This is a genomic window from Streptacidiphilus sp. MAP5-3 (assembly GCF_041262505.1).
Lineage (GTDB): Bacteria > Actinomycetota > Actinomycetes > Streptomycetales > Streptomycetaceae > Streptacidiphilus.
The window spans coordinates 1-114309 of the sequence record NZ_JBGCCL010000020.1 but is presented as its reverse complement, the minus strand read 5'-3'; the positions used below and the strand labels follow the sequence as shown (position 1 = coordinate 114309).

Here is a 114309-nt window from a genome sequence, read left to right as displayed (position 1 = left end):
ATCCAGGCGCTCCGCCTGGCCCGCGCGGCGGCGGACGTCCCGCTCGGCGGCTATGTGCTGGCGTCGATGAGCCTGCAGGCGACCTACCGGGGTGCTGCCGACGAGGGCGTCGACCTCGCCCAGGCCGCCGTGGAGCGCAACCGGGGGCTGGCGACGGCGCGGACGATGAGCTTCTTCCGGCTGGTCGAGTCGCGGGCCCACGCCCGCGCCGGGGATGCGGCTGCCTGCGCCTCCGCCCTTGCCGCGGCCGAGAGTTGGCTGGAGCGGTCACGTCCGGGCGACGGCGATCCGGCCTGGATCGACTTCTACACCTGGGACCGGCTGGCAGCGGACGCGGCGGAGGGTTTCCGGGACCTCGGCATGCCGGGCAAGGTCCGCGAGTTCACCGAACGCGCGCTGGCCACGCCCACCGAGGAGTACGTCCGCTCGCACGGCCTGCGCCTGATCGTCTCGGCCATGGCCGAGCTGGACCAGGGCGAGCTGGAGCGCGCGGTGGCGGCGGGCAACCGCGCCCTCGACGTGGCCGGGCGGATCTCCTCGCAGCGCACCCGCGAGTACCTGGCGGAGATGCTGAAGCGGCTGGACCGCTTCAAGGGCGAACGGATAGCCCAGGAGTTGGTGGAACGCGCCCGCCTCACGCTCGCCGCGCCGGCCTGAACCCACGTCCGATCACCCGCCTGGACGCCCGCCCGAACCACGTCTCCGTGCCGCCGCCCGGACGCCGTGGCGTGGCGTGGCCCCATCACGTGTGTGACCACGTCCCTGACCTCGGACGCGCCCTGCTGCGGACGGTCATGGCCGCGTAAGGTGACCGGCAGAACCTCGTCGAACCGTCGGAAGGGCTTGCGTGCGGGGCTTTGACTGCGACGTCGTGATCATCGGTGCGGGCATCGTCGGGCTGAGCGCCGCGTACGCGCTCTCCCAGCAGGCGCCCGAGCTGGACGTGGTCGTGCTGGAGAAGGAGCCGCGGCTGGCGGCCCACCAGACCGGCCGCAACAGCGGGGTGATCCACAGCGGCCTCTACTACCGACCGGGCTCCCTCAAGGCGAAGTTCGCCCTGGCCGGAGCCGCGGAGATGGTCGAATTCTGCAAGGAACAGGGCCTCCCCCACCAGGTCACCGGCAAGCTGGTGGTCGCCGTCGACCGCACCGAGCTGCCGCGGCTGCACGCGCTGGCCCAGCGCGGACGCGAACACGGCCTGCCCACGCGCGAGTTGGGCGCGGCGCAGATCGCCGAACAGGAACCGCACATCAGCGGCGTGGCCGCGCTGCACGTCGGCACCACCGGCCTCGCCTACTACCCGGCCGTGGCCGCCCGCTACGCGGAGCTGTCCGGGGCACGGATCCGGACCGGCAACGCGGTCACCGCCATCGACCGACGCGGCGACGGCGTCACCGTGACCACGACGCTGGGCGAGGTCCGGGCGCGGGTGCTGGTCAACTGCGCGGGTCTGCAGAGCGACCGGGTGGCGCGGATGGCGGGCGACGAACCCGGGCTGCGGATCGTCCCGTTCCGCGGCGAGTACTTCGAGCTGGCCCCGGAGGCGGCGTCGCTGGTGCGCGGGCTGGTCTACCCGGTGCCGGACCCGGCGTTCCCCTTCCTCGGCGTGCACCTGACCCGTGACCTGCACGGCGGCGTGCACGTCGGCCCCAATGCCGTCCCGGCGCTGGCCCGGGAGGGCTACGACTGGCGCACGGTCAGCCCGCGCGACCTGCTCGCCACCGCCGGCTGGCCGGGCACCTGGTCGCTCGCCTCGCGTCACTGGCGCGCGGAGGCGGTCGAGCTGCGCCGCTCGCTCAGCACCCGGGCGTTCACCCGCGCACTCCAGCGCCTGCTGCCCGCCGTCGCCGAGCGGGACCTGCTGCCCGCCCCGGCAGGCGTCCGGGCCCAGGCGGTCGACCGGCACGGCGCGCTGGTCGACGACTTCGCCTTCGCCGAGGGCCCGCGAACCGTCCACGTGCTCAATGCCCCCTCCCCGGCGGCAACCGCGTCCCTCGCGATCGGCCGCGAGATCGCCGGACGGGCAAGGGCCGCGCTCGACCGCAGCTGAGCGGGCGCGCCGCGGTGGCCGTCGGAACCGAGCGGACGGACGGACCTCGGCCAGACGGACCTGGGCCGACCGAGGGATGGGCCAACGCTCGGAGCTGGGCCGACAGTCGGAGCCGAGCCGCCGGTCCGTGGCGACGGTTCCGTAGACTGGGGCGCATTGTGACCAGCCAGCCCACCGCCCTCGTTCCCCCGGCCGCCGCACGCCCCGAGGCCTCCGGCACCGGCACCGGCACCGGCACTGACGCGCCGCGTCCCGGCGACCCCGTCTCGCCGGAGCTCCACACCGAGCGCCGGATCCGCAGCTTCCACCCGCGCAAGGGCCGGATGAGCACCGCGCAGTACGACGCGCTGGAGCGCTCCTGGGACGCGTGGGGCATCCGGATCGACGGCGAGCGGCAGCTGGACCTGGACGCCTGGTTCGGGCGGACGGACGCCGAGGTGGTGCTGGAGATCGGCTTCGGCATGGGCGACGCCACCGCGATCATGGCCGCCGCCGAGCCCGAGCGCTGCATACTCGCGGCCGACGTGCACACCCCCGGCCACGGCAACCTGCTGCGCCGGATCGAGTCCGACGGCCTCGACAACGTCCGCCTGGCCGAGGGGGATGCCGTGGTGCTGCTCCGGGACCAGCTGGCGCCCGCGTCCCTGGACGGGCTGCGGATCTACTTCCCGGACCCGTGGCCCAAGGCCCGCCACCACAAGCGGCGGCTGATCCAGCCCGAGTTCACGGCGCTGGCCGCGTCCCGGCTCCGCCCCGGCGCGACGGTGCACTGCGCGACCGACTGGGAGCCCTACGCGGAGCAGATGCTGGAGGTGCTGACCGCCTCCCTCGACCTGGTCAACCTGCACGACGACTTCGCGCCGCGTCCGGACTGGCGGCCGGTGACCAAGTTCGAGCGCCAGGGGCTGGCCAAGGGCCACGTCGTCCGCGACCTGCTCTTCCGTCGACGCTGAGCTGCGGTCCGGGCGCCTGCGCGCGTGCATCGCACCCCTGTGGTGATCGTGCGGTGACCGTACGGGCACAAGTCCTTACCCGCTGATCCGCCGCCCCGCTAAGGTCATGGGGTGAGCAGCGCGCAGCACGAACCCCCGGCGAACAGCACCGCCGGGGACTCGACCGGGCCGATATCCGGCACCGGCACCGAAACCCCCCTCCCGCCCACCGGCTCCGCCGAACCGGTCGCACCCGTGGCCGTCGACGTGCCGCTGCCCGAGGGTCTGCCGACGGCTCCCCAGCCGGGGACGGCCGGGCTGCCTTTCGAGCCGCCGCGCGCCCTTCGCTACAAGGTCCGCCGCAACCTGCTGGAGAACCGCTGGCTGCGTATCGCGCTGGTGGTGATCGCCTTCGCCGCGTGCGGGGCGGCGATCCTCAACATGGTCCACACCCAGACGGGGACCGCCGGGTTCGTCGTCGGCGTCGCGCTCGCCGTGCTGCCGGTGCCGCTGGTGCTGGGCGCCTACCACTGGCTGGACCGGGTCGAGCCGAAGCCCGCGCGGCTGCTGCTCTTCTGCTTCGGCTGGGGCGCGTGCGCGGCCACGCTGGTGGCGATCCTGGCCAACGACTGGGCCACCTCGCTGCTCATCAGCCACCAGGTGGGCGGCGGCGAGACGCTGGGCGCGAGCCTGGTCGCGCCGCTGGTCGAGGAGTCGTCCAAGGCCGCGCCGCTGCTGCTGATCTTCCTCTTCCGCCGCCGTGACTTCACCGGCATCGTCGACGGCGCGGTCTATGCCGGGTTCACCGCGACCGGCTTCGCCTTCACCGAGAACATCCTCTACATCGGCCGCTCGGTGATGGACGGAAGCAACGACGGCGGCACGGGCATAGCAGCGACCGTGATGACCTTCGTGATGCGCGAGGTGATGTCGCCGTTCGCGCACCCGCTCTTCACCTCGATGACGGCGGTGGGCTTCGGGCTCGCGGCCATCAGCCGCAAGCGCTGGCAGCGGATCTGCGCCCCGATCGCGGGCTGGATCTTCGCGATGCTGATGCACGGCACCTGGAACAGCGCGCCGGTGCTCGGCCCGCTGGGCTTCTTCGGCGTCTACTTCCTCTTCATGATGCCGGTCTTCGCGCTGATGGTCTGGCTGGTGATCTGGTCGCGCGGCAACGAGCTGCGGGTGGTCGGCAAGCAGCTGGCCGTCTACGTCGCGGCGGGCTGGATCGCGCGTCCGGTGCCGCTGGTGCTGGCGTCGATGCGGACCCGCAAGCAGGCCCGGGCGCTGGCCCGCTTCCAGCGGGGGCCGACCGGCGACAAGGCGATGCGCGAGTACCAGGGCTTCGCGACCTCGCTGGCGCTGCTGCGCGAGCGGGTGGCCCGCGGCCTCGCGGTGCAGGACTTCGCGGAGCGCGAGCAGGAGCTGCTGCACCACCTGTGGGAGCGCAAGGAGACGGTCGAGGGCGTCTTCGACCGGGTCGGCGAGCAGGAGTGGTACCGCACCCACCCGCCGCTGGCCACGGCCTGGGCCGGCGCTCCGACGCCGGGCTTCGGGTATCCGTACCCGCAGCGTCCGGGCTACACGCCCTACCCGCAGCGTCCCGGTCCCGGTTACGCGCCCTACCCGCACACCCAGCCGCCGGGATACGGGCAGCAGCCGTTCGTGCCGCAGCAGCAGACGCCGCCGCAGTACGGCCGACCGCCGTACGCGGCGCAGCAGTACGGCGGCCAGCAGTACGCTCCGCGGGCATACGCTCCGCAGCAGCCGTGGCCGTACGCACCGCAGCCACAACAGCCGTCGCCGTACGCAGCGCAGCAGCCGCCGCAGCAGCCGGCGGTGCCGTCCCAGGCACAGCCGAGCCCCGCGGCCGAGCAGCCTCCGGCCGAGAGCTGAGTCGGGGCTGACGTCGGGGCTGACGCCCGACGCACACGCCCGGCTCATCCTCCGTACATCCCGGCATCGCCTGTGCGTCGGGCGTACCGGAACCATCTGCCACCCCTGTCGCGTTGTCCCAATATCCGCACACGGAGGTGCGGCGACGCCGACACAGCGTCAGGAGGCAGCGCCAGTGACCGATGGCATCTATCGGATGGCCGTGACCAGTGGACACGGCCACCAGGAGACTGTTGCCCTCGCCGAGCAGCAGCTCCGGCAGTGGCTGAAGGCGTTGCACTACGACGAGCCCGGCTCGGGCAACGGTCGTCGGCGCGTCGGACCGCAGGCCGTCCTGGACCAAGTGGCCCGGGGCAAGGCGGTCCAGGGGCGGCTCGCCCGATGGCGGCTGCGCGAGTTCACCGTGCAGGGCATCTGGCAGACCTCGCTCACCGTGGCGTCCGCCCGCGACGGCCGCACCTGGGTGCAGCTCGACGCGGAGCAACTGCCGGTCCGCGGCGAGGAGCCCGCCAAGGCCCCCGTTCCCGGACTGGCCCGCGGCCTGCTGGACGTCCTGGACGCCGTCGAGGGCGAGCAGACCGGCGCGGCCCGCGTCCACGCGCTGCCCGGCATCATCGAGAAGCAGGACGTCGACGAGATCCTCGACGAACTGTGCGACCCGGACCGGCGGTTGCCGATCGTGGTCGCCAGCACTCCCCTGCACACCGACTTCGAGGACTGGCTCAACGACACCGTCGACCCGCTGCTCCGCAGTTGCAGCGGTCTGGCCGTCCTCTACGCGCTGGCTCCCGGCGCCGAGCGCACCTTCAACGCCGCGCTGGAACACCACCGCGTGTACGGCGGCGCGGTCCGCACGTACCTCCCCGGCCTCGACCCGGCCTGGGCGCCCGAGGCGGCGCGGCACCGGGTGATGTCCCGGTCCACGATCGAGGAGAACCTGCGCCGGGCCTCCGGACTGCTGGCCTGGCTGCCGCGTCGGTTGGCCGTCCAGACCCCCCTGCCGGACCAGCTGGTCGGCCTGCCGCCGCTGCGCCCCGAGGGCCTGCCGGAGGCCGACGCGATCGTGCCCGGCGGGCTGCTGGTCGACCACGAGGAGGAGGAGCTCCACGAGCAACGCGCCCGCGCCGAGGAGCTCCAGGAGGTGCGCCGCTGGCTCCGCGCGGCGGAGGAGCGCGAGTCGCAGCTGGCCGCGGAGTACGACGAGCAGTACAGCGAACTGCGCGCGGCGCGGACGGAGCTGCGCTCCCTCTCCGGCCGCCCGGCCCGTCCGCAGGACTCCGAGCCCGGCACCTTCGCCGAACTGCTGGAGCGCTGGGACGAGTTCCAGCTGCTGGAGTACACCGGCGACCCCCGCCTGACCAAGGAGCTGGACGAGCAGACCGACCACCCCACCTGGGTCCGGATGACCTGGGACGCGCTGCTGGCCCTCCAGGACTACGCGGAGGCGGCCAAGGAGGGCGCGTCCGGCGGCGACTTCCGCAGCTGGTGCGAGAACACCCCGCCGGACTGCCACCCCTTCCCGCCCCGCAAGGTGATCCGCGGCGAGTCACGCACCGTCAGCACCAACGCGAAGTGGAAGCGCGAACGCCTGCTGCCGGTCCCGACGACGGTCGACCCGTCGGGCCGCGTCTTCATGGGCGCCCACCTGCGGATAGGCGGCGGTGGAACGGCGCCGCGCCTGCACTATCACGATGACTGCTCGAACACGGGCCGGGTCTATGTCGGATACATCGGCCTGCATCTGCACAACACACGCACGAACTGACGGAGGTTCACGGTCATGGCTCAGGTCCCTTCCTCGCTGATTGCCGCGAGCGGACTCATCGGCGGCTTTGCCGTCGCCCGCGCGACGAAGCGGAGGGAACTCGGCGGGGTCGCTCTCGCCGCGGCGGGCGGCGCAGCGGCTCTGCAGTGGCGCAAGTCCGCGGGCCCGCGCACGGCCGCCGCGCTCGGCGGCCTCTACGCGGCGGCGTTCGCCGGCTCCCACCCGCTGGCGAAGAAGATCGGCGCCTGGCCGTCCGTTCTGACGGTGGCCACGGGCATGGCGGCAGCGTCCTGGGCCCTGGCGGACCGGAAGTAGTCGACCAGAAGTCAGAAGCAGGGGGCGTGGCAACACCCCTGGGGCGCGGGGCTCTGCTGATCTGCGGCTCCGCCGCGTGGGCGCGACCAGCTGAGCCCGCGCTCCCGCAGGAAGTTTCACGATTCAGGGCGCGGGGAACTGCGCGACAAGCCACTCGGGGCAGATGGTCCTCAACGAACTGAGTCATCCGCATGGGGTGGTCTCTCGCGCAGTTCCCCGCGCCCCTGAATAGTGCAACTTCCCCGCCTGCGCAGCCTGAGACGGTGCAACTACCTCAGCTGCAGAAAGCTTCTAGAGGTTCACGCCTCGCGAAGCGAGCCACGCCGTGGGGTCGACTGGCTCGGCGCCGTCCGGGCGGATCTCGAGGTGGAGGTGGGGGCCGGTGGAGCTGGCCGTCGCGCCCACGCGACCCAGCGGCTGGCCCGCTGCAACCGAACCGCCGCCCGCGACCGTGATCGCGGAGAGGTGGCAGTACCAGATCTCCGTGCCGTCCGGCAGGGTCTGGACGACGCGGTAGCCGTAGCTGCCCGCCCAGCCTGCCTCGGTGATCGTGCCGGTGCCCATCGCGCGGACCGCCGTGCCCGCCGGGGCCGCGAGGTCGAGGCCGGCGTGCAGGTGGGCCCAGTAGGAGCCCACCGCGCCACGGCCTGTGTCGCTGTGGACCGCGGTGAGGGGGGCCACCAACGACTCCGCCAGGCGGGCGCGTTCGACCGCCTGCGCCTTCGCGGTGGCCGCGCTCGCGGCCTCCCTGCGGGCGGTGTTCTCGGCGGCGCGCTGCGGGACGGCCTGGGCGAGGATGCGGTCCGCAAGGGCCACACCGGCGTCCGAGCCGTGGCTGGCCGGAACCTGCTCGTCGTCCTGGAGCCGCATCGTGCCGGTGGGGCCACCGTGCTCGGAGTGGTCCGCCGCGAGGGCGGGACCGGCCAGCCCGATGACGCTGCTGGCACCGACCGCCATGGCCGCGAGGCCCAGTGCGGCACCGCGCTGGCGCGGCACCGTGGCCGTAGGCTCGGCGACGGTCTCGACCGGGTATGACGCCATGACTGGCGTGCTCCTTTCCGTCCCTTCGCCGACCGGGTTAGCTGACGGGTTCGGAGAGGGCGGTCTCCTACGGCTGTGAGGCCGATTCACCCCGGGGTACGTGGGTCCCCGGCTCCGTGAGGATTAGGCGATCCGCGCGACGGCCGCGCGTACTGTTATTGAAAGTTAATACTAAAGCCGTCTGAAACCAAGTACTTCCCGGGGTGCAGTTGGGACGGCAGCGCCTCCAGCTGAACCTTCGTCATCAAGTCGGTCATTTCGGACAAGTGCGCCGACGGAGCCCGCCAGCACCTTCTGGAGCAGGCTGTATGCCAGGATCGGCAACAGCACCGCCGGGTTGCCGGGCATCCTGGTGGCCGCGACGACCGCGCTCGCACTGCTGTTGTTCATGCCCGACGCGTACGTCAACGCGATGGCGTCCGCCCGCGGAACCCCGAGCCGGACCGCCAGCACCCACCCGATCAGGAACGAGCCCGCGCACATCGCCGCCGCCGCGACGACCACCAGCACCAGGAAGTCCGGATCAGGACGCTCGATCACCTGACGCAGCGCGCCGCAGGCGTTGGTGTAGCTGAGGGTCACCACGACCAGCAGGTTGACCGCCTTCACCGCCGGCAGCCAGCGCTCCCGCGCCGCGCCGGACGGCAGCAGGCGACCCGTCAGCAACCCTGCCGCGCACGGCAGCACGACCGCCAGGACGGCGAACGCGCTGCACGCGTGCTCGGCCACACGATGCAGGTCGGCCGCGTACGGACCGGAGGCCAGGAATCCGCCGAGGTGCAGACCGAGCGGGATGGTGAGCGGGCTCAGCATCGTGCTGCCCACGACCAGGCCGAGCGTGAGCGTCGCGTTGCCCTCGCTGCCCTGGGCGAAGACAGTGGCCCCGGCGGCGACCGGCATTGCCCCGACCAGGGCCAGCCCGACCAGCAGGCTCTGCGCCTCGCGCGGGTTGTGCCAGCCGTCGGCCGCGAGCGCGCCGACGCCGAGCAGCAGCGTCGGCAGCAGGGCGTTGGAGGCGATCCCGACCAGCAGCGCGCGGGGACGCCGCAGCAGCGAGGGCAGCGTCTCGGCACGGGCGGTGAGGCCGGCGTTGAAGACCATCAGCGCCAGCAGCCCGGCCTGGAGCGGGAAATCGGCCCCGCCGACATGCGCCAGGCCCACCCCGCGCAGCGCGATCCCCGGCCCCGGCCACACTGCCGCGAGGACGTAGGCGAGCAGCATGATCCAGAGCAGGCGTCGCTGTACGGCGGCGAGGAGGGTGGAGAGCGGACGCATGAGGGGCACCGCCTTTCGTGCTTGTGGCGGCATCAGATCAGGTTCGCATCCGCACTGTCCCGCTGAGCTGGGGCGATTCATGACATCGAGTGGATTCCGTCATGATCGGGAAGCGGGATAGAGCCAGTCGACAAGTCGATTCGCGACGTCGTCGGAGGAGAGGGTGCGTGCGTTGGCGAACGATCCGTCCTGGGTCGTGGCGCGGACGCTGCCGTTCGGGTTGAGCACCACCAGGGCCGGGATACCGCTCTTCCTGAGGTCGATCCAGCGGGCCACGAGGGCGGTGTTGTGGTCGAAGTGCCCGACGTCGACGGTGACGAGGTGGTAGTCGCGCGACAGGACCAGCCACGCCCCGGCACTGAGCGAACGCTGCGCCAGCACCTGACAGTCGGCGCACCAGCCGGCGCCGAACTCGACGATGACGGGCCGCCCGTCCCTCCGGGAGGCCGCCTGCGCGGCGGCGAGCTCGGCCGTGGCGTCGGCGGCGGGGTTGTACCCCGTCGGCACGGGCGCGGGCGAGACGCTCGGCAGGGCGACGAACGGCGTCGCGTAGTGCGGGCCTGGCGCCCGACCGGAGACCTGCACACAGGCGGCGAGCAGCGCGAGCGGCAGGAGGCCGAGGAGCAACGCACGGAGTGAACGCACGTCACCCAGTGCAACACCGCGACGCGGAACGGCCCGGCTTCGACGCGCCGTTCGCCTAGTTCATGGACAGGTAGGCGAGACTTCCCGCGCCCGCGACGAAGCAGTAGATCGCGAACGGGGTCAGCGTCTTCGTCTCGAAGTACTTGGTCAGGAACCGCACCGCGACGTAGCTCGCGACGAACGCGCAGACCCCGCCGACAAGGAGCTGGCCGTGGATGCCGTTGCCCGCGGAGCCCAGCAGTGACGGCACCTTCAGCAGCGCCGCACCGCCGATCACCGGCGTGGCGAGGAGGAAGGCGAACCGGGCCGAGTCCTCGTGGCGGAGGCCCTTGAAGATGCCTGCGCTCATGGTGACGCCGGAGCGGGAGATGCCGGGGAGCAGGGCGAGGATCTGCGCCGCGCCCACGATGATCGCGCTGGACCAGCCGAGCTTGACGATGCGTCGGTCGGAGAGGATGTCCGGGTGCAGGTGCTCGTCGCCGGGCATCAGCGCCGCGTCGTTGGCGCGGCGTCGGCCCGTGCCGCCGCGCTTGAGGCGCTCGGCGCCGAAGAGGACCAACCCGTTCAGCATGAGGAAGAGGGCGGCCACGGTCGGTTTGCCGAGGATCTCGCGGAAGACCTTGTCCAGGGCGATGCCCGCGACGCCGACCGGGATGGTCGCCACGATCAGCAGCCAGGCCAGTTTCTGGTTGACCGTCTCGATCCGGCGCTCCTTGACGGAGCTGAACAGCCCCTGCAGGATCCGTGCCCAGTCCCGCCAGAAGAAGACGACCAGCGCCAGCGCGGTCGCGACGTGCAGCGCCACCAGAACGTTGAGGTAGGTGGACCCGGGCGCCGAGACGTTGAGGTCGTTCGAGTAGGGCGGTCCCAGCAGCGCGGGCACCAGAAGGCTGTGTCCGAGGCTGGAGACCGGGAACAGCTCGGAGACGCCCTGGAGCAGGCCGACGCCGATCGCTTCGGGATAGGTGAACACGGACGACATGACGACCCTGGGCTGCTGGGAGGGATAGGGGCAGCCCGAAAGTACTACAGAGATGTAGACGGAAAGGGCGGATATGACGGCTGTTCATCGACGCGATGGTCGAAGTTCACCGTCAATCCGCCCCAAGGTTCTCCTGAGCTTCAGGCGGCGTCACGCCGCGGTGCTGAGCTCCTCGACGCGCGGCACCGAGCCGGTGACCACCGTCGACGCGACCGGGGCCGCGTTGTCCGCGGCCTTCGGCAGGACCCGGCGCAGACGCACCGCCGCGACCGTGACGCCGAGGCAGCAGAGCGCCAGCGTGGCCAGGTAGACCGTCGACAGTCCGGCGCCGACCAGCAGCACGCCGACGGCCGGGCCGATCGCGATGGCGACCTGCTTCACCAGCGAGAACGCGGCGTTGTAGGTGCCGAGCAGTCGCGCCGGAGCAAGGTCGGCCACGATCGGGCCGAGCGTCGGGGCCAGCAGGGCCTCACCCGCGCCGAAGAGGACGTAGGTCATCATCATCGAGCCGACCGCCAGGCCGGACCCGCCGTGGAAGAGGCCCGCGATGCCCGCGAAGACCCACGCCGCGAGCCAGACCAGGCCGGTCGCCGCGATCGCGGTCGTCCGACGGCGACGCGAGGTCATCCGGACCACGAACATCTGCAGCACCACGATGGCGAAGGTGTTCGCCCCGAGGCCGAAGCCCAGCGCGGACGGGGAGATCCCCACCGTGCCCGTCGCGTAGGCGGCGACGCCGCTCTCGAACTGGCCGTAGCAGGCGAAGAAGATCAGCCCGGCGAGGACGCAGAGCTTCACCATCGCCCGGTCGCCCAGCAGCGTGCGGAAGTCGGACTTCCCCTTCACGCCCTTCGCGGCGTCCGCGACCGCCGAAGCGGCCTCCACAACCGGAGCGGGCAGCTTGACCGTGCCGGTCACCGCGGCCAGCACCAGGAACATCAGCGCCTCGATGCCGAACAGCAGCGTCAGGCTGGCAGGACGCGACACGTCGACGATCTGGCCGCCGATCATCGCCCCGATGCCCATGCCCAGGTTCACCAGGGTGAACTGCAGCGCGAAAGCGTGCGCGCGGGTCGCCCGGGTCGAGCAGCGGACCACCATGGTCGCCAGCGCGGGCTGGCAGGTGGTGACGCCGGCCCCGAAGAGGAACGCGGCGACCAGGATCGTCCACTGCGTCGTCGCCAGCCCGAAGGACAGCGCGCCGAGGGCGGTCAGCACCGCGCCTGCGACCAGCACGGGACGCGGCCCGTACCGGTCGATGCCGCGCCCGCCCACCGGCAGCACGGCCAGCGCGGCCGCGGCGAACAGCGTGAAGACCAGCCACGCGGTCATCGAACCGAGACCGCGCACCTGCTCCACGTACACGAACATGTACGGCAGCGTGAACCCGCTGCCGAACGCGCTGAGCGCGTTCCCCACCTGGACGCGGCGCAGTGCCCCCTGCATCGTCGTCGTCTCCCCAGCCATCGCCTTCGCCATCACGCGCACCGCCTTCCCGCTTCCCGCGGTCACCACGGTCGTCTGCCGCCGTGGTCCGTCGTCCCTCTTACGTTTCGATCGAAAGAGTACACTACTAAAGTCTTCCGAGCGAAACTTTTAATCCCGGTAGGCTTGAGCATGAGATACTGACGGGTATGACCGAGTCGTCCCAGGAGCCACCCGAAGAGCTCGCGATCAGTGAGCAGGTGGCCGTCTACCAGCGCGAGTTCCCGAACGTGGACCCGCAGGTCGAGACCATCGTCTCGACGCTCAACCGGCTGACCAGGCGGATGTCCGTCGCCTACGGCCGACACCTCAACGACCTGGGGATCTCCTCCGCCGATTGGGAGGTGCTGAAGGCCCTCATCGTCGCGGGCGCGCCGTACCGGCTGGGGCCGGGCGAGCTGGCCAAGCGGATCGGGCTGACCCCGGCGGCGATGACCCACCGGGTCGACCGGATGGCGGCGGCCGGACTGGTCACCCGCAGCCGGGACGAGAGCAATCGCGTGCGCGTGAACATCGAGCTGACCGAGCTCGGCCGCGAGAAGTGGCTGGACTCGATGCGGATGGCAGCGGTCTTCGAGGAGAGCCTGCTGCAGGATGCCGCACCGGAGGAACGCGCGGAGCTGGCCGGCGCGCTGGGGCGGATGCTCCGCCGCGTGGAGGAGGACCAGCCCGACGGCGTCGGGCGGGTCGAGGATCTGGAAGAGAGCTGAACTCTGCGCTGCCGCAGGTAGTTGCACCATCAGGGGCGCGCGGAACTGCGCGAGCAACCACCCGATGCGGATGGCCCTGCCCGTTCAGCGACTCACCACGCAGGGTGGCTTGTCGCGCAGTTCCCCGCGCCCCGCGCCCCTGTCGGCTCAGCCGAGGCCGTTGGACTTCAGCCACGCCTGCGCAGCGGCGAGCGGGTCCTGGCCGCCGCCGTTGACCGCCGCGTCGAGGGTCATCAGGGACGCGGTCGTCAGCTTGGCCTGGACCGCGTCGACCGCGGCGGCCGCGCCCGCCGGGAGGGACTTCGCGGCGAGCGGGATCACGTTCTGGAAGCCGAACAGGTGCTGGTCGTCGACCAGGGTGGTCCAGCCGTTCTTCTGGATCGACGAGTCCGTGGTGAAGATGTCCGCGACCTGGACGTCGTTGTTCTTCAACGCCGCCTCGGTGAGCGAGCTGCCCGCGTCCAGGGCCTTGAAGCTCTTGAACTTCAGGCCGTAGACCGACTGCAGGCCGACCAGGCCCTGCTGCCGGGTCTGGAACTCCGGCGAACCGCCGATCGCGAGGCCGCCGGCGATCGACTTCAGCGAGCTGATGGTCGAGGTCGCCGTGAGGTTGTACTGCTTGGCCGTCGCCCCGTTGACCGTGAGCGAGTCCTTGTCCTCGGCCGGCGACGCGGTCAGCAGCTGCAGGTTGGAGGCGAGCTTCGCGGACGCCTGAGTGTCCGTGTCGGCCTCGGTCTTCGGCGCGGCGGTGCTGTCCAGGTACGAGAGGAGAGCGCCGTTGTACTCCGGCATCAGCGTGATCTGGCCGCTCTTGACCAGGCCGTAGGAGATCTCCCGGCTGCCGATGTTCGGGTGGTACGAGACCTTGAAGCCCTTGGCCGCGAGCGCCGCGCCGTACAGGTCTGCGAGGATCGTGCTCTCCGCGAAGTTGTTGCTGCCGATCACGATCGTGCCGCCCGACGCGGCGGACGACGGAGCCAGCGGGTTGCTGCTGCCGGAGCTGCTGCTCGACGAGCCGCACGCGGAGAGGGCGACGGCGGCGGCCACGGCGACCAGCGCGGCGGCCGTCCGGGCGCGGCCCCGACCCGCCTGGCTGACGTGGGCGGAGGAGTCGGTGGAGAAGGCGGTTGAGTTCACGGTTCCAATCCAGCATCTGAGACGCGTTCGCTGACGCGCGTGACGTATTCGCTGTCGGTCGGGCTGTTCTCTCGTCTTCCTCTTCCTCGGGATCCCGGGATCCTCTGGATCCCGACATTCTCACGATTGATCAAATCCACCGCTGACGAGTCGAGTCAACGTCCCGCGGGTCACAATGTGCGCCGACGACCGACCGATCCTGATCCATCCCAGGACAAAATCGGAAGGTCACGACGGGATTTGTCGTGAGATGTTCACAACGGCCTCTGACAAACCTCGGGGGAACCCGGTAGTCTCGCCGCGCGGTCGCGGGTTCGGGGGGCGGACTCAGGTTCGATCCCGGTCGTCGCACCATCAACTAAGTTGTCTCGCAGGGAACTAGGAGTTCCTGTTGTCTTCCCTGGACACCTTGGCCGACCGGCTCGGACGGCGCCTGACCCGGCTGCCGCTCCGACGGAAGCTGAACGTGCTGATCGCGGTTCCGCTCGCGCTGATCTGCCTGCTGATCTCCGTCTACGCATACGGCGAGGTGGCCCAGGCCACGGGCGCGTGGCGGCAGGCGCACCAACTGCGGGCCGGACTTCAGGTCGCGGAACTGGTCAACGACCTGCAGCGGGAGCAGGGACAGGCGCTGCTCTACTTCGAGAGCTACTTCGACCAGCCCTACGCCAAGAGCCGCGTCCGGCCCGACGAATCCGCCTATCTGGCCGCCCAGCGCGCCACCGACGCCCAGGTCGGGAAGGTCCGTCAGTCCTTCGGCCACTTCATCCCCGACGCCGAGTCGGACGCGCTGGACAACATGTCTGTCCTGTCGACGCCGCGCACCGCCATCGCCGACGGAAAGCTGCCGCCGAGCGACATCGACTCCGCCTACGGGCCGCTGAGCGAGGCACTGATCGACGGCCTCGGGCTGAGCGCGCCGCAGCAGACGGCGGAGGCATCCGGGCTGGAGCAGCAGCTGGACGCGCTGCTGCGTACCGAGGTCGCGCACGCGTCCTTCGAGACGGCGGTGCTCTCCGCGGAGACCGGCGACGCCAACGCCATGCTGGAATTCGACAACGCCGTGGGCTCGCTCCAGCTCTACCAGTTCGAGCTGCAGCGCTACACCGCGATCGCGCCCGCCGCCGATGCCGGACGGCTCGCCGAGATCGGCTTCAACCAGTACCAGGTGCAGCTGACCGACGCGCTGCAGGGGCTGGCGCTCAGCACCACCGAGCTGATCATCCCGACCGACGACGTGAAGCGGCGTCAGATTGCGCACCAGTCGGCGCTCGACCTGCAGCCCGCGGTCGACAGCGAGTCCACGGTCCGGCTGGCCATCGCGCAGGAGCTGATCACCGGGATCGCCGACCAGTCCAACGCCGCGTCGGTCCAGTCCTGGTGGCGGGCCGGGATCCTGCTCGGGGCGGCCGCGGTGCTGCTCCTGCTCTGGGTGGCCGTGCTGGCGTTGATCCGGCGGTCGATCCTGCGGCCGCTGCGGCGGGTGACCCAGGCCGCGCGCCGCGTCTCCGAGCTGTCCGCGGCCGAGCTCGCGCGCGTCGCCGACGAGGACACTCCCGTCGGCGTCGACGGTCCGCCGCGCCTGGAGGACCTGCCGATCCTGGCGGAGGACGAGATCGGCGAGCTGGCCAAGGCGTTCAACCAGGTCCAGCGCACCGCAGGCGACCTGCTGGAACGTCAGGCGATGAGCCGCCACAACATCGCCGAGATGTTCGGCAACATCGGCCGCCGCGTGGCCAACCTGACTGGGCGTCAGCTGGCCCTGATCGACTCGGTCGAGCGCGGCGAGACCGATCCCGAACTGCTGGACCAGCTCTACCGGATCGACCACATCGCCGTCCGGCTCCAGCGCAACGCGGACTCGCTGATGCTGCTGGCCGGGATCCGCGACACCGAGCTGGACGGCCGTCCGGCCGAGCTGACCCATGTGGTGCGTGCCTCGCTCGGCCAGATCGAGGGCTTCGAGCGGGTCCGGCTGTCCGCTGACGTGGACGCCACCGTCGCCCCCGACGTGGTCAACGACCTGGTGCTGATGCTGGCCGAACTCCTGGAGAACGCGGTCTCGTTCTCGCCCGCGCACAGCGAGGTCCAGGTGACGGTCCGGGAGCAGGCCGGGCAGGCGGTGCTGGAGATCGTCGACCACGGTCTGGGCATGAGCTCGGAGCGGCTGGCGGAGGAGAACGCGCGGCTGGTCCGCCGCGAACGGCTGGACCTGGCGCCCACCCGGGTGCTCGGCCTCTTCGTGGTCGGCGCACTGGCACGGCGCTGGGGCATCCAGGTCACCCTCACCCGCACCCCCGGGGGCGGCGTCACCAGCCGGGTCGCCATCCCGGCAGACTGGGTCTCACCGTCGCTGCCGCGCTCGGGCCGCAGCTGGTCGCCGTCGGCTCCGGCGGCGGTTCCGGCGGCTGCTTCGGCGGCTGCTTCGGCCACGCCTGCTGCTCGTGCGGTGTCCGCCACGCCCGTGCGCGCGGCGCTGCCGACGCGGTCGCCGGGGGCGACGAGCGGACCGCGTGAGCCGGAGTTCGAGACCGGCGCCGACTTCTTCACCCCACGCGGTGCCGGTTCAGGGTCGCGGTCCGGGTCCGGGTCCGACGAGCCGGTGCACCGGGGCCGTGGCGAGCGGGAGGCGGGGGCCGAGGTGGCCACCGACTCCGGTCTGCCGCGGCGTCGCCCCGCCGCTCCGGCCGGGGACGCGGTGTCGCGCCCCGTCGTCGACACCCGGCCGACGGCGACAGCGACGCCTCCGGACGCGGCGTCCGCCGACTCCCGGCCCGGCGGGCTGAAGCGCCGGGTGCGCGGCGCGACGCTGCGGGAGAACCTCGTCGGCGCCGAGCGGATCGCCACCCGTCCGCCCGATCCGGACGAAGTCCGCTCCTCGCTCGAGGAGTTCGAAGACGCCGTCAGTCGGGCCGAGCGCGACAGCGCGACGCCCACCACGCTGGCGTCCGCCGTGGCGTCCCTGCGCCAGCGCTCCACCAGCAATCCCAAGGAAACGGAAGGAGTGGGACAGTGACCACCGAGCCCACCGTGCAGGACCTGCAGAGTGCCGCGGCGGACTTCACCTGGCTGCTGCGCCGCTTCGCCACCGACACCGCCGGGGTCGTGGACGCGATCGCGGTCTCCTCGGACGGCCTGCTCATCGCCGTCTCCCGACTGCGTGACCACGCCGACTCGGAGCGGCTGGCCGCGATCGTCTCCGGCATCACCAGCCTGGCGGCCGGAGCCTCCGGCAACTACGGCCTGGGCGGCCTCAACAAGGTCATCATCGACCTGGAGGGCGGCCACCTGCTGGTCTGCGCCATCGGCAGCGGCTGTGTGCTGGGCGTGGTGGCCTCCAAGGAGGCCAAACTCGGCAACATCGCCTACGAGATGACGCTCTTCGCCAACCGGTCCGGAGCCGCGCTCAGCCCGCAGCTGATCATGGAACTCAAGAACGGCGTGGGCGCGTGAACGCGAGCGACACGGGCAGCGACGCGCTGACGCGTCCACTGCGCCCGTACGTGATGCCGGAGTCGGACGACGACCCTCCGAGACCCGGCTCCGCCGCGACCACGGCGGAGCCTCCGCGACGCAGCCTGTCCGTGCGCCCGTTCCTGGTCACTGCCGGGCGGGTCAGCGACGACACCTACCTCCCGCTGGAGACGCAGGTCGTCGCGACGCCGGAAGGCCTGGCCGACCTGCCCACCCTGACGTTCGAACAGCACGACATCATCGCCGCCTGCCAGGATCCGCTGTCGCTCGCGGAGCTCGCGGCCCGACTCCACCTGCACCTCAACGTGGTCCGGGTGGTCGCAGGGGACCTGCGCTCCGCGAACCACCTGACCGTCCACGCACCCCAGGTCGGCACCGCCAACGATCTCTCCGTCCTCCGCCGGGTGATCGATGGTCTGCGCGCCGTCCCCGACTCACGAGGCTTCAAGCGTGACAACAACAGTCCTGCCTAACCCCTCCGCGTCCGGCGCGCACCGCCCTCCGCTGCCGGTCAAAATGGTGATCGCGGGCGGCTTCGGCGTGGGCAAGACCACGACCGTGGCCTCCATCTCGGAGATCGAGCCGCTGACGACCGAGGCGTCCATCACCGAGGTCGCCGCCGGCGTCGACGACCTGACGCACACTCCGCACAAGACCACCACCACGGTGGCGATGGACTTCGGCTGCATCACCCTCGACCCGACGCTGAAGCTCTACCTCTTCGGCACGCCCGGCCAGGACCGCTTCGGTTTCATGTGGGACGACCTGGTCGCGGGCGCGCTGGGCGGGCTGGTCATCGTGGACACGCGCCGACTGGACGACTGCTTCGCCGCCGTGGACTACTTCGAGAACAAGGGCCTGCCGTTCGCGGTCGGGATCAACGTCTTCGACGGCAACCTCGACCACGACCTCGACGAGGTCCGCTGGGCGCTGGACATTCCGGACTCGGTCCCGCTGGTCCTCTTCGACGCGCGGGAACGCGGCAGCGTGCGGGACGCGTTGCTGGTGGTTCTGGAACTGGCGCTGGAGCGGGCAGAGAGCTGAGTTCCAAGGGACGTTGCAACTTCTTCAGGGGCGCGGGGAACTGCGCGACAAGCCACCCACGCAGCCGGCAGGCCGAACGAACAGGGCCATCCGCACAGGGTCGTTGATCGCACAGTTCCCCGCGCCCCTCGGGTGATCGTCAGCGGGAACGGCGGACGCCCGGGGAGACCAGCACCCTGCCCAGCGCCCAGAACAGGCCCAGCGTGACCAGCGCCAGCCCCGCGACCAGGATCGCGCCGCCGACCACCTTCTCGTAGCGCAACTGGGAGAGCCCGTCGACGATGTAGCGGCCCAGGCCGCCGAAGGAGACGTACGCCGCGATCGTCGCCGTCGAGACGATCTGGATCGCCGCCGAGCGGATCCCGCTCAGGATCAGGGGCAGCGCCACGGGAAGTTCCACCTGCCACAGCACGCGGGACCGGGACATCCCCATGCCCTTCGCCGCGTCGACGAGTGACGGGTCGACACCCCGCATCGCCTCGTACGTGGTGACCAGGATCGGCGGGACCGCCAGGGCCACCAGCGGGACCATGACCGGGATGAGGCCGAGGCCCATCAGGAGGGTGAGCAGCACCAGCAGGCCGAAGCTGGGCAGCGCCCGCGCCGCGGTCGCCAGCGCGGCGAGCGCGTTGCCGCCACGGCCGGTGTGGCCGGTGACCAGGCCGACCGGGAGGGCGATCAGCATCGCGATCGCCAGGGCCAGCAGCGAGTACTCGACGTGCTCGGCGAGTCGCGTCGGGATGCCGTCCGGGCCGGTCCAGCGGGACGGGTCGTCGAAGAACTGCTGGGCGAAGCCGAAGATGTTCACGCGGAGGCTGCCTTCCTCGCCCAGGGCGTGAGGATCCGTCGGGCCAGCACCAACAGGCCGTCCAGCACGACGCCGAGGACCGCGATGGTCAGCACCGCGTCCCAGGCGAGCAGCGGGCGGTGGTAGTTCAGGGCGTCGGAGAGCAGGTTGCCGAGCGCGCCCTCGTTGCCGATCAGCATGCCGACGCTGACCAGGCTGACGCTGGAGACCGTGGCGACCCGGAGGCCGGCGATGATGGCCGGGACCGCGATCGGCAGTTCCACCTGCAGGTAGCGGCGCAGCGTGCCGAAGCCCATGGCCGTGGCGGCGGCGCGGGTGTCCTCGGAGACCGAGCGCATGCCGTCGACGATGGCCGGGACCAGCACCACCAACGTGTAGACGGTGAGCGGGATCTCGACGGTGAGGCTGGTCTCACCGGTGTAGTCGATGAGGAAGACGAAGAAGGCCAGCGAGGGGATCGCGTAGAAGATCGTGGTGACGCCCAGCACCGGAGGGTAGAACCAGCGGAACCGGGCGCAGAGCATGCCCAGCGGCAGCGCCAGCGCGAGGCCGATCAGGACCGGGACCAGGGTGAGCTGCAGTTGCCAGAGGATCAGCCCCCACCAGGTGTTCTGCAGGTCACTGGGGACCTCGAAGAACCGTTGGAGGAAGTTCACCGCCGCCCACCCTTGTCCGCCGTGACCATGGACACGGCCCGCTCGGCGTGCGCCGCGCGGATCGCCTCGGCGATGGTCTCCTGCGCGGCCACGCCGGCCGCCCGGCCCTCGTCGTCGACGGCCACGGCCCACCCCGTCGGCGACAGCACGGCGGAGTCGAGCGCGGCGCGGAGCGAGTCGTGGCCGAGGCGGAACGCGTGGCCGTACGGCAGCAGTCGGGCGTGGGCACCGGCGTCGGCGTCGGCACCGGCACCGGCACCGGCACCGGCACCGGCGTCCGTGCCCGCGGCCAGGTCGGCAGCACGGGCCCAGCCGAGCGGGCGGCCCTCCCTGTCGGTGACCAGCAGGTACGGGGTCTGCGGCACGGTCCGGGCGCGGACCTGCTCCGGCGTGGCGTCCTCGGCGACGATCGGTTCGGAGGTGAGCTCCAGGCCGGACGTGTCGAAGAAGGAGAGATGACGGATGCCGCGGTCGGCGCCGAGGAAGTCCTCGACGAACTCGTCCGCGGGCGCGGAGAGCAGCTCGTTCGGCGGCGCGTACTGGGCCAGGTGCCCGCCCTCGCGCAGCACCGCGACCATGTCGCCCAACTTGATGGCCTCGTCGATGTCGTGGGTGACGAAGACGATGGTCTTGCCCAGGTCCGCCTGGATCCGCAGCAGTTCGTCCTGGAGGCCCTTGCGGACGATCGGGTCGACGGCCGAGAACGGCTCGTCCATCAGCAGCACCGGCGGGTCCGCCGCCAACGCGCGGGCCACGCCGACGCGTTGCTGCTGGCCGCCGGAGAGCTGGTACGGGTAGCGCTTGGCCAGCGACTGGTCCAGCCCGACCCGTTCCATCAGCTCCAACGCACGGCTGCGGCTGCGCTGCCGGTCCCAGCCGAGCAGGCGCGGAACGGTCCCGATGTTCTCGACGATGGTGCGGTGCGGAAAGAGGCCAGCGTGCTGGATCACGTAACCCATGGACCGGCGCAGCGCGTTGACGGGCCGCTCGCGGATGTCCTGACCGTCCAGCAGGATCCTGCCGTCGGTCGGCTCGATCATGCGGTTGATCATGCGGAGCGTGGTCGTCTTGCCACAGCCGGAGGGCCCCACCAGCACCGTGATCGATCCGTCGGGGATCTCCAGGGTCAACCGGTCGACCGCGGTGGTCCCGTCCGGGTAGCGCTTGCTGACGGCGTCGATCTCTATCACGAGTGCGTGCGCCCTTCGGGCTTTGTACCTCTCGACTCCCCCGCCCCGCAGGTCTCTCCCGGGTGTTGACGGGACAACGACCACTCATCTTTCAGTGGCCCTCGGAAGGCGTCAACGATCGGCTGCCGGGCGTGCCGCGACAAAACGCCCTTATCCAACCGTTTCTGCACCCCCGATGTGACCCTCGCCGCATCGGAGCGGTCCGTAGCTGTGGCAGAGTCGCCGTCTACCCGAAAACGACAAGAAAACGACAGGAACTGAGCGTGACCGAGATGCGGACCGAGGGCCAGGACGAGTCCGACACCCTGAACGGGGCCGTCGCGGTCGGTGGCCGTTCGGGAAGGCGACACGGTCGTGGGAGGGGCGGGGGCAAGGACGGCGGCAAGGGCCGTGACAAGGGCCCCGGCACGCTGGGCCGCCTGGTCCGTCGCGGGCCGCGCAGCAGGAACCTGCGGATCGCCGGGGCCGTCGGGCTGTCGCTGGCCCTGATCGGCGGCGTGGGCGCGGTGTGGGCCTACCAGACGCTCAACGGCAACATCAGCTCCTCGGACCTGTTCTCCGGCACCGGCAGCGGCGGCGCGGAGAAGGTCGACGCGTTCGGGCGCAGCCCGATCAACATCCTGCTGATCGGCTCGGACGAGCGCAGCAGCTCCGCCGACTGCAGTCTGGGCGGCGACTGCAACTCCCCCGGCGCCCGCGCCGACGTGGAGATGGTGCTGCACGTCTCCGCGGACCGCAGCAACGCGACCGTGATGAGCGTCCCGCGCGACCTGGAGACGACCGTCCCGCAGTGCAAGGCGGCCCCGAACCAGCCGAGTGAGCCCGCCCACACCGACATGATCAACAGCGCCCTGAACTGGGGCCCCGGCTGCAGCGTGGCCGCCGTGCAGCAACTGACCGGCATCCATGTGGACCACTTCATGAAGGTCGACTTCGGCGGCGTGGTGAACATGTCCGACGCCATCGGCGGCGTCCAGGTCTGCGTCGACAAGAACGTCTACGACCCCTACTCCCACCTCAAGCTCTCCGCCGGAACGCACACGCTCAAGGGCGTGGCCGCGCTGGAGTTCGTCCGCACCCGCCACGGCTTCGGCGACGGCAGCGACCTGGGCCGCACCTACGCGCAGCACCTGTTCCTGTCGCAGATGGTCAACAAGCTCAAGGACGCCGGGACGCTGACCAACGTCGGCGCCATGTGGAACCTGGCCAACGCCGCGACCAAGGCGCTGACCGTCGACAACGGGCTCGGCAGCATCACCAGCCTGCTCGGGCTGGGCGACGAGCTGAACAAGGTCCCGACCGGCAACATCACCTTCGCCACCATGCAGACGATGGCCGACCCGACGGACAACTCACGGGTCGTCATCGCGCCCGGCGCGCAGGACATGTTCAACGCCATCGCCAACGACGAGTCGCTCAGCGCGGTCGGTACGAAGGGCGGCGGACAGGGCGGCGGGCAGGGCGGCGGGAAGCCGAGCGCGTCTCCGACGCCGACCCCTGCGGCCGCCGTGGACAAGAGCGCGGTCGCGGTCAAGGTCGAGAACGGCACCAGCGTCACCGGACGGGCCGGTGCGGTTGCCCAGACCCTGCTCGACGACGGCTACAGCCAGCAGACGACGGCCCTGACCGGCCCGCCCGCCACGACCACGACGCTGCGCTACCCGGCCGGTCGCAGCGCCCAGGCGCAGGCGGTCGCGAAGTCGCTCGGCCTGCCGGCGGGCGCGGTCAAGCAGGACAGCGCGGTCGGTTCGATCGTGCTGCTGATCGGCGCGGACTGGCCCTCCGGCACGACCTTCCCGGCGGGCAGCGGCGGAGCGCCCGCGCCCGCCGACACCAAGTCGGCGCTCGACAACGCCCATGCGCAGACCGCCGCCCAGCGCGACGGCTGCGCCCAGGTCAGCACCTTCGCCACGGTCAGCCTCCCCGGCTACGGCGCGATGACCCCGACCCGCGCGTACGCGCTCAGCCCGACCGTGCCGAACTCGGCACCCTGACGGCAGACGGTTAACATGCAGGCGTGACAGCGCGGAAGGGACCCAGGGAACTCGACGTGCTGGGCACGATCGCGCTCGGCGGCGGGATCGGCAGCATCGCCCGGTACGGCCTGAGCCGTGCGATGCCGACCCCTGCGGGGGGCTTTCCGTGGGCGACGTTCCTGACCAACGTGATCGGCTGCGCGGTGCTGGGCGCGCTGATGTACCTGGTCCTGGAGGTCTGGCCGCCGTCCCGCTACCGCCGGCCGTTTCTCGGCGTCGGCATCTGCGGCGGCTTCACCACCTTCTCGACGGCCATGGTCGAGAGCCGTGGCCTGCTGGCGGGCGGCCACGTGCCGACCGCCTTCGCGTACCTGGCCGCAAGCCTCTTCGCCGGACTCGCTGCGGTCGCGGCGGGCATGGCGCTGGCCCAGTTGTCCAGCCGTGCGCTGCCCCGTCGCGGACCTGCGGATCCCGCGTCGGAGCCAGTGCCGGTGCCGACACCGACGGACGGACGGCAGCCATGACAGAACCAGTGAGCGCCACCGGACACACCACGGGGCATCTGCGCCTGACGGTCCATCTGCGCGAGGACGCGCAGTGGCGCCACCGCCCGGCCGCCACCGAGATCGTGCACCGCGCCCACGTCGCGGGCCTCGCCGGCGCCAGCGTCTTCCGCGGCGTCGAGGGCTTCGGCCACGGCGGGCGCGTCCACACGGCTCGCCTGCTGGACCTGGCGGGCGACCTGCCGCTCGTGATCCTGATCGTCGACGAGGAGCGGAAGGTGCGGGCCTTCGTCCCCTCTGTCCAGGAGGTCCTGGGCGCGGGGAACGGGCTGATCACGCTGGAGCGCGTCGAGGTCGTTGACGACGCGGCCGTCCCGGCTACCCCGACCGACGCGGCCGGCCCGGTCGGCCCGGACGACGGGACGGGGAGCGAAGGCTGATGGCGGTCCTGCTCGTCTTCGTCGGCGGCATGCTGGGCGCGCCCCTGCGCTACCTGACCGACCGCGCGGTCCAATCCCGCCACGACAGCGTCTTCCCGTGGGGGACGTTCGCGGTGAACGTCGTGGGCTCCCTCGTCCTCGGCGGGATCGCCTCCGGCGTGGCCCACCACGGCTGGTCCCCGGACATCTCCCTCTTCGCCGGCACGGGCATCTGCGGCGGCCTGACGACGTTCTCCACCTTCGGCTACGAGACCTGGCGGCTGCTTACGGCAGGCTCGCGGGCGGAGGCCGCGCTGAACGCCTGCGGCTCGCTGGCGGCGGGACTCGCCTCAGCGGCGGCGGGCTTCGCCCTCATCTCGGTGCTCTAGTCGGCGCGCAAGGGCCGACCTAACGGGTCCGCTTGCGGCGCTGGAGCAGCACCGGGAGGAACGAGACGACGACCACCAGGGCGACCAGCGGGAGCAGGTAGTTGTCCACGCCCGGGATCGCCGCGCCGAGCCAGTACCCCAACAGCACCAGGCTCTGCGACCACAAGATCCCCGCGACCAGCTGCCACAGCGTGTACGTCTTCACCGGGACCTCGAGGACCCCGGCCACCGGGCCGAGGACCGTGCGGACCATCGGGATGAACCTGCCGATGAGGATCGCCTTGCGCTGCCCGTAGCGGGCGAGAAGCTCCTCGCCCCGCGTCACGACCTCCTTGAGGCGGACGGAGTGCGACCGCGCCAGCATCGCGCGTCCGCCGCGGCGGCCGATGTAGTAGCCGACCTGCGCGCCCACGCAGGTGCCGACCGCCGCGCAGACCATCACCTGCCACAACGAGAGACCGCTCCCGCCGTGCGCGGCCCCCGTCGCGCACAGGACTCCCGCAGGAAACAGCAAGGTGTCGCCCGGCAGGAAGAAGCCCACGATGAGCAGGCCGGATTCAGCGAAGGTCACGACCAGCACGGCGAGCGCACCGAACGCGGACAGCAGTGAGGACCCGTTCATCGGGTTCACCGCTGCGAGCAGGTTCGTCAACACTTCTGAACCGTAGCCCGAACGGCGGCAGGGTTCATCAGCCCATGGTGCTGATCTGGTCCGTCCGGGTCTCCTCCCGAGGGTGGAGACACCCCGGTCGGGTATAGCTGCGGCCCGGGAAAGCAGCCGTTCGAGTTATCCACAGGGCTGGAAATCGTTTTGTGGATATCTCCACTCGACCCGTTCAGCCGAGCCGGGAAGTGGTTGTCGACCCAAGCCGTCCCCGCGCCATCCACCGGCCCAACCGTCCACTGCCCGCGCATGGCTCCAGAATCACCCAACTCTGGTTTCTTTCAGGCGAACTGACGATCCATCATGCAATCTTGGCTGCGAACGAGGACAAGCTTGCCCGGCAGTGCTCCCTCCTCCGGACGCGCCCGTAATCCCGTTTTCCCCAGGAACCGGCGCCACCGCGACAGCCTGTGGATCACCGGCCGTCGCGGCGGCTCCGCCGCAGCCGCTACAGCCGTTCCGGTGCCTCGGTGCCCAGCAGACCCATGCCCTGTGCCAGGGTCCGATGGCAGGACCGATCGGGCGCGCCCACACTGATCACATGCACGAACTTCCGCTCGTTGCCGCGACGCAGCTGCAGCAGGCGCGGTCGTCCAGTCACGGCCGCTCCTCACGCCTGCTGCTGCACATGAACATGCTGCGGACCTCGCTGATCGCGCTGACCAAGGGTTCGGTGCTGGACGAGCACGAGGCCCCGCACGCCGGGGCGCTCCAGGTGCTGCAGGGGAAGGTCCGGGTCAGCCTGGAGTCGGGGGGCACGCTGGAGCTGGCCGCGGGCGAGCTCGCGGAGATGCCGCAGGAGCGGCACGAGCTGTTGGCGATCAGCGATGCCGTGGTGCTGCTGACCACCGTCACCGGCGTGTCCGGGCCGGACTTCTAGGGCCTGTCCGGATCTCCGTCCGTCACGCCTCCGCGCCGCGCGGGGTGAGGCCCAGGGCGCGGTGCAGGAAGTCGAGCTGGTGCATGAGCATGCCCTCCGCCAGGGCCTCGTCCGTGACGCGGTGGCCCGAGCCGGTCAGCGGCAGGAACTCGTGCGGGCGACCGGCCGCCAGCAGCGCGGTCGAGAGGCGCAGGGTGTTGGCCGGGTACACGTTGTCGTCCACGAGGCCGTGCATCAGCAGCAGCGGACGGCGCAGCGCTGGCGCGTCCCGGAGCAGGTCGCAGGCCTCGTACGCGGCGGGCTCGGCGTCCGGGTGGCCGAGGAAGCGCTCGCGCCAGTGAGTGTCGTAGAGGTGCTGATCGGTCACGCCGGCCCCGGCCGCCGCGGCGTGGAAGACGTCGGGTCGCCGCAGCACCGCAGCCTCGGCCAGCGAGCCGCCGAAGGACCAGCCGCGGATGGCGACGCGGTCCAGGTCCAGCCCGAACTCCGGGTGCTCGGCGGCGACCCCGTGGAGGGCGTCAATCTGGTCCTGGAGCGCCGGGCCGAAGACGTCGAGGTGGACCTCGCGCTCCCAGCGCGGGCCCCGACCCGGCACGCCGCGCCCGTCGATCGCCAGCACGACGAAGCCCTGCTCGGCGAACCACTGCGAGACGTCGTCGACCCAGAACCGGCCCTCGGTCACCCGCTGGATCGCCGGGCCCGCGTACGGGTCCAGCAGCACCGGCAGCCGCTCGCCGCTGCCCGGCTCGTACCAGGACGGCAGGAAGACCGCCGTGCAGAGCGACCGCTCGCCGACCCGCAGCAGGCTGCGGCGCAGCTCCCCCACCGGCTTCTCCGCGCACGACGGCACGTCGGCCGGCTGCAGGAGCGTCCCGGCGCGCAGCACGCCGTCCTCGTGGACACCACACTCGTGGGTCAGCTGCTCCGTGGCGCCGGTGGGGACGTCGAGGCGGAACAGGTGGGTCGAGAAGGGGTCCTCGACGGGGACGGCGGCGAAGAGGACGGACTCGCCGTCCACGGCCAGGACCGCACCGAGGTTGATCCCGGCCGGGGTCGCGGGGACGCCGTCGACGGCCAGGTGACGGGTGTCGCCCCGGTCGAGGTGGGTGAGCAGGGCACCGGACGTCGTCCGCGCGGGCAGGCCGGGGACGAGCTGGACCCAGGCGTCGTCGCGCTCCTCGGCGAGGCGGGTCGTGGTGCCGTCCGCCGGGTCGACCGCCAGGACGTGCACGGTGCGCTGGTCCCGGCTCTGGAGGGAGACGAACGGACCGTGCTCGTCCCACCCGGCCTCGGTGAGGTACTCGAACGCGGCGCGGTCCCAAGCTACTTGACGCCTCTTCGCTGCATCGGCGTCGATCAGGAAGAGGCTTACGTCCGCGTTGGGTGTGCCCGCCGCCGGGTAGCGGACGGCGCGGGGCCGGACGGTCGGGTCGGTCGGGTCGGCGATCCACCGGCCCTGCACACCGGAGACGTCGACCCGGGCGACCAGCAGCCGCTCCCCGTCCGGGGACCACCAGTAGCCACGGTTGCGGTGCATGGACGCGGTGGCGACGTACTCGGGCGCACCGAAGCTGACGTCGTCGCCGAACTCACCGCCCAGTTCTGCCGGTTCGGGCGCGGCGACGGCGCGGTCGCCGGTGCCGTCCCACTCCACGACGCGCAGGGTCGGCCCGCTGCGGTAGGCGATCCGGCGCCCGGTCGGGTCCGGACGCGGCTCGACGGGCGGCGTGGCGGGGGGCGTTGCGGGCGGCGTTGCGGGCGGCGTGGCGAGCAGCGTTGCGGGCGGCGTTGCGGGCGGCGTGGCGGCGGGATCGAGGGTCAGCGGGTGGGCGGTGGCGTCGCTGTTCTTCTCGTTGAGCTCCACCGTCCACAGCCGCCCGGCGAGAGCGAACGCGATTCGGCGTCCGCTCGTGTCGGTCGCGTAGGCGCCGATGCCGCTCCTGCCGCCCTGCTCCGGTGCGAGCGCGGCCGGGTCGGCGAGCAGGCGCTCGGCGCCGGTGGTCACCTCGCGTGCCCAGAGGCAGTCCACGGGGTCGGTACCGCCCCGGCTGCGCAGGAACAGCACCGTCGAACCGTCGGAGGTGAGCGTGAACTGACCCGGTACGCCGAGCGAGAAGCGACGTGTGCGGGCGAGCTGACGCGGCGGGGAGGGTGTGTCGGTGGCCATGTGAGGCACACTGACACACCCCTTGCGGACCCTCCACGGCTTTTGGCGCGGGGAGTTGCGTTGCGGCGTGCGTTGCGCGAGAGGGTTGCGGCTGCGCGCTCCGACCGTGCTCCGGCCGTGCTGTGCGGCTACTGCTGGGTGGGGTCGTTCGCCGCGTCCGAGTCCGCCGCGTCGGCGGCCGACTGGGCGGCGTTGACCTTCGCCTGCTCCTGCTGGAGCGTCGCGGTCTGGTCCGCGTTCGGCGTCGCGCCGACCGACGCGGCCGTGCCCGACGCGGGCGCGGATCCGGCCGATCCGGCGGAGCCACCACCACAGGCGGTCGCGCCCAGCAGGACCGCCGCCGCCAGCACCGAGCCGACTGCGGCACGCGTCAGCGTCGTGCGCACGGACGCGCGTGTCGGGGCGTCAGCACGCCCGGATCGCAGGGGTCGCATGCTCAGCTGGCTCCCTTGCCGTTGTTGTTCGCCGAGCACCAGCTCTGCACGCCCTGCAGGTCGCTCTCACGCTGCTGCAGCGTGGCGACGAGCGACTTGCGGAAGTTCAGCCGGTCCTGGAGGTAGGTGGCGATGGCGGTGTGCCCGGCCTTCTTCGCGTTGTCGACGCGCTGCTCCAGGCGCGCGACCGAGCCCGTGACGTTGACGCCCGCGTTCAGGCGGTGCAGCTCGCGCTCGATGCGCTTCTCCAGCTTGGGCACGCGGACGCAGAGCGCGTGGGCGCCGTCGCCCTTCGGGCCGTGCGCGGCGGGAGCGGTGGCCGCGGTGGTCGAGCTGCCGGTGGAGCTGGCGGTCGCGCTCCCGCTCGCGGCGAAGGCGGGCCCACCCGCGAGCAGGGCTCCGGTGAGGGCCACTCCGGCCACGGCAACGCGTGCGCTCTTCTTGAAACGGATCATGAGACGACTCCTTCGAACTCCGTGGGCTGCTGGACGACCGGAACTGTCGCCCAACCGCTCGCGGAGCATAGGAAGGCACTTTGTGGAATCTCTGTGGTCCGCACTGAAGTACGCCAGTGGCCGCCCAGGGCAGGTACATCGGGAGAGTCAGGTAGATCAGAGAGGCAGCTCCACCGGAGAGGGAGCTACACCGGATACGACGCGGCCTCGCCGGTCGGCTCGCCCAACTCGTCTGTCACGTGGGCTGCTTCGGGGAAACGCCAGCGGGTCATCGACTCGGCGAACGAGCCCTCGAACCACGAGTACCCGAGGCGCGGCGTGACCGCGAAGACCGGCGAGTCGCCGATCACGATCGTGCCCGGGCCCCGGTCCTGGGCATTGCGTACTTCGCGGAGTAGGCCGCGTCCACCTTCGGCGGCCGGTCGGCAACCGGCACGGGCTCGGCGACGCCCTGGAGCGAGACCAGTTCGGCAGCGCTCTCCAGATGGACGCTGAGGCGGGAATCTGCCGCAAGATTGCGCGCCTTGCGCGTCCGTGCGCCGGTGCTGAACCAGAGGCGTCCGCCGACCCAGACGCCCCAGACGGGCATCGCGTGCGGGCCGGAGTCCGGCGAGGCGGTGCAGATCCAGTAGCTGCGGGCCGTCGCCAGCCGGGTCCGCACCTCCGGCCAGGTCATCGGGATGCGCACACGCTGCGGCGCGGCACTGTTCTCCGCGTTCTCCGCCATGGCTCCAGTCTGCGCAGCCCCCGCCGGTACCGCTCGGGGGCCGTCCACGGCGGCTCTGACCTGCCCATTCGCCACTAATAATGGCCAGCATTACTGTGGATGCATGGCACGTACCCCATCCGACGGCCCCAGCACCCGCGAACGCCTGATCCTCGCGGCCGAGCAGCTCTTCGCCACGCGCGGCGTGGACGGAGCGCAGCTCCGCGACATCGTCGCGCTCGCCGGTCAGGCCAACCCCTCGGCCGTGCAGTACCACTTCGGTTCGCGCGAGTACCTGCTGCTCGCGCTGATGGCCGAGCGGCAGGAACGCGTCGAGGCCGTGCTCGCTCAGCACCAGCCGGACCCGACCGGCCTCCCCCTCGTCGAGCTGCTCGACGCGCTGGTCACCGCCGAGGGCACGGAGCTGCGCACCGAGCGCGGACGTCACTGCCTGCGGATCTCCACCCAGATCAGCCACCGCAGCGGCATCCGCACCCGGGAGCCCCATCCCGGTCTCGCGGGAACCGGCTACTGGCGGCTGATCTGCGAGCTGGAGCGCCCGCTCGACGCGCTGCCGGAGCCCGTCCGGCTGGAGCGCATCGACCTGGCGCTCACCCTGGTCGGCGCCGCCCTCGCCGAACGCGCCCGCCAACTGGCCGACGGCGAGAGCCCCTTGACCGACGAGCCGGTCTTCCTGGCCGACCTCGTCTCCATGACCGCGGCGCTGCTGACCGCACCGCATCCGCCGTCCCGTACGTCGGGTTCGTAACACCCGTGCCACGCCACCCCCGTGCCACGCCACCGGCGTGCCACCCCACGGACGTGCCACCCACCGACGTGCCACCCCCACCGAAGGAGCGCACCATGTTCGACCTCGACGGCAAGACCGTCATCATCACCGGCGGCGCCCGCGGCCTCGGCGCCGAGACCGCGCGTCAGGCGGTCGCGGCGGGCGCCAACGTGGTGATCACGGACGTCCTCGACGAGGACGGCGCGGCCACCGCCGCCGAGCTCGGCGACCGCGCCCGCTACCACCACCACGACGTGACCTCCGAGCAGGACTGGGCCGACGTCCTGACCTTCACGCTGGACACCTTCGGCGGCGTCCACGGCCTGGTCAACAACGCGGGCATCTCCACCGGCAGCTTCCTCGCCGACGAGTCGGTCGAGCACTTCCGCCGCGTCCTGGACATCAACCTGACCGGCGTCTTCATCGGCATGAAGACGGTGATACCCGCCCTGCGCGAGGCGGGCGGCGGCTCGATCGTCAACATCTCCTCGGCGGCCGGGCTGATGGGCCTGGCGCTGACCGCCGGGTACGGCGCGTCCAAGTGGGGCGTCCGCGGCCTCACCAAGATCGGCGCGGTCGAGCTCGGCACGGACCGCATCCGCGTCAACTCGGTCCACCCGGGCATGACCTACACCCCGATGACGGCCGGCGTCGGCATCCAGCGCGGCGAGGGCAACTACCCGAACACCCCGATGGGCCGCGTCGGCGAGGCCGACGAGATCGCCGCGGCCAGTTGCTTCCTTCTCTCCGACGCCGCGTCCTACGTCACCGGCGCGGAGCTGGCCGTCGACGGCGGCTGGACCACGGGGCCGACGGTCAAGTACGTGATGGGTCAGTAGTCCCGGCGTCTCAGAGGTAGGCGAGCACGCCGATCGCGGTGGGCGCGTCGAAGGTGACAACCCACGCGGCGCGCGGTACCGCAAGACGGCCGGGATGCGCGCGACCGGGCCACGAGTGATCGTGGAGACATGGGCGTCATCGTGATGATCGAGCCGCAGGCCGAACACACCCCCGACGTCGAGGGCAAGAGCTGGGTGGTCGGCGGCCTTCGAGCGGTCCACGCCGCCCACACGGCCGTCGACGCACCCGACGATCCGGCCGAGACCACACTCTGCGGCCTGGCCACGACGGGGATGGAGAAGCACAGTTACCACCCGTCGGGTCCGGGGGCGAGCTGGTACCCACCGAACCTCACCCCGTGGGAGTGCAAGGCCTGCTCCCGTGCCCTCCGGGAGAGCTGACGCCTTCACCGGGTGCGCTGCATATACGTGCAGTGCATATGCACAGAACGGGTATGAACTGGGCTTTCTGTGCTGTACCGCAATTGTGATCCGATACCGGGACGGCATGCCGAGTACCTGTGTCCGACGCGTTTCGGCGGGGTGGTTGCCGGGGTAGAGCCGATCTCGTAGTTCGCTGTCCGCGGTACTGCTTCACCTGCTGTTCGAGGACGCGACTGACCCCAGGGGGGCTCATCAGCGAGCGCCCCGCGTCCCGACAGGGAGAACGCCATGGCTCAGGGCACCGTGAAGTGGTTCAACGCCGAGAAGGGCTTCGGCTTCATCGCTCAGGAGGGCGGCGGCCCGGACGTGTTCGTCCACTACTCCGCGATCAGCTCGACCGGCTACCGCGAGCTCAACGAGGGCGAGTCGGTCACCTTCGACGTCGAGCAGGGCCCGAAGGGCCCGCAGGCCGCGAACGTCGTCCGCGGCTGACGCAACCGAGCGTATCGGCGACGCCCGGACCGGAGGATCTCCTCTGGGCCGGGCGTCGGCGCGTTCGCCACCTGTGGCCCAGGAGGCCGGGATGAGGACTTACCTGATCCGGTGCGGGCCGTGGGGCCACATCCTCGACATCCCGGCCGTCTCCGAGCAGTGCCTGTTCCGCATCGACTCGCTGGACGCACTCTCGGTCCTTGTGGCGAATCTCAACGCGGCGGGTGGTTCCTGAATCGGAGTGCGTGAGCTTGGGCCCAGGGCCGCCGTCTTCATTCGCCGTCGCTCAGGTGATCTTCTTGAAGTTCGTCCGAATCGTCACAGGCACGCCCCCGATCGAGAACTCGATCGGCTCTCCGAAGCGGTATGGAACCGCCGAGGTGTACTCGTCACCCTTCGGGGCCTGGTAGAGCACGCACTCACCGGTCAGCACATCCACGATCAGGTACGTCGGGATGCCGCGCGCCGCGTACTGGTTGAGCTTGCGGCCGTAGTCGTTGCCCACGGTGGACCGCGAAACGCTCTCGGCGACGAAGTGCACGTGTTTCTGGCCGACGAATGCATCGCCGGGCCTGAGGACCTCCGCGTCGACCACAAGAACGTCGGGCTCAGGGGTGTACCCGTCAAGGTCGGGAAGGATCCCCTTGTCCCGAGTCACGTGCAGGCCGCTGGAGGACGTGCTCAGTTGCTCCGCCAGCTGACTGCGAATGGAGTCGTCGGCCTCGCTGTGCGCCTCAGTCACCGGGGCCATATACAGGCGTCCCTGATCGAACACGACTTTGACCGCCTTGGGCAGACGCATCGACCGGCGGACGTTACGCAGCCACTGCTCGTACTCCGGATACATGACGCCCATGACGCCTCCTCGCCGACGCTGACCTCATGCCATCGTACTGAGCTGGCCGACAGAACTCGGCCGGTGCGTGGACGCTTTTGTGTCCCGTACCCTTGGCATTTCAAGTCATGGTTCCGCGGTAACGCTTCACCGCACGTCGAGGACCCAGGGCATCACCCAGGGGCACCCGACAACTCATCTGTGCCCCATATCCCGTATGGGAGCAGCATGGCCAGCGGCACCGTCAAGTGGTTCAACGCCGAGAAGGGCTTCGGCTTCATCGCCCAGGACAGCGGCCCCGACGTGTTCGTGCACTTCTCCGCGATCATCGGCACCGGCTTCAAGGAGCTCAACGAAGGCGACATCGTGTCGTACGACGTCGAGCAGGGCCAGCGTGGCCTGCAGGCCACGAACGTCGTTCGCGCCTGACCCGAACCACCACGCCCGGCCCCGACGCCCACTGCGGGTGGCGGGGTCGCTGCGTCTTGCGGGCTTTCATGAGGTCGCACGCGCGACGAGCGCTGCCGTGGCGTCCTTCCGGGGAGGAGCTGTGGCGGCGAAGCACCCCGCCAGCACAATCAGGATTCCGGACGCCAGGAAGATCGTGTCGATCGGCCCGAGGCTGAGGCCCGCATAGTCGGCGTGGAAGTGCGACAGCGCGCTGTTAGCCAGCCAACCGGCGACCACGGCGGAGAGCATGGACGCCAGCTCGTTGATCGGCTTGAAGACGGCGACAACCCGACCGAGGTGGCCAGGCGACGAGGCGAACCAGGCAATCTATACGTTATGCGCTTATGTACATACGAGGAAGTGCGGCATGACGCGAATGCTCATCGACATCGACGATGAAGCCTTGGACGCAGCTCAGAAGGCCTTGGGGGCCAAGACCAAGAAGGAAACGGTCAACCGGGCGCTGACTGAAGCGGTCACCCGCATCAACCGCGCGGAAGCGCACGCCGAACTCGCCCGCCTCGCCGCAGAAGGTGCACTCGACCTCGGCCTGCTCCAGGACAAGTCCGCCTACCGGCCCACACCCCCCACTGGCGGCAGCCGTCAGGAACCTTCCGCCCAGGACGAGTTGGCGTGAGGTATCTTGCCGACACCTCAGCACTCGCCCGGCTGATCCCGGACGTCACCGATACCTATGGCTGGCTGGAAGCCCGCAACGCCGGCCTGGTCGCCATCTACGACATCACGGAACTCGAGGTTCTCTACTCGGCCCGCTCCGCCACCGACCGGGCCGCCGTCCTCCGGCTCCTGAACGCCGCATACGCCTGGACGCCCACCCCCGACGGCGTCTACCGGCGAGCCCGGGAAGTCCAACACCTGCTCACCGACGTCGGCGAACACCGCAGCGCCAGCCCCGGCGACCTGCTCGTTGCCGCCACCGCGGAACTCGCGGGCCTGACGCTCCTGCACTGCGACCGCGATTTCGAGACCATCGCCAAGCACACGGGCCAGCCCACCCACATGCTCGCCGCACCGCCGCTGCGCTGACCGCACCGAACCAAACGCCCGTACGGATGTTACTTCGCCGCGCCTGCAGCATCCGAGACCCGCAATCCACATGCCGAGAGCTGACGAAAGGACGGCGCGTGAATTCCGGCCCTGCCGCAATGAGTTGGAGCGAGGGGCCAGGCGGTGTTCGCGACGAAGCAGGCGCTCCAGCGAACCCAGGCATGGCCAACCTTGCGAGGACGACAGCACGGATGACTGGTGAGTCCCGGGTCGGCGCGCCGCACTCCCACGCTTACCCTCGCTGCGGCTGCGGTCGTGCTGACGCTCACCGCCTGCTCCAGCAACACCCCGGCGAAGCCGCTCATCCGGATGTACAACGCTGGCCACGGGCACCAGTCGACTGCCGAGTTCACCACGAGCGGCCCGTAGACTGTCACTTGGCGTTACGACAGCAGCAGCCGCTGGCGCGGCCGGTTCACCGTCGCCGACAGCAGCGGGCCTGCGTTCGTCGACCAGACGGACATCGGCGGCTTCCGCACGGAGCAGCGGACCACTGCCGACGTGCATCGACTGGAGATCTGCACCCGGTGCGCGTGGACCGTGTACGTCACCCGCGGCTGATGGCGCCGCGATCTCACACGGATCTGATGGTGTCCCAGCCCAGTCGGCGAGACACCCCGTAGTCAGGCAGTCACCGGGACTGTACGGTGCTGTTCGAACGCGCTGTGCCGAAGTTGCTTCACCGCAGATCCGAGGACCCAGGGCGATCACACCCAGGGGTCCGCAGATAGTGCTGACCCCGCGATCCCGAATGGGAGATCAGCATGGCTCAGGGCACCGTGAAGTGGTTCAACTCGGAGAAGGGCTTCGGCTTCATCGAGCAGGCGGGCGGCGGCCCGGACGTCTTCGCCCACTACTCCGCGATCACCGGCAATGGCTACCGCGAGCTCGTCGAGGGCGAGACCGTGACGTTCGACGTCGAGCAGGGCCAGAAGGGCCCGCAGGCGGCGAACATCGTCCGCGGCTGACCTAAGCAACGCAGAAAGCCCCGGCCGCCCATCACGGGCACCGGGGCCTTCGTGCTCAGAGCCGGTCCTTAATGAACGTGGCGAACGCCATGTGATCCTCGCTCGTCCAGTCGCGGACGAGGTCGAACGCTCGCGCCTCGTAGGCGCGAGTCCAGCGGTTAACCGGCTTGAGGTACAGCGCCAGGAGCTTCACCGCGGTGGGCGACAGCTGGGGGGCACATGGGCTTCAGCAACCGCAAGTCGTTCAAGACCGGGCCGTTCCGCGTGACCGCGTCCAAGTCCGGGATGAGCTACAGCGCCGGCGTGAAGGGGATGCGGGTCACCAAACGCGCCAACGGCCGCGTCCAGACCACGCTCTCAACCCCGGGCACCGGGCTGCGCTACACGTCGACCAACGGCAAGCGCACGACCCGCCGCACCGCCAAGCGCGTGGTGGCCGTCGCCCCGAACACCCTGATCGGCATCACCAGTACCACCCCCACCCCGCCGCCCGCCGGTACACGCCCGCTGGTCTTCAAGGGCTACCTGGCCACGGTGACTCTGCACCCGGACCGGATCGAGATCGCCCGCACCTTCGCAGGAAGGATGAACGGCAACCGGTCCGGCACGATCCCGTGGCACCAGGTCGTCGCCGCCGACTTCCGGGACCCGACCATCACGAAGAACGGCTACATCCACTTCGTCGTCTCCGGTGACCCACGGGGCCTGACCAGTGGCGGTAACGGGAACCGGCTCGCGGCCACGGCACGTCAGCCGCACGCGCTGGTGTTCACCTGGCAGCAGCGGGAGACCTACCGGCAGCTCAAGGGCATGTTGGAGGCGAGTGCCGCTTTGCGTCTGCAGGTGATGGTGGACCGTGCCTCTGTCGCCTCGGAGGTGGCCAACCTCGACGACCTGCTGCGGCGCGGGATCCTGACGCCGCAGGAGTACACGGCGGCCCGGGAGCGGTTGCTCGGACGCTAGCGTTAGAACGCCCGGCAGTCGTAGCGGCAGTGAGCAACCTGGCGATCGTCGCCTCGTTCACCTGGCATGACCAGTTGCACCTGCCCGCCGCCCGACCGTGACCTGTGCCCTGACTGCCGTGGCTGGGGGGTCGAGCCCGGCACCACCGGGGAGGACCGGCCAGCGTGTACGACGTGCAGTGGGCGCGGCGGACAGAACCCACCCGACCTCGACTGACCCGCCTGGGAGCTACACCCGGCACGTTGAAGATCGGCTGGTCGTCGGCCTACGCCGCACTCAAGGCCTGAGCGCGTCATCGAATGCTCAACGCTTTATCGGATAAGTCGAGTTGGTCACCCTTGGGCAACGGATAGGCACTACGCGCCAGTCACTTGCCGACCCCCTGCAACGCTGACGGCTTCACACGACCGCCACAAGTAAAGGGGGGCATTCCATGACCACACCACCGCCGCCACCCGGCTGGACCCCGCCCGCGCCCCAGAAGAAGAAGGGCAGCGGCTGCGCCAAGTTCGGATGCCTCGGTCTCTTCGCCATCGTCGTGATCATCGGCATCGTCAGCGTTGCCGCCAGCAAGGACAGCAACAACTCCACGACTGCCAGCAGCGGCACCACCACCACGGTCACCCAGACCACCCAGGCCGCAGCCCCCGCCAGCCCGCAGACGATCACGTACGTCGTGACCGGCGCCTCAGACGCCGATATTCAGTACGGGCCTGCCGGGTCCAACACCCAGGGTCACGCGCCCCTGCACGTCACCCAGCCGATCGGTTCCAGCCCCGCGGCGTACTACTCGATCAACGCGCAGCTGCAGGGCTCCGGGGACGTGTCCTGCGAGATCGAGATCAACGGGAAGGTCATCTCGCACGGCACTGCGTCCGGCGGCTACAACATCGCCTCGTGCGAGGTCATGCAGGACCCACTCGGCGGCGGCTGGCAGGACGCCAACGCCGGCTGAGCAGCAAGAGGCCCCGGCGGGCTTCCGTGAGCTCGCCGAGGGCGAGAGCGTCTTCTTCGACGTCGCGCAGGGGCCGAAGGGTCCGCAGGCCGCGAACGTGGTCCGCGGCTGATCTAGAACAGCACGATGCCCCGCACCAAACCGGGCGGGGCATCACCGCATCTTGAGCGACTCACAGGCCGGGCCTGGTCGCTCGTCCGACGAGCGTGCCGATGTGACCGGGCGTGGGCGCATCGACCACCTCGACCGAGATGTCCCCGAACCCCGCATGGAGCAGGAACGCCCACCAGTCGTCAGGGGTGTAGGAGTAGCGATAGGTGTACATCGCCGGGCCGGCGAAACCGCCCTTGTACATGCCCTGGGGCCCGTAGGCACCCGGGATGGCCGGCGGCTGGGAGAACACGAACACGCCGCCCGGGTTGAGATGGCGGGCGACAAGCGGGAACAGCAGCTCGGGGGCCGTGAACCAGGCCGCGCCGAAAATCGAGTACACCGCGTCGACCATGAGCTCCGACTCGGTGAGATGGTCGAGGACTTCCGCGCAGACGAACTCCACGCCGAGGTGCGCCCACTGCCTGCTGGTCTTGTCGACCATCACCGGGGACATGTCGACGCCTGTCCCCTTCACGCCGCGCTCGGCGAGGTAGGCCAGCGCCCGGCCGGTCCCGCACCCGATCTCCAGCACACTCGCGGGGTCACCGAGTAGTTCCGGACCGGGCGCGGAGGGATGGTCGGCGTACTGAGTCCAGTGGAACGACGGCGTCATGTCGTCACGGAAAGCGCTGTCGGCGAAGGCATCCCACAGCTGGCGTTCATGGTCATAGTTGTGCGGTGCGGACACTGGGCTCGTCCAATCGGTGAGTGGGCGGGGCGGCCCTCCCCCAGGCGGGCCGCCCCGTTTCGATCAGTGCTGGTGACGCATCGTCAGTGGCTGTCCGGGACCTTACTGTCGCACGGCGAGCAGTTGGTGCTGTCGCGGCTCCACAGCTCCTCGTCGGGCTGGAACCCGATTGACTGCAGGAACTCGAAGGTGCGGTTGACGGTGCCGTCGCCGCGGCGCTGGATGAACGGCGCGTGGTGCTTGTAGGCGCCGCCGTTGTAGAGCTCGCACAGGGCGAAGTACACCGGGGTGTCCAGGATGACCTGGTGGACGCCGATGTCGACGAGCTTGCCGACGCCGATGTGCACCTCGGGGTGCTCCATGGACGCGAGCATGTACATCACGGCGTTGCCGAGGATGCGCTCGGCCAGGTCGCGGACGGGCACTTCGTCGCGCATGAGCAGCGCGACCTCGCGGTCCCAGATGGTCATGCCGGAGTCCAGGACGTTGATGGAGAGCTGCTTGATGTGGGGCTGCACGGCGTTGAGCAGCTCCTTGGGGTCCCGCGTGCGGGTGGCGACGGGGCTGTCCAGTGTGGCGGTCACGGTGGTGCTCCTTCCGTTGTCGCGGATAAGGCGGTGGTGCTGCCTCCCCGCCGAGGGCTGTCCGGTGAAGGGCTCGGCGGGGAGGGGTCATAGGGGGTGGCGCAGCTCGGCCCACACCGTTTTGCCGCGCGGTTGTGGGACTACGCCCCAGCGGTGGGCGATACGGGCGACCAGGGCCATGCCTCGGCCGTGGATGTCGTCTTGTCCGGCCTGGATGACGAACGGCAGTTCCGTGGAGGTGTCGCGCACGGCGATGGTGACGGTGCGACCGTCGAGCTGGATGGCGACGCCGACGCGGCGGCATCCCGTGTGCCTGACGGAGTTGGAGACGAGCTCGGACACCACCAGTTCCGCGGCGTCGACCAGATCCTGACGTCCCCATCCGATCAACCTGTCGGCGACGAGGCGGCGGGCGTGGCTGGCGGACTCCACGGTGCCGGGCAGGGTGCGCACCACGGCGCGCAGCGGCTGCGTCTCGGGCTCCGCGGTGGTCGTCATCGTGTGAGCTCCAGTCGTCGGGGTTGGCCGCCCGGAGCGCCCAGGAGAGACGGGGGCTCTCCGCCCCGAGCGGCCTGTGACCAGTCAACCGACGCGGGAACGGGCGCGGCAGATCACTCGACCGGACTTTCCACCGGACTTTTGGGGTCGCGGGGTTCGACCTGGTGCCACGCTGGGAGGCGACGCCTTTCGGACACGGGGAGCAGCAGTGCGGCGGTTATCGGACCTGCGGCGCGACGCGAAGCTGACGCAAGAGCAGTTCGTGGTGAGCTTCGGCTTGATGGCGGAGGAGCTGGACGTCGCCGCGTCGGTGACGGTGCGGCAGCTGCGGCGTTGGGAGGGGCCGAATCCTCCCTTGCCGCAACCAACGCAGCAGGTAGTGCTGGAGGCGATGCTGGGTGTGCCTCTGGAGGAGATGGGGTTCGACGTCCCGCCCCAGCGCAGGACCACCGGAGAAGAAGTGCAGCGCAGGCAGTTCGTCATAGATGTCGCCGCCGTCGCGGGCGCGGCCGTGCTCCCGCGTCCCGGTGGTCGGCGGGTTGGAGCCTCCGACGTCGAGCGGCTGCGCGAGACCGCAGTGGGCCTGTACCGGATCGACCACACCCAGGGTGGCGCGGCTGCGCGGGCGCACGCCGTTCGGCTGCTCGGCCGGATCGACCGGAACCTCACTCAGGGCAGCTACCTGGAGCGCGTCGGCCGGGACCTCCATGCCCTCGTCGGGACGGTGCACAGTCACCTCGCGTGGCTCGACCACGACGGCGGCCAGCCTGCTGCCGCGAGGGCTGCGTGCACGGAGGCACTGGCGTCGGCTCGCCTCGTCGGCGACCGGCTGTTGGAGATCAGGGCCTTGGACGCCCTCTCGCTGTTGGCTGTCGAGCAGGGGCGCCCGTGGGAGGCGGTGGCGGCATCGCGCGCCTCTGGTGACCTTGCCCGGACCGCAGGCGCACGGGTGCGGACGATCGTGTCTCTGCGCCAGGCGCGGGCACTGGGCACCGCGGGCGACCATGCAGCCGCGCGGCGCGCGCTGACGCAGGCCCTGAGATGGCAGGAGCGCTCCGACACCGATACGGACGCGCCGGCGTGGACCGCCTACTCGGGTCAGCGTGAGGTCGATTACGCCACGGCGGCGTGGTACGTCGACGCAGGGCATCCCGGTCACGCCGTGCCGTTCCTGCGCTCCGTCCTGGCGCAGCTCAGCGATGGCTACTCCCGCAACCGCGCCTTGTACCGGGCGAGGTTGGCGGAGGTGCTGCTGGCAGCCGGTGAGGTCGAGGAAGCGTGCGCCGAGGCGATCAGCAGCGCCGAGGCCGCGCAGGGCATGACGTCGGCCCGGCTCGCGGAACGGCTGCGAACGGTGGCAACCGTCGCGGAACAGGTGGACACTGCGGCGGCAAGGGACTGCGTGGAGCGGCTGCGCGGTCTGGGTGTGACGGCTGGGAGGCGAGCGTGATCGACGTGCGGGTGCTGGACGGCACGGAGACGGCGGAGCTGGAGTCGCAGCTGCGCGAGGTGTTCGCAGAGGCGTTCGCCGAACCGCCGTACGGCGAAGGGCCTGCCGACGTCGACCGGGCATTTCGCCGCTTCCGTTCCCAGACGCGCCGGAAGGGCTTCCGTGCCGCAGTCGCGTTCGACGGTGACCGGGCGGTGGGGATGGCGTACGGATACCCGTTGTCGGCGTCGACCGGCTGGTGGGACACGCTACTGGAGCAGGTCCCCGACGCGGTTCGCTGTGAGGACGGGACGCGGACGTTCGGGCTGTTCGAGTTGGCGGTGCGTCCGTCTGTCCGCCGGCAGGGGGTTGCGACGGCGATGCACCGGGCGCTCATCGAGGGGTTGCCGAACGAGCGGGTCATGCTGAATACGCGGCCGGAGGCAACGGCCGCTCAGGCGGCCTACTGTGCGTGGGGGTACCGGCGTGTGGGGGCTGCAGTCCCTTGGGAGGGCGCGGCTGTCCACGACGTGATGCTGCTAGCCCTCGGCTGAAGGGGTGCCATCGGTAGCGACCCCCTTATCCCCAGGTCGTATGCCCCGACCGGGAATCGAGATTGTGGGGCGCGTGGGGCTCGAACCCACAACCTACGGATTAAAAGTCCGCAGCTCTGCCAATTGAGCTAGCGCCCCGTGCGCAGTCCGGAGAAGGCTGGACCGGCCAGAGCGTAGCCTACCCGGTCGGGGTTGGGCTCCTGGGTTGTGGCGGGGCGCGGCGGGTCAGGCCGGGTGGGGGCGGAGGGCGCGGCGGACGGCGAGGAGGGCGCGGGGGTCGAAGGAGGTGGAGAGGTCCACCTCGTTGGCTCCGGCGAAGCCGCGGTCGTGGAGGGCGAGGGCGCCGACGTGGGACGGGCCGACGGACAGGGTGCGGAAGGACCAGGAGCGGCCCGGGAGCGGGTAGCCGGCGGCGGTCAGCAGGCGGGGCGGCTCCGCGTCGAGGTCGAAGCCGAAGCCGTTGAACGGGTAGGCCAGGCCGAGGCCCAGCGCCTTGGTGTAGGCCTCCTTGAGGGTCCAACGCCGCACCAGGCGGTCGTTGCGGGCCGGTTCGGGCAGGTCGGCGACCTCCGCCAGCTCCGGGGCCGTGGACATCTGCCGCTCGACGCCGCTGCCGCTGAGCGGGCGGTCGGCCGGTTCGACGTCGACGCCGATCCGGCCGAGGGAGGTGATCCCCGCCAGCATCACGTCGCCGGTGTGGCTGAGGCTGAGGTCGATCTGGTCGCAACCCCGCACGTAGAGGCGCCCGGTGAGGGCCTGGCCGAGCTCGACCGTGCCGGGGGGAGTGCCGAGCAGCCGCGCCACCAGGTGCTTGACCATCAGGCGGGTGGCCACGAACTGGGCGCCGCCCGGGCCGCTCCGCCGCTCGCGGTCGAAGTCGCGGCCGAGGAGACCACGGAGACTCTCACCGTCCTGCTGCTGCCACTGCGCCGTCGAGCCGTGGACCAGGGCGACGCCGGTGCGGGCGAAGTCGCGCCTGACCGGGTCCCAGGGGCCGTCCGGACCGCTGACCAGGTGGACGATGACGGGGACCGGCCGGGTCATCCGGCGAGCTCCAGGTCGTAGAGGTCGAGGCTGCGGGCCTCGCGGTCACGACGCAGCACCTCCGCGCAGAGCCGCTCGGTCACCTCCTTCGGGACCGGCGGGGTGGACCGTCCGGCTCGGCGCAGCAGCCGGTCCAGGGCTGTGACGAGCCAGTCGAGGTCGGCGAGGAACGGCTCCTCCCGGTCCTCGAACGGGCCGCCGAGGCTGGCCTGTCGGTGGACGCCGAGGCAGCAGACGGCGGCGAGGGCCAGCGCGTAACGGTCCACCAGCGGGAGGGCGAGGGCATCCGCGTCGGCGTCGGCACCCGCACCGGGGTGGGGATCAGGGCCTGCGCCGGGGCCGCCGTCGGCGTCGGCGTCGGCGTCGGCGTCGGCGTCCGGGAGCGCTGCCGCCGCTGCGAAGATCTCGTCGAACTCGCTGCGGAGACCGGCAAGTTGACTGGACAGCAGGAGGTCGAGCGGGTCGTCGGCGCAGGTGGTGTCGGGCAGGGCCAGGAACCAGGCGGCCAGGCCGTCGTGGCCGCCGCCGGCGGAGAGGCGCTGCGGGTCCAGTGGCGGGAGCGCGCCGTAGGGGTGGAACAACGCCTCCGGCGCGAGGCCGGACCGGGCCGGGTCGGCGGCGATGCCGGGCAGGCAGGGAGCGATCGCGACCTGGCAGACGGCGCGACTGACATGGCAGAAGCTGACCGCGTCCATGTCGCGCAGGTGCTTGGCGAAGATGCCGTAGGAGTCGCCACCGTCGTGGAGGGCTCCGCCCATCACCACCTGGAGGTGGCGCAGCGCCTCCTCCAGCATCGGCGGGACCAGGTACGTCGCCACGGCGGCAAGCGCGTTGCACCGCTCCGGCAGCAGGTGCAGCGCACGACCCGCCACCAGGCTGACGCAGTCGCCGACCAGCAGGTCGACGAAGGTCGCCGCCAGCGCGTGGCGGGCGTTGCGGACCCGCGCCAGCGGGCGTCCGGCGACGCCGACCTGGACCGCGAACCGGGCGGCCGTGCGCAACGCCGTGTCGGCGACGCCGATCAGCATGCCGGGCGCGGCGGCGTGGACCACGGGGTAGGCGCGCAGGCCCTCCTCGACGCCGCGGCCCCAGGTGCCGAGCAGCGCGGTGGCGGGCAGCGGGCAGTCGTCGAAGGCGAGGACGCGCAGTTCCAGGCCCGGGACGGCCTCGGTGGAGACGCGTTCGAGCGGTCGTGCGCCACCGGCCCGCAGGTCACGCAGCGGTACCAGGAGGGCTGTTAGGGCATTCGCCGCGTCGGCGCGGGCGAAGGCGACGAACAGGTCGGCGTCGGCGGCGTTGCAGACCACCTGCCTGCCGCCGCCGAAGACCAGACCGCCGTCGGCGGAGTGGGTGACGGCGACTTCGTCACCTGCGAAGTCCGCTGCGTGGGCGAAGTACTGGAAGGCGACGGCCATCGATCCGCCCGCACGCAGCGTGTCGGCGGTCAGCCGCTGTTGCTCCTCGTCCCCGTTGATCCACACCTGTGTGGCCGCCAGGAAGGAGGTCAGCACGGAGCGGACGGCCAGGGCCACGTCGCGGCGGAAGACCGGGCGCAGCAGCAGGCCCAGCACGTCGACGCCGTCGAGGTTGCCGCCGAGCTCGGTGGGCACGAACTCCGCGGCCAGCCCGAGGTCCCGGGTGAGGGAGAGGGCGGCCTGCGGGACCGTGCCCGCCCGGTCGGCGGCCAGCAGCGCGCGGAACCCGAGCGGGGCGGCCGCGTCCCAGGGATCGCCGAACGCCGTCTCGATCTCGGCGAACCGGGCCTGCGCCGCTCGGCGTCGTGCGTGCGGCGCGGCACCGCTCATGGTGCCGCTCATGGTGCCGCTCGCGGTCCAGGTGGGCTGAAGTGTCACGGCATGTCCCTCACTCCCTGGTGCAGGCCCTGCCCTCCGGCACGGACGATGATCCGTTCGGGGGCCGGCAGGCGCGAGTCTGTGGGCGGGACATCGCGCTCCGCTGGGGCGGGGCTGGAGTTCGGCTCGTACACGACTCGCCCGGCTCCGCGACAGCGGAGCGGCCGGTCGGTCACCTACGCGGTAGCAATGAACTCCGGTGCATCACACTGCAGTTGGGTGGTGCACTCGGCATAGAGCGCGCGCAGCTCACCGCGCAGGAAGTCCTCCCGGAGCACCGAGCGTCGGACCTTGCCGCTGGTGGTGCGGCGGACCGTGCCCGGCCGGACCAGCACCACGCCCTCCGCGACCGCGCCGAACTCCTCGGCCAGGCAGCGCCGGACCCGGGCCACCAGCTCCGGGTGGCCGCCGTGGGACCGCACGGTGCCGCGGACCTCCTGCACCACGACCAGGTGCTCGCTGCCGCCGCCGACGGCGAAGACCACGGCGGACGCCAGCGTGCCGCCGCACTCCAGCAGTTGGCGTTCGATCTCCTGGGGGTGCAGCGAACGGCCGTCGACCTTCAGCAACTCGCGGTGACGGCCCAGCACATGGAGCTGCCCGCCGAGCAGCGCGCCGAGGTCGCCGGTGGCCAGGAGGCCGCTGCCTCCGGAGTCGGCGCGCCGACCGAAGGTCTCGGCGGTCTCCAGCGGGCGTCCCCAGTAGCCGGGGGCCACGGACGGGCCGCCGACCAGGATCTCCCCCACTGCGCCGTCCGGGAGTCCGGCACCCGTGAGCGGGTCGACGACCACGATCTCCACGCCCGGCGCGGGCGCTCCGCTCGCCACCACGGCCCGGCCGTCGGCCGCGACCGACGTGGGCCGGAGCAGCCCGCGTCCCAGCTGGCGGCGGTCGGCGAGGAAGACCCTGTCCCCCGACTCCCGACCACCCGACTCCCGACCGGCGGCGACCAGCAGCGTGGCCTCGGCCAGGCCGTAGGCGGGGCGTTGGGCACCCTCCGGCAGTCCGGCTGCGGCGAAGCGGCGGCGGAACGCGGCGAGAGTGGTCGCCTGGACGGTCTCGGCCGCGTTGACGGCGGTGTGCCAGCGGGACAGGTCCAACGACGCCAGCTGATCGTCCGTCACCTCCGCCGCGCAGCGGGCGTACGCGGAGTCGGGCGCGGCGGCGGTGGTCACCCCGTACCGGCCGATGGCGCGCAGCCAGGCGGCAGGGTCGTCCAGGTAGAGCTCGGGTGGCATCAGCACCGCGGTCGCGCCCAGCCAGAGCGGGTGCAGCAACTGCCCGATCAGGCCCAGGTCGTGGTAGTACGGCAGCCAGCCGCCGATGCGCGACTGCGGGCCGGTGTCGAAGACCGCACGGACCGCGTCCATGGCGGCGGCCAGGTTGGCCTGGGTGATCCGGACGCCGCGCGGCACGGCGGTGGTGCCGGAGGTGTACTGGATCAGCGCGAGATCACCGCCGGAGAGCCGGGGCGGCGTCCACTCCCCCGGGTCCCGCCGGGCCGCGACGGCGTCGACGACCAGGCACGGCACGTCGTGGCGTCCGGCGGCGGCGAGCAGGCGGGAGATCTCGGCGGCCGACTCGGCGCGCGTGAGGACCAGGCAGGCGGCGCAGTCCTTGGCGATCGCGGTTGTCCGCTCGCCCGCCGCGCGGGAGACGCCGGGCAGCGGCGCGGGGACGGCGACGGATCCGGCGTAGAGGCAGGCGAGCAGGGCGACGACAAGGTCCCGTCCGGGGCTCATGGCGACCAGCACCTGGCGTCCGGCCGCCCGGCGGGCCTGCAGTTCCGCGGCCACCGCCCGTGCGTCGCGGTCGAGTTCGCCTGCCGTGACGCGCTGGTCCCGGCCGTCCGGCCGGACCACGACGAGGGCCTCCCGGTCCGAACGCGTCCGCAGCGCCGCGATGACCTCGGCGACGAGAGTTCGCTCCGCGTGCATGCCATACCCCCATTGCAGGCCGTGCGAGTGATTCTGCGAAGTCTGCGCGCACGGGCTCGGAAGGACCTCGAACGCGACCGGGATTGCGGCTGGACGCGCACTCGTCGGGCCGTGGACCGCGCAATCGGCTGCAACTTCCGGGTGCCACAAGCAAATCCGCACCCCGCTTCGACACGCACGGAAATCCGTTCGCACGCCGCCGAGCAGGGCTCAAGGAGCGTTCGAGCGACGGGCGGCACGGTGGACATCAACCATGCCCGACAAGTCAGGAGACGCCCGATGAGAACCAGACCCGTCCTGCTCGCGGCGGCTGCCACCCTGCTCACCGCAGCCACCACCACCGCGGCCGTGACCACGGCCTCTGCCGCAACCACCCGGGCGTCCGGTGCGGGCTGCCACACGCTGGACGGGCACACCTTCCAGGCGACCACCGACGTGGGCTTCAACGAGAAGATGGCCTACAACGCCGCCGGTACCCAGCTCACCGCGACGGTGACCTCGCCCGGCCCGTTCGGGCTGGCGGTCGGCACCGTGCTGACCGAGAGCGTGTCGACGGCCCAGGTCGCCGACGGCGTCTACACCGTCAGCTGGATCGAGCCCGGAAACTTCACCGTCAGCGAGGCGCAGAACCTCAACTCCGGAACCATGCACCTGTTCTGGACCTACCCCGACAGCTCCGGCAACCAGGTCGGCGAGCAGCACACGGGAACCGTCACCTGCCTGGCCGGCTGACGTCCCGCGCACGCGATCACGCACCACGGTCCGGCCGGGCGACGCCATCAGGGTCCTCCTCGAAACAGAGGTCCGGACCCCCGCCGGGCCGGCGGCCCTGCGACGACGGTGACTGCCCGGTCGATCCGACTCCACCGCAGGGGCGTGCCCGATGAGGGCACTGGCGGACCGATCCCCCTTGCGGACCCATCCTCAAGGAGGCTCCTCCCATGTCCAACAGGTCCAGGCTCACGGTCGCCGTAGGCGACTGGAGCGCCCGGCACCGCAAGACCGCCGTCTTCGGGTGGCTGCTCTTCGTGGTCCTGGCGACGACGCTCGGCAGCATGGCCGGAACGAAGAACACCACCGACGCCGACAACGGCGTCGGCGAGTCGGGGCGTGCCGTGCACGCCCTGGCCGCGGCCGGGCTCGCCCAGCCCGCCGCCGAGTCGGTGTTCATCCAGGCCCAGGGCTTCACCGCCACCGACCCGCGCTTCCACGCCATCGTCGACGCCTCCGTCGCCGCCGTGGAGGCCACCGGCCGCGTCGCGCAGGTGCAGAGCCCGTACACCAGCGGCGCGCTCTCCGCCGACGGCCACTCCGCGCTGGTCGAGTTCGTGATGACCGGCGACCCCGACACCGTCGCCGACCGGGTGCAGCCCGTGCTCGACGCGGTCGCCAAGGTGCAGTCGCAGCACCCGGAGGCGACCGTCGTCGAGTACGGGACCGCCGGTGCGACGAAGGAGTTCAACGACACCTTCAACAGCGACTTCGCGGGCGCGGAGTGGACGGCCGTGCCGCTGGCGCTGGGCATCCTGCTGATCGTCTTCGGCGCGCTGGTCGCCGCACTGCTGCCGGTGGTACTCGCGGTCACCGCGTTCACAGGCGCCTTCGGGCTGGTCGCGCTGACCACCCGGCTGGTGCCCACCAGCTCCGACGCCTCCTCGGTGATGCTGCTGGTGGGTCTGGCCGTCGGCGTGGACTACTGCCTCTTCTACCTCAGCCGGGAGCGCGAGGAGCGGGCCGCGGGCAAGGACCCGCACACCGCACTGCGGATCGCGGCGGAGACCTCCGGCCACTCGGTGCTGGTCTCGGGCCTGACCGTGATGGTGGCGATGGCCGGCATGTTCCTCACCGGGATCGCCGACTTCCGGGCCATGGGCGTGGCCACCATCGTGGTCGTGCTGGTCGCGGTGCTGGGCTCGCTGACGGTGCTTCCGGCGCTGCTGTCGATGCTCGGTGACAAGGTGGACCGGCTGCGCATTCCGTTCCTGGGCCGCCGTCGTCCCTCCCCCGAGGGCGGACGGCTGCTGGCGCCGGTGCTGCGCACGGTGCTGGCCCGGCCGCTGATCTCCGCCCTGGTCGCCACCCTGGCGCTGCTGGGCCTCGCCGTGCCCGTCCTGGGCATGCACACTGCACAGTTGACGGCTGCTCAGGAACTGCCGAGCACCAACGCCGTGGTGCGCACCGGCGAGCAGATCGCCAAGGCCTTCCCCGGCAGCCCGCTGCCGGCCACCGTGGTGGTGCGCTCCTCCGCGGTCGGCGACCCCGCCCAGACGCAGGCCTTCGCCGCCTTCAAGCGGGCCGCGCTGGCGACCGGCAAGCTGCACGAGCCGATCACCGAGGCCGTCCACGCCGACAAGGGCATCGCGGTCATCTCGGTGACCCTGGACGGCACCGGAACCGACGCGCCCAGCGTCGCCGCGCTGAACGTGCTGCGCGGCCAGGTCATCCCGGCGACGCTCGGCAAGCTGCCGGGCGCCGAGGTCGACGTCGCGGGCGACGCCGCCGCGTCGGTGGACTTCAGCAACCAGCTCTCGCACAGCGCGCTGCCGGTCTTCGCCTTCGTGATCGCGCTGGCCTTCGCGCTGATGCTGATCTCGTTCCGTTCCGTGGTCATCGCGATCACGGCGGCGCTGCTCAACCTGCTCTCCGTCGGGGCGGCGTACGGCGCGCTGACGCTGGTCTTCCAGCACGGCGTCGGGGCCTCGCTGATCGGGGCGCGGACGGTCGGCGCGATCACGTCCTGGCTGCCGCTCTTCCTCTTCGTCATCCTCTTCGGCCTGAGCATGGACTACCACGTCTTCGTGGTGTCCCGGATCAAGGAGGGCCACGACCAGGGCCTGGACACCAAGACCGCGGTCGCCCGCGGCATCGGCAGCACGGCGGGCGTGGTCAGCAGCGCCGCGCTGATCATGGTGGGCGTGTTCGCCATCTTCGGCACCCTCTCGGTCACCTCGATGAAGGAGGTCGGCGTCGGCCTGGCCGTCGCGGTGCTGGTCGACGCGACCGTCATCCGCGGGGTGCTGCTGCCCTCGGTGATGACGCTGCTGGGCGAGCGCAACTGGCGCCGCTCGGAGCGGCACACGGGCACGGTGGCGCCCCAGCGTCCGGCGGCGGGCGAGCGTCCGGGGGCGGGCGAGGACAGCGCGGAGGACGCGGGAGAGCCCGTGGCCGCGGGCTGAGCCCTGTTCCACGCACCACTTCCACTCACCGCTTCCCCACACCGCTTCCGCACGCCGCGCCGCCCCCGTCGTCCTGCCTGCGACGGGGGCGGTTGCGCGCAACCGAACGATCGGTCGTGAATCTTTCACGATCCGGACGTTGGGAACTCACGGTCGACTGCGGTACCTGACACTGTCGCCGCACATCCCCGGAATGTGACAGTCGTGACGTCGGGAATCTCGACACGACGTCAAGCCCGCATCAACAGCGGGTCGGCTCACCACGGAGGAACCATGGAGATCGGGATTCTGGGACCCCTGTCCGCAGAGGCCGGCGGCAGATCCATCGTCCCTAGTGCGGGAAAGCCGCGCCAGGTGCTTGCCCTGCTGGCCGTCTACGCCAACCAGGTCGTCCCCGTCCCCACGCTCATCGAGGAGATCTGGGGCAGCAACATGCCCCGCAGCTCCCTCACCACGCTGCAGACCTACATCCTGCAACTGCGGCGGCTGTTGGCGGCCTCCCTGGGTGAACTGAACCCGGGCGCCGCCAAGGGCATCCTCTCCACCCGCCACCGCGGCTACCTGCTGGAGGTCCAGCCGGGCGCGGTGGACGTGCACGAGTACGACCGTATGGCCGCCGAGGGCCACGCCGAGTTCCAGGCCGGCGACGACGCGGAGGCCGTCCGCCTCTACACCCGCGCGCTGGAGCTGTGGCGCGGGCCGGGCCTGGTCGACGTCCCTGTCGGCCCGGTGCTGGAGATCGAGCTGGCCCGCCTGGAGGAGAGCCGGCTGGGCGTCCTGGAGTGCCGGGTGGAGGCCGAGCTGCGGCTCGGGCACCACTCCGAAATGCTCACCGAGCTCATCGAGCTGACGGCCCGTCACCCACTGAACGAGCGGCTGCACGCACAGTGCATGACGGCGTTCTACCGCTCGGGCAAGCAGTGGCGGGCGCTGGAGGTCTACCAGCTGCTTCGCCGCCGCATCGTCGAGGAGCTGGGCATCGAGCCGTGCAGTGGGCTTCAGCGCCTGCACCAGGCGATGCTGTCCGCGGATCCCGCGCTCGACAACACCCTGCACACCCGGGAACGCCCGCTGCTGGAGCTCTTCGCCGCGTAGCGGCGTTGACGCGGACCGGGGGCGCGGAGCGGGGGCGCCGAGCGCCAACAGGGGCGCGGGGAACTGCGCGAGAAACCACTGATCAGCGGATGGCCCTGCGCGTTCCGGGCTCTACGTCACAGGGTGGCTTATCGCGCAGTTCCCCGCGCCCCTGGTGCTGCAACCACCTGCGGCAGCGAAGCACCGGCTTGTCGCGCCCACGCGGCGGAGCCGCACATCAGCAGAGCCCCGCGCCCCTAGCGTGCTGCAACTTCCTGCGGGAGCGAACAGCAGAGCCTCGCGCCCCTGGTGGTGCAACGTCCCGTCTGCCAGATCTCAAGCACGGTTCAAGGGTGCGCAAGCACCATGGCGGAGCTGCCTCGAACGTACGCGATCGGTATGGCGGCGGAGCAAAGGAGAGGACGGAACGCCGAGGCACTCCCGGGAGGTCGGTCGACATGAGGAGCAACACCGCGCACGTCGGCCACCGCCGGCCGGAGGCCGGCCTTCGCACACCCTTCGGCGACAGGTCCGCGCGCGGCCCTCGCGCGCGCCACGCGCTCTGAGACCACGCTCTCCCCTCCCCACCCCACCCACAGCACCGTCACCGGCCGGCGCCCATGGGGAGAAGCGAACGCCGGCCTCCGAAGGGACTCCTCCTACCATGCCGGACACAAGGCGACTCACCACCGCGAACGGGGTCGACCTCCTCATGGACGCCACCAGCGTCTTCGGTCTGCTCGCCGATCTCGCCACCTGGCCGCAGCTGTTCGACGAGGTGGTGCACACCGAGGTGCTCGAGGACGAGAGCACTCGCCAGCTCGGCCGGATCTGGTCGGTCACCGAGGGCAGGCCGCACGCCTGGACCTCCACCAGGCGGCTGGACTGGGCGCGCCGCAGTATCACGTTCCAGCGGGTGGAACCCGTCGAGCCGATCGCGTTCACCTACGGTGAGTGGCACGTCGTGGACCGCGGCAGTGGACGCTGCCGGGTGCTGCTGCGGCAGGACTTCACCGCGGAGGTGCGCGACGACGAGCAGTACGAGCGGTTGCAGGAGCAACTCGGCGCGGCTGCCGTCGGCCAGTTGCACGCGCTGCGGTCCTCGGTGCACACCGGATCCGGCCATGCGGACCTGCAGTTCGAGGTCCGCGCCACCACCGTGCTGCCGTTCGGCCCCGGCCGTCCGGACGCGATCGCGCAGTTGGCGCGGCCGGAGCTGTGGACGCGGCTGCCGCACGTCCGCTCGGCCGAGGCGCACGGCGCGCACGGGCTGTGGAACGCGGGCGGCCACCGGGTGACCGTGCTCAAGCTCGACCGGGTCGACCCGGACGGCGGGTCGGCGCAGCGACAGCAGATGCAGATCGTGCTGCCCCCGACCACGTTCCGGCTGGACAAGCCGGAGACCCCCGACCCCGAAAAACTGGACCCGGAACAACTGGAGCCGGACCACCCGGAGCCGGACCACCTGGAGCGGGTCACCCACGAGCTGGTCTTCAAGGAGTTGGACCCGCCGCCCTCGGTCGCCGCGCACACCGGACGCTGGTCGGTCCGCGCGATCGCCGCCGACAAGGCGCTGGTCACCGTGCGGCACACGGTCACGCTCGACGCGGTCGGCGTCTTCGCCCAGTTCGGCGCCGATGTGACGCTCACTCAGGCCAGGCGGCAGGTACGCGACGCGGTCCTGACCGAGGACGAGCTGCTGCTGGACGGTCTGCGCGACCTGGTCGTCCCCGACGCGGAGGAGCCGACGTGAGGCGGGCGGTGCTGCGGCTGGGACGCCGGGCGCTGCTGCACGTCCTGCGGGCGCTGACGGTCTTCGGTTCGGTCGGCCTCTGCACGCTGGTCCCGCCCTACGAGGGCTGGGACGGACGCTGGGCCGCGCCCGTCACCCCGGAGCGGCGTCGCCGTCTGTGCGGACCGTCCGCCGGGCATCCGGAGCGGCTCTGCGGGAACGTGCCGCTCACCGCGGCCGAGTCGGACCTCGCCGAGCAGTTGGCCGAACTGGCCGACCTCTGGCCCGAATCCGCGCACTGAGCCCTATCCGAGCCACCCCGGACCACCCCGGACCACCCCGGGCCACCCCGTACCTGCACGGCGCGAGCCCGGCTCCAGCGGTCTGCCGCAGTCTGTGGCGGTCCGGGTCTGCGCCGTTTCTGCACGCCCGTTCCGGCACGCCCGCTTCTGCACGCCCGCTTCTGCACGCCCGTCCGTTTCTGCACTTCCGTTCCTACTCGCTCCCGTCCTCCGGAGAGGTCCGCATGATCACCGAGACCACCTTCATCCGTATCGTCCGCGACGACCTCAAGTTGCCGCTGAACGGCATCGACCTGACCGACGGCCTGCCCGCCGACGGCGGCGCGGTCGCCTGGGACTCGCTGCACGTGCTGCGGCTGGTCGCCGCCGTCGAGAAGGAGACCGGGCACCGGATGCCGGTCGGCCCGCTGCTGGCGGACAAGCGCCTCGGCGCCATCTTCACCACCATCCAGGGCGCCGTCCCCGCCGCCTGACGCGCCTGACGCGTCACCGCCTCGCGCCCCCTACGAAGGATGCTGACATGACCGACCTGTTGACGGCCCCGGCGGAGTCCGGCGGGGCCGAGGCGAACCCGGGCGCCGGGTTCCCGACCATCCACGCGGCCGTGGCCGCCCAGGCCGCCGAACATCCCGAGGCGACCGCCGTCGTCTTCCGCGGCAACGCCGTCGACTACCGGACCCTGGACGCCGCGGCCGGCGCGTACGCCGCCCGGCTCGCCGAGTTCGGGGTCGGTCCCGGGGACGTCGTCCCGGTCCGGATGCCGCGTTCGCCGCAGCAGTTCGCGGTGCTGCTGGGGGTGTTGGCCACCGGCGCCGCCTACGCCGCCTTCGACCACCGCTGGCCCGCCGACCGCGTGGCCGGGCTGCTGGGACAGCTCCAGCCCAAGGTGTTCGTCTCCGACGCCGCCGAGGTGGCCGACGCCGCCGTCGCGAGCCTGGAGCACGGCGTCCGGGAGGCCATGGCGCGCTGGGAGCCGCCAGTCGAGCCGCTGACCCAGGCGGCCGAGCGCGGCGGTCGTCCCAGCCCGGTGGAGGTCGACGCGACCGACGCCGCCTGTGTCTTCTTCACCTCCGGCACCACCGGCACGCCCAAGGGCGTGGTCTCCACGCACCAGGCCACCACCCGCCTCTTCGGCGGCCCCGACGGCCTCCCCGGCTACGGCCCCGGCGGCGGCACGCTGCAGGCCGCGCCGTGTGCCTGGGACGCGTTCAGCCTCGAGGTCTGGGGCATGCTGACCACCGGAGGCACCGTCGTGATCAGCGAGGACGACTACCTGCTCCCCGGCGTGCTGCGGGACGCGGTCGCCGACCACGGCGTGGACACCGTCTTCCTCACCTCCTCGCTGTTCAACCTCTTCGTGGACATGGACCTGGAGTGCTTCCAGGGCGTCGACGCCGTCTACACCGGCGGCGAGCGGCTCTCGGTGGCCCACATCGAGCGGTTCCTGACGGAGCTTCCGCAGGCCCGCCTCTTCAACGCCTACGGCCCGGTGGAGAGTTGCATCTACGCCACCACGCACGAGCTGGGCCTCGCCGACCTGGGCACCCCCGGCGGCCTGCCGATCGGTGTCCCGGTCGCCGCCACGGACGTGCTGGTCGTGGTCGACGGCCGCCTGGCCGCGCCGCGCGAGGAGGGCGAGATCTGCATCGGCGGCGCCGGACTCGCCCAGGGCTACCTGGGCCTGCCCGAGCTGACGGTGGAGAAGTTCCCGACGCTGCTGCTGGACGGCCGTCCGATCCGCGTCTACAAGACCGGCGACCTGGGCTTCCACGACGAGGACGGCGTGCTGCACTTCCGCGGCCGGTCCGACCGCCAGGTCAAGGTGCGCGGCTACCGGATCGAGCCCGGCGAGATAGAGAGCGCGGCGACGCGCGTGCCGGGCGTCCGTCGTGCCGTGGTGGTCCCGGTCCCGGGCAAGACCGCGGCCTGGGAGCAGATCGCGCTCTTCTACGTGCCGGGTGGGCTGGACGACGCGCTGGAGGGCGACGTCCCGGCGGGCGCGACCGAGAACGACCCGGCCGGCCTCGCCTCGGCCCTGGCGACCGGCCTGCCGCCGTACCTGGTGCCGGACGTGATCCGGGTCGTGGCCGAGTTCCCGATGACGCCCAACGGCAAGGTCGACGAGAAGGCGCTGCTGGCTCTGCTGGGATGAGACGAGCCACATACGGAAGGCGCCGCCCGGAGCAACTCCGGGCGGCGCCTTCGTGGTTCGGCCGGGTGGTGAGCGGCGGTCCTCAGTGCTCCTGGCCCCACACGCGGGCGAGGACGCCGCTGAGCACGACCAGGAAGGCGAAGACCGCCGCGGGCGCGGTCTTCCACCAGGCGGCGAGCGCCGCGACACCGAGGCCGTACCAGACGATCTCGAACCCGATGCGCGGCACGCCGTGCAGCGGGTACGGCGCGCCGTTGGGCGCGCCGAACAGCGCCCACAGCACGATCATCAGGATCGGCCCGCCGATGCCGAGGATAAGACGGGGCAGCAGTTTGGGGCTGGCGGTGAACCCCCAGCCGCAGACGGACACGTACACCACAAGCTCCAGCAGGAACGCCAGACCGGCGTTGGCGTTCTTGGCCAGCTCAAGCACGGAAGGTCACCCTCCAGGCAGGCCGACCGGCCGGTCCCGACATGGTTCTGCGGGGCCGGCCGGTCGGCGGGTCATTGGGACAAGGCTACTGAGGGACGACCGTCACCAGGAGGGGGTTTCCAGCACCTCGAGCACGGCGACGGTCCACATGAAGCCGATGCCTGCGCCCGCGGTGACGATCAGGTCGCCGGGCTTGGGCCGACCGGTCTCGACGAGCCGGTTCAGGCCGATGATCTGGTCGCCGCCGCCCATGTGGGCGTAGTCGAGGCCCCAGTCGTAGACGGTGCTGTCGGGGTCGAGGCCGAGGGCGCCGTGGAAGCCCCACTCGACGATCGTCTTGGACATGTTGGCGTGGATGAACCACTGGGTGTCGCCGAGCTCGGTGTCGGCGTCGGTGAGGGCCTGGGTGAGGACCGCGCCGAAGTTCTTGTTGATGCGGGCGATCGCCTCGTCGTAGCCGCCCTCGTTACGCGTCAGCCAGTGCTTCTTGCGGCCGGCCAGGTCGACGGCCTCGCCGTTGTGGAACGGCGCCGGGGTCCACGCGTCGCTGCCGCGGTAGAGCGGCTCCAGGGACGGGTCGCCGTGGCTGGCGGTGGAGCGGACCTTCAGGAAGCCGCCCTGGGTGGAGAGGACGACCGCGCCCGCGCCGTCGCCGTAGACGACCTGGTCGTCGGCCTTCCAGCGGTCCCAGTAGGGCAGCTTGAACGCGTCGCCGGTGGTGACCAGGGCGGCGGTGTGCTCCGGACGGGCGGCGATCCAGGAGGCCGCGACCTCGGTGGCCGCCAGGCCGCTGTTGGAGCCCTGGCGCACCTCGAAGGCCGCGCCGTGGCCGCCGACGGTCTCGTTCTGCACGTAGTGGGCGGGCGTCCAGACGTCCTGGCCCTGGTGGCCGACGCTGGCGTGGACGGTCACCGCGAACTCCTCGGCCGCGATGCCCGAGCGCTCGACGGCCTGGCGCCCGGCGGCGGCGGCCATGACCGGCCCGGTCTCCTCCTCGGAGGCGACGCGGACGCCGCGGTAGCCGTTGGCCTCGCGCTCGCCCTCGCCGTAGAGGCCGTCCGCGACCGCCTGCTCGGCGGTGAAGACCTGCTCCGGCAGGTAGGCGCCGAGACCGGCGATGTACAGGTTCTGCCAGCGCATGGCGTGCTCCTCGTGTGGTTGGAAAACCGGACTGTCCGGGGATCTGTCAGCGGGGTCTGTCTGCGGTCGGCCTGCGCCAGCCGACGGTCCCAGCATCGGCGTCCGTCCTCGAACGCCCCTCGAACCGGGGTACACGTCCGGACACGCGTGACGGCGCCGACCCAGGCCGGGTCGGCGCCGTCACCGTTCCTACCTCAGGCCGGGACCAGTTCCAGCTCCCGTGCGTCCGAGACCAGTTGGCGGGTGAAGCCGGCGAACGGCTCGCCCAGGAAGTAGAAGTGACCGCCGGGGAAGAAGCGGGTGTGGAAGTCCCCGCTGGTCTCCTCCTCCCAGGCCAGGACCATGTCCAGCGGCGCCCAGGCGTCACCCATCCCGCCGAAGGCGAGGATCGGGCAGCCCAGCGGCTCCCGGCCGGCCGAGGGCCGGTAGGAGTCGACGGCCTTGAGGTCGGCCCGGCTGATCCGCAGGAAGCGCTCGACGAAGCCCGGCACCTCGCGGATCCGGTCCGGCGTGCCGCCCAGCGCCAGCAGCTCGGCGAGCAGCTCGTCGTCCTCCAACTCGTGCAGGCCGCGCGAGACCTGCGCCTGGTAGGCCGGGGCGGCCCGGCCGGAGACGACGACGAAGGACGGCGCGCTGCCGCTCGCCTGGAGCCGACGCGAGACCTCGACCGCCAGAATGGCGCCGAGACTGTGCCCGAACACCGCGAACGGGGCGTCCAGCCACGGTTGGACGTCCGCGACGGCCAGGTCGATCAGCTCCTCCATGTCGTGGAGCGGCTGCTGGCCGTGGCGCTTGCCGCGGCCGGGCAGGTCCAGCAGGACCAGGTCCCAGTCCTCCGGCAGCGCCCGGCTCATGGGGTAGTAGACGGACGCGGAGCCGCCCGCATGGTGGAAACCGATCAGGCGCAGTCTCGGCTTCTCCACCGGACGCGGTCGCACGAAGGGGGTCATGCGCTCTGCTCCAGATCCTTGTTGAGGGAGGCCTCGCTGACGGAGACGCTGCTGACGACGAAGGTGCTGAGCCGCAGGAACAGCTCGTCCAGCGGGATCTCCTCCAGGAAGTGGTCGAGCGGGACGTCCTCGACGCCGTACTCGTCCTCGATGGCGATGGTGAGCTGCATGGCGCAGAACGAATCGCCGCCGACCTCCGCGAACGGGCGGGTGCCGTCGAGCTCGTCGGCCCGCAGGACCTCGGCGAGCTTGGCGCGCAGGAACTCCTCGACCTCCCGGGTGCTCTCCGCCGCCGGGGTGGCCTCCTCGTCCGGCGTGCCGTGCTCCTGGGCCTCGACACCGTGGCCACCGCCCGTTCCCGCGGGCGGCATCTCGTCGACCCAGCAGCGGCGACGGCGGAAGGCGTAGGTCGGCAGGTCGCCGAGCAGCTCGGCCCCGGCCGGACGCAGTGCCTCCCAGCGGAGTTCGGCTCCGGCGGTGTGCAGCGCGCCGAGCGCGGTCAGCAGCAGCTCCGGCGTCCGCGCCGGGTCCGCGCCGAGCAGCGGGAGGAGCGTGCCGCCGTCCACCTCCAGCGCGGCGTGGACGCCGCCGGGCAGCGCCACCTCGCCGGACTGGACGCGGACGCCCAGCCCGACCAGCAGCTCGCGCAGGCCACTCCCCCCCTGGAGAAGGCCCGGGTACGTCGCCCCCAAGGCCTCCAGCGCGGCGGCGAGTTGCGGGCCCTCGGCGACGCCGAGCCGGACCGCGGGCGCCTCGCCGACCGGTGCGGCAGGGTGCTGCTCGACGGCCGTGCGCAGCGCCTGCGCCAGCTCGGTCCCGGTGGCGCCGGTGACGGCGATCCGGTACTCGAAGGCGGTGCGGCCGACGCGCAGCGTGTGGCAGGCCGAGTGGAGCCGGGCGCGGTCCGCCTGCTCCAGTACCTCGGCGGTGCCGACGGCCAACTGGTAGAGGCTGTCCGGGTGCCGCGCGGAGAGCACGACCAGCTGGGGCCCGGCCTCCGCGCCGGCAGCGCCAGTTGCAGGCACGGGCTCGTACGCCTCCAGTACCGCATGGGCGTTGGTGCCGCTCATGCCGAAGGCGCTGATCCCGGCCACCCGGCGGGCGAACGCCTCCGGCCACGGCGCGGACCGGCGCGGAACGGTGAGCCGGGTGCGCTGCCACGGGATGAAGCTGTTCAGCTCGCCGTCGTCCTCCGACAGCGCGGCCGGGATGACGCCGTGACCGAGCATCAGCACCACCTTGATCAGCCCGGCCAGTCCGGCGGCGGCCTCCAGGTGGCCGATCCGGGACTTGACGCTGCCGATCGCCAGCGGCGCAGTCCGGCCCTTGGCGCCGGAGCCGACCACCGCGTCCAGCGCACCGGCCTCGATCGGGTCGCCGAGCGAGGTGCCGGTGCCGTGCGCCTCGACCCAGCCGACCTCGGCCGGGTCGACCCGGGCGTCCTGGTAGGCAGCCCGGATGACCTGCTGCTGAGCAGGTCCGTTGGGCACCGTCAGGCCGGAGGAGGCCCCGTCGTGGTTGACGGCGGTGCCGCGCAGCACGGCCAGCACCGGACGGCCCTCCGCCTCGGCGTCGGCCAGCCGCATCAGCACCATCGTGCCGATGCCCTCGCCCCGGCCGTAGCCGTCGGCGGCGGCCGTGAAGGACTTGGACCGGCCGTCCGGGGCCAGGGCCCGGCTCTGGCACAGGGAGACCATCAGGTCCGCCGAGATCAGCAGGTTGGAACCGGCCACGAGCGCGTAGCGGCACTCCTCACGGCGCAGGCTCTGCGTCGCCTGGTGCAGCGCGACCAGCGAGGACGAGCAGGCCGTGTCGACGCTGAGCGCCGGGCCGGAGAAGCCCATCACGTAGCTGATCCGCCCGGCGGCCATCGAGTGGCCCGCGCCGATCCCGTAGTAGGGGTCGATCGCGGACTTGTCCTCGCGGCCCGCGAACCGCTCCGCGTACTCCGAGGTCATGATGCCGAGGAAGACCCCGGCGTCGAGCCGCTCCTGCCGGCGCACCGCGATGCCGGCCCGCTCGAAGGCCTCCCAGGAGGTCTCCAGCAGCAGGCGCTGCTGCGGGTCGATCGCCTCGGCCTCGCGCTGCGAGATGCCGAAGAACGCGGGGTCGAACTCGCCGATCCCGTCAAGGAATCCGGCGCGGTCGACGTAGGAGCGGCCGGGCCGCCCGGGCTGCGGGTCGTGGACGGCGCGCAGCCCGGGACGGTCGGCGGGGATCGGGCCGAGGCCGTCCGCGTCGGAGGTCAGGAAGTTCCAGTACTGCTCGGGGGTGGTCACGCCGCCCGGCAGCCGGAGCGCGACGGACACGACGGCCAGCGGGGAGTGCCGGGCGTCCTCCAGCTCGCGCACCCGGTTCCTGAGGGTGCGGGAGAGCCGGAGTTGGTCCTCCATCAGGGCACGGATCTCTTCGAGTTGCATGGTCGTCCTCAATTCGACAGGTCGTGTCGTACGGCTTCGAGCAGCTCGTCCAGGCTGAGCCCGCCGAGGTCGGCGTCGGGGTCGACCGGCTCGGTGTTCGGTACAGGGAGGGGCGTGACGGACGTGACGGGCGCGGTGGGCGCGGCGAACGCGGGCCCGTCCGACTGCGCCGCCGACTGGTCCTCTTCGGAGAGCAGTTCGGCGAGGCAGCGGGTCAGCGCGGAGACGGTCGGGTGGTCGATGGCCACCGTCGCGGGAAGGTCCAGGTCGAGGGCGTGCTCCAACTCGGACCGCAGGTCGATCACCATGATCGAGTCCAGTCCGAGGTCGGCGAAGCCCACCGAGTCGCGGACCGCGCCGGGGTCGCCCAGCAGGCGGCCGACCAGCTCGCGGACCGACTCCAGCAGCAGCTCCTCGCGGACCGGGCCGGGCACCTCCGAAAGGCGGCGGCGCAGCCCGCCCCGGTCACCCGCCGCCGGAGCGGCGGCCGATGCGGCGGACAGGCCCGATCGGGCCGGGGCGTCCGTCGGGATCAGCCGCTCGACCAGCGCGGACGCCGGGGATCCGGCGAGCCGCTCCCGGTAGCGGGCGGGATCCAGCGCCACGGCCGCCAGCCGCGGCAGGTCACCGGCTACGGCCAGTGCCAACAGCGGACGCGCCTCCTCGTCACTGAGGGGCTTGACGCCCATCCGCTCCGCCGCGCGGCTCACCACCGCGTTGCCCGCCAGGCCGGGACGGTCCTGCGGCACCCACGGACCCCAGTTAACCGCAGTCGCCGGCACGCCGGACGCCCGCAGACGCCGGGCCAGACCGTCCAAGTAGCCGTTGGCGGCGGCGTAGTTGACCTGCCCGGCGGAGCCCAGCAGGGCGGAGACGGAGGAGAAGAGGACGAAGGCGTCCAGCTCCTGTCCGGCCTCGGCCACGGCGTGCGCCAGGTTCTCCGCGCCGAAGGCCTTGGCCGCGAAGACGCGGTCGAAGGATTCCGGCGTCAGCTGGTCGAAGGGCCGGTCGTCGGTGCCGCCCGCGAGGTGGAAGATCCCGCGCAGCGGCGTCGCGGCACGTGCGCTGCGGACCGCCTCGACGCAGTCCTCGGCCCGGGTGACGTCCCCGGCGACCACGGTGACCGCGACTCCGGCCTGCTCCAGCTCGGCGATGACCGCGCGGGCCACCTCGTCGGGCTGCGAGCGGCCCATCAGGGTCAGCGCCGGAGCGCCCTGGGCAGCAACGGTGCGGGCCACGCTGAGCCCGAGGGCGCCCAGGCCGCCGGTGATCAGCACGCCGCCCTGCCACTGCGGGTCCTCCGGCGCGTCCTCGGCCGCCTCCAACCGGGCCACCCGGACCCCGTCCGCGCCGAGCGCGAACCGGGACTCGGAGAGATCGGCGGAGACCGCGCGCGTCAGCAGCGCGGACAGCTCGGCGGCGTCCCACTCCGGCTCCAACGCGACGCGCAGCAGCCGACGTTGGGCGTCCTCGACCTCCAGGGCGGCGAGCATGCCCCAGACGCTCTCGCGGGCCGGAGCGGTCGCCGCGTCGGCGCCCGCCAGCACCACGTACGGGGTCTGCCTGCCGGTCTCGTCGGCCAGTTGGGCGGCGAGACCGGTCGCGGCGGCGAGCGCCTCGGCGGCACCGGCCGGGGCGTCGTCGCCGAAGGCCAGCAGCCGGGCGTCGAGCACCAGGTCGGCACTGCCCTTGGCACTGCCCTTGGCGCTGGTCGTCACCGTGTGGCCCAAGCCGCGCAGGGACTTGGTGAGCGCCTTGGCACGGGAGTGGGTCCCGCCGACCAGCCGGATCCGCAGCGGGGCTGCTTCAGCCGACTCGGCCTTCGGAAGCGGGTACCAGCCGAGCGTGTAGGCGTGCGCGACGCCGCCGCGCAGGCTCTGCTCCAGCACCGCACGCGGCGCGTGCCGGACCCGGAAGCTGTCGGCGACCATCACGCTGCCGCCGTCGGCGCGGAACATGTGCAGGTCGGCCGTCTCCACCCGGCTGCGGCCGTTCGGCAGCGGCTCGGCGCGGGTCACGCTGACGTGGCCCCACAGCTCCTCGCCCGCTTCGGGACGGCCCGGGAAGGAGATCCTGGTCGCGGCGAACGGGATCGCCAGCGAGGGCGCCTCCTCCGCCACGTCGTCGACCATGAAGCCGGCGATGGACTGGAAGCAGGAGTCGATCAGGCCCGGGTAGATCTCGTAGTTGCCCACCGGGTCCGGCAGTTCGGGCTGGGCGTAGCGGACCAGCGCCTCGGTGCCGCGGATCCACACGTCGGCGATCCAGCGGAAGGACGGGCCGAGCGTGTAGCCCAGCTCGCGGAAGTACTGGTAGAACTCCGCGCCCGTGATGTGCCGGTCCGCCGAGGCCTGGAAGGCCGCGCGGTCGGGCGTCGGGTGCACGGCCGGGCGGGGTTCGCCGACCCGACCGCTGATGTGGCGCTGCCAGACGCCGCGCTCCGGGTCGAGCAGCGAGTGGACGCTCAGCTCACGCGCGTCCTTGCCACCGTGGGAACCGGTGCCGACCAGGATCTGCGTCTCGTACCGCTCGCCGTCCTTGATGACCAGCGCGCGCGGGCAGACCAGGTCCTCGACGGCGAACGGCCGTCCCTCGCCCGCGAGTGCGGAGAGCACGGTGGCCAGGTGCGAAGCGGCCGGGGTGACCACGGTGCCGTAGAGGCGGTGGTCGGTCAGGTAGGCGGGGAAGTCCGAGCGGCGCTCGAACGAGAACGCACGACCGGACAGGGCGGGCGAGTGGAGCTCGCTCCCCCAGTGCCGGGTACTGCGCGGGCCCGCTTCAACCGGGACACGTGAGCCCTCAGCACCAGAGGTCGTCCAGTAGCGGGTCGCCGCGAACGGGTAGCGCGGGGCCTCGGCGCGGTCCGCGCCGGTCGCCGCCTGGACGGCGGTCCAGTTCAACTCCGCGCCCTGCTCGTACAGGGCCTGGGCGGCGGCCAGCATGACCGCCCGCTCGTCACCGCCGCGTCGCAGCGACGGCGCCACCCCACCCGCCGGAGCGAGACCGGCGGCGGAGACCAGGTTGCCCAAGGTGCGGTCCGGGCCGATCTCCAGGCAGAAGTCGATGTCCAACTCGGCCAGCTGCGCCGCGCCCTGGTGGAACAGGACGGGACGCCGGACGTGACGGCCCCAGTAGGCCGGGTCGTACTCGTCCGGGCGGGCCAGCTTGCCCGTGACGTTGCTGACGATCGGGATGCGCGGCGCGGCGAAGGAGAACGGCGCCATCACCGCCTCCAGCTGCGGCAGGATCGGCTCCATCAGCCGCGAGTGGAAGGCGTGCGAGACGACCAGGTTGCGTGCCTGGACCTTCCGCTCCTTCATCCGCGCGGCGAACTCGGCCAGCAGCTCCGGCGCACCGGCCACCACCACGGACGACGGACCGTTGACGGCGGCGATGTCGATACCCCGCCCGCTTTCGGCACCCAGGCCGCTCTCGGCGAGCCACTCGGTGACCTGTTCCAGCGTCGCCGCGACGGCCAGCATGCCGCCATGCTCGGTGCCCTGCATCAGCCGGGCCCGCTCGGTGATCAGGGCCAGGCCCGCCTCCAGGGAGAGCACCCCGGCGTGGATCGCCGCGGCGACCTCGCCGACGCTGTGCCCGATCACGGCGGACGCGGTCACGCCCCACGAGCGCCACAGCTCGGCCAGCGCCAGCTCCAGCGAGACCAGCGCGGGCTGCGTGTACTGCGTCTGGTTGACCAGGTCCTTCTCCACGCCGTGGAAGAGGAGTTGGTGCAGCGAGATGCCCAGCGCCGGGGCCGCGATCCGGTCGCAGGCGTCGAAGGTCTCGCGGAAGACCGGCTCGCTCTCGTAGAGCCTGCGGCCCATGCCGAAGTACTGGCTGCCCTGGCCGGAGAAGAGGAACGCCACCTTGGGCGCGCGCTCCGCCGGGCCGTGCGCCTCTTCCTTCTCCAGCGCGGCAGCCAGCTCCTCGCGGGTGCGGCCGACGACCGCGCGCCGCATGCCCAGGTGCGCCCGGCCGCGACCGGCGGTCACGGCCAGCCCGGCCACCTGCGCGTCCGTCGCCTGCGCGAGGCGCTCGCGCCAGCCGTCGGCGACCCGGGTCAGTCCCTCCGCGTCGGGTGCGGAGAGCGGCAGCAGGAACGGCCCCTCGGCCACCTCCTGGCCCGCACCGGACGCCGGACGCGGTGCGGCCTCGCCCACGATCACATGGGCGTTGGTGCCCGAGAAGCCGAAGCCGGAGACCCCGGCCAGGCGCGGCCTGGCACCGTTCCCACCCGCCCGCCACGGGATCGCCTCGTCGACGACGCGCAGGTTCATCTCCCGCCACGGCACCCGCGGGTTGCGGGTGTCCGCGTGCAGGTTGGCCGGCAGCACGCCGTGACGCAGCGCCAGCACCGTCTTGATGACGGCGGCGACACCGGAGGCGGACTCGCAGTGGCCGATGTTGCTCTTGACCGAGCCGATCATCAGCGGCCGACCCGGCTCCCGGCCGCCACCGAAGGCGGACCAGGCGGCGCTCAGCTCGATCGGGTCGCCGAGGGCGGTCCCGGTGCCGTGCGCCTCCAGGTAGTCGATGTCCGCGCCGGTGACGTTCGCGTCGGCCAACGCGGCGGCGATGACGGCCTGTTGGGCCTTGCCGCTCGGGGCGGTGAGCCCGGAGGACGCGCCGTCCTGGTTGACCGCGCTGCCGTGCAGCACGGCCAGCACGCGGTCACCGTCGCGCTCGGCGTCACTGAGCCGCTTCAGCACCAGCACGCCGCAGCCCTCCGCCCGGACGAAGCCGTCGGCCTCGGCGGAGAAGGTCTTGCAGCGGCCCTCGGGCGACAGCATGTGCGCCCGGCTGACGGCGACCGAGCACTCGGGCGAGGCGATCACGTTCACCCCGGCCGTCAGCGCGGCGTCCGTCTCCCCGGCGCGCAGCGAGCGCATCGCCAGGTGCAGCGCGACCAGGGAGGAGGAGCAGGCGGTGTCGATCGCCAGCGCGGGGCCGTTGAGGCCCAGCAGGAAGGCGAGGCGACCGGCGGCGGCGTTGAGCGCGGTGCCGGTGGAGTAGTACGCGTCGAGCTGGTCCAGTCCGTCGCGCTCCAGCAGGCGGGCGTAGTCGGAGTTGGAGATACCGAGCCAGACGCCGGTCCGGCTGCCCTTGAGGCCGTGCGGGTCGGTGCCGCTGTCCTCCAGGGCGTGCCAGGCGACCTCCAGCAGCAGCCGGTGCTGCGGGTCGAGGCTGCGCGCCTCGCGGGCGGGGATGCCGAAGAACCCGGCGTCGAACCGGGCCCGGTCGGTGAGGAACCCGCCCTGGTCGGTGGTGATCCGCCCGGCCTTGACCGGGTCGGGGTCGGTGAGCCGCTCGCGGTCCCACAGGTCCGTGGTGACCGCGCCGACGCCGTCCCGGCCCTCGCGCAGCAGCGTCCAGAGCTCCTCGGTGGAGTCCGCGCCGGGGAAGCGACCGGCCATGCCGACGATGGCGATGGGTTCGTGGGCGGTGGGCCTCACCGGTTCGGGCTGAACCACGCGCTCAGCAGGCGCGGGCGCGACGGGAGTCACGACCGGCGCCGCTCCGACGACCGGCAACGGCGCGGGCGCGGGCGCGACAGCAACTGGAACCACGGGCTCGACCGTCACCGGAGCGATCAACTCCAGGAGTCGTTCCGTCAGTTCGGCGACCGTCGGGTGGTCGAAGACATCTGTCACCGAGAGCGGCACGGCGTACTCGTCGGCGAGGGCGGTGGCCAGGTCGGAGGCCATGATCGAGTCGAGGCCGAGATCCAGGAAGCCCCGGTCCTCCTCGATCGTCCGGCCCTCGGCGTGGCCGAGGATCGCGGCGACCGTGCGGCCGACGCGCGAGCGCAGGCCCGCCGCGCGGACCGCCTCCGGCAGCGCCAGCACCTCTGCGGCACCCATACCGTTCGGAGTTGACACGACAGTGGCGGCAGCGGACTTCGGTGCCACCTCGTCGAAGAGCGGGCGGGCCCGGCGCGAGGACATCACCGGGATGAAGCGCGGCCAGTCCACCTCGCAGGCCAGCAGCAGCGGGTCGTTGCCCGAGGCGGGCACCGCCAGGGCTGCCGCGCCGGTCTCCGGGGTGAGCGAGACGACGCCCATCCGGGCCAGGTCGGCGCGACTGTCGGCGTCGGCCATGCCGTCCAACGCCCAGGGCCCGAAGGCGACGACGCTGGAGGGCAGGCCCGCAGCGGCGCGGACCGCGCCGATCGCGTCCAGACCGCCGTTGGCCGCCGCGTAGGCGCCGTAACCGTCGGTGCCCCACAGGGCGGAGACGGAGGAGGTCTGAACGAAGAAGTCGAGCGGCCACTGACTGCTCATGCTCTGCAGGTGCAGCCACCACGCGCCGTCGAACTTGCCGCGCAGGGCGGCCAGGTAGGAGTCCGTATCGGCGTCGGCCAGCGCGCCGTGCGGGAGCGTACCGGCGGCGTGGACGACGCCACGGATCTCCGGTAGTCCCGGCAATTCGGCTGCGGCCGAGGTGAGGGCCTGCGCCAGCGCGCGCGGGTCGGCGACGTCGGCGGCGGCGTAGCGCGCCTGGACGCCGTCGGCGCGCAGCGAGGCGAGCAGTTCCCGTGCGGGCTCGGCGAGTTCGCCCTCCGGTCGGCGGCCGAGCAGCAGCAGGTGACGCGCGCCGCGTCGGACGAAGTCGGCGATCAGGGCGCGTCCGACGCCGCCGAGGCCACCGGTCAGCAGGTAGGTGGCGTCCGGACGGATCGTCAGCGGCTGGACGGTGGTCACTTCGGAGGACGACGTCACGCGGGCGACCAGGACCTCGCCGTCGCGGACGGCCGCCAGGTCCTCGCCGTCCGGGGCGGCCAGCAGGCGCAGCAGCGCGTCGGCGTCGGCCGCGGTCGGCTCGGCCGGGAGGTCGACGACACCGCCCCAGCTGCGCGGCGACTCCAGGCCCAGCACGGGCGCGAGGCCGTGCAGCAGACCGTGGTCGGTGGCGCTGATCACGTCCCCGTCGCGGACCGGACGGCTGCCCCGGGTGAGCGCGAAGGCGCGGCCGTCGGTGGTGGCGAGGGCGAGCACGGCGTCGGTCGTGGCCGCGCAGAGTGCGGCTCCGGCGGCGGCCGGGTCGAAATCACCTGCGGCCTCGGGCAGCGCGGTGGCGCGGAACGCGAGCGCCAGCGTCACGGGCCCGGCCGGGCGGGCGGCCCAGAGCTGCTCCCATTCCGCGCGAGACTGCGGGAGTGCGGCGCGGTCCCAGCCGTCGGGCAGCGCGAGGTCCGCGATGCCGGCCGGGGCGAGCACCGTCCCGGTCCGCCCGGCGCGGGCGGCAATGGATGCGATAACCGACGCTTCGTCACCCGCCAGTACCAGCAGGCCCGTTGTGACGTCGACCGCAGGAGTGTCGGATGCGGGGGCCACCCACGGCCGCCACGCCAGGGCCTGCCGGGTCAACGCCGGAGCGGCGGCAACCGCAGCCGTCTCGACCGCCGTCTCCTCCGGGGCGTGGCGCTGACGCTGCCACGGGTAGGCGGGCAGCGTGAGCACCCGGCGCGGCAGCGCGGCGAGCGCCTCCGGCGTGGCGTCGTCGACCAGGGTGACGGCGGTGTCCGGCGTCCCCGCCGCCAGCGCGGCGAGCGCCTTCAGCGCGGCGGCCCGGTCACCGGCAGCAACTCGCGCGCGAACGGCCTGCCGGGAGCGGCCGAGCGTCACGGTGTACGCGTAGGCGGCGTAGTCGGCGTCCGTCGCCGCCCGCAGCGCCTCCTCGTGGCGACGGGCGAGTTGACGCAGCGCGCCCGGCGTCGCGGCGGAGAGCTCGAAGCCGGTCGGCTCACCGTTGTCCACAGCCTGTGCATCAGCAGCACCGGCCTCCGGAGCAGCGCCCAGCACGATGTGCGCGTTGGTGCCGCTCATGCCGAACGAGCTGACGCCCGCGTAGCGACCGCCCGGACCGGTCGGGTGCCACGGCGTCAGCTCGGTGGCGAAGGTGATGCCCGTGCCGTCCAGCTCGATCCGCGGGTTGCGGGTGCGGAAGTGGACCAGCGGCGGGACCGCCTTCTCCTTCAGGCAGAGCACGGCCTTGATCAGGCCCGCGATGCCCGCCGCCGCCTCCAGGTGGCCGACGTTGGCCTTGACCGAGCCGACGTGCAGCGGCGCACCGCTGTTGCGGCGGCCGAGCGCGCCCGCCAGGCCCTCCATCTCGATCGGGTCGCCGAGCGAGGTGCCGGTGCCGTGGGCCTCGATCAGGCCGATGTCGGCGGGCGTAAGGCCGGCGTCCTTGAGCGCGTCGCCGATGAGGGCCGTCTGGGCGAGGACGTTGGGCGCGGTGAAACCGCTGGAACGACCGTCCTGGTTGACGGCGGAGCCCTGGATCACGGCGTGGATCCGGTCCCCGTCCCGGACGGCGTCGTCCAGGCGCTTGAGCACGAGCACTCCCGCGCCCTCACCGCGCGTGAAGCCGTTGGCGCGCGCGTCGAACGGCTTGCACAGCCCGTCCGGCGCCAGCGAGCGGGTCTGCTCCACCAGCCGCGTCGAGCGCGGCGACAGCACCAGGTTGACGCCACCGACCAGCGCGGTGTCGCACTCGCCGCGCCGCAGCGCCTGTCGGGCCAGGTGGACGGCGACCAGCGAGGACGAGCAGGCGGTGTCGACGGCCATGGCTGGACCGGTCAGACCCAGGGTGTAGGAGAGGCGGCCGGCCGCGAAGCAGTGGCCGTTGCCGGTGGCCCAGTAGGCGTCCGGCTCGCCCTGCATCCAGTCGCGGTAGTCCTGGCCGGTGATGCCGACGTAGAGGCCGGTGCGCGCGTCGGCCAGGGTCTCGGGGACGATCGCGGCGTCGTCCAGCGCCTCGGCGGCGACCTCCAGCAGCAGCCGGTGCTGCGGGTCCAGGCCGCGGGCCTCACGGGGGCTGATGCCGAAGTAGTCGGCGTCGAACTCCAGGACCTCGTCGAGGAATCCGCCGCGGTGCGGCAGCTTCTCCCACTCCGGGGCGAAGCGGCCCATCCGGGCGCGCGGCATCGGGCGGACCAGGTCGGCCCCGCCGGAGAGGGCCTGCCAGAAGCCGTCGAGATCTTCGATGCCGCCGGGCAACCTCAGCCCGATGCCGACCACGGCGAGTGGCTGCGGGCCACTCGCCGCGTCGAGTTGGGCCCGGAGGCGGCGGATCGTGTCCATCGCCCGGGTCAGCGGCGTCGTCGCCGGTGCGCCGGAAGGTGCGCCGGAAGGCGTGGCAGCGGCGGCTGTTGTGGTGTCGGAGCTCGGTTGCATGGGTCTGCACGTCCTCACAGGAAGGGATCGGGTCTCCCGGGCGCGGGCGCGGGGGTGCCCGGCACCCCCGCCCAGCCGAAGCCGGGCAAGGGGTACCGGGCTTACGGCAGCGCTCAGTTGTCGGCGGTGGCCGACTCGGCGAGCCGTTCGCAGAGCACTCCGGACAGGGCCTTGGTGTTGCCGTACGTCCACAGCAGCGTCGGCGAGAGCTTGAGGCCGAACGCTGCCTCCAGGCGGTTGCGCAGTTCCAGACTCATCAGCGAGTCGAGGCCGAGGGCCTTGAACGGGGTCTCCCGGTCGATGGCGGTGGTCTCCAGCCGCAGCACGCGCCCGGCGAGCTCCCGCACCTTCGACTCGACCGACTCCGGCCAGCTGCCCACCGGCGCAGCCAGCAGCCCGGCGAGGAACTCGCTGCCGGCGCTCTGCCCGCCACCCTGCTCGGCGGCCTGGCGGAGCACCTGCCAGCTGCGCAGGGCAGCCGTGTCCGGGTAGGCGTCGAACCACTGACGCAGGTTCAGCGGGACGAAGCCGAGCACCCGCTCGTCCTCCTCCAGGAACTGGCCGAGCGCCCGCCAGGCGTCCTCCGCCCCGAAGCCGCCCATGCCGCGCTCCTCAAGGCGCGCACCACGGTTGGCGTCGGAGGCGGCCAGACCGATGTCCTCGAACGGGCCCCACTGGACGCTGAGTCCGGCGACGCCGCGACGACGCCGGGCATCGGCCAGCGAGTCCAGGTAGGCGTTGCCCGCCGCGTAGGCGGCCTGACCGGCGTTGCCGAAGAGCGCCGCCGCCGAGGAGAAGAGCACGAACAGGTCGAGGTCGTCGTCCTCGGTCAGCTTGTTGAGGTTCCGGGCACCGTCGATCTTCGGGGAGATGACCCGCTCGATCTGCTCGGCCCTGACGTTGAGCACGGTGGCGTCGTCGAGCAGCCCGGCCGCGTGGAACACCCCGCGCAGCGGCGGGAGTTCGGCCCGCGCCCGGTCCAGCACCGCGGCCAGGGCCGCCGTGTCGGCCACGTCGACCGAGTAGCTCTCCACCCGGACGCCGTCCGCCCGCAGTGCCTCGATCCGCTTGGCGGCCTCGGCGTCCGGGGTGCGGCGGCCGAGCAGGGCGAGCCCGCCCGCGCCGTTGGCGGCCAGGTGCTCGGCCAGGGAGAGGCCGAGGGCGCCGAGACCACCGGTGATCAGGTAGCTGCCGTCGGCGCGGAACCGCCCGCCCGGCAGCGGCTCGGGCCGGATCCCGGTCACCTGGCCGGGGCCGACCAGCACGAACTTGCCGATGTGGCTGCCGTGCGACATCTCCCGCAGCGCCTCGGCGGACTCCGCGAAGGTGTGCACCAGGACCGGCAGCGGCTTGATCTCGCCGGTCAGCACCCGCGCCCAGACGTCCGCGAAGAGGCGGGCGAAGCGCTCGGGGCGACGGTCCATCAGCCCGGCCAGGTCGACTGAGGCGAAGGTCAGGCTCTTGCGGAAGTCACCGAGGCCGATGCCGCGGTCCGCGTAGATGTCCTTCTTGCCGACCTCGATGAACCGGCCGTCCTCGGCCAGCACCATCAGGCCCAGCGGGATCGCCGCACCCGTGAGCGAGTTGAGCACGACGTCGACGCCCCGGCCACCGGTCACCGCGCGCACCTCGTCGGCCCAGGTGAGCTCGCGGGAGTCGAAGACGTCCTCGACGCCGAGCGAGCGCAGGTAGTCGCGCTTGCGCTCGCTGCCCGCCGTCGCGATGACGCGGGCGCCGACGGACTTGGCGACCGCGATCGCGGCAAGGCCGAGGCCACCGGCGGCGGAGTGGACCAGGACGGTCTCGCCCTCGGTCAGCCGGCCCAGGTCGACCAGGCCGTGCCAGGCGGTGGCGAGCACCAGCGGCAGCCCGGCGGCGTCCTGGTCGGCCATGCCGTCCGGGATCGGCCGGGTGTGGTCGGCGCGGACCGTGACGTGCGAGGCGAGCGAGCCGAAGACACACGCCACCACCCGGTCGTCGACCTGCACGCCGGTGACGCCCTCGCCGACGGCGACGACGCGTCCGGCGCACTCGCCGCCCAGCAGGTCGGCCCCGGCGGTGCCGTCGGGGTAGGTTCCCATCGCCTTCATCACGTCGATGAAGTTGAGCGCGGACGCGGTGACCTGGACCTCCACCTCGCCCGGACCGGGGGTGCGGCGGCTCTGCGGGCGGAACTCCAGGCTGTCCCAGAAGCCGGGCTTGGCGGCGACGAGCCGGAACGGCTGGAGGCGGCTGTGCCAGGGGTAGGCGTGCTCCTCGCCGGGCGCGGCGCCCCGGGTGAGGCGGCCCGCCAGCCGGCCGGTGGGACGCAGCGCGAGCTGGTCCTCCTCGTCGCCGCAGAGCAGTTCGGCGGCGGTCTCGGCGGCCCACTCGGTCCAGTCGGCGGCGACGTCGAGCAACTGCGGGCGCAGCTCCGGGTGTTCGCGGCGCAGCACGCGGGTGAAGCCCCAGAACAGGGCCGCGCCGGGGTCCGGCCGGTCCTCGTCGGCGGCGGCCTGGGCGTCGACGGTGAGCACCGTCAGCCGGGGCGACTCGGGCAGCGTCAGCGTGGCGCGGACCAGGCAGGCCAGGGTGTGCAGCGCGGCGCGCTGGGCCGGCTCGCCCGCGTCGGCGGCGGGGACGAGGTGCACCAGGCCGGTCAGGCCCTCGTGCTCGCGCAGCGAGGCGGCGAGCGCGGTCTCGTCCGGCGCGGCCTCAACGGCCAGGGCGGCGGCGGTGGTTCCGGCCTCGGCCAGCGCGGCGACCAGGGCCTTCGCCCGCTCCCCGTCGGCGGCGGCGTGGACCACGGCCCAGGAGCCGGTGACCGGCTCGGCCGAAGGCTCGGAACCCTCCGAAGCCTCCGAAGCCTCGGGGCGCGACACGGCGCGGAAGCGGAGCCGGTGCAGCAGCTCGGTGTCGGACTCGTCGATCTCCTCGGCGGCCAGCACCTGGAGCGTCAGGCCCTCCAGCGTCACCAGCGGCTCCCGCTCGGCGCCGAAAAGCACCACGTCGAAGGTGGTGGCCCCGCGGCGGACCGCGTGCGACCAGCCCGCGACGACCGGCTCGGCCAGCTCGCTGTGGAGCAGCACCCGCTCCACCGCGACCGGAACCACCGTCTCGTCGCCGCCGACCAACGCCAGCGACACCTGCAGCGCCGCGTCCAGCAGCGCCGGGTGCAGGGCGGACGGGCGGGCGCCGGCGCGGCAGCGGGCCGGGAGCTCCAGCGCGCCGAGCGCCTGGACGCCCTCGGCGTGCAGGGCGGTGACGCCCTGGAAGGCCGGGCCGTAGTTGAGGCCGCGTGCGGTGCAGGCGGCGTAGAAGTCGGCGGGCTGCTCGGCCTCGATCTCCAGCAGCGCCTCGGGGAACGCCGGGAGTTCGCGCTGCTGGGCACGGCGGGTGAGCCGGCCGGTGGCGTGGCGGGTCCAGCCGGTGGTGCCGACGGCCAGCGAGAGCAGCGTGAAGCTGCCGCCCTCGGTGACGTCGTCGCGCCACAGTGCGGAGAGCCGGACCACGTCGTGACCCGACGCGGCCTGACCCGACGCAGCCTGGCCGAGGGTCAGGTTGTCGCGGAAGACGAAACCCTCGACCGTGCGCGGCAGTTCGCCAGTGCGGGCGCGGGCGGCCGTCAGCGACAGCGACAGCATCGCCGCGCCGGGCAGCACCACGGCCTCGTGGACCTGGTGGTCCCGCAGCCACGGGTACTCCGCCAGGTCGAGCTCCAGCTCGCCCTGCCAGGCATCCTCCTCGCCCGGACGCGGGGCCAGCTCGAACTCCAGCGCCCCGCCCGCGGACTGGCGACGGCGGCCCTGGGCGGTCCAGTGACTGGTGCGGTTCCACGGGTAGCCGGGGACGGCGGCGTGGGCGGCACGCGGCAGCAGGCCGAAGGGCTCAAGACCGGCGACGTAGCCGCGGGCCAGGGCGAGCGTCAGGTCGGCGGGGGCGCCGTGGCCGCGCCGCAGCGTGGAGAGCACCTTGGCGGGCTCGTCCCGCAGCTCGGCGAGCTGCTCGATCGCCGGGGCCAGCACCGGGTGCGGGCTGATCTCGACGACGTGGGTGATCCCGTCGTCCAGCAGCTTGCCCAGGGTGTCGGCGAAGAGGACCGGGCTGCGCAGGTTCTCCACCCAGTACGCGCAGTCCATCTCGGGGCCGTCGAGCAGGGCGGTGCGCACGGTCGACATCAGCGCGATCTCGCCATGCTTGGGGGCCACGTCGGCGAGGGCGACCATCAGGTCGTCGCGCAGCTCGTCCATCTGCGGGCTGTGCGAGGCGTAGTCGACCTTGACCAGGCGGCAGTAGACGCCGTCGGCCTCCAGGATCTCGCGCAGCATCAGCACCGCGTCGCTGTAGCCGGAGAGCACGCAGGAGGAGGGGCCGTTGTTGACGGCCAGCGCGACCTGGTCCTCGAAGCCCTCCAGCGCGGCGCGGGCCTGCTCGACGCTGAGGTCGACGGCGAGCATCAGGCCGCGGCCCGAGGTGCGGCGGGCGATGGCGCTGCGGCGGGCCATCACCATCGCGCCGTCCTCGTAGGAAAGGATCCCGGCGAGGGTGGCGGCGGTGATCTCGCCCTGGCTGTGGCCGATCACGACGTCGGGCTCGACGCCCGCGGCGCGCCAGACCTCGGCCAGGCCGAGCGACATCGCCCAGAGCGCCGGCTGGAGCATGTCGATCCGCTCCAGCCACTCCTCGCCCGCCGCGCCGGAGACCACGTCGGCGACGTTCCAGTCCACGTACGGGGCCAGGGCCTTGGCGCAGCGGTCGATGACGGCGGCGAAGACGGGGCTGCCCGTGTAGAGCTCCTTGCCCATCTCGCTCCACTGCGAGCCCTGGCCGGGGAAGACGAAGGCGGTACGGCCCTGGGTGTGGGCGCGGCCGGTGACCACACCGGGCGCCTCACCCTCCGGCTCGGCGGCGAAGGCCCGCAGTCCGGCGGCGAGTTCGGCGGCGTCGGCGCCGACCACGGCGAGCCGGGCCGGGAACTGGTCGCGCTGGTGGCCGAGCGTCCCGGCGATCGCGCGGAGGGTCGCGGTGTCGGCGTCCTCGGGCAGTGAGTCCGCGAGCTCGGTGGCGCGGGCGCGGAGCGCCTCGTCGCCCTGGGCGGAGAGCGGCAGCAGCACCGGCAGGCCGGAGTCGGGGGCCCGAACCACAGCGGTGGTCTCCGGCGCGCGGCCGATCACCACGTGGGCGTTGGTGCCGCCCCAGCCGAAGGAGTTGACGCCGACGTAGAGCGGGCCGTCCTGCGGCAGCTCCAGCGGCTCGCGGACCACCTTCAGGTTGAGCTCGTCGAAGGGGATCTCCGGGTTGAGCTCGGCGCTGTGCAGGCTCGGCGGGACCACGCCGTGCTCCAGCGACAGGATCGCCTTGGCCATGCCGCCCATACCGGCGGCGGCCTCCAGGTGACCGATGTTGGTCTTGACCGAGCCGATGCCGAGGGGGCCGAGCGCCCGGTCGCGGCGCTGGCCGATCACCCGGCCGATGCCGCGCGCCTCGATCGGGTCGCCGCGGTAGGTGCCGGTGCCGTGCGCCTCGATGTAGCCGACGCGGTCCAGCGGGATCGAGCCGTCGCCGTAGACCTGACGCAGCAGGTCCTCCTGGCCGTCCGGATTGGGGGTGACCAGGCTCTCGCCGCCGCCGTCGTTGTTGACGGCGGTGCGGACGATGACGCCGCGGATCTTGTCGCCGTCCTCGACGGCCTTGGACAGCGTCTTCAGATAGACCGTCACCACACCCTCGCCGCGCACGAAGCCGTCCGCCTGGGCGGAGAAGGCCTGGCAGCGGCCGGTCGGCGAGAGCCCGCCGAAGTGGGTCAGGCCGATCGACACGTCCGGCGCCGTGATCAGGTTGACGCCGCCGACCAGCGCTCCGTCGATGTCGCCGCCGCGCAGCGCCTGGACCGCCAGGTGCAGCGCGACCAGCGAGGAGGAGCAGCCGGTCTCCACGGCCAGGCTCGGCCCGGTCAGGCCGAGGTAGTAGGAGACGCGGGCGGCGACGACGTCCAGCGCGTTGCCGACGGCGCTGTGCTGGGTCGCGCCGACGCCGTGCTCCTTGCGGCGGATCTCGTAGTCGTGCCAGGAGACGCCCACGTAGACGCCGGTGCGGCTGCCCTTCAGCTCGGCGGCGGAGCGCCCGGCGTCCTCCAGGGTGCGCCAGGCGGACTCCATCATCAGCCGCTGCTGCGGGTCCATGCTCTCGGCCTCGCGCGGCGAGATGCCGAAGAAGGTGGCGTCGAAGAGGTCCACGCCGTCGAGGAAGCCGCCGACGGACTGGATCTGACGCTCGGGGTCGAGCTGCGCGGACGTGTCCCAGCGGTCGCCGGGGATCGGACGGACCGCGTCGCCGCGCTCGGTGAGCAGCTGCCAGAAGGCGTCGGTGTCCGGCGCGCCGGGAAGCCGGGCGGCCATGCCGACAATGGCGATCAACTGGTCCGGGTCGTCGGCCGCACCCGGACGGTCAAGGGACTTGGGGTTCTTGGACATGGTGGATGACCTCACGTCACGAAGGGCGGGAGTACGGGTAGCGGGGAGCGGGCTCGGCCTGGCTCGGCCTGGCCTGGCTTCAGGCGGTGGCGGTGGGCGGCTGGGCCGGGGCGGTCGACGTGTCGATCCGCGCCAGACGCAGGTCCTCCGCGTCGATCGGGTGCGGGGCGTTGATGACCTTGCCGAAGATCCGGTACTTCAGCGGCAGGGCGTTGAGCAGCCGGAACCGGGTCCGGCGCAGCAGCACCGCCAGCGGCTTGGACTGGGCGAGCGCGCCCTCCTGCATCCGCTGGTAGCGCGTGACGAACGACTTGTGCTTCTTGCGGGACGCGGCGAACTCCGCGAACGCCGACGCGGGCAGCGGCTGGCGGACTTCCTGACCCTTCGTCAGCGCCTCGGCCACCGCCGGGACCAGACAGACCGCGTCCTGGATGGCCAGGTTGACGCCCTGGCCCAGGATCGGGGTGCAGGTGTGGGAGGCGTCGCCGATCAGCACCAGACCGTCCTTGGCCCACTGCTCCACCTCGGCGGTGAAGATCTCCAGGAAGCCGGTGTTCTCCCAGTCGGTCAGGTGCTCGTCCAGCAGCGGGCGCAGCCGCGGGTCGATCTCCGCGATGCTGTCGCGGAACGTGGCGATGCCCTCGCTGCGCAGCTCACCGAGACCGCGCTTGGGCAGGTTGTGGCCGATGCGCAGCAGGTCGGGGAAGGTCGGCAGGATCACCAACTGCCGGTCGCCGCGCACGACCAGGTCCGCGTCGTCGCCCCAGCCGGCCGGGCGCGGCAGCCGGATCCAGAGGAAGTCGCGCTCCATCGGCGTGACGTCGGCGTTGATCCCGGCCGCCTTGCGCACCTTGGAGAACCGGCCGTCCGCGCCGACGACCAGGCGCGCGTGGACGCGGGTGCGCGAACCGTCGCGGTGCCGCAGCACCGCGCCGCGCACGGCACCGCCCACGCCGTCCTCCTCGATCAGCGAGGTGAACGAGGTGCCGGGCAGGTAGCTGTGGTTGGGCAGCGCCGCCGCGGCCTCGTGGAAGATCCCGATCAGCGAGGGCTGCGGGATGTCGATGGGCAGCACGCCGACATCGAAGCGGTTGTAGTCGACCTGGAAGACGTCGTGGCCCTCCATCCGCATCTTGACGCCGTTGGTGGACAGGTAGCCGTGCTCGCGCAGCGCCGGTCCGAAGCCGAGCCGCTGCAGGGTGACCACGGACGGCGCGGCGATGGTCTCGCCGCGGAACTCGCGGTCCAGCGTCTCCTGCTTCTCGGCGACGACGACGTCGATGCCGCGCCGGGCCAGCAGGCAGCCCAGCAGGGCTCCGGCCGGGCCGCCGCCGACGATCAGGACGTCCGTGGTGAGCTCGCGCTCGGCCCGATCAGTGCGGTCACTCATGGCATCTCCAGGGTCTCGAGACGGTTCTTGGTCCGGGCCAGGACGTCCGAGGCCACGGCTCCGTCGACCACGCGGTGGTCGAAGGCGAGGGAGACGGTGCAGACCGGTCCGATCCGGACCTGGCCGTCCACCGCCACCGGGACGTCCCGGATCCGGCCGATGCCGAAGCCGAACGTGCCCGAGATCATCGGGTAGATCACGCGGACCTGCTCCTGGCCGACCGAGGTCACCGAGAAGACGCCCTGAAGTGCCGCCCGGCGACCGGGATCGCGCATCGCCGCCTTGTAGATCAGCCGGGCCACCGGCAGCGGCAGGCCGCGCATCTTCCTCTGCGCCGCGAACGGGCCCTGGGGGTCCTCGGGATCGGCGTCCTTGAAGGCGTCGACGGCCTCCTGCACCTGGAGCACGGAGAGTTCCGGCACCGACTCGACCACGCCGGACAGCACGCAGCGTGCTCCGGCGACGGTCCGGTCGAAGAGCACCTTGGCGTGGATCTGCTGCGCCTCGGCGATACTGGGCCGCAGCCATCCGGGCCGCAGCACCGAGCGGGCCTCGGGCACCTCGGCAACGACCTCGGCGGCGGCTTTCACCAGCAGGCTGACATAGCCGACCTTGCCGTCGGCGGCCTTGCGCACCTCGCGCATCCGGGTCGCGTCGACCTCGGTGTCGAGGTACACGTGGCAGGTGCTGCGGGCGTCGTGGAGGAAGGTCCAGGTGCCGCGTCGTCCGACCGGCAGCGGCTGGAGCGCGGCGCTCATCCTCTGCTCACCTCCGAGACGCCCGAGACCTCGGCGACCGCTTCCACCATGTCGGCCACGGTGTGCGCGGTGGCGAAGGAGTCGTAGTCCACCGGCGCGCCCAACTCGCGTTCCAGCAGCACCAGTACGCGCATGGCGTTGACGGAGTCCCAGCCGGGCAGGTCGGCGAAGTTCGCGTCCACGGAGATCTCGTCCTCGTCCAGGTCCAGCACCTGGGCCACGACCTCAATCACCAGAGTTGCGGCGTCAGAAGACATCGAGGGGCTCCTTCGTGGAGTCGACCGAGACCGAGCTCGGCAGGTCGGAGAGCGACTTCAGGTCATGGACGTAGACCTGCCGCTCGGGAGTGGACGCGGCGTCGTCGACCGCGAAGCCGAGGCCGGTCCAGAACTCGGCGAAGGCACCGTTCTTGGCGGTGCGGGCGTAGGAGGCACGCACCTCGTGCGCGCCGACGGCGAGCGCGGCGCGCAGCACCAGCCCGATCACCGTCTGCTCGACGTACCGGGAGAAGACCCGGCAGCTGAGCACGAAGTTCTCGACCTCCCAGACGCCCTGCGCGTCCCGGCCGACGGCGAGCGCGGCGATCAGGCCGTTGTCGCCGAAGCGGTCGCGCAGCCGTCCGCTGAGGAAGACCGCCTCGCCCGCGTCCGAGCGCGAGACCACCTCGTCCTCGGCGTAGCGGCGGCCGGTCAGGTTGAACTGGTTGGTCTTGCCGAAGAGTTGGACGATCCGGGCGCGGCTGAGCTCGTTCATCGGCTCGACCGTCAGCTCGGAGCCGAGCCCGGCCAGGTACTCGTCCAGGCTGCCGGTGCTGCGCTGGAGTTCGGCGCGGTCGGCCTCGGCCCGGTAGAGCTGGGTGCGGACCCGGTCCTCGTCGGTCAGCGTCAGCAGGTTGAACTCGCCGCGCGCGGCGACGGTGGACGCGTAGCGGGCCGGGTCGGTCGGCAGCTCCACCGTGGCGACCTCGGGCCGCAGTTCGCGCATCAGGCCGCGCTCGACGGGGTTGTCGTCGACGAAGACCATCGCGTCGGAGCCGATGTTGAGCGTCCGGGCCAACCCGCCCACGGCCTCGGGCTTGGGGTCCCAGGAGGCGGCGATGGCCACGAAGCTGTCCGGGCGCAGCAGCATCTCCGGGTGGGTGGCCATGGCCTCGCGAGCCACCGCGTCCTCGTTCTTGGAGCAGACCGCGAGCATCACGCCCTGCGCCTTGAGGTCGGCGGCCAGCGCCTGGAGCTCCAGGTGCGCCGAGCCGGGGAAGGCCCCGCCGATCCGCAGCGCGGCCACGCCGTCGTCGCCGACGACGCCGCCCCAGAGCGTGTGGTCCAGGTCCAGCACCAGGCACTTGCGGGCCTTGCCCTGGTCCGCGCGGACGACGCGGGCCAGCTCGGCGGCGTAGGCGTGCAGGTACTCGGGCGCGTAGGCGTGTCCGGCGGCGTGCCGCATCCGGTCGGCCGCGGCGAAACCGCCGGCCGCGAAACCGCCGGCCGCGAAGCCGCCGCCCGCGTGCTGCGCCACGGTCTCCCAGGCGAGCACCACGGTGCGCTCCAACCGGGTGGCCAGGCCCAGGATCTCGGCGTTCATCCGCTGCCAGGCGGCTGCCAGCCGCGCCTTTCCCCGGTAGTCCACCAGCCGGTCCGAACGCAGCGCGGTCAGCGGGACGGTGGCCAGCACCAGCAGTCCACCGAGGGTGGCGCGGCACTGCTCCGCCCAGTCGGCCAGCTCCTGAGGGAAGGCCGCGCAACGACGCTCGACCTCGTCGAGGTCGAGCGGGTCGGCGACGGACTCGAAGACTGCCGCGTCGTCGAGCAGCAGCGCGACCAGCTGCGGCTGCAGCGAGGCCAGCGCGGGCGCGCCGGAGAGGATCTCCAGCCGCCACTGGTTGAACCCGGCGGAGCGGATCTCCGGCAGCGTGCGGCGGCGTACCAACTCGGCGGCGAGCAGGTGCGGAAGGGAGTCGAGGGTGGAGGAACCGAGCAGCGCGATCCGGTAGTCGGAGAAACGGTTCTCCTGCTGCAGCGCCTCACGCTGGCCCGCGTCGAGCAGTGCCCCGGCGGACTCCAGCACGAGCGGGTCGCCCTGCGCGTCCATCTCGTCCAGCAGCGCGACGACCGCGTCGCCCGCGCCGTGCAGTCCGGTCTTCTTCAGCGCGCGCAGCTCGCGCAGCGCGCTCCGCCGGACCTGGGTCGAGGGGGCCTCGGGTGTCGTGGTCACCGGTTCCCCTCCGAAGCAGCCGCATCGGAGGGAGCCTGGTAGCGCATGGCCAGACCGGAGACGATCCACTTGGACGACTCGATCGCCGTCGCCAGCATCCGCGCGCCGTCCACGCCCTGTTCCTCCGCGCGGCGGAAGGCCCGGTACAGCTGGATCAGCGGCAGCGCGTTGCCGCTGTTGCCGGTCACGTCCACGCAGTGCACCGCCTGCTCCGGACGGACCCCGAGGCGCTCCCGGATCTTCTCCGCCATCACGCCGTTGAGCTGCGGCGTCAGCACGTGCTCGACCTCCTCGACCGGCCAGCCGACCGAGGCGGAGAGCTCCCGCAGCAGGCTGTCGGCCAGCTCGGGGACGTGGCGCTCGATCGCCTTGTAGTCCTCCTGGCCCATCGCCTCGCGGCGCTCCTTGCCGTCCGGACCGGTGACGAACGGCGCGCCGTCCGCCCCGTACCAGCGCACGGTCTGCGCCGGGGCCCGGCCCTTGCCGACCGCACGCAGCACGATCCGCTCGACGAGCAGCCCGGGCCCGTCCTCCTCGGCCTCGACCACGGCCGCGCCCGCGCCGTCGCCGAACAGCGCGAAGTTGGCCAGCTCGGCCGGGCTGATCTTCCCCAACTGCCGGTTGGCGGGCCACAGCTTGACGACGCTGTCGGCGCCGATGACCAGCCCGCGCCGGGCACCCGCGGTCAGCAGCGCCTGGGCGGTGTAGAGCCCCTGCACCGCGCCCGCGCACCCGGCCGAGAGCTGGAGCGTCGGCAGGTCGTTGAGTCCGAGCCGGTCGGCGACGGTATTCACCGTGGCCGGCATCAGGAAGTCCGGCGAACCGGTGGACAGGATCAGGAAGTCGACCGACCCCGGCTCTACGCCTGCGGCCCGCAGCGCCTGCTCGCCCGCCGCGGTGGCGAGGTCGCCGGTGTTCTTGGGCACACCGTCGGGGCTGTCGGGCTCACAGAAATACCGGGCGCGGTTTCCGGTCATCCGGTCGAGCCAGCGCTCGTGCAGGCCGAAACGCTCGGCCATGTCGGCGTTGCTGACCGGCTCGCCCGGAAGTACCTCACTGAGACCGGAGATTCTCAAAGGAGTCACCTCATTCGACTCAAGGTGGATACGGACTGTTCGGTCGGCGCCACCGGCCGTCCCGGGGCCTGTCCCTGCGCGCGCGACCCGTGTCGGGCCTGGTCGAACACCAGGCCGCTGGCGGCGTGCTCGACGCTAAGGCGGGCCTCTCGACGGCAACTTGAGGCACTTTCGAGCCGCTGACCTGCGGGTTCACCACTCCTGCACGGACCGCCCCACCCCGCCGGGCCCGAAAGTGTGACGCTCGCCACGCGCGTAGAGCAACGCCTCACGGCGCGCCCCACCCACCCGGCTGACGCGATCCTGACGACTTCCATCGGGCCCGGCCGCGTCCCGGACGCCTGCCGTCCGCACCGGCGTCGGACTGTGTTTCCTCAGGCTGTGTCTGACGTAGCGTCAGCAGCGCGGCCAGCACGGCCACCTCCTCTGCCGAGGGCTGCCCCCGCTCGATCCGCAGACTGTCGTCCCCGACGTACGCGTGGTCGCTCACGGACGCGTGGCCCCCGACGTACGCGTGGTCGCTCACGGACGCGTGGCCCCCGACGTACGCGTGGTCGCTCACGGACGCGTGGCCCCCGACGTACGCGTCGCCGCTCACTGCGGCTGGTTCCCGTGCTTGCGGGCCGGCAGGACGGTGTCCTTGGTCCGCAGCATGGCCAGGGCGCTGATCAGGCGGCTGCGGGTCTCGGCCGGGTCGATCACGTCGTCCACCAGCCCGCGCTCGGCCGCGTAGTAGGGATGCATCAGATCCTCGCGGTACTGCGCGATCAGCTCCGCGCGGGTCGCGTCCGGGTCGTCCGAGGCGGCGATCTCGCGGCGGAAGACCACGTTGGCCGCGCCCTCCGCGCCCATCACCGCGATCTCGTTGGTCGGCCAGGCCAGCGCCAGGTCGGCCCCGATCGAGCGGGAGTCCATGACGATGTACGCGCCGCCGTAGGCCTTGCGCAGGATCAGCGAGATCCGCGGCACCGTCGCGTTGCAGTACGCGTACAGCAGCTTGGCCCCGTGCCGGATCACCCCGCCGTGCTCCTGCACCACGCCGGGCAGGAAGCCGGGGACGTCGACCAGGGTCACCAGCGGGATGTTGAAGGAGTCGCAGAACTGCACGAACCGCGCCGCCTTCTCGCTGGCGCTGATGTCCAGCACTCCTGCCAGCACCTGCGGTTGGTTGGCGACGATGCCCACCACCTGGCCGCCGAGCCGGGTCAGCACGCAGAGCACGTTGCCCGCCCACTGCTGGTGGACCTCGTAGAACTCGCCGTCGTCAGCGATCTCCCGGATCACCGCGCGCATGTCGTAGGAGCGCACCGGATCGGCGGGCACCAGGTCCAGCAGCGCCGGGCAGGACCGGTCGGCCGGGTCCACGACCGGTTCGGCGGGCGGCAGTTCGCGGTTGTTGGCAGGCAGCAGCGAGAGCAGGTAGCGGACTTCGAGCAGGCACGTCTCCTCGTCGTCGAAGACGGCGTGGGCGACGCCGGTGGTGGCGGCGTGCACGTCCGCGCCGCCCAGCCCGTTCTGACTGATCTCCTCACCGGTCACGGCCCGGACGACGTCCGGTCCGGTGATGAACATCTGCGCGATGTCGCGGACCATGAAGACGAAGTCGGTCAGTGCCGGCGAGTACGCCGCACCACCCGCGCACGGGCCCAGCATCACGCTGATCTGTGGGATCACCCCGGAGTTGCGGACATTGCGCCGGAAGATCTCGCCGTAGCCGGTGAGCGCGGTGACGCCCTCCTGGATCCGCGCGCCCGCCCCGTCACAGAGGCCGACCAGCGGGGAGCCGGTCGTGGCGGCCATGTCCATCACCTTCTGGATCTTCTGCGCGTGGGCCTCGCCCAGCGCCCCGCCGAAGATCCGGAAGTCGTGCGCGAAGACGAACACCTGGCGTCCGTCGACCAGGCCCCAGCCCGCCACCACACCGTCGGTCCAGGGGCGCTTGTGCTCCAGCCCGAAGCCGGTGGCGCGGTGCCGGCGCAGGCCCTCCACCTCCACGAAGGTGTCCGGGTCCAGCAGCAGGTCGATCCGCTCACGGGCGGTCAGCTTGCCCTTGGCGTGCTGGGCCGCGGTGGCCTGCTCGCTCGGTCCCGCCTCCAGCTGCACCTTCCGCGCGGCCAACTCGGCGGCCAGCGCCGCGGAGTTCGGCCGCGCCGCCGGCTGCTCCTCTCCCTCGGGAGCCTCTGATGCCGCCGGAGCCTCCGGTGCCTCCTGCACGTCGTGCTGCGGCGCGACGTGCAGTCGGACCGGACGCTCGGCCGCCAGTACCGTCCGGCCTTCGTCGATCACAGTCATGCCAGGCCCTTCCCGTAAGCAGACGGGCGCCTCCTCGCGTACCGCCCGTGGGGCTGGGGAGCATCGCGGCCACTGCTCGTGCCGTCCTCGAATCCCGCCCCGGCACTGTCCCAACCAGGGCGGACGACCGGTCTTGTGACGGACCGTACGCGCACCGTCACCGCAATTGTCGGATCCGTGATTTCTGCACGCCGGACCGGTGACCCGGGCACTGGCCCCGCGTCCTTCCTGAGCGGCACAGTGGTCTCGCCACACAGCAGTACGAACTTTGAGCAGCAGTACGAGAAGCGCTCTCGGGTTACTCCGGTGCAGCCAGGCGCCAGGCCGCACCCCGCACCCCGTTGCCCGTGCACACCCGGAATCGCACGCGCTCCAGAGAAGTCCTTCCCCCAGAAACCAAGGAGTTCGCCATGCTGAACGAGACGCTGCTGTGCACCGAGACCACCGACCTCGTCATCGAGAACCTGCAGTACATCCCCGCTGAGACCACTCCCCTGGGCATGTGCTTCTGCTTCAACACCGGCTCCGAGAACGAGTGACCCACCGGTGAGGAGACTGGAGCACCGGACGCTCGCCCTCCCGTCGGCCGCCGCAGGGGTCGGCTTCAAGCCGCACCTCCGCGTCGAGACCGTCCCCGGCGAGGGGGTCTACCTGATCTCCGCCCACGGCGTGACCGTGCTGCGCGGAACGCTGATCGCGACCCTCGCCCCGCTGCTCGACGGCACCCGGAACCGGGAACGGCTGCTGGCCGACGCCGCCGCGCTGCGTCCGGCGCTGGATCCGGAACGGACCGGCGAGGTCCTCACCCGGCTCTCCCGCGCTGGTCTCCTCACCGACACCGCCCCTCCCCGCCACCGGCCCGCCGGTCGGCATCCGGGCGACCGGCAGCCAGCCGACCGGCCGTACGACGCTTCGGAGTTGGCCTACTGGGAGCTGGCCGGACTCAACGGCCAGCAGGCCGCCCGCACGGTGGCCGACGCCTCGGTCCGCCTGCTCTGCCTCGGCTCGACCGACCGGGACGACGTCCTCGCCGCCTTCCGCACGGCCGGACTGACCGTGGTCGCGGACGACGCGACCGGACAGCAGTCCGGCACGGCGACGGCCGCTGCGGCGGCCGACCTCACCGTCGTCGCCTGTGACGACTACCTCGACGCAGCCCTCGACCGGATCGACGCCGAACAGCGCGCCACCGGTCGCCCCTGGCTGCTCTTCAAGCCCAGCGGCCCGTCCTGCTGGATCGGGCCCGTCCTGGTCCCGCAGCAGAACGCCTGCTGGCACTGCATGGCCCACCGGCTGCGGCTCAACCGCCAGCCGGAGACCCGCCTGCAGCAACTCCTCGGCCGCAGCGGCCCGGTGCCGCACCCGCCGAGCGCCCACCCCGCCGGAGCGGCGGCGGCCGTCCACCTCGCCGCCCTGGAGGCGGCCAAGTGGCTCGGCGGCCTCCGCACTCCGCACCAGGCGGACCTGGTCACCCTGGACACGACGACCCTGGAGAGCCGCCGCCACACCGTCGTCCGCCGCCCGCAGTGCCCCTGCTGCGGCAACCCGACCCTGGTCGCCGAGCGGATCACCGCACCGGTGGTCCCGGTCTCCCGGCCCAAGGTCCGGCTCGACGGGGGCGACCACCGCTCCGCCTCGCCGCAGCAGGTCCTGGACGCGTACGGACACCTGGTCAGCCCGGTCACCGGCGCGGTCCGCGAACTGCGCCGCGACAGCCGCGGGCCCGCCTTCCTCAACTGCTACCGCGCGGGCGACAATCCGGCCACTGTCGCCCGCGACCACGCCGCCGTCCGCGCGGGGCTGCGCACGTGGAGCTCCGGCAAGGGCGCCACGCCCCTGCACGCCAAGGTCAGCGCGCTGTGCGAGGCGCTGGAACGGCACAGCGGCCACTACCAGGGCGACGAGACCGTCGTCCGCGCCTCCCTCCGCGAACTCGGCCCCGACGCCCTCCACCCGGACCTGGTCCAGCTCTTCCACCCGCGCCAGGTCGTCGAGTGGTACGCCGAGCGGAGCGCACCCGGCGCAGCGCCGCGCGGCGCCTTCAACCAACTCTGCGACCCCGTGGACGAGGACGAGCAGCTCGACTGGACGCCGGTCTGGTCGCTGACCGGAAATCGTCAGCGCTGGCTGCCCACCGCCCTCCTCTACTACCGCGCGCCGCAACCGCCCGGACGCGTCGTCTGCCAGGCCACGTCCAACGGCACCGCCGCCGGCAGCAGCCTGGAGGACGCGATCGTCCAGGGCTTCCTGGAGCTGGTCGAGCGGGACAGCGTCGCCCTGTGGTGGTACAACCGGCTGCGCCGCCCGGCCGTGGACCTCGCCGCCTACGCCGACCCGTGGATCGCCGAGCATCTGACGGTCCATCAAGACATGGGCCGCACCGTCTGGGCGCTGGACCTCACCGCCGACCTCGGCATCCCCGTCTTCGCCGCCTTCTCGGCCCTCACGGCCCTCACGGAGAGCCGGACAGCGTCTCCCCAGGACATCGTCATGGGCTTCGGCGCCCACTTCGACTCCCGGGTCGCGCTGCGCCGCGCGCTGTCCGAGAGCAACCAGATGCTGCCCGCCGTCCTGGACGCGAAGGACGGCACCGGCTACGGCTGCGACGACCCGGTCACCCTCGACTGGTTCCGGCGCGCCACCACGGAGAACCAGCCCTACCTGCTGCCCGACCCGGCCGCGCCCACCCGCTCACCCGCCGACTTCCCCTACCGGCCCCGCGCCGACCTGCGCGACGACGTGCTGGACGTGGTGGAACTGCTGCGCGGCCACGGTCTGGAACTGCTGGTCCTCGACCAGACCCGGCCCGACCTCGGCATCCCGGTGGCCAAGGTGATCGTCCCTGGTCTGCGCCCGTTCTGGGCCCGGTTCGCCGCCGGGCGGCTCTACGACGTACCGGTCCGACTGGGCTGGCAGCAGACCCCGACCCGCTACGAGGACCTCAACCCCATCCCGTTCTTCCTCTGACCATGTGCCGCTCTACCGCAGTCAACTCCCGGTACGCCATTGGTTCCAGCAACAGTGTTCCCGTAACGGAAAGGGCCGAAAGCACATACTTCGGCAACACACTTCCGACGTTGTTTCTCCTAGGATGACCTCGTCGCGCACACCGCTGGCCTGAGTTGGTGGGGGGTAGTCGTGGGGGAGTTCCACAAGACCGGTTCCGTTACGTCCGGATCGGGTTCGGGTTCTGGAACCGGTTCGGGATCCGGATCCGGTAAACCGGCCATGGGCTTGGCGAACTTCGCCCCACGAACGGCGCAGGTGATCACCGGCGTCGTGATCGTCGGATTCTTCCTGATCGCGCTCAGCTACGCGGTGAGCAACCGCCTTTCGGCCATCGGGCTGCTGGGATTCGTCATCATCCTCAGCGTGCTGCTGGCCCTGCAGACGCTCCACTCCTTCCCGGCGATCGCCCCGCGCCTGGCGCCGTACCGACGCGAGAGCCTGGCGCTGCAGGCGGTGCTCACCTACGTGCCGTTCTTCTTCTACGGGGACGCCTGGCTCGGCATGCCCGGGTTCCTCGCCTCCTCGGCGCTGCTGGTGCTGCCCGCGGCGGCCGGCTGGACGGTCTTCGGACTGGTCGTCGCCGCCGCCGCTCCGGTGCAGTTGCTGGTCGGCTACCCGGTCGGCGACATGCTCTACAACATCGTCGCCGTCGCGCTGACCGCGGCCATCGTCACCGGTCTGAGCCGGATGTCCGACCTCGTCTCGGAACTGCACCTGGCCCGCATCGAGTTGGCCCGCGTCGCGGTGATGCAGGAGCGGCTGCGCTTCGCCCGCGACCTGCACGACCTGCTCGGCTACAGCATCTCCACGGTCACCCTGAAGTGCGAGTTCGCGCACCGGATCGTCACCAGCCAGCCCGACCGGGCCCAGCACGAGCTGGAGGAGATCCTGCAGATCTCCCGTCAGGCCCTCTCCGACGTGCGCACGCTGGCCAGCAACTACCGCTCCAAGACCGTCCTTCCGGAGGCCCTGGCGGTGCAGTCGATGCTGAGCTCGGTCGGCATCGACGCCGAGGTCGACATCCCGGACGGCCTGCAGCTGCCGACCGAGGTCGACGCCACGCTGGTCGCGGTGCTGCGCGAGGGCGTCACCAACATGCTGCGCCACAGCAAGGCGGGCCATTGCCGGATCGCCCTCCGCCTGGCCCCGCCGATGGTCACGCTGACCCTGTGGAACGACGGCGCGGCAGCCCTGCCCGGCATCCCGCCGTCCGTCGAACGCGGCGGCCGGGGACATCACGGCCACGGGCACAAGCACGAGGACGGCCACGTCTCGGACAGCGGCTCGGGTGGGCCCGGCGGCAGCGGGATCGTCAACCTGACACAGCGCCTGAGCGAGCTCGGCGGCTCCCTCAGCGCGGGCACGGCCGACGACGGTTACCTGCTCCGGGCCGTCGTCGAACTCCCCTCGGAGCCCGCCGCGCCTGCCGCGGAGTCGGAGGCCGAGTCGACGCCCGCCTCGGCCGACCTGGCAGTGTGCTGAACCCGGCAGTGGGCTGAACCCGGCGGGCGGCCGACAGGCCACTCTGCAGCTCCGACCGCCGCGCCGACCTGCTCAGAACCGACCTGCTCAGAACCGACCTGCTCAGAACCGGCTGGCCCAGAACCGGCCGCCCAGCGCCGATCGGCTCAGAGCCAGCCGGACTCCTTCGCGATCCGCACCGCGTCCAGGCGGTTGCGCGCGTTGAGCTTGGTCACGATGTTGGTCAGGTAGTTCCGGACCGTACCGGAGGCCAGGAAGAGCCGGGCCGCGATCTGCCCGACGTCCTCCCCCTCGGCGGTCAGCCGCAGCACCTCGATGTCGCGCGGCGTCAGCGGGCTGGTCTCGGCCTCCAGGGCCGCCAGCGCCAGCTTGGGGTCGATGGCGTGGCCGCCCGCGGCGACCGAGCGGATGGCGTTCGCCAGCACGTCCGGCTCGGCGTCCTTGAGCATGAAGCCGACCGCGTGCGCGGCCAGCGCCCGACGCAGGTTCCCCGGACGCCCGAGGCTGGTGAGGATCATCGTCCGGCAGCTGGGGAGCTGCTTGTGCAGGCACTCGCTCGCGGTGATGCCGTCCATGCCGGGCAGTTCGATGTCGAGGACCGCGACGTCGGGTCTGAGTCTCAGCGCCAGCGGCAGGATCTCGTCTCCCCGCGCGGTCTCGCCGACGATCTCCAGGTCGTCTTCCAGGCTCAGGAGTGAAACCAGGGCCTTCCGAAGCATGAGCATGTCCTCAGCGATCAGGATGCTGATCACGCTCCACCACCGCCTTCCGTCAACGCGCATGCGCGGGAGGAATTCCCCCCGTTGATGCCATGTCAGCATACGGTGAGTTCGTGCGTCTGACCGAGGTCCGAACAGCGGCGAACATTCCTTCGCGGCAACCGACTTGGGCTTCCGCTTCGCCCGCGGGATTCCACCTGTGACGTTTCTCTGCATTTCCTTTGAATCCGTCCACGAAGCACCCGCCAACCACCGGTGAGACGCCCGCGAAGGGTTCTCCGAAAGCGGGACTGGCCCACGGCCAATGCTTCCTCTGCCGCCTTGCCCGCCGCTTCGGACCGCTACGTCGGCCGGTTGTCTCGCCCCGCAGTCTCGGCCCGCAGTCTCGGCCCGGCGCCTCAGCCCGCTGTGCACTCCTGCTCGTCGAGCACCGCGCGGCGCACCCGGAGAAGCCAGGCCTCCGCCGGGCGCTCGTCCGGCGCCGCGGGCAGCACGCCGGACGCGGCGAACGCCTGCTCCGCCGCCGCCAGCCGCGCCTCCGCCTCGCCCGGCCGGGCCGCGATCCGCTCCCCCTCGGCCCGCAGCCGCTCCGGATCGTCGACGCGCAGCCGCAGGTCGCCGCTGCGGTGCAGGTGGACGCCCTGTTCCAGCAGCCGCAGCAGGTGCCGGGCATGCTTGGCCAACCGCGCGGGCGGGACCGCGCCGCTCCCCTCCCGGCTCTCCCTGGCGACCAGCTTGCGGAACTGCTGCGTGGCATAGCCGAGATACGCGTTGCGCACCGCCCGCGCGCTCAGGAACGACCGACGGATGCCGATCAGCTCCTCCCCCAGCGCCGTCCGCGTCAGGTAGCCGTCCTCCGGCAGCCAGACCAGCTCCGACGCGGTCGGGTTCGCGCTCAGCGCCAACCGGCACCACTTGGCCGCCTCGTGCAGCGTCCGGTCCGGCGCGGTCGTCACCACGGACTCCCCGGGCCGGTGCAGGCCGAACAGCCGCTCCGTCGGCACCGCGTAGACGCCCAGCCGGTCCACGTCCGACCCGGCGTGCGCCAGCCCGTACGCGGTGGACCCGACCACGCCCTCCAGCAGCACCCGCCCCTGTCCCGCGCCCATGCCCCGTTCCCCCCGCCTGGTGAGCCCGCCTGATCAGCCTCCCTGATCAGCCCTGCTCCGTCTGCGGCGAGTCTGCCGCGCCGCCCGGGGCCGGGCCCACCGGATTATCGACCGAAAAGCCGTTGCGATCGCCAAGGCGACCTGCCTACCGTGGCAGCACACCGAAGGGAGGTGATCCTGTAGTGAGTACATTCAGGACGCGTGAGGTGGCTGCGCGCTAGCGCCGCCCCGCCCGCAGCGGCTGGTGCAGCGGGCACTTCCACAGCGCGCAAGCGCAATTCACAGCAGTCACCCGGCCCGCAGGCCCACCGGATCGTCCTCCGGTGCCCACGTCCCCGTTCCTAGGTCGGGGATGGGAGCAAGCCTGCGGGCCGCCTGCTGTTCCGATCACGGTCGTTACCCGGGTGGCCAGGGCTCCTCGGACTACTCAGGTTCCCCGGGGTCCTCGGCGTCGCGGGATCTCGGTCCGGACGCGAAGTGCTGGCTCCCGTACTGCACGGCAAACACCTCCCCGGAGTGGGTGGCGGAATTGACCTGGATCGCCAAGCCCGGCCTCTCCTGGCCGCGCAGCGAGGCCAGGGCCGTGACCTCCCGGGCGAGCGCCGGATTCCGGTCGAGCAACTGGGCGAGAACCTCGGTCCAGTAGTCCAGGACCGTGGCGTCGACCGCTCCCCTCGTGGCGGTCGACGCCTGGTCCAGCGCTACGGTCAGCTCCCTGCGGTGACTGCGGCGGGCGTGCGCGATGACGCCACTCATCAGGGTCTTCGCCTCACCCCAGAGGTCCGTGCCCATCGCCGCGACCAGCGCGGTGGCTCCGCCGGCGGCGAGCTCGGCGAGTTCCTCGTTCATCGGCTCGATTCCACCCGCTCGTTGTTGTGGATGTGCTGGACGCCGCTGTGCACGACATAGGCCCGGCTGTGTCCTGAGGCATGGACGGACTGCTCCGCGGCCCGCTGCTCGGGCAGCGCAGGCCGCTCGGCGTCCCCGGAGCCGGGGTCTGCGACCCCACCAGGGTCGCCTCCACCGTCCCGGCCCGCGTCGCCGCTGCCGTCCAGGTCGGCATCGACCCGCGGCCCGACGGGGCTGCCCGGATACCAGAGCCAGGCCTTGGCGGTGTACTCCTTCACCTGGACCGTGGCCACGCTGAAGGCGTCGGATTCGAGCCCCTCGTGGCCGTGCCCGACCGTCTCCTCGTGGAAGTGGTGCGACAGGATCGCGGCCACCGGGGTGCCGCTGGTACCGGCCAGGGCCGCCTGCCGCAGCGGGGCCGAGTCGAGCAGCCGCGCCAGCGCCTCGAACGGAGCGCCGGAGACGGCGTCGTGGATCCCCCGGGTGTCCTCCCGATCCACCCGGATCTCCCCCGCGTGCGCGGCGACCCGCACCCGCACCCGGGACTCCGCTGCTGCATGCCGATTGTGCTCGCGGATCCGCGAGTTCAGCTCCGGCAGCAGCGGGACCAGCAGTCTCGCCTTGGGCAGTCCGGCCGGGGCCACCAGCTGGCAGCCGTCACCGGTGTCGACGTAGGCGAAGTCCCGCTCGTCCAGATCCGCGATGCCCATGGCGCTGGCCAGCGCGGAACGCAGCACGCTGCGGACCTCCTGCAGCCGCTGCTCGCCACGCCCCGCGGAACCCGCGATGTCGCACGCCAGCAGCGCTCGGTACTCGTACCTCGGATTCACGTTCCCTCCGCGACGACGACGAGGGCCGGCAAGTCGAAGATCGATTGCCGTCGGCACCGGATTTCCGCTGCCGACAAGATGATTGACGAGATCGTAGGGGAGGGGTCCTCGGGTAGAACGGCTACAAATACGGCTTGTTCGGCTTCGGCCGGACGAGGACGAGAGGTGTGGCCGATGAGCAACGCACGGGTTCGCGGGGCCGCGACGTACTGGCCGCCGGCGGGACTGCTCGGGCGGGTCGACGAGCGCGACCGCGCGATCCTGCTGGGGCTCGGCCACGGCGTGGTCTACCCGGCCGGTCAGATCACCATTCGCGAAAACGACACCTCGGACTACGCGCTGCTCCTGGTCGGCGGCACGGTGAAGGTCACCGCGCACGCCCACGACGGCCGCGAGGCGCTGCTGGCCGTACGGATGGCCGGGGACCTGGTCGGCGAACTCGCCGGGATCGACGGTCAGCCGCGCGTCGGCACCGTGACCGCCTGCGGCAAGGTGCTGGCCCGCTACATCCTGCGCTCCGAGCTGGCGGAGTGCACGAAACAGCACCCCGCCATAGCACTTGCGCTCAACGCCAGCGTCGTCGCCAAGCTCCGCACAGCGACGGGGCGCATCGTCGACTTCACCGGCTGCGACGTGCTCGGACGGCTGGCCAGGATCTTGCACCACCTGGCCGTCATCTATGGACGCCCCGGTCGCACCCAGGCCCATCTCCCGCTGTCACAGCCGGAGATGGCCACCCTGGTCGGCGCGGCGGAGTCCTCGGTCCACAAGGCCCTGCGAGCACTGCGGGAGTCGGGCGCAGTCGAGACCGGCTACCGCAGGATCACCATCCTCGACCTGGACCTCCTCTCCCGCATCGCGGCCGAGGCGGTCCCGCTGGAAGCGAATCTCTCCAAACACGTATAAGCATCGGGTTTGCCCGCCGGTCCTGCTGTCAGCATGACCGAGCGCCGGACCCGGGCGTGGAAGAAACGGGGGAAGCAGATGCCAGAGAACCCTGACAACGAAGCGATCCAAGAGACCCACGTGCAGGCCGGTGACGTGAGCGGCACGATGATCGTCGGCCACGACAACACCGTGAACACCCTGGAGATCACCGCCCGCCGCGGCTCGAAGATCATCGTCCACCCGGGACCGCGGCCGGCCCCGGCCAAGCGCCACCCCATCGCCCAACTCCCGCGCTCCGTCGCCGATCCGCTGATCGGCCGCGAGCACGACGTCCGGATCATGCAGGCTGCCGTCGAGACCCGTCAGCTGGTGCAGCTCTGGGGCGTCTCCGGGGTCGGCAAGAGCGCGCTGCTGCGCCACCTGTCGCGCACGCTGCCGCGCGGGCCCGAGGGCGTCGCCTACATCGAGGCCGGCGGCCGTACGGCGGACGACCTCGCGCAGGCGATCTTCGACGTCAGCTTCGACATCGGCTTCGACACGCTCAACTACAAGCCGTCGCTGGAGGTGCTGAAGGAGCACCTCCAGACGCTCAAGCTGCGGATCTACCTGGACGACGCAGGACTCGACGAGAAGGACCTACGTCGTCTGTTCGACATGGCCGAGCAGTCCACATTCGTCTTCACCTCACAGCAGCCGACCGTGCTCAGTGACGTGCACCCGGTCCAGCTGGACGGGCTGACGGACTCGGCCGCCGCGGAGCTGGTGAACACGCTGCTGGACCGCGAGTTGGGACGAGACGAGACGCGGATCGTCAAGGCGCTGTGCGACGCGGTCCGCGGCAATCCGCTGGAATTGCGACGCATTGCGATGTCGGCCGCGATCGGCAACGGGCTGCCGAGCATCACCGCGCTGCCCCAGCTGCTCCCCGCACTGGTGAAGCAACTCCGGCTGGAGGAGCGCGACCTGCTGCACCTGCTCGGCTCGATCGAAGGAGCCGAGCTGGCCGCACGCCACCTGAACGACCTGCTCGGTCGGACGGACGCCGACACGCTCGCCGCCGGACTCGTCCGCCACGGCCTGCTGCTCACCTCGGAGACCGGCTACAGCTGCCCACCGGACGTCGCTGAGTGCGTGCTGGCCACTCGGAAGTCGGAGTTCCCCGCCGACCAGCTCTGCCGGACGCTCACCGCATGGGTCGACGACCAGGCCACCACCCCAGACGACGTCGCCGCGCACTTCCAGGCCCTGGACATCGCGGTGCTACGCGCGGAGCGACTCGGCCAGGCCGACCTCGGCGTGTCGCTGGCCCGCGCCGCCTCGCCCAAGCTGGCCCTCTCCCGGCAGTTCGACGCCTGGGGCAGCCTGCTCGGCGCCGGGTGGGCCGTGGCCAAGCACGTCGGCGACAAGCAGGGCGAGGAGTTCTTCCTGCGCGAGGCACGCACCCGCCGCAAGTCGATCACCCGCGTCGCGCTGACCACGGCCCTGGTGGTCGAAGCGGAAGTGCTGTGGAAGGAACTAGCCGCCCTGCACGCGAAGACAGCAGCGGCCCAGAACCTCTCCAACGCGGCGACGGCCCTCACCCCGCCGCCGGTCCACCTGCTGCCCACGCCGCCCAGCCCGGCGCCCACCGTGCCCACGGTGCACCCGCCGGTCACCCCGGCCACCACGCCGCCCGCCGCTCCGCCCGCTACACCGCCGCCCGCGCACGTGGCACCGCCCGTCCACGTGACGCCACCGGTCCAGGTGACACCGTCCGTGCCGACGTCCCCGGGGCCGGGCGTCTCCAACGTCAGCTCCAACGTCGCCTCCAAGACCGCCTCGCAGTCGCAGGCCGGCGGCTCGCACATGACGGGCACTCAGGCCTCCACGCACGCCACCGCGTCGTCGCACCTCGGGACCACCGTCGTGGGCAAGCCCGTGGTCGTCGCCGGCGTGGCGGGCAAGGGCGGAATCGCCGGGCTCGCCTTCGCGTGCACGCTCGGCCTCGCCGCCGTGGTAGGCGTGGGTGTCACGGTCTACGCGGACAACCAGCCGGTCTCGGCCCCGGTCGTCTCGACGGTCCCCACGGACACCACGAACCCCACCGACACGACGACCCCGACCGACGACACCTCGCCCTCAGTCGATCCCGCGTGCACGGCCATCGCCTCCACCTGGTCGTCAGAGGTCAACCAGTACAACTCCGACTACACCACCGCGACCAGCGCGCTCGATGCCTACAACAGCGCCATGGCTTCCTACAACGCGGGTCAGACGTCCACTCCTCCCGACGACAGCACGTTGCTCTCCGACGTGCAGAGCGAGATCAACGACCTGCAGACGATGGCCTCCACGGTGCAGGAGGCCCAGGGGCAGGCTCAGTCCAGCTCCGTGCAGACGGACCTCGACGACATCCTGACGCCCGATCAGCAGCTGGTGCAGATGTATCAGGCCTACGAGAACGATCCGCAGAACAACGCGTTCGACGGGTCGAGCCAGGTCTCCTCGTTGAACTCCGCCGCACAGAGCCTGCAGACCGACTGCGGCGGCTGACCGTAGCCGGGACCACCCAGGAAGGGCCAACCATGTCCGCAGATCCCACCCACGGGAACGTCCGCATCGGAGACGTCTCCGGCACCGCGATCGTCGGCGACAACAACCGCGTGACGACCACGAAGCAGCACCCCGAGCCGTCGCAGCCGCCGCACCCGCGTCAACAGAACTCCGCGGAGGACCAGGCGGCCGTCTTCTCGGTCTACAACGGCGACATGACCGTCCACCACACAGCTGCCGCCGAGCCCGAGCCGGAGCCTGAGGGGAAAGACTGAGAAACCCCGCGTGCCCCGGGCGACGTCCATCGCCCGGGGCACGCACCTTGCTGTCCGTGCTGGCCACCCAGTCAGTCCTGGTCGTTCAACAACTCCAGGTCCTGCGCACTCAGCGTGGCCGTCTTCAGCAGCTCCCTGATCAGGTTGACGCTGAGCGTCGAGCCGACCGGTTCGCCGACCTCGTCGCGCAGGAGGCCCCGTACGCCCCGGCGGTGCAGTCGTTCGCGCACGTCCTCGACCGCGTTCGCGACGGTCTTGTACGTCCAGGACTTGGTCACGTAGGGCGAGGCGTTGACCAGACGCGCGGTGTCCTCCCACGGCAGCGGGAGCGGGAAGGCGTCGTGGCCCTCCAGGTAGCGCCGGGCGAGTGCGGTGAGCACCAGCCGCTCATGCGGGGAGAGTTCGTAGACCGTCTCGGGGTCCACGGTCTCCGCGCTGCTCGTGGAGCGGGGGTGCCGGTCGTCCTCGTCCACCAGACGGACCTCCACCAGATGGGAGCGCTGCTTGGACGAGTTGATCACCAGCGGGGTGTACCCGGCCTCGAGGATCCGCTTGTGCCCGGTGAGCATCAGCACGCCGTCGGGCAGTTCGATAGGGAGGTTTCCGGTGTTGACCAGCCACCAGTCGCCGTCCGCACCCGTGCAGGTGAAGACGCCGTGCCGACGGCTGACCGTCGGGTCGTCGACGCCCACCGGCACGTGCACGTCCTCACGATCGCGCCCGAACAGCAGCGTGTACCGGCGCGGCGGCACGGCGTACCCGCCCTCCGGACCCAGTACGAAGATCGTCCCCGGCGGCGCCGCCGGCACTCGGTCGGCGGGACTGCCCGGTGGCAGGATCTGGGGTGGGAAGCTTCCTGACGCCATGTCATATACCTCCGGCTCGGCTCGCGCCAGTGTACGAAGGCACCGTGGGGACCGGTCCTCACACAGTATGCGAAGCACCGGTCTCACAGATGTGCGAGGTCCGGCGCACAGGCCCGCGCCTTCGCCGTCAACCCGCCATGCCGGCAGTCAACTTGCTGATAGCCTGCCCGGCGTCAGTGCAAGCAGCCGGGGGACCTGCTGATGATGGACAGCACGATCGCCGAGCCGCTCGGCGCGGACGATCCGCAGGAGATCGGCAGCTTCGCCGTCATCGGCGTGCTCGGCACCGGCGGCATGGGCGAGGTCTACCTCGGGGTGTCGGACCGGGGCTACGCCGCCGTCAAGCGCGTCCGGGCGCGACTGGTCTCCAGCGAGCGCTTCGAACGCGAGGTCGGGCTCCTCTACCGCGTACCGGTCGGAGTCGGGCCGCGGGTGCTGGCGAGCGACGGCACCGCGGAGCGCCCATGGTTCGCCACCGAGTACGTGGCCGGACTCACCGTGGACGAAGCCGTCCGGCTGCGCGGCCCGCTGCCCGCCGAGGCACTCTGGCTGCTGCTGGCCGAGGCGGCGGCCCAACTGACCGCCGTGCACGAAGCCGGGATCACGCACCGCGACGTGAAGCCCGGCAACGTGATGCTGGTACGCGACGGCGTGAAGCTGATCGACTTCGGCATCGCCCGCGCCGCGGACCAGGCGAGGCTCACCAAGACCGGTGGCAGCTACGGTACTCAGGGCTTCTCGGCACCGGAACAGCAGTCCGGGGACGAGAACGTGGGCGCGCCCGCGGACGTGTACGGGCTCGGGGCGCTTCTGCTCTACGCGGCCTCGGGTCGCACGCCCGGCGTCGTCCCCGACGTCGAACCGCTGCGCGCCGTGGACGCCGACCTCGCCGACCTCGTCGCGTCCTGCCTCGCCACCGCCCCCAAAGACCGCCCCACCGCCCGCGAGTTGGCCGGCACCGCACGCACGCAGCTGCCGGTTCCGGCACCGACCTGGCCCTCGGAGGTCATGGCACGCGTCGCCGCGCGACGTGACTTCGCCGCCACACCGGTCAGCAAGATGGACACCGTCCCGCCGCCGGAGCCGGATCCGGATCCCGAACCGGACACCGTGCCGAACGCCCCCACGGCAGCGCACCGGCGGCGCACGCGCCTGCTCCTGCTGCCGACCGCCGGACTGGTCGCCCTGGGCGTCGTCGCGGCCGTCGTGTTCTCCCCGTCCGCGCCCGCGGACAACGGCAGTCCGCGGTCGTCCGGCGGCGCGACGGACACCGTCCAGCCCGTGGGCCGGACGTCGCAGTCGTCCTCCGCGAGCCCGAGCCGCAACGCCTCGTCCCCCGCCGGGTCCGCCTCCGCGTCGGCGGGACTCCCGACCGCCCAGGGCGGCACGGGCGGCACAGGCGGCAGCACAGGCAGTGCCACCGGCGGCCAGGCCACCCCACCGGGCGTGCCCGGCACGAGCCCGGCCCCCGGCCCGGTCACGAGCACCCCACCCGCGGCGCCCGGCCCCAGCCCCACCGCGTCGTCGATCAGCGGCATCAGCGGCGGCGACGACACGACGCAGGTCAGGGGTTCCGAAGCGGACACCGACTGGTATGCCAACGACGCGGCCTGCTCCGCCTGGTTGGACGACAACGGCTCCGGCGGGCTCGCAGGCGTGGTGAACACCTCCATGGGCGAGACCTGCGACGCCGAGCTCTACCGCACCGGCGGCATGGCATACGGCTTCTACGCCTCCTTCGGCGCCGCGAAGACGAACTTCATCCCGGACGCCGGCCACGCGATGTGGATCTGCGTCTGGAAGGCGGGCGACCAGTCCGACGAGAAGTGCTCCCCGCGCTTCGGCATGAACGGCCACACCCCGGTCATGCAGTGAAATCACGCAACGGCGGCGAGCGCCGCTGCCGACAGGTCCAACAGGTCTGAGTGGAACGCGGACAGGCCGCCCCCGAAACGGGGACGGCCTGTCGGTGAGCCCGCCTGTCGGCGAGCCTCAGTGAGGTCAGTTCTTCCAGCGCGGCTTGCGCTCGGCGGAGCCACCGGCAGAGCCGCCGGCGCGGTAGCCGGAGGGGCCACGGTCCTCGCGGCGCTGGAAGCCACCACGGTCGTCACGGCGGTCGTCGCGACGGAAGTTGCCGGACGCCGGACGGTGGTCGTCGCGACGGGCGGCGCCGAAGGACGGACGACGGTCGCGGTCGCCGCCGAAGGAACGGCCCGCGCCGAAGGACGGACGGTCCTCGCGACGCTGGAAGCCACCGCGGTCACCACCACGGTCACCCCGGTCGTCGCGACGGTCGTCACGGCGGAAGCCCTCACGGTCGTCCCGACGCTGGAAACCACCGCGGTCGTCACGACGCTGGAAGCCACCGCGGTCACCACCACGGTCACCGCGGTCGTCCCGACGGTCGTCACGGCGGAAGCCCTCACGGTCGTCCCGACGCTGGAAACCACCGCGGTCACCACCACGATCGTCCCGACGCTGGAAACCACCACGATCGTCCCGACGCTGGAAACCACCACGGTCACCGCGGTCGCCGCCACGGTCGTCCCGACGCTGGAAGCCGCCACGGTCGTCACGGCTGCGCTCCTCACGGCTCGAGAAGCCTCGGTCCGCACGCGGCGCGCGGGCCTCGACGGCGACCGGAGCGTCAGCAGCCTCGGCAACCGCAACCGGGGTGCCCTCGGCCGCTTCCGCGCCCTCCGCCCCATCGGCGACCGGCTCGTCCGTAAGGCCCAGCTCGGCACGCTCGGAGGCGGCACGGGAGGCGAGACGCTCGGCCTCGTCGCGGAGGTTGGTGGCGTGGCGGGTGGCCCGCTCCAACTCCTTGGTCAGGGAGGCGACATCGCGCTCGGCCTGCTTGGCCTGGGTCGCGGCCGACTCGGCCTGAACCTCCGTCAGCGAACGGGCACCGGTGATGCGGACCAGGTCCGCGTCGAAGGAGCCGCCGACGATGTGGCGGGTCGCCTCGACACCGGCGTCCTCCAGCAGACGGAAGGTGCTGCGGCGCTGGTGCGGCAGGATCAGCGTGACGACCGTGCCGGAGCGACCGGCACGCGCGGTGCGGCCGGAGCGGTGCAGGTAGTCCTTGTGGTCACCGGCCGGGTCCACGTTGAGCACCAGGTCGATGCCGTCGACGTGGATGCCGCGCGCGGCGACGTCGGTGGCGACGAGGACGTGGACGTAACCGTCCTTGAAGTCGGCGAGGGTGCGGGTACGCGCGCCCTGGGTCATGCCGCCGTGCAGCGCGTCCGCCTTCACGCCCGCGTCACGCAGCTGGTCGGCGACACGGTCGCAGCCCATCTGGGTGCGGACGAAGATGATCGTGCGGCCCTTGCGGGCGGCGATCGCGTTGGTGACCGGCGCCTTGTCCTTGGGCTTCACGACCAGGACGTGGTGGGTCATGGTGGTGACCGCACCGGCGGACGGGTCGACCTCGTGGGTGACCGGGTCGACCAGGTAGCGCTTGACCAGCGTCCCGATCTCGTTCTCCAGCGTCGCGGAGAACAGCATGCGCTGGCCGCCGGCCGGGACCTTGTCGAGGAGCTCGGTGACCTCGGGCAGGAAGCCCATGTCGGCCATCTGGTCGGCCTCGTCGAGGACGACGATCTCGGTCTCTTCGAGCGAGCAGGCGTTGCGGTCGATCAGGTCGCGCAGGCGGCCGGGGGTGGCGACGAGGACGTCGACGCCGCGCTCCAGGGCCCAGATCTGCTTCGGCATGGAGGTACCGCCGCAGACGACCTTGAGGTTCAGGCCGAGGACCGAGCCGTACGGCTCGAGCGCGTCGGAGACCTGCATGGCCAGCTCGCGGGTCGGCACCAGGATCAGGCCGCGCGGGCGCTTGGCGCGGGTGCGGCCCTGCTCCAGGCGGGTCAGCAGCGGCAGGCCGAAGCTCAGCGTCTTGCCGGAGCCGGTACGGCCACGGCCGAGGACGTCCTTACCGGCAAGCGCGTCCGGGATGGTCGCGGCCTGGATCGGGAACGGGGTGGTCACGCCACGCTTGGCCAGGGTGCGGACGATCTCGTCCGGCAGACCCAGGTCGCCGAAGGTGAGCGTCTTCTCGGCGGGCTCGACAGCCTCGTCGGCGTTCTCGGCGGAATCAGTGGTGTTGACAGTGGAGTTGGTGATGTCGGCGGCGTCCGCCGGGATCTCGGTGAGGGCCTCGTGCTCCGCGGCCTCGGTGTTTTCGGGCATGGCGAAGCGGGCATCGTCAACGATGGACATGCAAAACCTTCCGGATATTGGCACGCGCCAAATCCGCAGGTTTCCAAACCGCCTCTATGCGGTCAGCCACGGAGTGCCGGAACGCGCCAAGGGCGCCTTATCTTCCAGCGCCGGGCAAATTGAACAACGATCTACCAAGATAGCCCAGCCGCCACGGGCGGAGCAAACGACGTGGTGGAGACCCGGATCACACGCTCCTCAGCTCCCGGACGCGCTGGCAGAGGGGCTGGCGGAGCTCGGCGACGGCGAGGGCGGCGGGGTGGACGGAGCCGGAGTGGACGGCTGCACCCGGGAGGGGCTGGGGGTGGGCTGCGAGGGCGGCGTCACCGTCGGCCGGACGGCACTGGTGCTCGGCAGCGGGGTGACTCCGACCGGCTGACCGCCGACCTGGGGCGAGGGAGTGCCGCTGGGGCGTGCGCCCGGTGTGGGGGCGCCGGCAGGGGCGCTCATGCCCGGCGCCGCGCTGGGACGGTCGCCGCCGCGGTGGCGCGGCTGCTCCGTCGTCCGCGTGGTCACGCCGTCCTGCGAGCCGCCCGCACCCGCCGGCGCGGCCGTCGGCACGCCGGCGCCCGTGGGCGTCGCCGCCGGACCCACCTCCATGCACCCGGCCAGCGTCGGCACCGCACCGACCACGGCCCCGGCCACCACCACGAACGCGAGCGCCCGGCGCGCCCCGACTTCGACCTTTCCCACCGCGTCCGGCCCCGCTTCCTCTACTGCGCGTCCTTGCCCCCGACAATCCCTTCCCACTCCAACGCGCCCCCCGGCCAAAGGACACGCACGCGTCAACCCGCCCCCGCGATTCCCACCCCACCGCTCACCCGTACCCGAGCTCGTGCAGGCGCTCCTCGTCGATCCCGAAGTGATGACCGATCTCATGCACGACCGTCACCCCGACTTCGCGCACCACCTCGTCCTCGCTCCGGCACATCCGCAGCGTCGGATTCCGGTAGACGGTGATCCGGTCCGGCAGCACCCCGGCGTACCACTCGCCGCGCTCGGTCAGCGGCGTGCCCTCGTACAGCCCGAGCAGCTCGGGCCGCCCCGGCACGGGGTCGTCCTCGACGAAGATCACCACGTTGTCCATCAAACGGGTGAGCTCCACGGGAATCCGGTCGAGCGCCTCCCCGACCAGCTCCTCGAACCGCTCCCGTCCCATCTCCAGCACGACTCGGCCCCTGACCTCGTAATCGATTTTGGCGTTCCCGCTCGCATCCCATATGCTTCTGAACGTCCCCGACGGCCGCAAGGAAGCCGGGAGGGTCCAAACGCCCTCATCGTCTAGTGGCCCAGGACGCCGCCCTTTCAAGGCGGTAGCACGGGTTCGAATCCCGTTGGGGGCACGGCATTGCCCGTGCATGTACGTTGTGCGCATGGCTCCGTGGAGCAGTTGGTTAGCTCGCCACCCTGTCAAGGTGGAGGTCGCGGGTTCAAGTCCCGTCGGAGTCGCTCAGGCTCCCTCGCAAGAGGGAACCTGGCCAGGTAGCTCAGTTGGTACGAGCGTCCGCCTGAAAAGCGGAAGGTCGCCGGTTCGACCCCGGCCCTGGCCACTCGTTTGACCAGCAGAAAGCCCCCGCTCGGTGATCGAGCAGGGGCTTTTTTCATGCCAGTTACGCCAACGCGTACGCCAACGGCTCAGCCCAGCTGCTCACCAAGGCCCTCCAGAGCCTTCTTCTTCTCGGTGAGCGAGGCATGGGCGTAGACCTTCATGGTCACGCCGATGTCGCTGTGTCCGGCGATCTGCTGCACGACATGCGGCGGCACTCCGAGGTCCAGGAGGAGCGTCACGCAGGTGTGGCGGAGATCGTGGAAACGGAGATCGAGGGCCAGCTTCCGCCGCAGCGGGTACCAGCTTCGCCGCACGTTGTCCGGCTCGATCGGAGTACCCACCCGGCTCGCGAACACGAGGCCGTGTTCCTGCCACTCGTCCCCCGCGCGGGCGCGCTCCTGGGCCTGTCGCTCCCGGTGCGCCTCCAGAGCCGAGACGACAAGGGGCGGAAGCGGGAGGGTACGGACCGAGGACTCGGTCTTGGGCGGCACCCGGGTCAGAGTGCCGGCCACTCGCTGCAAGCTGGCTTCCACGATCAGCGTGCCGCGCTCCAAGTCGATCGCCTCCCACTGGAGACCCAGGAGTTCCCCACGGCGCATGCCCATGACGAGTGCCAGGACGTACAGGGCGTGCAAGCGGTCGGATTCGGCAGCCTTGAGCAAGACTCGCGCCTGGGCCACGCTGAGCCCCTTGCCGGAGCTGTAGGCGGGTGACGGGACCTGAACTAGCCTGGCCACGTTACGAACGATCAGTTCCTCTCGCACAGCGCTCTGCAGAGCGTTCCTCAGAACGGCGTGGATGGACTGCACCATGCGCCGAGACAAGCGGGATTGGCAGCACTCCCCCGCCGCGCAGCAACGGGGCTTACTCCTCTTGGCATCCGTCCCGTGCTTGCAGCACTGGCACTCGCTGGCGACGAGGGTGAGCCAGGTCCGCACCTCCTGGGCCCGGAGTGTCCGGATCTTCTTGCGGCCGAGTCCTGGCACCAGGTGGACCCGCACCACACTTTCGTACCCCTGGGCCGTCTTCGGCCTGCGGTTGGTCCTGACCGTGGTTTGCAGCCAGTACTCCAGGTACTCAGCCAGCGTTGCATTCGTGTCCGGAGTCGGAACGCCCTGCATGTCTTGGGCCATGAGCAAGGTGATCTTCTGGAGAACGTCGTCACGGGTCTTGCCGTAGACGGACACTCGCTTGCGGACGCCCGAGGTCGTGGTCACGTAGGCCCGGCCGTGGTAGGTGCCGTTCTTACGGGGGTAGATGCTGCCATCGCCGTTTGCACGCTTCGCCATCAGACGTTCTCCTCAGTTCGGTTCTGCATGTAGGCGGCGACGCTGTCTGCCGTGAAGCGGCGGCAGCGGCCGATGGTGAAGCTGGCCAGTTGGTTGGAGTGGATGAGGTCGTAGACAGTGCTCTTGCCGACCTTGAGGACGGCCATGACGTCCTTGACAGTGAGCGCTTCGGGCACGGCGGTTGTCAGGGGGACTCCTCTGGGCTGGGTGCACGACGTGGAGACGTAGGGCAGCCGGGGGTTCTGGCCCCCTTCTCCCAGGGCCGCTACATCCGCTACGCCGCTACATCGCAGGTCAGCGGGGGTGAGTCTGTAGCGGATAGCTGGGATGTAGCGGCTACGCGTCGTTTGGGGCGCGGTGGGGCGGTTGGTGCGTAGCCGCTACATCGGGGTTTGCCGCTACACGCTTGGTGCCTCTGAGCTGGGCTGTAGCGGTGTAGCGGATGTAGCGGCTTCTGGAGAGGGGGGAGGGCAGTAGCGGGCCCAGGCGTCGGCCAGGTCCTCGCTGTAGTAGCCCTTGAGGACGGCGCCTGCGGTGCGGATGTTGCGGGGCATGATCGGCTCGTTGTTGACCGTCACGTACTGGCTGAGCATCTTCGACAGGCGGCGCGAGTCGAGCGGCTTGCCGTTCATCTCGCCCCACGGGGCGTCGTCCAGGGCGTTCAGCCGGTCCAGGACCGCGATGGTGGGCAGGCGTTCGACGCCGATCAGCACGTGGTCGCGAAGGTCGGTGAGCAGCCGGACGCCGAGACTGGAGCGGTCGTCGGTCTGGGAGGCCTTGACCAGGATCGTGCAGGCCTCACGGGCACGACGGGGCCAGTCGCCGCCTGCTGCGTCCGCGATGGCGAGCAGCGGTTCCCATACGTCGGCGGGCCGGTCGGTGACGCCGTCGGGCATCTCGGGCCAAGCCCCTGCGACGTGTTCGCGGATGGCTTCCGCCCAGGTGGCCAGGCGGTCGCGGAGCTTGTGGCCTTCCCGTTCGTGCAGGCGGGCCCGGTAGGGCTCCACCTTCTCGTTCCGGGCGCGGCGGCGCATGCGGATGATGACGGAGCGGGTCAGGATCGTGTCCGGCAGCGAACCGAGACCGGCGACGGCGACGGCTGTGTAGGAGGGGAAGGCCTGTACGGTTTGGTTGCCGCCGTCGCCGATGCACCGGTAGGTCACGCCGGTGCGGCGGTGTCCGGCGTTGAGGAATCCGCGCAGCTCTTCGTTGTCCCCGGCCTTGGGACCGAAGACGGTGTCGATCTCGTCGAAGAGGATCGTCGGCCGTCCGTCGGGCCCGCTGACGGCGCGGAAGAGGGCTGCGGCGGAAGCATTGACGGCCACCATCGGCCGTGGCACCAGGGTGTCCACGATCTCCAGTGCGCGGCTCTTGCCGCTGCCCGGTTCCGGGGACAGGAAGGCCAGGCGGGGTGTGGAGTCGAAGCAGTCGAGCAGGTGAGCGTGTGCGTCCCACAGCGCGACGGCCACGTAAGCGGCTTCGGTGGGGAAGATGTTGAACCGGCGGTGGAAGGCTTCCACCTCGTTGAGCAGCGCGGCCCCGTCCGGTGGTGCTTGGGGCGTGTGTGCGCGGGCGGTCATCAGGCGCGGGTGTCCTTCCTGGTGATGGAGCTGCCGCAGGCGAGCGCCTGCGGCTCAGGGCTGAAAGGCAGTGAGGGCGGCCTTCGGCCGACGCCCCTCGGGCGCGGACGCCAGCAGCGGGCGGGGCGTGTCGGCGTCCGCGCGGCCGATGGGTGGTGCCGTGAGGCTCTTAAATCGGGGATCGCGTGGGGCCCGGATTGTTGGCGATCGACCAGTTCAGGGCGTTGGTGATCGTGGCGCGGCACTCGCGCTCGGTCAGCCCGCACAGACTCCCCGCCGACTTAAGAGCCTCTTCGACCCGTGCCCGGGTGAGCCTGCCGTCGGCGACGAACCTGCCCAGCGCACGCGCTGCCCGGGTCAAGCGCCAGTTCCGTTCCCCCTGGCCTGCGTTGGCCACGGCGTCGTACTCGTTCGCTAGAGCGGCTTCGGCATAGCCCGCCCCGCGTCCGCTGCTGCGAACGGTGGTGACGGCGGGTCGAGGCTTGGGCGCCAGCAGGGTCAGCAGCCATGCAGGCAGCGGCGCAGGATCGTCCAGATTCTCCAGGGCGTATGTGCCGGTGGGGGTGGTGCTGCCGGGGGCGACGACGTAGCCGCCCCATCCTCGGGTGTCGACCATCGGCCCGAGAGTGCCTGCGGTGTTGCCCAGCCGGACCCCGGGCGGGGCGGTGAAGTACAGGTGCCACCCGCCGCCCGCAGTCCGCACCGTGCGGGTTGCGGGCAGGAGTTGTCCGGCGCGCTCGCAGAGCGCCTTGAAGGTCGTCATGCCGCAAGGCATGTCCGAACCGTTCTTCGGCGCGTCCAGGTCGACCACCAGCAGTCCGGCCGGGCCGGTCGCGATGGCGACGTTCCCGGCCGGGGCCTGCCGCCACCAACCGCGCACGGTGGCTTCGTTGGTGGTTGCGCGCTGCTCCCACTTGGCATGCCCGCCCGCGCATGGCCCGATGCCGGGACAGGTGCTCTCGCCGTGCAGGGCAGGTTTCTTGGAGCCGGGGCGGAGCGGGAAGACCGCCCAGTCGCGCTCTACGGCCGCCAGAGCGGCGTTCGTCAGATCGAAGGGGGATTCCATCCGGAACAGTCCTCTCAAGCCCCCACAGGGGCACTCAGGGCCTTCCGGGCACGGCAAGTGATCTCAACTCCCTTGCTGTGCCCGGAAGTTGGTGGATCCGTTGTCAGGCGGCGTGCTTGGCAGGCCGCTTCGGGACCTCGGGCACGTCCGGATGCTCTCCGGCTGTGTGGGCGAGGTATTCGGCGATCAGTGCCTGTACTTCCTTCGCGCCGATCACGGCCCGGGTCTGCCCGCAACGGCACACGTAGTGCGCCCTCGGGAGCTGCGTCGGGGAGTTCGCGTTCCAGTGGCTGCGCGGGTGGTGCGGTGCGAAGACGTAGATCCCGGGGTTGTCCTTGCTGGCCCAACTGGTGGGCATCAGGCGGCCCGCCGCAGCGGGATCACCTTCGCCAACGGCCTCTCTTCCGGCGCGGGTTCGCCGCCTTCGGGCTCGGGCGGCGAGGGCTGCTGGTCGGCGGCGTTCATCTCTCGGCAGACGGCCAGTGCGCCGCGCAGGTAGCGGCGGCGGGACTGCCCCGTCAGGACGCTGATGCCGAGTGCGCCGCCGAGGATGACGCTCGGGCCGAAGACGACCACGGCGGCGATGGTGTCGGCGTTCACGCGCCACCTCCGAGCGTCCGCGCGACGAGGGCGGCGACGGTGGGGCCGAGGTCGTCCAGGCGGGCGCGGATGCCCTGCCACGACTGGTCGTCGATCGCGAGCAGCGCGCCGAGGGCGGTGGGCAGGTCGCCGGTCTGGGCGGCGGTGAGGGCGTCGCGGAAGTGTGCGGCGGCCAGGGGGCGGATGATCGGGGCGTTCATGGCTGGTGCCTCCGAAGCATGCGGGTTTTGTTCACGGTGTGTGACAGGGAGGGAGGCGCGTCCGCTCTGGAACACGTGTTTTCGGGGTGTTCCGGCAGGTCAGGAGCGCGTCCCTGGGAGCCTCCCCGTGACGTGTTGTCACAGTTCAGGGCAGGGATGGGGGTTCAGGGAGGCGGAGAGGGAAAACTCCCTGCCTCCCTGAACGCCTCCCTTTACTCCCCGTGACTTTCGGCGGCGTTGTCGTCGCGTCGGGCGAGGGCGGCGAGGACCTTGGCGCGGGTGACAACCATCTGTCCGTCGCTCCTGTGCGGGGCCGCGCCGACGCTCTCCAGGAGCTGCTTCAAGTCCTGCGGGGACCACGCCCGGTAGAAGGCGGGGTTCAGGTCGGTGAGCCGCTGGAGCACCTCGCGGGTCAGCATGCGCTGTGCGTCGCCGATGACGGTAGCGACGTCGTCGAGCGGGTCCACGACCGGCGCGTCGTTCTTCTCGGTGGCAGCGCGGGTGACGACGGCGGTGCGGGCGGCCTTGGCCCGGTCGGTGATCTCGATCGCCTCCGGGTCGGGGATGTAGTGTGTCCGCACTGTGATCGAGGACTGGCCCGGTGCGAGCTTGATCCCGTCGCCCGTGACGACCAGGGTGCCCTTGTCCAGGCCCTGGCGTAGCAGGTGCGGGGCGGCGCCGCCGTTCACGGCCTTGTCGCCCAGCGCCATGCGGGACTGGGACTCGGTGCCCAGTACCAGCGACGCGCGGATGTGCGCGCCCTCGCGGACCAGCTTGGGAAGGTTCTGGTCGGTGGGGTCCTGAGTGCCCTGCCAGAGCGTCACGTTCACGGCACGGCCCTGGTTGTGGATCTTCCGGGCGGCCATGAAGTACCGGCTGGTGGCCTTCGTGCCGCCGTAGGGGCGCTTGTCCGCCCCGACGGCCGGGCACATGAACGCCACCTGCGCCTCATCGACCAGGAGCACCAGTGGCGGGAACACGGTCCCGGGCGGGGCCATGAGCCGCCGTTCCATCTCCTCCACGCCCTCTTCGAGCATCTCGGTGACCTCGATGACGTGTTCATCGGTCGGACCCTGGATCAGCACGGTGGCCAGGCCGTCGAACATGGCCCAGTCGCCGACACCCTTGAGGTCCCCGATGCGGAACTCCACCGTGGGGTCCAGGCACAGCCACAGCGCCAGCGCCCGCAGGGACACGGTCTTGCCCTGGTTCGACAGGCCGGTGACCAGCAGGTGCCGCTGGAACAGGCTGAGCAGGGCGGCGTCGCCGCGCAGGTCCTGGCCCCACGGGGCGCGCCCGGTCTTGTAGTTCGCGGTCGCGGTGGTGTCGGTGACCAGCGGGGACGGGCCGATCGGCTGGTCCAGCGCGCCGGAATCGGCGATCCACAGCCGCACCGTGCGCGCAGCGGCCGGGATGGTGATGAACACTTCGTGCTCGTGCCGGTTGAGGTTCTCCGCGAGCTTCCGGCGTCGGTTCTGCACTTCCACCGTGGTCACGCCGGTGGGGAGTTGGACGTCGACTTCGACGCCGCATCCGGCGATGGTGATCGGTCCGAGCATGCCTGCCCCGGCGTCGCCCATCTCCAGGATGGCCTTCCGCAGCGGGGCGATGCCCAGGTCCCGCAGCGCCAGGACCACGCTCGACGGCGTGATCGGCTCACCATCGCCACCCGTGTTGGCGGGCAGGGCCCAGGACGGGGCGGCCTGGCGCTTGCGCCCGGCGTTCCAGCACGCCAGCAGCGCCAGCGCCGGGGCGACGGTCAGCATCGGGCCCCAGACGACGGAGGCGATGTACACGACCATGGTCGCCAGGTGGATCGCGAACATGGCCGGGGCGATGGTCTCGCCGACGTGGTGCGTGCTGATCGCCATCGCAATGCCGAGCGCGAGCAGGCCTGCGGCGGTGGCCAGGGTGCCGACAGCCAGGCTCTTCGCGAGCCGGACAGGGGCGGTGATCAGGTCCATCCGCCGCTGATGGCGGGCGGAGCGGAATGCGGCGGCGCGCTGCTCCCACTCCATGGCGACTTCAGGCTGACCGGCAGCTTCAGCGGCCCGCATCATCCGCTCGTATCGGGCCGTGGTCCGGGACTCCCACCCACGGCGGGCCAGGATGCCGGCACCGGCGGTGGCGAACATGCCGTGCCGCACGGTGAACCGGGCAGCAGCCGCGGTGCGCTCATGCTTGGCGAACCGGTGCACGAGGCGACCGGCGGCCACGACGCGCGGCGGCACCGTAAGCCACCTGCGCACCGGCTGGACCGTGGCCACCGTGTCCACCACGGTCGGGATGTCCGAAGCGGCGGGAGCGGGGGTTTTGCTGAGCAGGTCGGGGAACGGCAGGACCGCCGCACCCACGGTGTCCGGGACGGCGTCTTCGACAACCGTCGTGCCGGGCTGGTCGTTCAGCGGATCGTGGTTCACTTCAAGTCCTTCCAAGCTCATCGGGAGGAGCCGGGGCGCACCGGATGCTGTCCAGGCGGGTGCGCCCCGGGCTGACGTGCTCAGGCGGCGAGTGCCGCTGTGTCGTGGCAGGTCACGCAGGTGCCGAGCGAGCGGGGGATCACGTAGCCGACGTCACGTCGGCAGGCGGGGCAGGTGCGGCGCGCCCGCATCGCGGCGGCGAGCGCCGCGCGCTTGGCCTCGGTCATCGGCCGGACCGGCCGGGCGAGGTCGACGCGGTACAGGTACGCGCAGCGGACCCCGCCCCGGGTCTTGCGGGAGCGCCACAGCAGTTGAGCGGCGACCGGCTGACCGCCAGGTCGAAGGGCTCGGGCCCGGAGCTGACGGCGCGTCGCGTACCCCTCCGGAGCAAGCCGGAACGGAAACGTCGGAATGCCGAACCGGACCCCGGTCGGGTCGTAGAACCTCACGCCGCGCCCTTATCCACGTCCGCGTCGTCGGCGGGCTCGCGGACGGAGTGAAGCTGAGGCGGCGCGGTGCGCTCGGACTTGAGCGCGTCCCGCAGTGTCCGCGCCTTCACGGCCGACGTGTGCAGCTCGGTCCGCAGCCGGTCGGCCGTCAGCTGGTCGTCCGACCAGTCGGCCGTCAACGACCGTGCTTCCGCCATCAGTTCGTCGGGTGTGCGGGTCGGGCGCTTGGCCCGTGCGGCGGGCGGAACCGATCCGGTCGCCCGACGCGGACGCGAAGTAGGAGTCGGCTCCGCCGGGGCCTCGGTCGGCTCGGGCAGAGCCGGGGCGGGCGCGGTGTACACGGGCGGGAACGGGTCGGTGTCGGCCGACTCGCCCAGGTCAGACCCCGACCGATTTGTCAGCAACTGTGCTGATTCTTGTTCGGGCTTGTGGTGTAGCACCTTCGCGACCAGATCCGACCCGAAGAAGATCGAGCCGACCGGAAGTGAGGTCGCCAGCAGCACCAGCGCCCAGTTGGCCGGTGCCCAGTCGGCCAGACCGACCCGACCACCCGACTGGATCGCGGGCACCAACCCGTGCACGTAGTTCAGCACCAGCGACGCGACCGTGTAACCGGCCAGCACCCGCAGGGAGAACTTCCGATCCCGACCCTCGGGCAAGACCAGCGCGGCGATCAGCGCCAGCGCCATCAGCCCGTCCACAACCAGTGGATAGACATCCGCAGCGACCGCGTCCGCGCCGATCGCATGCGCCACGTCCCGCAGCGCATGCCACGAGACGCGGAACGCCATGCCGACCACGGCCAGCAGACCGAGCACCAACGTGACCTTGGGCCACCGGTTCATCCGCGCGGCCCCCCGATCAGCGCGTGGAGCACGACCAGCACCAGCAGGTACGCGCCCGCCGCCCCGGCCAGAGCCGGAAGGCCGCACCGGTGGAACTCCCACAGCACCGCGCCCGCAGCCGTCCAGGCCACGAGCTTGGCGAACGGCCGATCACCCGCGCCGCCGCCCGGCCGCTGCGGGATGACGTAGACCTGCCGACGCCGCTTCATGCCGCGACCCCCGTCCGGAAGGCCCGACGCCGCGCCATCGCGGGGTGCCGCAGCGGGACCGGGGCCTGACGCATCACCAGCCGCGCATACGCGGCCAGCTCGGGGTCCTCGTCCGCCAGGTCCACCAGCATGTCGCGGGCAGCGTCCAGACGGGCCGTGCGGTCGATCTCGCTCTCACCGGGAACACCGGCGAAGAGCTGGTGGTCCACACCGAGCGCCAACTCGGCGAACTCGGACGTGTCGAAGGCCTCGTGGCCTGCAACCATGTACTTCACGGGTCTGCCTCGCTTCATAGCAGGGAGGCGACACGTGCGGGGGCGGTTGCTGTCCGGCCAAGGAAGCAGCAACCGCCCCGACGCATGTGTCGGGACTACTCGACAACCGAGCAGCCATGACCCCCGACGCCCTCGCTGAAGCGGGGCACGTCGAGGACCAAAGACACTCGTTTGATCACACCGACCCCGGTTGTCCGAGGTCAGCGCGCCATCACTTACGGGAGCGCGCTCCCGCTCTGGGCAGATGACTCGCCCTCCGGCTGACAAGGCGCCGGGTACCTCCCCCCGACCAACGCGGGGCTCCTGGAAGTGCATTTATGCAGGTCAGAGCAGCCCAAAGAAGGGGCCTTTCTGCTCTCTGCGGTTGTTCGCCGCTTCGATGTCTCCAACATACGCAGCCTGCCTAGGGAGGTCAACCAGGCTATCCAGATCAGGCTCCCTGACTTTGCTGACCGGGTGCCGTAGCATGGCGGCATGAGCCTGGATCCGAATGACCCGCGTCCGCCGTATGTGCAGGTCAGCAGCCTTCTACGGGCTGCGATCCTGACCAAGAAGCTGCTTCCGGGTGACCAGCTACCTTCTGGCCCGGAGCTGATGAAGCGCTACGGAGTCGCCAAGGCAACCGTCGGCCGCGCGATCGACACCCTTCGAGACGAAGGCTTGATCGTGACGCGGCCGGGCAAGGGCTCCTACGTCCGCGATAGGACGGAACGGCCGATGGGACTGCGACCTCACCTTGAGGTCGCGTTCGAGGAACCCGAGGTGACCGTCGACTTCGCTGGCTTCTCCAGCGAGACGCTCCACGGCGCGCTGCGAGAGCCTTTGGACAAGGTCCGGTCCGGTCGCCTCACCCCGGAGTCAATCGCCGTGCGGCTGATACTGCCGGACACCACCGTGCCCATGGCCGTGCCGGTTCTGGTGGACGGCCTTCAGGACGACCCAGCGCTACGGGTCCGTGCCGAGGACATCGCCCGGACACATGCCGGTGGAATCGCCAAGGCTGTCGGAGAGCTGGCGGAACTCGGACTGGTCAAGTCCGCGACGGTAGAGACGAAGTTCCACCGCGCCTCACCGCTGTTCAAGCTCTACATCATCAACGGGACCGAAGCGTTCTTCGGCTACTACCCGCTGCGCGATAAGACCGTGACTATCAGCGGGGAGTCCAAGACATTCTTCGACGTTGGTGGTGTGGATACCACGCTGTTCCACTACACGGCTGGACCGGATGACGAGTCGATGGGCTCGAAGCACGTCCAGCAGTCGAAGCTGTGGTTTGACAGCCTGTGGAACACGATCGCGTTCGAGCGTGACGCGCGGTGACTGTGACGGTCTCGCTCGCGGAGCAGCTGCGCCCAGTGCAACACGTAGTGCTCGACTTCGATGGCCCAGTCTGCTCGGTCTTCGCTGGCTTCCCTGCACCCGTCGTTGCGAATCGGCTTGCCTCGGGGCTGGGCAACGCGCCGGACAACTGGCTAGCCGAGGAGGACCCGATGGCACTCCTGCGGCAGGTGAGCGCAGAACGCCCCGAAGCCACCATGGCCGCAGACGAGCTGTTGGAGCGCCTGGAGGTCGAAGCAGTAGGCACAGCCGAGCCAACTCCTGGAGCTGAGGCCGTCATCCGAGCATGCGCCGCATCCGGTCGGCGAGTCTGGATGGTGAGCAACAACGCGCCCCGCGCGATCGAGGAATACCTCGCCGCGCGGGACCTGCGCCAGGAAGTCTCAGGAGTTTTCGGCCGTCCGATCGGCGATCCGTCCCTGATGAAGCCGAATCCTCACCTGCTCCTGGAGATGCTTGCCGCCGCCTCGGCTGAGCCGACCGGGTGCGTGTTCGTCGGCGACGCCGTCACAGATGTACAGGCAGGGCTGGCAGCAAGCATGCCCACCATCGGATACGCCAACAAGCCGGGAAAGGACGTCGCTCTGGCACGTGCAGGTGCAACGGCTGTGGTCGACTCCATGCACGTCATCGCAGAGGCTCTCACCCGAAGCAGTTGCGTTTGAGGTCGGCGCGACAGACTGCAGTCCGCTTCCTCGTCCCTGTCCCTGGCGGGCCGCAGCTCCCATCTTCAGGACATGGCGGCCCGCCGGAGATGTACCAGGGCACGAGCGGCCCTCTCGTCGTGGACTGCCTACAGCTGCATCCACTCAGGCGGCTTCACGCAAGCGTTCATTGAAGTCAGCCACCGGAATCCAGATATAAGCCTTCCCTACTCGACTCTTCGACAGGAGGCCTTTAGCCTCCAGGCCAGTAAGGTCTTGGCGGGCCGTCTCATACGCCACCCGATGACTATTCATGTGCGACTGGGCAGTGAATGATGCAGCAGGGTTCTTGGCAGCGTGTTCAATGATGGCAAGCTGCCTGTGATTAAACTGCCCCGGAGAGGCAGAGAGGCTCCGTTGAATTTCCTTAAGCTCGCCCATCTTCTTGGCTAGATAGTCATGAAGCTGCCAAATAGAGCGCTTGAGGACCTGGAGTTGATAGATATGGAAATAAGTGAGGTCATTATCGTCATCCTCACTATAGAGGTAGCTCCGCGCATACTTAGAAGGGGCGGCCTTCAGAATTGGCGAGATGGCAAGGAATTCGGTGAGCCAGTAGCCCTGATTTAGCATCGACCAGTAGAAGAGGATCCTGGCCGTCCTACCGTTGCCATCTTCAAAAGGATGCTCATAACCCAGCATAAAATGCAGCGTAATCGCGCGGAGCACTGGAGGGATATATCCGTTGCCGAGCTCCCCATTGGCAAACCGGCAGAGCCGTTCCATTCGCTCTGGCAGTTGATCCGCCTCTGGAGGAACATGAAGCTGCACGTCATCATTGCTGTAGACGCGCACTCGATCCTCCCCCGGCAGCTGAAACCTTCCTGAGGCATCAGGGTTCTCAAGCGTTCCGTCTGTTACGACACGGTGAATCTTGCAGATCATATCCACCGTGAGCTTCTCGGAACTGAGCCCCCCCACCAGGCGCATTGCCTGGTAGTTGTTTATGATCATCCGCTCATCCCGACTACGGGGAGGACGGCCAGTTCGCAACATCTCCTTGGCTACCTTGCGGCTGGTCGACGCGCCTTCAAGCTGACTGGAAGTGATGGATTCTTCAATCAGCGAATTCACCAGATATCGATCACGCGTGGCAGGATTCGTAACTTGCTCGCCAAAGGAGATCTGCCCACTCGCATCTCGGGCAATCTCCTCGACGGGCTGAAGCACGACATCCGGCATGGTGAAGCTGAATGGTTTCCCTGCCTTATCAACGAGAGGCAGCACGCGTCGCATGTTAGAGCGGGCAATTTTGAGGCCTAGCCACCATTCCTCGTGAGTGAGCCCAGAGGGCGGTTGCTTGTAGCGAAGTTTATCCCAGGGGAAATATGGGTCAGCAGGCCCCTTCTCGGGGAGTTCCATTACCTTCATCAGCTTCTCGGGATTATGGGAAACGTCCGCGATAAGCGACTCAGTCTTCGGAGGGGGCATTGGCTTCTTCATTACGCCTCGTCTCTGTCGGACTGCCGCAATTTCCTAGGGTGCTGCCTCGCCAGCGGGAGCCCCGGACCGACTCCAGGCCCCCAGCCAGACAGCCAACTACTAGCTCCTACTAGTAGCTACCAATCTAGTAGGAAGCCGCCCACCAAACCAGCAAGCGCCCACCACACAGCACCCAAGCCCCCTGAGACACCACCAAAGCCCAGCCAGACAGCCAACTACTAGCTCCTACTAGTAGCTACCAATCCAGTAGGAAGCCGCCCACCAAACCAGCAAGCGCCCACCACACAGCACCCAAGCCCCCTGAGACACCACCAAAGCCCAGCCAGACAGCCAACTACTA

General features: G+C 71.4%; 105 protein-coding genes, 4 tRNA genes and 1 riboswitch (1 of these 110 only partly in view). Of the genes, 50 read left to right on the top strand and 59 right to left on the bottom strand.

Going from position 1 to position 114309, the window contains the following annotated elements:
• The 6 genes from ABH928_RS25910 to ABH928_RS25885 form a co-directional block, all read left to right on the top strand.
• Nucleotides 1-657: the 3' end of a hypothetical protein gene (locus ABH928_RS25910; RefSeq protein ID WP_370070597.1), read on the top strand. It extends 1044 nt beyond the left edge of the window; the window shows 657 of its 1701 coding nt (coding positions 1045-1701); its start codon lies off the left edge, out of view; its stop codon occupies nt 655-657.
• 190 nt (nt 658-847) lie between these two features.
• Complete coding sequence (gene lhgO, locus ABH928_RS25905) at nt 848-2050, top strand: L-2-hydroxyglutarate oxidase (RefSeq protein ID WP_370070595.1); 1203 nt, start codon at nt 848-850, stop codon at nt 2048-2050.
• A 158-nt stretch (nt 2051-2208) separates the two neighbouring features.
• Entirely contained in the window at nt 2209-3003 is a 795-nt protein-coding gene (trmB, locus tag ABH928_RS25900) for a tRNA (guanosine(46)-N7)-methyltransferase TrmB (protein WP_370070593.1), read from the top strand.
• Nucleotides 3004-3114: 111 nt separating this feature from the next.
• A complete protein-coding gene (locus ABH928_RS25895) occupies nt 3115-4878 on the top strand; it encodes a PrsW family glutamic-type intramembrane protease (protein ID WP_370070591.1) in 1764 nt (587 codons plus the stop codon).
• A gap of 175 nt (nt 4879-5053) precedes the next feature.
• Entirely contained in the window at nt 5054-6643 is a 1590-nt protein-coding gene (locus ABH928_RS25890) for a hypothetical protein (RefSeq protein ID WP_370070589.1), read from the top strand.
• Nucleotides 6644-6658: 15 nt separating this feature from the next.
• Nucleotides 6659-6958 (top strand): hypothetical protein, encoded by a 300-nt coding sequence (locus ABH928_RS25885; RefSeq protein ID WP_370070587.1) that lies wholly within the window; start codon nt 6659-6661, stop codon nt 6956-6958.
• Between the two features lie 291 nt (nt 6959-7249).
• Here ABH928_RS25885 and ABH928_RS25880 read toward each other — a convergent pair whose 3' ends face one another.
• The 5 genes from ABH928_RS25880 to ABH928_RS25860 form a co-directional block, all read right to left on the bottom strand.
• Complete coding sequence (locus ABH928_RS25880) at nt 7250-7999, bottom strand: M23 family metallopeptidase (RefSeq protein ID WP_370070585.1); 750 nt, start codon at nt 7997-7999, stop codon at nt 7250-7252.
• A gap of 12 nt (nt 8000-8011) precedes the next feature.
• A riboswitch (cyclic di-AMP (ydaO/yuaA leader) is annotated at nt 8012-8139 on the bottom strand.
• Nucleotides 8140-8170: 31 nt separating this feature from the next.
• A complete protein-coding gene (locus ABH928_RS25875; protein ID WP_370070583.1) occupies nt 8171-9274 on the bottom strand; it encodes a bile acid:sodium symporter family protein in 1104 nt (367 codons plus the stop codon).
• Between the two features lie 99 nt (nt 9275-9373).
• A complete protein-coding gene (locus tag ABH928_RS25870; RefSeq protein ID WP_370070581.1) occupies nt 9374-9919 on the bottom strand; it encodes a thioredoxin family protein in 546 nt (181 codons plus the stop codon).
• Nucleotides 9920-9974: 55 nt separating this feature from the next.
• Nucleotides 9975-10901, bottom strand: coding sequence for an undecaprenyl-diphosphate phosphatase (locus tag ABH928_RS25865; protein ID WP_370070579.1), 927 nt, complete (start codon nt 10899-10901; stop codon nt 9975-9977).
• Nucleotides 10902-11051: 150 nt separating this feature from the next.
• Nucleotides 11052-12347 carry an MFS transporter gene (locus ABH928_RS25860; RefSeq protein WP_370070619.1) on the bottom strand — a complete coding sequence of 432 codons (1296 nt, stop codon included), beginning with the start codon at nt 12345-12347 and terminating at the stop codon, nt 11052-11054.
• 188 nt (nt 12348-12535) lie between these two features.
• Between ABH928_RS25860 and ABH928_RS25855 the strand changes: the two genes are divergently transcribed.
• Nucleotides 12536-13096, top strand: coding sequence for a MarR family winged helix-turn-helix transcriptional regulator (locus ABH928_RS25855; RefSeq protein ID WP_196193587.1), 561 nt, complete (start codon nt 12536-12538; stop codon nt 13094-13096).
• A gap of 147 nt (nt 13097-13243) precedes the next feature.
• On the opposite strand, the gene ABH928_RS25850 is transcribed toward ABH928_RS25855, so the two are convergent.
• Entirely contained in the window at nt 13244-14233 is a 990-nt protein-coding gene (locus ABH928_RS25850) for an ABC transporter substrate-binding protein (protein ID WP_370070576.1), read from the bottom strand.
• Nucleotides 14234-14624: 391 nt separating this feature from the next.
• Between ABH928_RS25850 and ABH928_RS25845 the strand changes: the two genes are divergently transcribed.
• From ABH928_RS25845 to ABH928_RS25830, 4 genes are read left to right on the top strand one after another with little or no spacing between them, the layout of a single operon-like run.
• The gene (locus ABH928_RS25845) at nt 14625-17249 is read left to right on the top strand and encodes an ATP-binding protein (protein WP_370070574.1); all 2625 of its coding nucleotides are present in this window, start codon (nt 14625-14627) and stop codon (nt 17247-17249) included.
• On the top strand, nt 17246-17686 hold the full coding sequence (locus tag ABH928_RS25840) for a roadblock/LC7 domain-containing protein (RefSeq protein ID WP_196193584.1): 441 nt from the start codon (nt 17246-17248) through the stop codon (nt 17684-17686). The genes ABH928_RS25845 and ABH928_RS25840 overlap by 4 nt, the downstream gene beginning before the upstream one ends.
• A 53-nt stretch (nt 17687-17739) precedes the next feature.
• Nucleotides 17740-18180, top strand: a complete 441-nt coding sequence (locus tag ABH928_RS25835) for a DUF742 domain-containing protein (protein WP_370070617.1) — start codon at nt 17740-17742, stop codon at nt 18178-18180.
• On the top strand, nt 18119-18751 hold the full coding sequence (locus ABH928_RS25830; protein WP_370070572.1) for an ATP/GTP-binding protein: 633 nt from the start codon (nt 18119-18121) through the stop codon (nt 18749-18751). The genes ABH928_RS25835 and ABH928_RS25830 overlap by 62 nt, the downstream gene beginning before the upstream one ends.
• Before the next feature lie 139 nt (nt 18752-18890).
• Here ABH928_RS25830 and ABH928_RS25825 read toward each other — a convergent pair whose 3' ends face one another.
• The 3 genes from ABH928_RS25825 to ABH928_RS25815 are packed head-to-tail and all read right to left on the bottom strand — an operon-like array spanning nt 18891 to nt 21405.
• On the bottom strand, nt 18891-19559 hold the full coding sequence (locus tag ABH928_RS25825) for an ABC transporter permease (protein ID WP_370070570.1): 669 nt from the start codon (nt 19557-19559) through the stop codon (nt 18891-18893).
• The gene (locus ABH928_RS25820) at nt 19556-20215 is read right to left on the bottom strand and encodes an ABC transporter permease (protein WP_370070568.1); all 660 of its coding nucleotides are present in this window, start codon (nt 20213-20215) and stop codon (nt 19556-19558) included. The genes ABH928_RS25825 and ABH928_RS25820 overlap by 4 nt, the downstream gene beginning before the upstream one ends.
• Nucleotides 20212-21405, bottom strand: a complete 1194-nt coding sequence (locus ABH928_RS25815; protein WP_370070566.1) for an ABC transporter ATP-binding protein — start codon at nt 21403-21405, stop codon at nt 20212-20214. Before ABH928_RS25815 ends, ABH928_RS25820 begins: the two co-directional genes overlap by 4 nt.
• Before the next feature lie 272 nt (nt 21406-21677).
• Here ABH928_RS25815 and ABH928_RS25810 point away from each other — a divergent pair, with 272 nt between their 5' ends.
• From ABH928_RS25810 to crcB, 4 genes are read left to right on the top strand one after another with little or no spacing between them, the layout of a single operon-like run.
• Nucleotides 21678-23399, top strand: coding sequence for an LCP family protein (locus tag ABH928_RS25810; RefSeq protein WP_370070615.1), 1722 nt, complete (start codon nt 21678-21680; stop codon nt 23397-23399).
• A 23-nt stretch (nt 23400-23422) separates the two neighbouring features.
• On the top strand, nt 23423-23905 hold the full coding sequence (locus ABH928_RS25805) for a CrcB family protein (RefSeq protein WP_370070564.1): 483 nt from the start codon (nt 23423-23425) through the stop codon (nt 23903-23905).
• Nucleotides 23902-24324, top strand: coding sequence for a DUF190 domain-containing protein (locus ABH928_RS25800; protein WP_370070562.1), 423 nt, complete (start codon nt 23902-23904; stop codon nt 24322-24324). The genes ABH928_RS25805 and ABH928_RS25800 overlap by 4 nt, the downstream gene beginning before the upstream one ends.
• Nucleotides 24324-24692, top strand: coding sequence for a fluoride efflux transporter CrcB (gene crcB, locus ABH928_RS25795; RefSeq protein ID WP_370070560.1), 369 nt, complete (start codon nt 24324-24326; stop codon nt 24690-24692). The genes ABH928_RS25800 and crcB overlap by 1 nt, the downstream gene beginning before the upstream one ends.
• 19 nt (nt 24693-24711) lie before the next feature.
• On the opposite strand, the gene ABH928_RS25790 is transcribed toward crcB, so the two are convergent.
• Nucleotides 24712-25347, bottom strand: a complete 636-nt coding sequence (locus tag ABH928_RS25790) for a DedA family protein (RefSeq protein ID WP_370070558.1) — start codon at nt 25345-25347, stop codon at nt 24712-24714.
• A 550-nt stretch (nt 25348-25897) separates the two neighbouring features.
• Here ABH928_RS25790 and ABH928_RS25785 point away from each other — a divergent pair.
• Nucleotides 25898-26236: a cupin gene (locus tag ABH928_RS25785; RefSeq protein ID WP_370070556.1), complete on the top strand. Its 339-nt coding sequence runs from the start codon at nt 25898-25900 to the stop codon at nt 26234-26236.
• Nucleotides 26237-26258: 22 nt separating this feature from the next.
• Here ABH928_RS25785 and ABH928_RS25780 read toward each other — a convergent pair whose 3' ends face one another.
• The 5 genes from ABH928_RS25780 to ABH928_RS25760 form a co-directional block, all read right to left on the bottom strand.
• The gene (locus tag ABH928_RS25780; protein ID WP_370070554.1) at nt 26259-28403 is read right to left on the bottom strand and encodes a prolyl oligopeptidase family serine peptidase; all 2145 of its coding nucleotides are present in this window, start codon (nt 28401-28403) and stop codon (nt 26259-26261) included.
• Between the two features lie 128 nt (nt 28404-28531).
• Nucleotides 28532-28837 carry a hypothetical protein gene (locus ABH928_RS25775; RefSeq protein ID WP_370070552.1) on the bottom strand — a complete coding sequence of 102 codons (306 nt, stop codon included), beginning with the start codon at nt 28835-28837 and terminating at the stop codon, nt 28532-28534.
• 2 nt (nt 28838-28839) lie between these two features.
• Nucleotides 28840-29292 (bottom strand): hypothetical protein, encoded by a 453-nt coding sequence (locus tag ABH928_RS25770; RefSeq protein WP_370070550.1) that lies wholly within the window; start codon nt 29290-29292, stop codon nt 28840-28842.
• A gap of 185 nt (nt 29293-29477) precedes the next feature.
• Nucleotides 29478-29642, bottom strand: a complete 165-nt coding sequence (locus ABH928_RS25765; RefSeq protein ID WP_370070548.1) for a hypothetical protein — start codon at nt 29640-29642, stop codon at nt 29478-29480.
• On the bottom strand, nt 29639-30019 hold the full coding sequence (locus tag ABH928_RS25760) for a pyridoxamine 5'-phosphate oxidase family protein (protein ID WP_370070546.1): 381 nt from the start codon (nt 30017-30019) through the stop codon (nt 29639-29641). Before ABH928_RS25760 ends, ABH928_RS25765 begins: the two co-directional genes overlap by 4 nt.
• A 103-nt stretch (nt 30020-30122) precedes the next feature.
• Between ABH928_RS25760 and ABH928_RS25755 the strand changes: the two genes are divergently transcribed.
• The 5 genes from ABH928_RS25755 (at nt 30123) to ABH928_RS25735 (ending at nt 32738) form a co-directional block, all read left to right on the top strand.
• The gene (locus ABH928_RS25755; RefSeq protein ID WP_370070544.1) at nt 30123-30767 is read left to right on the top strand and encodes a TetR family transcriptional regulator; all 645 of its coding nucleotides are present in this window, start codon (nt 30123-30125) and stop codon (nt 30765-30767) included.
• Between the two features lie 95 nt (nt 30768-30862).
• Entirely contained in the window at nt 30863-31627 is a 765-nt protein-coding gene (locus ABH928_RS25750) for a glucose 1-dehydrogenase (RefSeq protein WP_370070542.1), read from the top strand.
• A 129-nt stretch (nt 31628-31756) separates the two neighbouring features.
• Nucleotides 31757-32029 (top strand): hypothetical protein, encoded by a 273-nt coding sequence (locus ABH928_RS25745; RefSeq protein WP_370070540.1) that lies wholly within the window; start codon nt 31757-31759, stop codon nt 32027-32029.
• Between the two features lie 270 nt (nt 32030-32299).
• Nucleotides 32300-32503, top strand: a complete 204-nt coding sequence (locus ABH928_RS25740; RefSeq protein ID WP_370070538.1) for a cold-shock protein — start codon at nt 32300-32302, stop codon at nt 32501-32503.
• A gap of 91 nt (nt 32504-32594) precedes the next feature.
• Complete coding sequence (locus ABH928_RS25735) at nt 32595-32738, top strand: hypothetical protein (RefSeq protein WP_370070536.1); 144 nt, start codon at nt 32595-32597, stop codon at nt 32736-32738.
• Nucleotides 32739-32789: 51 nt separating this feature from the next.
• On the opposite strand, the gene ABH928_RS25730 is transcribed toward ABH928_RS25735, so the two are convergent.
• Nucleotides 32790-33359: a Uma2 family endonuclease gene (locus tag ABH928_RS25730; protein WP_370070534.1), complete on the bottom strand. Its 570-nt coding sequence runs from the start codon at nt 33357-33359 to the stop codon at nt 32790-32792.
• A gap of 207 nt (nt 33360-33566) precedes the next feature.
• Here ABH928_RS25730 and ABH928_RS25725 point away from each other — a divergent pair, with 207 nt between their 5' ends.
• On the top strand, nt 33567-33767 hold the full coding sequence (locus tag ABH928_RS25725; RefSeq protein WP_370070532.1) for a cold-shock protein: 201 nt from the start codon (nt 33567-33569) through the stop codon (nt 33765-33767).
• Between the two features lie 66 nt (nt 33768-33833).
• Here the strand turns inward: ABH928_RS25725 and ABH928_RS25720 are convergent, their stop codons facing one another.
• Complete coding sequence (locus ABH928_RS25720; protein WP_370070530.1) at nt 33834-34037, bottom strand: hypothetical protein; 204 nt, start codon at nt 34035-34037, stop codon at nt 33834-33836.
• Between the two features lie 127 nt (nt 34038-34164).
• Between ABH928_RS25720 and ABH928_RS25715 the strand changes: the two genes are divergently transcribed.
• The 4 genes from ABH928_RS25715 to ABH928_RS25700 all read left to right on the top strand — a co-directional run bounded on the left by ABH928_RS25715 (nt 34165) and on the right by ABH928_RS25700 (nt 35824).
• A complete protein-coding gene (locus ABH928_RS25715; RefSeq protein ID WP_370070528.1) occupies nt 34165-34425 on the top strand; it encodes a type II toxin-antitoxin system VapB family antitoxin in 261 nt (86 codons plus the stop codon).
• Nucleotides 34422-34835, top strand: coding sequence for a PIN domain nuclease (locus ABH928_RS25710; protein WP_370070526.1), 414 nt, complete (start codon nt 34422-34424; stop codon nt 34833-34835). Before ABH928_RS25715 ends, ABH928_RS25710 begins: the two co-directional genes overlap by 4 nt.
• Before the next feature lie 219 nt (nt 34836-35054).
• Nucleotides 35055-35225 (top strand): hypothetical protein, encoded by a 171-nt coding sequence (locus tag ABH928_RS25705; protein ID WP_370070524.1) that lies wholly within the window; start codon nt 35055-35057, stop codon nt 35223-35225.
• A 395-nt stretch (nt 35226-35620) separates the two neighbouring features.
• Entirely contained in the window at nt 35621-35824 is a 204-nt protein-coding gene (locus tag ABH928_RS25700; protein ID WP_042370871.1) for a cold-shock protein, read from the top strand.
• A gap of 55 nt (nt 35825-35879) precedes the next feature.
• On the opposite strand, the gene ABH928_RS25695 is transcribed toward ABH928_RS25700, so the two are convergent.
• Nucleotides 35880-36017, bottom strand: coding sequence for a hypothetical protein (locus ABH928_RS25695; protein ID WP_370070522.1), 138 nt, complete (start codon nt 36015-36017; stop codon nt 35880-35882).
• A gap of 26 nt (nt 36018-36043) precedes the next feature.
• Between ABH928_RS25695 and ABH928_RS25690 the strand changes: the two genes are divergently transcribed.
• The 3 genes from ABH928_RS25690 to ABH928_RS25680 all read left to right on the top strand — a co-directional run bounded on the left by ABH928_RS25690 (nt 36044) and on the right by ABH928_RS25680 (nt 37854).
• Entirely contained in the window at nt 36044-36787 is a 744-nt protein-coding gene (locus ABH928_RS25690; RefSeq protein ID WP_370070520.1) for a DUF4236 domain-containing protein, read from the top strand.
• A 433-nt stretch (nt 36788-37220) separates the two neighbouring features.
• A complete protein-coding gene (locus tag ABH928_RS25685; RefSeq protein WP_370070518.1) occupies nt 37221-37742 on the top strand; it encodes an MmpS family transport accessory protein in 522 nt (173 codons plus the stop codon).
• On the top strand, nt 37657-37854 hold the full coding sequence (locus ABH928_RS25680) for a cold shock domain-containing protein (protein WP_370070613.1): 198 nt from the start codon (nt 37657-37659) through the stop codon (nt 37852-37854). The genes ABH928_RS25685 and ABH928_RS25680 overlap by 86 nt, the downstream gene beginning before the upstream one ends.
• A 60-nt stretch (nt 37855-37914) precedes the next feature.
• Here ABH928_RS25680 and ABH928_RS25675 read toward each other — a convergent pair whose 3' ends face one another.
• The 3 genes from ABH928_RS25675 to ABH928_RS25665 form a co-directional block, all read right to left on the bottom strand.
• Entirely contained in the window at nt 37915-38583 is a 669-nt protein-coding gene (locus ABH928_RS25675) for a class I SAM-dependent methyltransferase (protein ID WP_370070516.1), read from the bottom strand.
• 83 nt (nt 38584-38666) lie between these two features.
• The gene (locus ABH928_RS25670; protein WP_370070514.1) at nt 38667-39167 is read right to left on the bottom strand and encodes a hypothetical protein; all 501 of its coding nucleotides are present in this window, start codon (nt 39165-39167) and stop codon (nt 38667-38669) included.
• 87 nt (nt 39168-39254) lie between these two features.
• On the bottom strand, nt 39255-39665 hold the full coding sequence (locus ABH928_RS25665) for an ATP-binding protein (RefSeq protein ID WP_370070512.1): 411 nt from the start codon (nt 39663-39665) through the stop codon (nt 39255-39257).
• Between the two features lie 208 nt (nt 39666-39873).
• Here ABH928_RS25665 and ABH928_RS25660 point away from each other — a divergent pair, with 208 nt between their 5' ends.
• The gene (locus ABH928_RS25660) at nt 39874-41115 is read left to right on the top strand and encodes a hypothetical protein (protein WP_370070510.1); all 1242 of its coding nucleotides are present in this window, start codon (nt 39874-39876) and stop codon (nt 41113-41115) included.
• Nucleotides 41112-41648 carry an N-acetyltransferase family protein gene (locus ABH928_RS25655; RefSeq protein WP_370070508.1) on the top strand — a complete coding sequence of 179 codons (537 nt, stop codon included), beginning with the start codon at nt 41112-41114 and terminating at the stop codon, nt 41646-41648. The genes ABH928_RS25660 and ABH928_RS25655 overlap by 4 nt, the downstream gene beginning before the upstream one ends.
• A gap of 65 nt (nt 41649-41713) precedes the next feature.
• Here the strand turns inward: ABH928_RS25655 and ABH928_RS25650 are convergent.
• From ABH928_RS25650 to ABH928_RS25635, 4 genes are all read right to left on the bottom strand, one after another.
• Nucleotides 41714-41786 (bottom strand) — tRNA-Lys (locus tag ABH928_RS25650).
• An 87-nt stretch (nt 41787-41873) separates the two neighbouring features.
• Entirely contained in the window at nt 41874-42692 is an 819-nt protein-coding gene (locus ABH928_RS25645) for a 4'-phosphopantetheinyl transferase superfamily protein (RefSeq protein ID WP_370070506.1), read from the bottom strand.
• Nucleotides 42689-44545 carry an acyl-CoA dehydrogenase gene (locus tag ABH928_RS25640; RefSeq protein WP_370070504.1) on the bottom strand — a complete coding sequence of 619 codons (1857 nt, stop codon included), beginning with the start codon at nt 44543-44545 and terminating at the stop codon, nt 42689-42691. Before ABH928_RS25640 ends, ABH928_RS25645 begins: the two co-directional genes overlap by 4 nt.
• A gap of 176 nt (nt 44546-44721) precedes the next feature.
• Nucleotides 44722-46482, bottom strand: a complete 1761-nt coding sequence (locus tag ABH928_RS25635; protein WP_370070502.1) for a fatty acyl-AMP ligase — start codon at nt 46480-46482, stop codon at nt 44722-44724.
• A gap of 279 nt (nt 46483-46761) precedes the next feature.
• Here ABH928_RS25635 and ABH928_RS25630 point away from each other — a divergent pair, with 279 nt between their 5' ends.
• From ABH928_RS25630 to ABH928_RS25600, 7 genes are all read left to right on the top strand, one after another.
• Entirely contained in the window at nt 46762-47214 is a 453-nt protein-coding gene (locus ABH928_RS25630) for a hypothetical protein (RefSeq protein WP_370070500.1), read from the top strand.
• Between the two features lie 209 nt (nt 47215-47423).
• Complete coding sequence (locus ABH928_RS25625; protein ID WP_370070498.1) at nt 47424-49658, top strand: MMPL family transporter; 2235 nt, start codon at nt 47424-47426, stop codon at nt 49656-49658.
• Between the two features lie 273 nt (nt 49659-49931).
• On the top strand, nt 49932-50753 hold the full coding sequence (locus tag ABH928_RS25620) for a BTAD domain-containing putative transcriptional regulator (protein WP_370070496.1): 822 nt from the start codon (nt 49932-49934) through the stop codon (nt 50751-50753).
• A gap of 643 nt (nt 50754-51396) precedes the next feature.
• Nucleotides 51397-52485 (top strand): SRPBCC family protein, encoded by a 1089-nt coding sequence (locus ABH928_RS25615; RefSeq protein ID WP_370070494.1) that lies wholly within the window; start codon nt 51397-51399, stop codon nt 52483-52485.
• Entirely contained in the window at nt 52482-52766 is a 285-nt protein-coding gene (locus tag ABH928_RS25610; RefSeq protein WP_370070492.1) for a DUF6059 family protein, read from the top strand. Before ABH928_RS25615 ends, ABH928_RS25610 begins: the two co-directional genes overlap by 4 nt.
• A 224-nt stretch (nt 52767-52990) precedes the next feature.
• A complete protein-coding gene (locus ABH928_RS25605) occupies nt 52991-53239 on the top strand; it encodes an acyl carrier protein (RefSeq protein ID WP_370070490.1) in 249 nt (82 codons plus the stop codon).
• Between the two features lie 47 nt (nt 53240-53286).
• Nucleotides 53287-54918 carry an amino acid adenylation domain-containing protein gene (locus ABH928_RS25600; protein WP_370070488.1) on the top strand — a complete coding sequence of 544 codons (1632 nt, stop codon included), beginning with the start codon at nt 53287-53289 and terminating at the stop codon, nt 54916-54918.
• An 82-nt stretch (nt 54919-55000) separates the two neighbouring features.
• Here ABH928_RS25600 and ABH928_RS25595 read toward each other — a convergent pair whose 3' ends face one another.
• From ABH928_RS25595 to ABH928_RS25535, 13 genes are all read right to left on the bottom strand, one after another.
• Nucleotides 55001-55351, bottom strand: coding sequence for a YrdB family protein (locus tag ABH928_RS25595; RefSeq protein ID WP_370070486.1), 351 nt, complete (start codon nt 55349-55351; stop codon nt 55001-55003).
• A 102-nt stretch (nt 55352-55453) separates the two neighbouring features.
• Entirely contained in the window at nt 55454-56491 is a 1038-nt protein-coding gene (locus ABH928_RS25590; RefSeq protein WP_370070484.1) for a ketoacyl-ACP synthase III family protein, read from the bottom strand.
• Nucleotides 56492-56685: 194 nt separating this feature from the next.
• Nucleotides 56686-57441: a thioesterase II family protein gene (locus tag ABH928_RS25585; RefSeq protein WP_370070482.1), complete on the bottom strand. Its 756-nt coding sequence runs from the start codon at nt 57439-57441 to the stop codon at nt 56686-56688.
• Nucleotides 57438-59861 (bottom strand): beta-ketoacyl synthase N-terminal-like domain-containing protein, encoded by a 2424-nt coding sequence (locus ABH928_RS25580; RefSeq protein WP_370070480.1) that lies wholly within the window; start codon nt 59859-59861, stop codon nt 57438-57440. The genes ABH928_RS25585 and ABH928_RS25580 overlap by 4 nt, the downstream gene beginning before the upstream one ends.
• Before the next feature lie 8 nt (nt 59862-59869).
• Complete coding sequence (locus ABH928_RS25575; RefSeq protein ID WP_370070478.1) at nt 59870-69043, bottom strand: SDR family NAD(P)-dependent oxidoreductase; 9174 nt, start codon at nt 69041-69043, stop codon at nt 59870-59872.
• Nucleotides 69044-69156: 113 nt separating this feature from the next.
• Nucleotides 69157-75495 carry an SDR family NAD(P)-dependent oxidoreductase gene (locus ABH928_RS25570; RefSeq protein WP_370070476.1) on the bottom strand — a complete coding sequence of 2113 codons (6339 nt, stop codon included), beginning with the start codon at nt 75493-75495 and terminating at the stop codon, nt 69157-69159.
• 79 nt (nt 75496-75574) lie between these two features.
• Nucleotides 75575-76885, bottom strand: coding sequence for an FAD-dependent monooxygenase (locus tag ABH928_RS25565; protein ID WP_370070474.1), 1311 nt, complete (start codon nt 76883-76885; stop codon nt 75575-75577).
• Nucleotides 76882-77643 (bottom strand): 2-oxo acid dehydrogenase subunit E2, encoded by a 762-nt coding sequence (locus ABH928_RS25560; protein ID WP_370070472.1) that lies wholly within the window; start codon nt 77641-77643, stop codon nt 76882-76884. Before ABH928_RS25560 ends, ABH928_RS25565 begins: the two co-directional genes overlap by 4 nt.
• On the bottom strand, nt 77640-77900 hold the full coding sequence (locus ABH928_RS25555; protein WP_370070470.1) for an acyl carrier protein: 261 nt from the start codon (nt 77898-77900) through the stop codon (nt 77640-77642). The genes ABH928_RS25560 and ABH928_RS25555 overlap by 4 nt, the downstream gene beginning before the upstream one ends.
• Nucleotides 77890-79854, bottom strand: a complete 1965-nt coding sequence (locus ABH928_RS25550; protein WP_370070468.1) for an HAD-IIIC family phosphatase — start codon at nt 79852-79854, stop codon at nt 77890-77892. Before ABH928_RS25550 ends, ABH928_RS25555 begins: the two co-directional genes overlap by 11 nt.
• Complete coding sequence (locus tag ABH928_RS25545) at nt 79851-80930, bottom strand: 3-oxoacyl-ACP synthase III family protein (RefSeq protein ID WP_370070466.1); 1080 nt, start codon at nt 80928-80930, stop codon at nt 79851-79853. Before ABH928_RS25545 ends, ABH928_RS25550 begins: the two co-directional genes overlap by 4 nt.
• A gap of 268 nt (nt 80931-81198) precedes the next feature.
• Nucleotides 81199-81528 (bottom strand): hypothetical protein, encoded by a 330-nt coding sequence (locus ABH928_RS25540; RefSeq protein WP_370070464.1) that lies wholly within the window; start codon nt 81526-81528, stop codon nt 81199-81201.
• Nucleotides 81525-83222, bottom strand: a complete 1698-nt coding sequence (locus ABH928_RS25535; protein WP_370070462.1) for an acyl-CoA carboxylase subunit beta — start codon at nt 83220-83222, stop codon at nt 81525-81527. Before ABH928_RS25535 ends, ABH928_RS25540 begins: the two co-directional genes overlap by 4 nt.
• Before the next feature lie 410 nt (nt 83223-83632).
• On the opposite strand from ABH928_RS25535, the gene ABH928_RS25530 reads away from it, so the two are divergent.
• The 3 genes from ABH928_RS25530 (at nt 83633) to ABH928_RS25520 (ending at nt 87713) form a co-directional block, all read left to right on the top strand.
• Nucleotides 83633-83761 (top strand): hypothetical protein, encoded by a 129-nt coding sequence (locus ABH928_RS25530; RefSeq protein ID WP_370070460.1) that lies wholly within the window; start codon nt 83633-83635, stop codon nt 83759-83761.
• Nucleotides 83762-83768: 7 nt separating this feature from the next.
• Nucleotides 83769-86189, top strand: a complete 2421-nt coding sequence (locus ABH928_RS25525; protein WP_370070458.1) for a TOMM precursor leader peptide-binding protein — start codon at nt 83769-83771, stop codon at nt 86187-86189.
• 261 nt (nt 86190-86450) lie between these two features.
• Entirely contained in the window at nt 86451-87713 is a 1263-nt protein-coding gene (locus ABH928_RS25520; protein WP_370070456.1) for a sensor histidine kinase, read from the top strand.
• Nucleotides 87714-87859: 146 nt separating this feature from the next.
• Here the strand turns inward: ABH928_RS25520 and ABH928_RS25515 are convergent, their stop codons facing one another.
• From ABH928_RS25515 to ABH928_RS25500, 4 genes are all read right to left on the bottom strand, one after another.
• Complete coding sequence (locus tag ABH928_RS25515; RefSeq protein ID WP_370070454.1) at nt 87860-88465, bottom strand: DNA-binding response regulator; 606 nt, start codon at nt 88463-88465, stop codon at nt 87860-87862.
• 365 nt (nt 88466-88830) lie between these two features.
• Complete coding sequence (locus ABH928_RS25510) at nt 88831-89541, bottom strand: DNA polymerase beta superfamily protein (protein ID WP_370070452.1); 711 nt, start codon at nt 89539-89541, stop codon at nt 88831-88833.
• 423 nt (nt 89542-89964) lie between these two features.
• Nucleotides 89965-90390 carry a hypothetical protein gene (locus ABH928_RS25505; RefSeq protein WP_370070450.1) on the bottom strand — a complete coding sequence of 142 codons (426 nt, stop codon included), beginning with the start codon at nt 90388-90390 and terminating at the stop codon, nt 89965-89967.
• Nucleotides 90387-91220, bottom strand: coding sequence for a hypothetical protein (locus ABH928_RS25500; RefSeq protein ID WP_370070448.1), 834 nt, complete (start codon nt 91218-91220; stop codon nt 90387-90389). The genes ABH928_RS25505 and ABH928_RS25500 overlap by 4 nt, the downstream gene beginning before the upstream one ends.
• 174 nt (nt 91221-91394) lie before the next feature.
• Between ABH928_RS25500 and ABH928_RS25495 the strand changes: the two genes are divergently transcribed.
• The 3 genes from ABH928_RS25495 to ABH928_RS25485 all read left to right on the top strand — a co-directional run bounded on the left by ABH928_RS25495 (nt 91395) and on the right by ABH928_RS25485 (nt 94915).
• The gene (locus ABH928_RS25495; RefSeq protein ID WP_370070446.1) at nt 91395-92126 is read left to right on the top strand and encodes a Crp/Fnr family transcriptional regulator; all 732 of its coding nucleotides are present in this window, start codon (nt 91395-91397) and stop codon (nt 92124-92126) included.
• A 78-nt stretch (nt 92127-92204) separates the two neighbouring features.
• On the top strand, nt 92205-94640 hold the full coding sequence (locus tag ABH928_RS25490) for a hypothetical protein (RefSeq protein ID WP_370070444.1): 2436 nt from the start codon (nt 92205-92207) through the stop codon (nt 94638-94640).
• A gap of 32 nt (nt 94641-94672) precedes the next feature.
• Entirely contained in the window at nt 94673-94915 is a 243-nt protein-coding gene (locus tag ABH928_RS25485; RefSeq protein ID WP_370070442.1) for a hypothetical protein, read from the top strand.
• A gap of 71 nt (nt 94916-94986) precedes the next feature.
• Here the strand turns inward: ABH928_RS25485 and ABH928_RS25480 are convergent, their stop codons facing one another.
• Nucleotides 94987-95781, bottom strand: a complete 795-nt coding sequence (locus ABH928_RS25480) for an FHA domain-containing protein (RefSeq protein WP_370070440.1) — start codon at nt 95779-95781, stop codon at nt 94987-94989.
• Between the two features lie 201 nt (nt 95782-95982).
• Here ABH928_RS25480 and ABH928_RS25475 point away from each other — a divergent pair, with 201 nt between their 5' ends.
• Entirely contained in the window at nt 95983-97656 is a 1674-nt protein-coding gene (locus ABH928_RS25475) for a serine/threonine-protein kinase (RefSeq protein ID WP_370070438.1), read from the top strand.
• 126 nt (nt 97657-97782) lie between these two features.
• On the opposite strand, the gene ABH928_RS25470 is transcribed toward ABH928_RS25475, so the two are convergent.
• The 3 genes from ABH928_RS25470 to ABH928_RS25460 form a co-directional block, all read right to left on the bottom strand.
• Nucleotides 97783-100002 carry a DEAD/DEAH box helicase gene (locus ABH928_RS25470; protein WP_370070436.1) on the bottom strand — a complete coding sequence of 740 codons (2220 nt, stop codon included), beginning with the start codon at nt 100000-100002 and terminating at the stop codon, nt 97783-97785.
• 198 nt (nt 100003-100200) lie between these two features.
• Nucleotides 100201-100695: a hypothetical protein gene (locus tag ABH928_RS25465; protein WP_370070434.1), complete on the bottom strand. Its 495-nt coding sequence runs from the start codon at nt 100693-100695 to the stop codon at nt 100201-100203.
• Between the two features lie 124 nt (nt 100696-100819).
• A complete protein-coding gene (locus tag ABH928_RS25460; protein WP_370070432.1) occupies nt 100820-101170 on the bottom strand; it encodes a metallopeptidase family protein in 351 nt (116 codons plus the stop codon).
• A 102-nt stretch (nt 101171-101272) separates the two neighbouring features.
• Here ABH928_RS25460 and ABH928_RS25455 point away from each other — a divergent pair.
• From ABH928_RS25455 to ABH928_RS25445, 3 genes are all read left to right on the top strand, one after another.
• Nucleotides 101273-101345 (top strand) — tRNA-Glu (locus tag ABH928_RS25455).
• 32 nt (nt 101346-101377) lie between these two features.
• Nucleotides 101378-101451, top strand: a tRNA-Asp gene (locus ABH928_RS25450).
• Between the two features lie 27 nt (nt 101452-101478).
• A tRNA-Phe gene (locus ABH928_RS25445) sits at nt 101479-101552 on the top strand.
• Between the two features lie 85 nt (nt 101553-101637).
• Here the strand turns inward: ABH928_RS25445 and xerC are convergent.
• The 12 genes from xerC to ABH928_RS25385 all read right to left on the bottom strand — a co-directional run bounded on the left by xerC (nt 101638) and on the right by ABH928_RS25385 (nt 110484).
• Entirely contained in the window at nt 101638-102840 is a 1203-nt protein-coding gene (xerC, locus tag ABH928_RS25440) for a tyrosine recombinase XerC (protein ID WP_370070430.1), read from the bottom strand.
• Entirely contained in the window at nt 102840-103016 is a 177-nt protein-coding gene (locus tag ABH928_RS25435) for a helix-turn-helix domain-containing protein (protein ID WP_370070428.1), read from the bottom strand. Before ABH928_RS25435 ends, xerC begins: the two co-directional genes overlap by 1 nt.
• Before the next feature lie 222 nt (nt 103017-103238).
• Nucleotides 103239-104420 (bottom strand): DUF3631 domain-containing protein, encoded by a 1182-nt coding sequence (locus ABH928_RS25430; RefSeq protein WP_370070426.1) that lies wholly within the window; start codon nt 104418-104420, stop codon nt 103239-103241.
• A gap of 169 nt (nt 104421-104589) precedes the next feature.
• The gene (locus ABH928_RS25425) at nt 104590-105486 is read right to left on the bottom strand and encodes a bifunctional DNA primase/polymerase (RefSeq protein ID WP_370070424.1); all 897 of its coding nucleotides are present in this window, start codon (nt 105484-105486) and stop codon (nt 104590-104592) included.
• 103 nt (nt 105487-105589) lie between these two features.
• A complete protein-coding gene (locus tag ABH928_RS25420) occupies nt 105590-105844 on the bottom strand; it encodes a hypothetical protein (protein WP_370070422.1) in 255 nt (84 codons plus the stop codon).
• On the bottom strand, nt 105844-106086 hold the full coding sequence (locus tag ABH928_RS25415) for a hypothetical protein (RefSeq protein ID WP_370070420.1): 243 nt from the start codon (nt 106084-106086) through the stop codon (nt 105844-105846). The genes ABH928_RS25420 and ABH928_RS25415 overlap by 1 nt, the downstream gene beginning before the upstream one ends.
• Nucleotides 106083-106286, bottom strand: a complete 204-nt coding sequence (locus ABH928_RS25410) for a hypothetical protein (protein ID WP_370070418.1) — start codon at nt 106284-106286, stop codon at nt 106083-106085. Before ABH928_RS25410 ends, ABH928_RS25415 begins: the two co-directional genes overlap by 4 nt.
• A gap of 212 nt (nt 106287-106498) precedes the next feature.
• The gene (locus ABH928_RS25405) at nt 106499-108562 is read right to left on the bottom strand and encodes an ATP-binding protein (protein WP_370070611.1); all 2064 of its coding nucleotides are present in this window, start codon (nt 108560-108562) and stop codon (nt 106499-106501) included.
• Nucleotides 108563-108786: 224 nt separating this feature from the next.
• Nucleotides 108787-109155 carry an RRQRL motif-containing zinc-binding protein gene (locus ABH928_RS25400; protein ID WP_370070416.1) on the bottom strand — a complete coding sequence of 123 codons (369 nt, stop codon included), beginning with the start codon at nt 109153-109155 and terminating at the stop codon, nt 108787-108789.
• Nucleotides 109152-110000, bottom strand: coding sequence for a DUF2637 domain-containing protein (locus ABH928_RS25395; RefSeq protein ID WP_370070414.1), 849 nt, complete (start codon nt 109998-110000; stop codon nt 109152-109154). Before ABH928_RS25395 ends, ABH928_RS25400 begins: the two co-directional genes overlap by 4 nt.
• Nucleotides 109997-110209, bottom strand: coding sequence for a hypothetical protein (locus ABH928_RS25390; RefSeq protein WP_370070412.1), 213 nt, complete (start codon nt 110207-110209; stop codon nt 109997-109999). Before ABH928_RS25390 ends, ABH928_RS25395 begins: the two co-directional genes overlap by 4 nt.
• On the bottom strand, nt 110206-110484 hold the full coding sequence (locus tag ABH928_RS25385; RefSeq protein ID WP_370070410.1) for a hypothetical protein: 279 nt from the start codon (nt 110482-110484) through the stop codon (nt 110206-110208). Before ABH928_RS25385 ends, ABH928_RS25390 begins: the two co-directional genes overlap by 4 nt.
• Nucleotides 110485-110958: 474 nt before the next feature.
• Here ABH928_RS25385 and ABH928_RS25380 point away from each other — a divergent pair, with 474 nt between their 5' ends.
• Nucleotides 110959-111804, top strand: coding sequence for a GntR family transcriptional regulator (locus ABH928_RS25380; protein WP_370070408.1), 846 nt, complete (start codon nt 110959-110961; stop codon nt 111802-111804).
• The gene (locus ABH928_RS25375; protein ID WP_370070406.1) at nt 111801-112487 is read left to right on the top strand and encodes an HAD family hydrolase; all 687 of its coding nucleotides are present in this window, start codon (nt 111801-111803) and stop codon (nt 112485-112487) included. Before ABH928_RS25380 ends, ABH928_RS25375 begins: the two co-directional genes overlap by 4 nt.
• 144 nt (nt 112488-112631) lie before the next feature.
• Here the strand turns inward: ABH928_RS25375 and ABH928_RS25370 are convergent, their stop codons facing one another.
• Entirely contained in the window at nt 112632-113969 is a 1338-nt protein-coding gene (locus tag ABH928_RS25370) for a Fic family protein (protein ID WP_370070404.1), read from the bottom strand.
• Between the last annotated feature and the right edge of the window lie 340 nt (nt 113970-114309).

Bases quoted from the DNA above. Each gene is read 5' to 3' on its own strand.
- ABH928_RS25665 (WP_370070512.1), bottom strand. From the start codon at position 39,665: ATGACGACCACCGCGGAGCCCGAGACGCAGCCGCTGCGCGCCGTGGTG.
- ABH928_RS25605 (WP_370070490.1), top strand. From the start codon at position 52,991: ATGATCACCGAGACCACCTTCATCCGTATCGTCCGCGACGACCTCAAG.
- ABH928_RS25775 (WP_370070552.1), bottom strand. From the start codon at position 28,837: ATGCGACCCCTGCGATCCGGGCGTGCTGACGCCCCGACACGCGCGTCC.
- ABH928_RS25810 (WP_370070615.1), top strand. From the start codon at position 21,678: ATGCGGACCGAGGGCCAGGACGAGTCCGACACCCTGAACGGGGCCGTC.
- ABH928_RS25410 (WP_370070418.1), bottom strand. From the start codon at position 106,286: ATGAACGCCCCGATCATCCGCCCCCTGGCCGCCGCACACTTCCGCGAC.
- ABH928_RS25690 (WP_370070520.1), top strand. From the start codon at position 36,044: ATGGGCTTCAGCAACCGCAAGTCGTTCAAGACCGGGCCGTTCCGCGTG.
- ABH928_RS25645 (WP_370070506.1), bottom strand. From the start codon at position 42,692: ATGACCCGGCCGGTCCCCGTCATCGTCCACCTGGTCAGCGGTCCGGAC.
- ABH928_RS25730 (WP_370070534.1), bottom strand. From the start codon at position 33,359: ATGGGCGTCATGTATCCGGAGTACGAGCAGTGGCTGCGTAACGTCCGC.
- ABH928_RS25565 (WP_370070474.1), bottom strand. From the start codon at position 76,885: ATGAGTGACCGCACTGATCGGGCCGAGCGCGAGCTCACCACGGACGTC.
- ABH928_RS25755 (WP_370070544.1), top strand. From the start codon at position 30,123: ATGGCACGTACCCCATCCGACGGCCCCAGCACCCGCGAACGCCTGATC.
- ABH928_RS25735 (WP_370070536.1), top strand. From the start codon at position 32,595: ATGAGGACTTACCTGATCCGGTGCGGGCCGTGGGGCCACATCCTCGAC.
- ABH928_RS25420 (WP_370070422.1), bottom strand. From the start codon at position 105,844: ATGCCCACCAGTTGGGCCAGCAAGGACAACCCCGGGATCTACGTCTTC.
- ABH928_RS25625 (WP_370070498.1), top strand. From the start codon at position 47,424: ATGTCCAACAGGTCCAGGCTCACGGTCGCCGTAGGCGACTGGAGCGCC.
- ABH928_RS25750 (WP_370070542.1), top strand. From the start codon at position 30,863: ATGTTCGACCTCGACGGCAAGACCGTCATCATCACCGGCGGCGCCCGC.
- ABH928_RS25575 (WP_370070478.1), bottom strand. From the start codon at position 69,043: ATGCAACCGAGCTCCGACACCACAACAGCCGCCGCTGCCACGCCTTCC.
- ABH928_RS25530 (WP_370070460.1), top strand. From the start codon at position 83,633: ATGCTGAACGAGACGCTGCTGTGCACCGAGACCACCGACCTCGTCATC.
- ABH928_RS25425 (WP_370070424.1), bottom strand. From the start codon at position 105,486: ATGGAATCCCCCTTCGATCTGACGAACGCCGCTCTGGCGGCCGTAGAG.
- ABH928_RS25505 (WP_370070450.1), bottom strand. From the start codon at position 90,390: ATGAACGAGGAACTCGCCGAGCTCGCCGCCGGCGGAGCCACCGCGCTG.
- ABH928_RS25590 (WP_370070484.1), bottom strand. From the start codon at position 56,491: ATGCGCTGGCAGAACCTGTACATCGCCGGTCTCGGCGCCTACCTGCCG.
- ABH928_RS25535 (WP_370070462.1), bottom strand. From the start codon at position 83,222: ATGACTGTGATCGACGAAGGCCGGACGGTACTGGCGGCCGAGCGTCCG.
- ABH928_RS25685 (WP_370070518.1), top strand. From the start codon at position 37,221: ATGACCACACCACCGCCGCCACCCGGCTGGACCCCGCCCGCGCCCCAG.
- ABH928_RS25600 (WP_370070488.1), top strand. From the start codon at position 53,287: ATGACCGACCTGTTGACGGCCCCGGCGGAGTCCGGCGGGGCCGAGGCG.
- ABH928_RS25720 (WP_370070530.1), bottom strand. From the start codon at position 34,037: ATGCTCTCCGCCGTGGTCGCCGGTTGGCTGGCTAACAGCGCGCTGTCG.
- crcB (WP_370070560.1), top strand. From the start codon at position 24,324: ATGGCGGTCCTGCTCGTCTTCGTCGGCGGCATGCTGGGCGCGCCCCTG.
- ABH928_RS25880 (WP_370070585.1), bottom strand. From the start codon at position 7,999: ATGGCGTCATACCCGGTCGAGACCGTCGCCGAGCCTACGGCCACGGTG.
- ABH928_RS25370 (WP_370070404.1), bottom strand. From the start codon at position 113,969: ATGAAGAAGCCAATGCCCCCTCCGAAGACTGAGTCGCTTATCGCGGAC.
- ABH928_RS25495 (WP_370070446.1), top strand. From the start codon at position 91,395: ATGAGCAACGCACGGGTTCGCGGGGCCGCGACGTACTGGCCGCCGGCG.
- ABH928_RS25715 (WP_370070528.1), top strand. From the start codon at position 34,165: ATGCTCATCGACATCGACGATGAAGCCTTGGACGCAGCTCAGAAGGCC.
- ABH928_RS25745 (WP_370070540.1), top strand. From the start codon at position 31,757: ATGGGCGTCATCGTGATGATCGAGCCGCAGGCCGAACACACCCCCGAC.
- ABH928_RS25395 (WP_370070414.1), bottom strand. From the start codon at position 110,000: ATGAACCGGTGGCCCAAGGTCACGTTGGTGCTCGGTCTGCTGGCCGTG.
- ABH928_RS25780 (WP_370070554.1), bottom strand. From the start codon at position 28,403: ATGGCCACCGACACACCCTCCCCGCCGCGTCAGCTCGCCCGCACACGT.
- ABH928_RS25630 (WP_370070500.1), top strand. From the start codon at position 46,762: ATGAGAACCAGACCCGTCCTGCTCGCGGCGGCTGCCACCCTGCTCACC.
- ABH928_RS25615 (WP_370070494.1), top strand. From the start codon at position 51,397: ATGCCGGACACAAGGCGACTCACCACCGCGAACGGGGTCGACCTCCTC.
- ABH928_RS25740 (WP_370070538.1), top strand. From the start codon at position 32,300: ATGGCTCAGGGCACCGTGAAGTGGTTCAACGCCGAGAAGGGCTTCGGC.
- ABH928_RS25830 (WP_370070572.1), top strand. From the start codon at position 18,119: ATGGTCTGCGCGCCGTCCCCGACTCACGAGGCTTCAAGCGTGACAACA.
- ABH928_RS25785 (WP_370070556.1), top strand. From the start codon at position 25,898: ATGCACGAACTTCCGCTCGTTGCCGCGACGCAGCTGCAGCAGGCGCGG.
- ABH928_RS25835 (WP_370070617.1), top strand. From the start codon at position 17,740: ATGCCGGAGTCGGACGACGACCCTCCGAGACCCGGCTCCGCCGCGACC.
- ABH928_RS25430 (WP_370070426.1), bottom strand. From the start codon at position 104,420: ATGACCGCCCGCGCACACACGCCCCAAGCACCACCGGACGGGGCCGCG.
- ABH928_RS25485 (WP_370070442.1), top strand. From the start codon at position 94,673: ATGTCCGCAGATCCCACCCACGGGAACGTCCGCATCGGAGACGTCTCC.
- ABH928_RS25725 (WP_370070532.1), top strand. From the start codon at position 33,567: ATGGCCAGCGGCACCGTCAAGTGGTTCAACGCCGAGAAGGGCTTCGGC.
- xerC (WP_370070430.1), bottom strand. From the start codon at position 102,840: ATGGCGAAGCGTGCAAACGGCGATGGCAGCATCTACCCCCGTAAGAAC.
- ABH928_RS25885 (WP_370070587.1), top strand. From the start codon at position 6,659: ATGGCTCAGGTCCCTTCCTCGCTGATTGCCGCGAGCGGACTCATCGGC.
- ABH928_RS25560 (WP_370070472.1), bottom strand. From the start codon at position 77,643: ATGAGCGCCGCGCTCCAGCCGCTGCCGGTCGGACGACGCGGCACCTGG.
- ABH928_RS25770 (WP_370070550.1), bottom strand. From the start codon at position 29,292: ATGATCCGTTTCAAGAAGAGCGCACGCGTTGCCGTGGCCGGAGTGGCC.
- ABH928_RS25700 (WP_042370871.1), top strand. From the start codon at position 35,621: ATGGCTCAGGGCACCGTGAAGTGGTTCAACTCGGAGAAGGGCTTCGGC.
- ABH928_RS25580 (WP_370070480.1), bottom strand. From the start codon at position 59,861: ATGCAACTCGAAGAGATCCGTGCCCTGATGGAGGACCAACTCCGGCTC.
- ABH928_RS25860 (WP_370070619.1), bottom strand. From the start codon at position 12,347: ATGCAGGGGGCACTGCGCCGCGTCCAGGTGGGGAACGCGCTCAGCGCG.
- ABH928_RS25620 (WP_370070496.1), top strand. From the start codon at position 49,932: ATGGAGATCGGGATTCTGGGACCCCTGTCCGCAGAGGCCGGCGGCAGA.
- ABH928_RS25555 (WP_370070470.1), bottom strand. From the start codon at position 77,900: ATGTCTTCTGACGCCGCAACTCTGGTGATTGAGGTCGTGGCCCAGGTG.
- ABH928_RS25865 (WP_370070579.1), bottom strand. From the start codon at position 10,901: ATGTCGTCCGTGTTCACCTATCCCGAAGCGATCGGCGTCGGCCTGCTC.
- ABH928_RS25800 (WP_370070562.1), top strand. From the start codon at position 23,902: ATGACAGAACCAGTGAGCGCCACCGGACACACCACGGGGCATCTGCGC.
- ABH928_RS25635 (WP_370070502.1), bottom strand. From the start codon at position 46,482: ATGCACGCGGAGCGAACTCTCGTCGCCGAGGTCATCGCGGCGCTGCGG.
- ABH928_RS25520 (WP_370070456.1), top strand. From the start codon at position 86,451: ATGGGCTTGGCGAACTTCGCCCCACGAACGGCGCAGGTGATCACCGGC.
- ABH928_RS25490 (WP_370070444.1), top strand. From the start codon at position 92,205: ATGCCAGAGAACCCTGACAACGAAGCGATCCAAGAGACCCACGTGCAG.
- ABH928_RS25585 (WP_370070482.1), bottom strand. From the start codon at position 57,441: ATGACCCCCTTCGTGCGACCGCGTCCGGTGGAGAAGCCGAGACTGCGC.
- ABH928_RS25855 (WP_196193587.1), top strand. From the start codon at position 12,536: ATGACCGAGTCGTCCCAGGAGCCACCCGAAGAGCTCGCGATCAGTGAG.
- ABH928_RS25475 (WP_370070438.1), top strand. From the start codon at position 95,983: ATGATGGACAGCACGATCGCCGAGCCGCTCGGCGCGGACGATCCGCAG.
- ABH928_RS25380 (WP_370070408.1), top strand. From the start codon at position 110,959: ATGAGCCTGGATCCGAATGACCCGCGTCCGCCGTATGTGCAGGTCAGC.
- ABH928_RS25510 (WP_370070452.1), bottom strand. From the start codon at position 89,541: ATGGGCGCGGGACAGGGGCGGGTGCTGCTGGAGGGCGTGGTCGGGTCC.
- ABH928_RS25480 (WP_370070440.1), bottom strand. From the start codon at position 95,781: ATGGCGTCAGGAAGCTTCCCACCCCAGATCCTGCCACCGGGCAGTCCC.
- ABH928_RS25390 (WP_370070412.1), bottom strand. From the start codon at position 110,209: ATGAAGCGGCGTCGGCAGGTCTACGTCATCCCGCAGCGGCCGGGCGGC.
- ABH928_RS25875 (WP_370070583.1), bottom strand. From the start codon at position 9,274: ATGCGTCCGCTCTCCACCCTCCTCGCCGCCGTACAGCGACGCCTGCTC.
- ABH928_RS25760 (WP_370070546.1), bottom strand. From the start codon at position 30,019: ATGGCGGAGAACGCGGAGAACAGTGCCGCGCCGCAGCGTGTGCGCATC.
- ABH928_RS25570 (WP_370070476.1), bottom strand. From the start codon at position 75,495: ATGTCCAAGAACCCCAAGTCCCTTGACCGTCCGGGTGCGGCCGACGAC.
- ABH928_RS25470 (WP_370070436.1), bottom strand. From the start codon at position 100,002: ATGTCCATCGTTGACGATGCCCGCTTCGCCATGCCCGAAAACACCGAG.